This is a genomic window from Marinobacter sp. V032, assembly GCF_052645435.1.
Genome location: NZ_JBQXYE010000002.1, coordinates 288,358 through 403,700, shown reverse-complemented (window position 1 = coordinate 403,700; position 115,343 = coordinate 288,358). Strand labels below are relative to the sequence as shown.

General features: G+C 54.2%; 103 protein-coding genes, 1 tRNA gene and 1 pseudogene (1 of these 105 running past the window's edge). 41 read left to right on the top strand and 64 right to left on the bottom strand.

Annotation, left to right across the window (positions count from 1 at the left end; genetic code table 11):
* The 3 genes in view from ACUN9X_RS13420 to ACUN9X_RS13410 are tightly spaced (at most 11 nt apart) and all read left to right on the top strand, a layout consistent with a single transcriptional unit that may run on beyond the window.
* Positions 1-186 carry the 3' portion of a TRAP transporter small permease subunit gene (locus tag ACUN9X_RS13420; RefSeq protein WP_260037470.1) on the top strand. 405 nt of this gene lie to the left of the window's left edge, so the window shows 186 of its 591 coding nt (coding positions 406-591); its start codon lies off the left edge, out of view; the stop codon is at positions 184-186.
* Positions 176-1,534, top strand: coding sequence for a TRAP transporter large permease (locus ACUN9X_RS13415; RefSeq protein ID WP_260037471.1), 1,359 nt, complete (start codon positions 176-178; stop codon positions 1,532-1,534). The genes ACUN9X_RS13420 and ACUN9X_RS13415 overlap by 11 nt, the downstream gene beginning before the upstream one ends.
* An 11-nt stretch (positions 1,535-1,545) precedes the next feature.
* The gene (locus ACUN9X_RS13410) at positions 1,546-3,075 is read left to right on the top strand and encodes an acyl CoA:acetate/3-ketoacid CoA transferase (protein ID WP_445473409.1); all 1,530 of its coding nucleotides are present in this window, start codon (positions 1,546-1,548) and stop codon (positions 3,073-3,075) included.
* A 67-nt stretch (positions 3,076-3,142) separates the two neighbouring features.
* On the opposite strand, the gene ACUN9X_RS13405 is transcribed toward ACUN9X_RS13410, so the two are convergent.
* Together ACUN9X_RS13405 and ACUN9X_RS13400 are read right to left on the bottom strand one after the other, a co-directional pair.
* Positions 3,143-4,084: an electron transfer flavoprotein subunit alpha/FixB family protein gene (locus ACUN9X_RS13405; protein WP_260037475.1), complete on the bottom strand. Its 942-nt coding sequence runs from the start codon at positions 4,082-4,084 to the stop codon at positions 3,143-3,145.
* Positions 4,085-4,834: an electron transfer flavoprotein subunit beta/FixA family protein gene (locus tag ACUN9X_RS13400; RefSeq protein ID WP_260037476.1), complete on the bottom strand. Its 750-nt coding sequence runs from the start codon at positions 4,832-4,834 to the stop codon at positions 4,085-4,087.
* Between the two features lie 843 nt (positions 4,835-5,677).
* On the opposite strand from ACUN9X_RS13400, the gene ACUN9X_RS13395 reads away from it, so the two are divergent.
* A complete protein-coding gene (locus ACUN9X_RS13395) occupies positions 5,678-7,330 on the top strand; it encodes an electron transfer flavoprotein-ubiquinone oxidoreductase (RefSeq protein ID WP_445473408.1) in 1,653 nt (550 codons plus the stop codon).
* 200 nt (positions 7,331-7,530) lie between these two features.
* On the opposite strand, the gene ACUN9X_RS13390 is transcribed toward ACUN9X_RS13395, so the two are convergent.
* The 3 genes from ACUN9X_RS13390 to ACUN9X_RS13380 all read right to left on the bottom strand — a co-directional run bounded on the left by ACUN9X_RS13390 (position 7,531) and on the right by ACUN9X_RS13380 (position 9,715).
* Entirely contained in the window at positions 7,531-7,992 is a 462-nt protein-coding gene (locus ACUN9X_RS13390; RefSeq protein ID WP_260037480.1) for an FKBP-type peptidyl-prolyl cis-trans isomerase, read from the bottom strand.
* Positions 7,993-8,214: 222 nt separating this feature from the next.
* Entirely contained in the window at positions 8,215-8,799 is a 585-nt protein-coding gene (locus ACUN9X_RS13385; protein WP_445473407.1) for a DUF1285 domain-containing protein, read from the bottom strand.
* Positions 8,800-8,815: 16 nt separating this feature from the next.
* Positions 8,816-9,715 carry a radical SAM protein gene (locus ACUN9X_RS13380; protein WP_445473406.1) on the bottom strand — a complete coding sequence of 300 codons (900 nt, stop codon included), beginning with the start codon at positions 9,713-9,715 and terminating at the stop codon, positions 8,816-8,818.
* A 112-nt stretch (positions 9,716-9,827) separates the two neighbouring features.
* Between ACUN9X_RS13380 and ACUN9X_RS13375 the strand changes: the two genes are divergently transcribed.
* Positions 9,828-10,970, top strand: a complete 1,143-nt coding sequence (locus tag ACUN9X_RS13375) for an aminotransferase class V-fold PLP-dependent enzyme (RefSeq protein WP_445473405.1) — start codon at positions 9,828-9,830, stop codon at positions 10,968-10,970.
* A 17-nt stretch (positions 10,971-10,987) separates the two neighbouring features.
* Here ACUN9X_RS13375 and sixA read toward each other — a convergent pair whose 3' ends face one another.
* The 4 genes from sixA to ACUN9X_RS13355 form a co-directional block, all read right to left on the bottom strand.
* A complete protein-coding gene (gene sixA, locus ACUN9X_RS13370; RefSeq protein WP_445473404.1) occupies positions 10,988-11,446 on the bottom strand; it encodes a phosphohistidine phosphatase SixA in 459 nt (152 codons plus the stop codon).
* 48 nt (positions 11,447-11,494) lie between these two features.
* Positions 11,495-12,574: an NAD(P)H-dependent glycerol-3-phosphate dehydrogenase gene (locus tag ACUN9X_RS13365; protein ID WP_260037490.1), complete on the bottom strand. Its 1,080-nt coding sequence runs from the start codon at positions 12,572-12,574 to the stop codon at positions 11,495-11,497.
* A 65-nt stretch (positions 12,575-12,639) separates the two neighbouring features.
* Positions 12,640-13,128: an STAS domain-containing protein gene (locus ACUN9X_RS13360; protein ID WP_260037492.1), complete on the bottom strand. Its 489-nt coding sequence runs from the start codon at positions 13,126-13,128 to the stop codon at positions 12,640-12,642.
* Between the two features lies 1 nt (position 13,129).
* Complete coding sequence (locus tag ACUN9X_RS13355; RefSeq protein ID WP_445473403.1) at positions 13,130-14,314, bottom strand: PP2C family protein-serine/threonine phosphatase; 1,185 nt, start codon at positions 14,312-14,314, stop codon at positions 13,130-13,132.
* Between the two features lie 138 nt (positions 14,315-14,452).
* Here ACUN9X_RS13355 and ACUN9X_RS13350 point away from each other — a divergent pair, with 138 nt between their 5' ends.
* Entirely contained in the window at positions 14,453-15,919 is a 1,467-nt protein-coding gene (locus tag ACUN9X_RS13350; protein ID WP_445473402.1) for an HD domain-containing protein, read from the top strand.
* A 12-nt stretch (positions 15,920-15,931) separates the two neighbouring features.
* Here the strand turns inward: ACUN9X_RS13350 and ACUN9X_RS13345 are convergent, their stop codons facing one another.
* On the bottom strand, positions 15,932-16,990 hold the full coding sequence (locus ACUN9X_RS13345; RefSeq protein ID WP_445473475.1) for an NAD(P)/FAD-dependent oxidoreductase: 1,059 nt from the start codon (positions 16,988-16,990) through the stop codon (positions 15,932-15,934).
* A gap of 250 nt (positions 16,991-17,240) precedes the next feature.
* On the opposite strand from ACUN9X_RS13345, the gene ACUN9X_RS13340 reads away from it, so the two are divergent.
* The 10 genes from ACUN9X_RS13340 to ACUN9X_RS13295 all read left to right on the top strand — a co-directional run bounded on the left by ACUN9X_RS13340 (position 17,241) and on the right by ACUN9X_RS13295 (position 25,800).
* Entirely contained in the window at positions 17,241-18,185 is a 945-nt protein-coding gene (locus ACUN9X_RS13340; RefSeq protein WP_445473401.1) for an acyl-CoA desaturase, read from the top strand.
* A 1-nt stretch (position 18,186) separates the two neighbouring features.
* Positions 18,187-18,657 carry a nuclear transport factor 2 family protein gene (locus ACUN9X_RS13335; protein ID WP_260037503.1) on the top strand — a complete coding sequence of 157 codons (471 nt, stop codon included), beginning with the start codon at positions 18,187-18,189 and terminating at the stop codon, positions 18,655-18,657.
* On the top strand, positions 18,654-19,451 hold the full coding sequence (locus ACUN9X_RS13330) for an SDR family NAD(P)-dependent oxidoreductase (protein ID WP_445473400.1): 798 nt from the start codon (positions 18,654-18,656) through the stop codon (positions 19,449-19,451). The genes ACUN9X_RS13335 and ACUN9X_RS13330 overlap by 4 nt, the downstream gene beginning before the upstream one ends.
* On the top strand, positions 19,448-20,710 hold the full coding sequence (locus ACUN9X_RS13325) for an NAD(P)/FAD-dependent oxidoreductase (protein ID WP_260037507.1): 1,263 nt from the start codon (positions 19,448-19,450) through the stop codon (positions 20,708-20,710). The genes ACUN9X_RS13330 and ACUN9X_RS13325 overlap by 4 nt, the downstream gene beginning before the upstream one ends.
* A 2-nt stretch (positions 20,711-20,712) precedes the next feature.
* The gene (locus tag ACUN9X_RS13320; protein WP_260037509.1) at positions 20,713-21,606 is read left to right on the top strand and encodes a DUF1365 domain-containing protein; all 894 of its coding nucleotides are present in this window, start codon (positions 20,713-20,715) and stop codon (positions 21,604-21,606) included.
* Positions 21,594-22,853 carry a class I SAM-dependent methyltransferase gene (locus ACUN9X_RS13315; protein WP_445473399.1) on the top strand — a complete coding sequence of 420 codons (1,260 nt, stop codon included), beginning with the start codon at positions 21,594-21,596 and terminating at the stop codon, positions 22,851-22,853. Before ACUN9X_RS13320 ends, ACUN9X_RS13315 begins: the two co-directional genes overlap by 13 nt.
* Positions 22,850-23,371, top strand: a complete 522-nt coding sequence (locus ACUN9X_RS13310) for a DUF2878 domain-containing protein (RefSeq protein WP_445473398.1) — start codon at positions 22,850-22,852, stop codon at positions 23,369-23,371. Before ACUN9X_RS13315 ends, ACUN9X_RS13310 begins: the two co-directional genes overlap by 4 nt.
* Positions 23,368-24,174: a hypothetical protein gene (locus ACUN9X_RS13305; protein ID WP_445473397.1), complete on the top strand. Its 807-nt coding sequence runs from the start codon at positions 23,368-23,370 to the stop codon at positions 24,172-24,174. Before ACUN9X_RS13310 ends, ACUN9X_RS13305 begins: the two co-directional genes overlap by 4 nt.
* A 159-nt stretch (positions 24,175-24,333) precedes the next feature.
* Positions 24,334-25,146 carry an exodeoxyribonuclease III gene (xthA, locus tag ACUN9X_RS13300; protein ID WP_445473396.1) on the top strand — a complete coding sequence of 271 codons (813 nt, stop codon included), beginning with the start codon at positions 24,334-24,336 and terminating at the stop codon, positions 25,144-25,146.
* 27 nt (positions 25,147-25,173) lie between these two features.
* Positions 25,174-25,800: a TetR/AcrR family transcriptional regulator gene (locus tag ACUN9X_RS13295; RefSeq protein WP_445473395.1), complete on the top strand. Its 627-nt coding sequence runs from the start codon at positions 25,174-25,176 to the stop codon at positions 25,798-25,800.
* 45 nt (positions 25,801-25,845) lie between these two features.
* Here ACUN9X_RS13295 and ACUN9X_RS13290 read toward each other — a convergent pair whose 3' ends face one another.
* Positions 25,846-26,292 carry a phasin family protein gene (locus tag ACUN9X_RS13290; protein WP_260037519.1) on the bottom strand — a complete coding sequence of 149 codons (447 nt, stop codon included), beginning with the start codon at positions 26,290-26,292 and terminating at the stop codon, positions 25,846-25,848.
* 572 nt (positions 26,293-26,864) lie between these two features.
* Here ACUN9X_RS13290 and ACUN9X_RS13285 point away from each other — a divergent pair.
* The 5 genes from ACUN9X_RS13285 to gabT all read left to right on the top strand — a co-directional run bounded on the left by ACUN9X_RS13285 (position 26,865) and on the right by gabT (position 32,664).
* On the top strand, positions 26,865-27,737 hold the full coding sequence (locus tag ACUN9X_RS13285; RefSeq protein ID WP_445473394.1) for an MBL fold metallo-hydrolase: 873 nt from the start codon (positions 26,865-26,867) through the stop codon (positions 27,735-27,737).
* Between the two features lie 69 nt (positions 27,738-27,806).
* Positions 27,807-28,235, top strand: a complete 429-nt coding sequence (locus tag ACUN9X_RS13280) for a TIGR01244 family sulfur transferase (protein WP_445473393.1) — start codon at positions 27,807-27,809, stop codon at positions 28,233-28,235.
* A gap of 16 nt (positions 28,236-28,251) precedes the next feature.
* Positions 28,252-30,003, top strand: coding sequence for a SulP family inorganic anion transporter (locus tag ACUN9X_RS13275; RefSeq protein ID WP_445473392.1), 1,752 nt, complete (start codon positions 28,252-28,254; stop codon positions 30,001-30,003).
* 128 nt (positions 30,004-30,131) lie between these two features.
* Entirely contained in the window at positions 30,132-31,223 is a 1,092-nt protein-coding gene (gene hemH, locus ACUN9X_RS13270; RefSeq protein ID WP_260037525.1) for a ferrochelatase, read from the top strand.
* A gap of 160 nt (positions 31,224-31,383) precedes the next feature.
* On the top strand, positions 31,384-32,664 hold the full coding sequence (gabT, locus tag ACUN9X_RS13265) for a 4-aminobutyrate--2-oxoglutarate transaminase (RefSeq protein WP_260037527.1): 1,281 nt from the start codon (positions 31,384-31,386) through the stop codon (positions 32,662-32,664).
* Positions 32,665-32,752: 88 nt separating this feature from the next.
* On the opposite strand, the gene ACUN9X_RS13260 is transcribed toward gabT, so the two are convergent.
* Both ACUN9X_RS13260 and ACUN9X_RS13255 read right to left on the bottom strand, forming a co-directional pair.
* Entirely contained in the window at positions 32,753-34,534 is a 1,782-nt protein-coding gene (locus ACUN9X_RS13260) for a bifunctional diguanylate cyclase/phosphodiesterase (protein ID WP_445473391.1), read from the bottom strand.
* Between the two features lie 67 nt (positions 34,535-34,601).
* A complete protein-coding gene (locus ACUN9X_RS13255) occupies positions 34,602-36,215 on the bottom strand; it encodes a methyl-accepting chemotaxis protein (protein WP_445473390.1) in 1,614 nt (537 codons plus the stop codon).
* A 266-nt stretch (positions 36,216-36,481) separates the two neighbouring features.
* On the opposite strand from ACUN9X_RS13255, the gene ACUN9X_RS13250 reads away from it, so the two are divergent.
* From ACUN9X_RS13250 to ACUN9X_RS13235, 4 genes are all read left to right on the top strand, one after another.
* The gene (locus ACUN9X_RS13250) at positions 36,482-36,829 is read left to right on the top strand and encodes an ArsR/SmtB family transcription factor (RefSeq protein WP_260037532.1); all 348 of its coding nucleotides are present in this window, start codon (positions 36,482-36,484) and stop codon (positions 36,827-36,829) included.
* Positions 36,830-36,839: 10 nt separating this feature from the next.
* A complete protein-coding gene (gene arsC, locus ACUN9X_RS13245; protein WP_445473389.1) occupies positions 36,840-37,277 on the top strand; it encodes an arsenate reductase (glutaredoxin) in 438 nt (145 codons plus the stop codon).
* Positions 37,274-37,999: an arsenical resistance protein ArsH gene (gene arsH / locus ACUN9X_RS13240; RefSeq protein WP_260037535.1), complete on the top strand. Its 726-nt coding sequence runs from the start codon at positions 37,274-37,276 to the stop codon at positions 37,997-37,999. The genes arsC and arsH overlap by 4 nt, the downstream gene beginning before the upstream one ends.
* A 78-nt stretch (positions 38,000-38,077) precedes the next feature.
* On the top strand, positions 38,078-39,379 hold the full coding sequence (locus tag ACUN9X_RS13235) for an arsenic transporter (protein WP_445473388.1): 1,302 nt from the start codon (positions 38,078-38,080) through the stop codon (positions 39,377-39,379).
* A gap of 43 nt (positions 39,380-39,422) precedes the next feature.
* Here the strand turns inward: ACUN9X_RS13235 and ACUN9X_RS13230 are convergent, their stop codons facing one another.
* Positions 39,423-40,016, bottom strand: a complete 594-nt coding sequence (locus ACUN9X_RS13230) for a sugar O-acetyltransferase (RefSeq protein WP_445473387.1) — start codon at positions 40,014-40,016, stop codon at positions 39,423-39,425.
* Positions 40,017-40,163: 147 nt separating this feature from the next.
* Positions 40,164-41,684, bottom strand: coding sequence for an acetaldehyde dehydrogenase ExaC (gene exaC, locus ACUN9X_RS13225; RefSeq protein WP_445473386.1), 1,521 nt, complete (start codon positions 41,682-41,684; stop codon positions 40,164-40,166).
* 379 nt (positions 41,685-42,063) lie between these two features.
* On the opposite strand from exaC, the gene ACUN9X_RS13220 reads away from it, so the two are divergent.
* The 5 genes from ACUN9X_RS13220 (at position 42,064) to ACUN9X_RS13200 (ending at position 47,669) form a co-directional block, all read left to right on the top strand.
* Positions 42,064-42,411, top strand: a complete 348-nt coding sequence (locus ACUN9X_RS13220) for a hypothetical protein (RefSeq protein ID WP_445473385.1) — start codon at positions 42,064-42,066, stop codon at positions 42,409-42,411.
* Between the two features lie 252 nt (positions 42,412-42,663).
* Positions 42,664-45,156, top strand: coding sequence for a galactose oxidase-like domain-containing protein (locus ACUN9X_RS13215; protein WP_445473384.1), 2,493 nt, complete (start codon positions 42,664-42,666; stop codon positions 45,154-45,156).
* Positions 45,153-46,184: a hypothetical protein gene (locus ACUN9X_RS13210; protein ID WP_445473383.1), complete on the top strand. Its 1,032-nt coding sequence runs from the start codon at positions 45,153-45,155 to the stop codon at positions 46,182-46,184. Before ACUN9X_RS13215 ends, ACUN9X_RS13210 begins: the two co-directional genes overlap by 4 nt.
* Positions 46,185-46,458: 274 nt before the next feature.
* Positions 46,459-46,884 carry a VOC family protein gene (locus tag ACUN9X_RS13205; RefSeq protein WP_445473382.1) on the top strand — a complete coding sequence of 142 codons (426 nt, stop codon included), beginning with the start codon at positions 46,459-46,461 and terminating at the stop codon, positions 46,882-46,884.
* A gap of 113 nt (positions 46,885-46,997) precedes the next feature.
* Positions 46,998-47,669: an HAD-IA family hydrolase gene (locus tag ACUN9X_RS13200; RefSeq protein WP_445473381.1), complete on the top strand. Its 672-nt coding sequence runs from the start codon at positions 46,998-47,000 to the stop codon at positions 47,667-47,669.
* A gap of 173 nt (positions 47,670-47,842) precedes the next feature.
* Here the strand turns inward: ACUN9X_RS13200 and ACUN9X_RS13195 are convergent, their stop codons facing one another.
* The 10 genes and pseudogenes from ACUN9X_RS13195 to ACUN9X_RS13150 all read right to left on the bottom strand — a co-directional run bounded on the left by ACUN9X_RS13195 (position 47,843) and on the right by ACUN9X_RS13150 (position 54,161).
* Positions 47,843-48,391, bottom strand: coding sequence for an NADAR family protein (locus ACUN9X_RS13195; protein ID WP_445473380.1), 549 nt, complete (start codon positions 48,389-48,391; stop codon positions 47,843-47,845).
* A gap of 57 nt (positions 48,392-48,448) precedes the next feature.
* Complete coding sequence (locus ACUN9X_RS13190; RefSeq protein WP_445473379.1) at positions 48,449-48,745, bottom strand: IS3 family transposase; 297 nt, start codon at positions 48,743-48,745, stop codon at positions 48,449-48,451.
* Positions 48,742-49,338: pseudogene (locus ACUN9X_RS13185) on the bottom strand (IS3 family transposase); the annotation flags it as partial. The gene ACUN9X_RS13190 and the pseudogene ACUN9X_RS13185, both read right to left, overlap by 4 nt.
* A complete protein-coding gene (locus ACUN9X_RS13180; RefSeq protein ID WP_445473378.1) occupies positions 49,302-49,610 on the bottom strand; it encodes a transposase in 309 nt (102 codons plus the stop codon). The gene ACUN9X_RS13180 and the pseudogene ACUN9X_RS13185, both read right to left, overlap by 37 nt.
* Positions 49,611-49,762: 152 nt before the next feature.
* Entirely contained in the window at positions 49,763-50,182 is a 420-nt protein-coding gene (locus ACUN9X_RS13175) for a hypothetical protein (RefSeq protein ID WP_445473377.1), read from the bottom strand.
* A gap of 144 nt (positions 50,183-50,326) precedes the next feature.
* The gene (locus tag ACUN9X_RS13170; protein WP_445473376.1) at positions 50,327-50,827 is read right to left on the bottom strand and encodes a hypothetical protein; all 501 of its coding nucleotides are present in this window, start codon (positions 50,825-50,827) and stop codon (positions 50,327-50,329) included.
* 95 nt (positions 50,828-50,922) lie between these two features.
* A complete protein-coding gene (locus ACUN9X_RS13165; RefSeq protein ID WP_260037559.1) occupies positions 50,923-51,366 on the bottom strand; it encodes a hypothetical protein in 444 nt (147 codons plus the stop codon).
* Between the two features lie 595 nt (positions 51,367-51,961).
* Positions 51,962-52,052, bottom strand: a tRNA-Ser gene (locus tag ACUN9X_RS13160).
* Between the two features lie 293 nt (positions 52,053-52,345).
* The gene (locus ACUN9X_RS13155) at positions 52,346-53,176 is read right to left on the bottom strand and encodes a CheR family methyltransferase (RefSeq protein WP_260037567.1); all 831 of its coding nucleotides are present in this window, start codon (positions 53,174-53,176) and stop codon (positions 52,346-52,348) included.
* 46 nt (positions 53,177-53,222) lie between these two features.
* Positions 53,223-54,161 (bottom strand): chemotaxis protein CheV, encoded by a 939-nt coding sequence (locus ACUN9X_RS13150; RefSeq protein ID WP_260037568.1) that lies wholly within the window; start codon positions 54,159-54,161, stop codon positions 53,223-53,225.
* A 263-nt stretch (positions 54,162-54,424) separates the two neighbouring features.
* On the opposite strand from ACUN9X_RS13150, the gene flgA reads away from it, so the two are divergent.
* The 3 genes from flgA to ACUN9X_RS13135 all read left to right on the top strand — a co-directional run bounded on the left by flgA (position 54,425) and on the right by ACUN9X_RS13135 (position 56,086).
* The gene (gene flgA / locus ACUN9X_RS13145) at positions 54,425-55,141 is read left to right on the top strand and encodes a flagellar basal body P-ring formation chaperone FlgA (protein WP_445473375.1); all 717 of its coding nucleotides are present in this window, start codon (positions 54,425-54,427) and stop codon (positions 55,139-55,141) included.
* A gap of 149 nt (positions 55,142-55,290) precedes the next feature.
* Entirely contained in the window at positions 55,291-55,608 is a 318-nt protein-coding gene (flgM, locus tag ACUN9X_RS13140; RefSeq protein WP_260037571.1) for a flagellar biosynthesis anti-sigma factor FlgM, read from the top strand.
* 7 nt (positions 55,609-55,615) lie between these two features.
* Positions 55,616-56,086 (top strand): flagella synthesis protein FlgN, encoded by a 471-nt coding sequence (locus tag ACUN9X_RS13135; protein ID WP_445473374.1) that lies wholly within the window; start codon positions 55,616-55,618, stop codon positions 56,084-56,086.
* A 96-nt stretch (positions 56,087-56,182) separates the two neighbouring features.
* On the opposite strand, the gene ACUN9X_RS13130 is transcribed toward ACUN9X_RS13135, so the two are convergent.
* A complete protein-coding gene (locus ACUN9X_RS13130; RefSeq protein ID WP_260037575.1) occupies positions 56,183-56,923 on the bottom strand; it encodes a pilus assembly protein PilB in 741 nt (246 codons plus the stop codon).
* A gap of 269 nt (positions 56,924-57,192) precedes the next feature.
* Between ACUN9X_RS13130 and ACUN9X_RS13125 the strand changes: the two genes are divergently transcribed.
* The 3 genes from ACUN9X_RS13125 (at position 57,193) to ACUN9X_RS13115 (ending at position 60,557) form a co-directional block, all read left to right on the top strand.
* Positions 57,193-57,843, top strand: coding sequence for a peptidylprolyl isomerase (locus tag ACUN9X_RS13125; RefSeq protein WP_445473373.1), 651 nt, complete (start codon positions 57,193-57,195; stop codon positions 57,841-57,843).
* Positions 57,844-57,851: 8 nt separating this feature from the next.
* On the top strand, positions 57,852-59,771 hold the full coding sequence (mnmC, locus tag ACUN9X_RS13120; protein ID WP_445473372.1) for an FAD-dependent 5-carboxymethylaminomethyl-2-thiouridine(34) oxidoreductase MnmC: 1,920 nt from the start codon (positions 57,852-57,854) through the stop codon (positions 59,769-59,771).
* Positions 59,772-59,924: 153 nt separating this feature from the next.
* Positions 59,925-60,557 carry a CBS domain-containing protein gene (locus ACUN9X_RS13115; protein WP_445473371.1) on the top strand — a complete coding sequence of 211 codons (633 nt, stop codon included), beginning with the start codon at positions 59,925-59,927 and terminating at the stop codon, positions 60,555-60,557.
* A gap of 6 nt (positions 60,558-60,563) precedes the next feature.
* Here the strand turns inward: ACUN9X_RS13115 and ACUN9X_RS13110 are convergent, their stop codons facing one another.
* From ACUN9X_RS13110 to ACUN9X_RS13065, 10 genes are all read right to left on the bottom strand, one after another.
* Positions 60,564-63,488 (bottom strand): hypothetical protein, encoded by a 2,925-nt coding sequence (locus ACUN9X_RS13110; RefSeq protein ID WP_445473370.1) that lies wholly within the window; start codon positions 63,486-63,488, stop codon positions 60,564-60,566.
* A gap of 258 nt (positions 63,489-63,746) precedes the next feature.
* The gene (gene ligA, locus ACUN9X_RS13105) at positions 63,747-65,765 is read right to left on the bottom strand and encodes an NAD-dependent DNA ligase LigA (protein ID WP_445473369.1); all 2,019 of its coding nucleotides are present in this window, start codon (positions 65,763-65,765) and stop codon (positions 63,747-63,749) included.
* Between the two features lie 93 nt (positions 65,766-65,858).
* The gene (gene zipA / locus ACUN9X_RS13100; protein ID WP_445473368.1) at positions 65,859-66,971 is read right to left on the bottom strand and encodes a cell division protein ZipA; all 1,113 of its coding nucleotides are present in this window, start codon (positions 66,969-66,971) and stop codon (positions 65,859-65,861) included.
* Positions 66,972-67,183: 212 nt separating this feature from the next.
* On the bottom strand, positions 67,184-70,681 hold the full coding sequence (gene smc, locus ACUN9X_RS13095) for a chromosome segregation protein SMC (protein ID WP_445473367.1): 3,498 nt from the start codon (positions 70,679-70,681) through the stop codon (positions 67,184-67,186).
* Positions 70,682-70,716: 35 nt separating this feature from the next.
* The gene (locus ACUN9X_RS13090; protein WP_260037588.1) at positions 70,717-71,403 is read right to left on the bottom strand and encodes a GntR family transcriptional regulator; all 687 of its coding nucleotides are present in this window, start codon (positions 71,401-71,403) and stop codon (positions 70,717-70,719) included.
* Positions 71,404-71,483: 80 nt separating this feature from the next.
* A complete protein-coding gene (locus ACUN9X_RS13085; RefSeq protein WP_445473366.1) occupies positions 71,484-71,870 on the bottom strand; it encodes a YciI family protein in 387 nt (128 codons plus the stop codon).
* A 73-nt stretch (positions 71,871-71,943) separates the two neighbouring features.
* The gene (locus tag ACUN9X_RS13080; RefSeq protein ID WP_445473365.1) at positions 71,944-72,783 is read right to left on the bottom strand and encodes a YciI family protein; all 840 of its coding nucleotides are present in this window, start codon (positions 72,781-72,783) and stop codon (positions 71,944-71,946) included.
* 195 nt (positions 72,784-72,978) lie between these two features.
* Complete coding sequence (locus ACUN9X_RS13075; protein ID WP_445473364.1) at positions 72,979-74,211, bottom strand: RNA polymerase sigma factor; 1,233 nt, start codon at positions 74,209-74,211, stop codon at positions 72,979-72,981.
* Between the two features lie 123 nt (positions 74,212-74,334).
* Positions 74,335-75,717 (bottom strand): ATP-dependent RNA helicase DbpA, encoded by a 1,383-nt coding sequence (dbpA, locus tag ACUN9X_RS13070; protein WP_260037596.1) that lies wholly within the window; start codon positions 75,715-75,717, stop codon positions 74,335-74,337.
* A 160-nt stretch (positions 75,718-75,877) separates the two neighbouring features.
* Positions 75,878-76,246 carry a YrhK family protein gene (locus ACUN9X_RS13065; protein WP_445473363.1) on the bottom strand — a complete coding sequence of 123 codons (369 nt, stop codon included), beginning with the start codon at positions 76,244-76,246 and terminating at the stop codon, positions 75,878-75,880.
* A 177-nt stretch (positions 76,247-76,423) separates the two neighbouring features.
* On the opposite strand from ACUN9X_RS13065, the gene ACUN9X_RS13060 reads away from it, so the two are divergent.
* Entirely contained in the window at positions 76,424-76,849 is a 426-nt protein-coding gene (locus ACUN9X_RS13060) for an OsmC family protein (RefSeq protein WP_260037977.1), read from the top strand.
* Positions 76,850-77,051: 202 nt separating this feature from the next.
* A complete protein-coding gene (locus ACUN9X_RS13055) occupies positions 77,052-77,732 on the top strand; it encodes a hypothetical protein (protein ID WP_445473362.1) in 681 nt (226 codons plus the stop codon).
* Positions 77,733-77,771: 39 nt separating this feature from the next.
* Here ACUN9X_RS13055 and ACUN9X_RS13050 read toward each other — a convergent pair whose 3' ends face one another.
* A complete protein-coding gene (locus tag ACUN9X_RS13050) occupies positions 77,772-78,140 on the bottom strand; it encodes a TfoX/Sxy family protein (protein ID WP_445473361.1) in 369 nt (122 codons plus the stop codon).
* A gap of 693 nt (positions 78,141-78,833) precedes the next feature.
* Here ACUN9X_RS13050 and ACUN9X_RS13045 point away from each other — a divergent pair.
* Positions 78,834-80,291: an undecaprenyl-phosphate glucose phosphotransferase gene (locus tag ACUN9X_RS13045; protein ID WP_445473360.1), complete on the top strand. Its 1,458-nt coding sequence runs from the start codon at positions 78,834-78,836 to the stop codon at positions 80,289-80,291.
* Between the two features lie 198 nt (positions 80,292-80,489).
* Here ACUN9X_RS13045 and ACUN9X_RS13040 read toward each other — a convergent pair whose 3' ends face one another.
* The 4 genes from ACUN9X_RS13040 to ACUN9X_RS13025 form a co-directional block, all read right to left on the bottom strand.
* Positions 80,490-81,476, bottom strand: a complete 987-nt coding sequence (locus ACUN9X_RS13040; RefSeq protein ID WP_445473359.1) for a glycosyltransferase family 2 protein — start codon at positions 81,474-81,476, stop codon at positions 80,490-80,492.
* Positions 81,477-81,620: 144 nt separating this feature from the next.
* Positions 81,621-82,952 carry an oligosaccharide flippase family protein gene (locus tag ACUN9X_RS13035; RefSeq protein ID WP_260037606.1) on the bottom strand — a complete coding sequence of 444 codons (1,332 nt, stop codon included), beginning with the start codon at positions 82,950-82,952 and terminating at the stop codon, positions 81,621-81,623.
* Positions 82,952-84,022, bottom strand: coding sequence for a UDP-N-acetylmuramate dehydrogenase (gene murB, locus ACUN9X_RS13030; protein ID WP_445473358.1), 1,071 nt, complete (start codon positions 84,020-84,022; stop codon positions 82,952-82,954). Before murB ends, ACUN9X_RS13035 begins: the two co-directional genes overlap by 1 nt.
* 6 nt (positions 84,023-84,028) lie before the next feature.
* Positions 84,029-85,309 (bottom strand): UDP-N-acetylglucosamine 1-carboxyvinyltransferase, encoded by a 1,281-nt coding sequence (locus tag ACUN9X_RS13025; protein ID WP_260037610.1) that lies wholly within the window; start codon positions 85,307-85,309, stop codon positions 84,029-84,031.
* Between the two features lie 989 nt (positions 85,310-86,298).
* On the opposite strand from ACUN9X_RS13025, the gene ACUN9X_RS13020 reads away from it, so the two are divergent.
* Complete coding sequence (locus tag ACUN9X_RS13020; protein WP_260037613.1) at positions 86,299-87,459, top strand: hypothetical protein; 1,161 nt, start codon at positions 86,299-86,301, stop codon at positions 87,457-87,459.
* On the opposite strand, the gene ACUN9X_RS13015 is transcribed toward ACUN9X_RS13020, so the two are convergent.
* The 10 genes from ACUN9X_RS13015 to ACUN9X_RS12970 form a co-directional block, all read right to left on the bottom strand.
* Positions 87,414-88,265 (bottom strand): glycosyltransferase family 25 protein, encoded by an 852-nt coding sequence (locus ACUN9X_RS13015; RefSeq protein WP_445473357.1) that lies wholly within the window; start codon positions 88,263-88,265, stop codon positions 87,414-87,416. The two genes, ACUN9X_RS13020 and ACUN9X_RS13015, sit on opposite strands and share 46 nt — an antisense overlap.
* Positions 88,266-88,267: 2 nt before the next feature.
* Positions 88,268-89,068: a WecB/TagA/CpsF family glycosyltransferase gene (locus ACUN9X_RS13010; protein ID WP_445473356.1), complete on the bottom strand. Its 801-nt coding sequence runs from the start codon at positions 89,066-89,068 to the stop codon at positions 88,268-88,270.
* Positions 89,065-90,249 (bottom strand): GumK N-terminal domain-containing glycosyltransferase, encoded by a 1,185-nt coding sequence (locus ACUN9X_RS13005; protein ID WP_445473355.1) that lies wholly within the window; start codon positions 90,247-90,249, stop codon positions 89,065-89,067. The genes ACUN9X_RS13010 and ACUN9X_RS13005 overlap by 4 nt, the downstream gene beginning before the upstream one ends.
* Before the next feature lie 41 nt (positions 90,250-90,290).
* Positions 90,291-91,376, bottom strand: a complete 1,086-nt coding sequence (locus tag ACUN9X_RS13000) for a glycoside hydrolase family 5 protein (RefSeq protein ID WP_445473354.1) — start codon at positions 91,374-91,376, stop codon at positions 90,291-90,293.
* Entirely contained in the window at positions 91,373-92,500 is a 1,128-nt protein-coding gene (locus ACUN9X_RS12995) for a glycosyltransferase family 4 protein (RefSeq protein WP_445473353.1), read from the bottom strand. Before ACUN9X_RS12995 ends, ACUN9X_RS13000 begins: the two co-directional genes overlap by 4 nt.
* A complete protein-coding gene (locus tag ACUN9X_RS12990) occupies positions 92,497-93,882 on the bottom strand; it encodes a polysaccharide biosynthesis protein GumE (RefSeq protein ID WP_445473352.1) in 1,386 nt (461 codons plus the stop codon). Before ACUN9X_RS12990 ends, ACUN9X_RS12995 begins: the two co-directional genes overlap by 4 nt.
* 9 nt (positions 93,883-93,891) lie before the next feature.
* Positions 93,892-94,767 (bottom strand): polysaccharide biosynthesis tyrosine autokinase, encoded by an 876-nt coding sequence (locus ACUN9X_RS12985; protein ID WP_445473351.1) that lies wholly within the window; start codon positions 94,765-94,767, stop codon positions 93,892-93,894.
* Entirely contained in the window at positions 94,764-96,131 is a 1,368-nt protein-coding gene (epsF, locus tag ACUN9X_RS12980; RefSeq protein ID WP_445473350.1) for a chain length determinant protein EpsF, read from the bottom strand. Before epsF ends, ACUN9X_RS12985 begins: the two co-directional genes overlap by 4 nt.
* Positions 96,132-96,146: 15 nt before the next feature.
* On the bottom strand, positions 96,147-96,959 hold the full coding sequence (locus ACUN9X_RS12975) for a polysaccharide biosynthesis/export family protein (RefSeq protein ID WP_260037624.1): 813 nt from the start codon (positions 96,957-96,959) through the stop codon (positions 96,147-96,149).
* A 545-nt stretch (positions 96,960-97,504) separates the two neighbouring features.
* Complete coding sequence (locus ACUN9X_RS12970) at positions 97,505-98,257, bottom strand: substrate-binding periplasmic protein (protein ID WP_260037626.1); 753 nt, start codon at positions 98,255-98,257, stop codon at positions 97,505-97,507.
* A 323-nt stretch (positions 98,258-98,580) separates the two neighbouring features.
* Here ACUN9X_RS12970 and ACUN9X_RS12965 point away from each other — a divergent pair, with 323 nt between their 5' ends.
* Complete coding sequence (locus ACUN9X_RS12965) at positions 98,581-99,549, top strand: GGDEF domain-containing protein (protein WP_260037628.1); 969 nt, start codon at positions 98,581-98,583, stop codon at positions 99,547-99,549.
* Between the two features lie 90 nt (positions 99,550-99,639).
* Here ACUN9X_RS12965 and rluB read toward each other — a convergent pair whose 3' ends face one another.
* The 13 genes from rluB to sdhC form a co-directional block, all read right to left on the bottom strand.
* Complete coding sequence (gene rluB / locus ACUN9X_RS12960) at positions 99,640-100,650, bottom strand: 23S rRNA pseudouridine(2605) synthase RluB (RefSeq protein ID WP_445473349.1); 1,011 nt, start codon at positions 100,648-100,650, stop codon at positions 99,640-99,642.
* Between the two features lie 32 nt (positions 100,651-100,682).
* Positions 100,683-101,345 carry an SMC-Scp complex subunit ScpB gene (gene scpB / locus ACUN9X_RS12955; RefSeq protein WP_260037632.1) on the bottom strand — a complete coding sequence of 221 codons (663 nt, stop codon included), beginning with the start codon at positions 101,343-101,345 and terminating at the stop codon, positions 100,683-100,685.
* 33 nt (positions 101,346-101,378) lie between these two features.
* Complete coding sequence (locus tag ACUN9X_RS12950; protein WP_445473348.1) at positions 101,379-102,251, bottom strand: segregation and condensation protein A; 873 nt, start codon at positions 102,249-102,251, stop codon at positions 101,379-101,381.
* A 26-nt stretch (positions 102,252-102,277) separates the two neighbouring features.
* Positions 102,278-103,492, bottom strand: coding sequence for a tryptophan--tRNA ligase (locus ACUN9X_RS12945; RefSeq protein ID WP_260037635.1), 1,215 nt, complete (start codon positions 103,490-103,492; stop codon positions 102,278-102,280).
* 223 nt (positions 103,493-103,715) lie between these two features.
* Positions 103,716-104,588 carry a succinate--CoA ligase subunit alpha gene (gene sucD, locus ACUN9X_RS12940; RefSeq protein WP_445473347.1) on the bottom strand — a complete coding sequence of 291 codons (873 nt, stop codon included), beginning with the start codon at positions 104,586-104,588 and terminating at the stop codon, positions 103,716-103,718.
* Positions 104,588-105,754 (bottom strand): ADP-forming succinate--CoA ligase subunit beta, encoded by a 1,167-nt coding sequence (gene sucC, locus ACUN9X_RS12935; protein ID WP_260037638.1) that lies wholly within the window; start codon positions 105,752-105,754, stop codon positions 104,588-104,590. The genes sucD and sucC overlap by 1 nt, the downstream gene beginning before the upstream one ends.
* A 317-nt stretch (positions 105,755-106,071) precedes the next feature.
* Entirely contained in the window at positions 106,072-107,514 is a 1,443-nt protein-coding gene (lpdA, locus tag ACUN9X_RS12930) for a dihydrolipoyl dehydrogenase (protein ID WP_260037640.1), read from the bottom strand.
* Positions 107,515-107,551: 37 nt separating this feature from the next.
* Positions 107,552-108,790 carry a 2-oxoglutarate dehydrogenase complex dihydrolipoyllysine-residue succinyltransferase gene (odhB, locus tag ACUN9X_RS12925; protein WP_445473346.1) on the bottom strand — a complete coding sequence of 413 codons (1,239 nt, stop codon included), beginning with the start codon at positions 108,788-108,790 and terminating at the stop codon, positions 107,552-107,554.
* A gap of 24 nt (positions 108,791-108,814) precedes the next feature.
* Complete coding sequence (locus ACUN9X_RS12920; protein WP_260037644.1) at positions 108,815-111,652, bottom strand: 2-oxoglutarate dehydrogenase E1 component; 2,838 nt, start codon at positions 111,650-111,652, stop codon at positions 108,815-108,817.
* Positions 111,653-111,965: 313 nt separating this feature from the next.
* Positions 111,966-112,670: a succinate dehydrogenase iron-sulfur subunit gene (locus ACUN9X_RS12915; protein WP_260037645.1), complete on the bottom strand. Its 705-nt coding sequence runs from the start codon at positions 112,668-112,670 to the stop codon at positions 111,966-111,968.
* A gap of 16 nt (positions 112,671-112,686) precedes the next feature.
* Entirely contained in the window at positions 112,687-114,459 is a 1,773-nt protein-coding gene (sdhA, locus tag ACUN9X_RS12910) for a succinate dehydrogenase flavoprotein subunit (RefSeq protein ID WP_260037646.1), read from the bottom strand.
* Between the two features lie 3 nt (positions 114,460-114,462).
* Positions 114,463-114,810 carry a succinate dehydrogenase, hydrophobic membrane anchor protein gene (gene sdhD, locus ACUN9X_RS12905; RefSeq protein ID WP_260037648.1) on the bottom strand — a complete coding sequence of 116 codons (348 nt, stop codon included), beginning with the start codon at positions 114,808-114,810 and terminating at the stop codon, positions 114,463-114,465.
* Positions 114,801-115,178, bottom strand: coding sequence for a succinate dehydrogenase, cytochrome b556 subunit (sdhC, locus tag ACUN9X_RS12900; protein WP_260037650.1), 378 nt, complete (start codon positions 115,176-115,178; stop codon positions 114,801-114,803). The genes sdhD and sdhC overlap by 10 nt, the downstream gene beginning before the upstream one ends.
* Between the last annotated feature and the right edge of the window lie 165 nt (positions 115,179-115,343).

Genomic DNA, 115,343 nt, shown 5'->3' with positions numbered 1-115,343 from the left:
GTGCCCTACGTTATTGATTCGTGGACGATGAACGAAGTGTCGTCTGCACCCGGCGGCCTCTCATCCCGCTGGATTGTGAAAAGCGCACTGCCGCTGGGTCTGACGCTCGTTCTTGTAGCGGCCTTCTCACGCCTGACTCGCCTGCTGGCCTTTCTGCTGTCACCGGAGGTGAAGCATGGAAATTAATGAAATTCTCGCGGCCTGTATGTTCGGGTCGTTCATCCTGCTGATCTTCAGCGGTTTCCCGATCGCCTGGGTTCTCGGTGGCATCGCCGTCGTGTTTACCGGCATCGCCCTGTTGTCTGACCTGTATCTCGATACCTTTATTGCGATGGACTGGAGCTACTTCTCGCTGACCATTGAGCGCATCTGGGGCACGATGAGCAGCTGGGTACTGGTCGCCATTCCCATGTTTGTGTTTATGGGCCAGATGCTGGACCGGTCCGGCATGGCCGAGAAGCTGATGCTCAACGTCTCGCGCCTTTTCGGACGTCTTAACGGCGGTACCGCTATCGCGGTCGTGATTATCGGCCTTCTTCTGGCGGCTTCGACCGGCATTGTGGGCGCCTCTGTCGCGTTGCTGACGCTCCTCGCTGTCCCTGTCATGCTGAAGCGGGAATACCAGCCAGAGCTGGCTGTGGGCACCGTGTGCGCCGTTGGTACTCTAGGCATCCTGATGCCACCCTCGATCATGCTCGTGATGATGGCCGATCAGCTGGCGATGTCGGTCGGCGATCTGTTTATGGGCGCCGTCTTCCCCAGCGCGTTACTGGGCGTAGTATTCGTGCTCTATATCGTTATCCGCGGCAAGCTCCAGCCGCACGTTGCGCCGGCCGGGGACGACGCCGAGCCGGTAACCTTTGGTATTGTTCTCGACGCTATCAAATCAATACTGCCGCCTGCATTCCTTATTCTCGCAGTCCTGGGCAGCATCTTTGCCGGCATTGCAACCCCCACTGAGGCTTCAGGTGTTGGCGCGTTCGGTGCCACCCTGCTCGCGCTGACCAACAAGCGGCTTAACCTTGATGTCATGCGGGATGTTTGCCGCGAAACCAGCAAAACCACCGCGTTCATATTCGCGTTGCTGATTGGCGCTACTGCGTTTTCACTGGTCCTGCGCGGCCTTGGCGGCGATGAAATGATCGAGTCTGCCCTGCATAACCTGCCGTTCGGCCCTGCAGGTATCGTGATCTGTATCCTGCTGCTCACCTTCCTGCTCGGTTTTGTGCTCGACTGGATCGAAATCACGCTGATTATTCTGCCGCTGGTTGCGCCGGTTATTCACGCGCTGGGATTCGATCTGGTGTGGTTCACCGTGCTCTTCGCTGTTTGTTTGCAGACATCGTTCCTGACGCCGCCGGTCGGCTTCGCTTTGTTCTATTGTAAAGGTGTAGCGCCGAAATCAATCGGTGTGAAAACACTCTACAAAGGCGTTATGCCCTTTATTCTGCTTCAGGTAACGGTATTGGCCATCATCTTTATCTGGCCGGATATCGTGACATGGCTGCCAACCCAAGCCTACGGCGGCCAATAAGGAGAACAAGAATGTCACATTCCAAATTGCTGACTCCCGAGGCTGCTGCGGAGTGCGTACCGGATAACGCCACACTTGCGACCGGCGGATTTGTCGGCATCGGCTTTTCCGAAACGCTGGCCCGGGCGCTGAAAGAGCGATTCCTTGCCACCGGCTATCCGCGCAATCTGACGTTGGTTTATGCCGCAGGGCAAGGCGATGGCAAAGACCGTGGCCTGAATAACCTGGCGCACGAAGGCCTGGTCAAGCGGGTAATTGGCGGCCATTGGGGGCTTGTCCCGAAACTTGGCACCCTTGCCTGCGAAAACCGGATCGAAGCTTACAATCTGCCCCAGGGCGTGATTGCACAGCTCTATCGGGATATTGCAGCAGGCAAGCCTGGCATGCTGACCCATGTCGGGCTGCACTCATTTGTCGACCCACGCCACGGCGGCGGGCGTATGAATGAGAAAACCACGGAAGAGCTGATTGAGGTCATGACTATCCGTGGCAATGAGTACCTGTTTTACCCGACCTTTCCGATTCAGGTCGCGTTTCTGCGCGGTACAACGGCGGATGCAAGAGGCAATATCACCATGGAACGCGAAGCGTTGCCGCTGGAGAGCCTGGCCATTGCTCAAGCCGTGCACAACTCCGGCGGCAAAGTGATTGTTCAGGTCGAACGCCTTACCGAACGGCACCAGCTGCATCCCGAGCGGGTTCATATCCCCGGCATTCTGGTTGATCACATTGTTCTCGCCGCTGAAGGCGAACATTTGCAGACGTTTGCCGAGCCTTATAACCCGGCGTATACCAGCGAGATCCGCTTGCCTGCGCTGCAAGGCGGCGACCCACTGAATGTCCGCAAGTTGATTGGTCGCAGAGCCGCACGTCATCTTGTTCCCGGCGCAATCGTCAATCTCGGGATCGGCATGCCGGAGCTGGTAGCAGACGTAGCGGCGGAAGACGGGTTGCTGGATCAAATTACCCTGACCATCGAGCCCGGCGCCATTGGCGGTCGGCCTGCAGGAGGGCTCAGCTTCGGTGCGGCGGCAAACGCTGAGGCGATTATCGATCAACCTGCCCAGTTTGATTTCTACGACGGCGGCGGGCTTGATCAAGCCTATCTCGGAATGGCACAGGTGGATCGTTTCGGTAACGTCAATGTCAGCAAGTTCGGCACCCGGCTGTCAGGCGCGGGCGGCTTTATCAACATCAGCCAGAATGCCCGCGAAGTCTATTTCATGGGTACTTTTCAAGCGGGCAAGCAGGATATCCGGATCAGCGACGACGGGCTGGAAATCATTGCGAACGGCTCGGGCTGCAAGTTCGTGGCGGATGTCGAGCACCTGACGTTCAATGGGCGCTATGCGCTTGAGCGCGGCCAAAAGGTGTTTTACATCACTGAACGCTGCGTGTTCCAGCTCACCGCTGAAGGGCTTGAACTGGTGGAGATTGCACCGGGGCTTGATCTGGATCGTGATATTCTGGCGTTTATGGATTTTCGCCCTGCCATTTCCAGCAAACTGCATGTCACGGAAAGTAGCCTCTACAAACCCTGACTTCGGTTTTCCTTTAAACCACAAAAAAGGGCGCCAAATGGCGCCCTTTTTTAGTTGAATCAGCTTATTACAGAGCTTTCTTCAACTCTTCCTCAAGCTGAGGAACCGCTTCAAACAGGTCGGCAACCAGACCGTAGTCTGCAACCTGGAAGATCGGTGCTTCCTCATCCTTGTTGATCGCAACGATCACTTTGGAATCGGACATGCCTGCCAAGTGCTGAATCGCACCGGAAATACCAACCGCAACGTAAAGCTGCGGCGCAACGATCTTGCCGGTCTGACCGACCTGCATGTCGTTCGGTACGAAGCCGGCATCAACAGCTGCACGTGATGCGCCAACTGCCGCACCCAGCAGATCAGCAACCTGCTCCAGCATTTTGAAGTTTTCGCCGTTCTGCATGCCGCGGCCGCCAGAAATGACGATACCCGCGCTGGCCAGATCCGGACGATCAGATTCTGCAACCTGCTCGCTAACGAAACTTGAAACGCCCGCGTCCTGTACGTTGTCCAGTGCTTCAACAGCAGCAGAACCGCCCTCACCTGAAACAGGATCGAAACCGGTAGGACGAACAGTGACAACCTTGATGCTGTCGCTGCTCTTGACGGTTGCGATCGCGTTACCCGCATAGATCGGACGAACGAAAGTGTCTTCAGATTCAACACGCACGATGTCAGAAATCTGCGCAACGTCCAGCAGCGCAGCAACACGCGGCATGAAATCTTTTCCGGTAGTGCCGGCAGCCGCAAAAATGTGGCTGTAGCCTTTACCGAGATCGGCAACCAGCAGACCCAGGTTTTCACCCAGGAAGTGACCGTAAACAGCGTTGTCTGCTACCAGAACCTTGCTTACGCCTTCGATCTTGCCAGCGGCTTCGCCTACAGCGCCGCAGTTTTCGCCAGCAACCAGCACGTCGATATCGCCACCGACAGCTTTAGCCGCAGCCACGACGTTCAGAGTCGCCTGCTTCAGGCTGCTGTTGTCATGTTCAGCAATTACAAGGATGCTCATTTAGATCACCTTCGCTTCGTTCTTCAGTTTATCGACCAGCTCTGCAACATCTGCAACCTTGACGCCCGCTTGACGCGAGGCAGGTGCTTCTACTTTCAGAGTGGACAGACGCGGCGCCAGCTCAACACCAAGATCAGCCGGAGTCATGCCGTCCAGCGGCTTCTTCTTGGCTTTCATGATGTTTGGCAGCGAAGCGTAACGTGGCTCGTTCAGACGCAGGTCGGTGGTTACAACCGCTGGAAGGTTCAGCGCAACAGTCGTCAGACCGCCGTCTACTTCCCGTGTAACGTTAACCTTGTCGCCTTCGACAACCACTTCTGAAGCGAATGTGCCCTGACCCATGCCTGTCAGTGCAGCAAGCATCTGACCGGTCTGGTTGTTATCAGTGTCGATGGACTGCTTGCCGAGGATAACCAGCTTGGGCTCTTCCTTTTCGACAACTGCTTTAAGCAGCTTGGCAGCTTCAAGAGACTGAACTTCTTCATCAGTCTCGATGTGAATACCACGGTCAGCGCCCAGCGCAAGTGCAGTACGGATCTGCTCCTGGCAAGCTTTGGCACCGATGGAAACCACAACGATCTCGGTTGCGACACCTTTCTCTTTCAGGCGAACCGCTTCTTCAACAGCGATTTCACAGAAAGGGTTCATCGCCATCTTGACGTTGGCAAGATCAACACCGGTGTTGTCCGGCTTGACGCGCACCTTTACGTTGTAGTCGATTACTCGTTTTACAGCGACCAGAACCTTCATAGATTCCTCGTTCTTCTACGATGGGTTTAATGACTCGCAATCAATAGCGCTCAAAATCGGCCTTGAAGCGCGCAAACGCTATCGATTCCTGTCGCATCGATTCGTCCGGAGACTCATCGCACGGTTTTATCGGGACATAGCACCTTTGGGTATTTGCAGGTAACTGCCAATCCCGACTGTCCCGTCAAACAGCATCCGCTGCATCGCAGATGCACGTTATTCCGAAGAGCGTTAGAATATCCGCCCTCGTCCAAAAGCGCCATAATACTGACGACAAAGCGCTGAGGGGTCAATAGCTGGACAGACGATGCACGTCCGTCAGTATCAGCACTGTAGTCGCACCAGAGCGCCGGAACAATGCCTGGCATGCCCCACTATCACGGGCACTCAGGACGCACATTACAATGCCATCACCCAGTGCAGATTTCAAACAAACGTTTGTTTGAATCGCGTGATGTTGTATCCTTTAAAGCTATTACGAAACCGGCTGACCAATGGAATAGTCGTTTACTCTAGCGAAATTCGTTAGTATTACAGTTCGCACAGCGATCATTGTATACCGCTCTGCGAACCAATAGTACCATTTGAATTGTTTTTTGATGACCGGAACGCTGGTGATCACGCCCTGACCGGCAGCTAAATCCGGACAGTTTCTTTGCCTGCATCAACATGTATGGTAAAGAGTCGCAACGAAATTTTCGGCAACGTGCTTTTTGAGTCGGTGTCCGTTATCCGGTAACACAATAAAAAGCCGTTATAAAGTAGAGAGAACAGGATTCTTCTTCGCTGCTTCAGAATGCGCGTCGAATCCCAATATCCATAAAGAAGTTTGAGGAGACCAACGTGGAACGCGAATCGATGGAATTTGATGTTCTGATCGTCGGCGCAGGTCCAGCAGGACTTTCTGCGGCCTGTCGCATCATGCAAATGGCACAAGAGTCCGGCGAAGAACTGACCGTTTGTGTTGTGGAGAAAGGCTCAGAAGTGGGCGCCCACATTCTCGCGGGCACTGTGTTCGAACCTACTGCGCTGAACGAACTGTTTCCTGACTGGAAAGAGAAAGGCGCGCCGCTGAACACACCGGTCACTCGCGATGATATTTTCCTGTTGCGCGGCAATGACTCGGCAACCAAAGTGCCCAACGCGTTTGTTCCCAAGAACATGCACAACCACGGCAACTACATCATCAGCCTTGGCAACCTGTGCCGCTGGCTGGCTGAGCAGGCCGAAGGTATGGGCGTAGAGGTGTATCCCGGTTTTGCGGCGGCTGAAACCATTATTGAAGATGGCCAGGTTAAAGGCATCATCACCGGCGACATGGGCGTTGCCCGTGACGGCAGTGAGAAAGACGGCTACATGCCAGGCATGGAACTGCGTGCCAAGTACACTCTGTTCACAGAAGGCTGCCGCGGACACCTTGGCAAGCGCCTGATTGCCGACTTCAAGCTTGATGAAGGTAAAGATCCCCAACACTACGGCATCGGCATCAAAGAGCTGTGGGACATCGACCCTGCCAAACACGAGCCAGGACTGGTTGTACACACCACTGGCTGGCCTCTGAGCGAAAGCGGTTCTACCGGTGGCTCGTTCCTGTATCACCTCGAAAATGGCCAGGTTTATGTGGGTCTGATTACTGACCTGTCGTACAGCAACCCTCACCTGAGCCCTTTCGGCGAGTTCCAGAAACTCAAGCTGCACCCTGAGATCAAAAAATACCTGGAAGGTGGCAAGCGCGTTTCTTACGGCGCTCGCGCACTCTCCAAGGGCGGTTTCAACTCACTGCCAAAAATGAGTTTCCCGGGCGGCTTACTGCTTGGTTGCGACGCCGGCACCATGAACTCATCCAAGATCAAGGGTTCTCACACCGCCATGAAGTCTGGCTTACTGGGCGCAGAAGCGGTATTTGAGGCGCTGAAGGCAGGCAAGTCCGGTGAAGAGATCACCACCTTCGCTGACCGCTTCAAAGACAGCTGGCTGTACAAGGAGTTGTTTGACGAGCGTAACTTCGGCCCGGCCATGCACAAGTTTGGCAATATCGTCGGCGGCGCAGTGGCATTCTTCGAGCAGAACATTCTGCATCGCAGCCTGCCGTTCACGTTCCACGACACCACGCCTGACTATGCCACCATGAAACCGGCATCAGAGTGCAAGAAGATCGATTATCCAAAGCCGGACAACACGCTGACCTTTGATCGCCTGACGTCGGTGTTTGTCTCAAACACCAACCACTCTGAAGATCAGCCGGTTCACCTGAAGCTGACCGATCCCAATATTCCGATTGACGAGAACCTGCCCAAGTACGACGAACCGGCTCAGCGCTACTGCCCTGCCGGCGTATATGAGGTTGTCGAGAAGGATGACGGAAGCGGCAAGCGCTTCCAGATCAATGCTCAAAACTGTGTGCACTGTAAAACCTGTGACATCAAGGACCCTGCCCAGAACATCACCTGGGTGACGCCTGAAGGCGGCGGCGGTCCAAACTATCCGAATATGTAATCCGGATAGCACAGGAAAGGCGACCTTGCGGGGTCGCCTTTTTTATTGCCTGATAGTCGTGCTCTCTACTCTAATCCAACTCACATCCCTGTAGAGGACGCTTATGGCCGGCAGACAGACACAAAAAAGGCGACCCCGGAGGATCGCCTTTTCATTTCTGTCGTCAGGCCACTCAAGTGCCCGGACAGAGGTCGCTCACCTTAGTGAACGTGACCGTGCTCAACTTCTTCATCCGTTGACTCACGCGCTTCAACAATCTCAACATCAAAGTTGAGTGTTTCGCCCGCAAGCGGATGGTTGGCATCGATGGTGACGGTTTCATCGTCAACTTCAACTACACGCACGACCTGTGGGCCGCCCGGAGTCTGCGCCTGGAACTGCATGCCAGGTTCGATGGTATCAACACCTTCGAAAGCTGTGCGTGGAACTGGCTGAATCAGCTCTTCGTTCTTTTCGCCATAGCCTTCAGCAGGAGCAACGGTTACTTTAACCTGATCGCCCGCGTTCTTCTCGGTCAACGCAGACTCAAGTCCGTTGATGATGTTCTGTGCACCTTCAAGATAGGTCAGTGGTTCACGACCTTCTACTCGTGAAGAGTCGAGCTCTTCGCCCTGCTCGTTGGTGAGGGTGTAATGAATGGTGACAACACGAGGTTGGGCCATGTGATCTCCTTGCGTATCGCAATGACTTTGAATTTGATGGCGATTGTGTCGGCAATCGAAAGTAGTCATGAACAGCGAAACTGAACAGAGGGACTGACGACCACCCATCCTCGTTACGAAGCAGCGCTCCAAAACAAGAGTGATAGCCACACAGCCTAACAAAGGTCAGACAATGTGTTCTAACGTAATTGGTGGTCGCTTTATGGCTTTTCAACCCCCGATTCAGGAATTCTCTGCCAATTTGAAGAAAACCCCGTTGCTCCACACCCCCAGACATCCGTTTTTGGCGTCATTAGCGGCTTCATCGGCTGATTCAACCGCCAACGCCGCCAAATCGTAGTAGGCTGCCGTGGTTAATCGCGCCTCCACACCATGTAGTACGTCGACAACGGGTCTGGGTTCGTCGCTATTCGGGTAATGCCCCATATGCAAGGGATGAGTATCGCCAACTATCACAGTTTCGCCTGTGTTTAATGTCAGCGTGATGACCTGGGATTTGTCTTCACCCATCACCTCGAGCCCATGGGCAAGGAGAGGCGCATCTTCAACCGAGATACGCCATTTCTCTACTGGCGTGACGAGATAGTAGTGCCCGCCCTCTTCACGCCGCAGTATGGTCGCAAAAAGCCTGACGATGGCTTCCCGCTTGATCGGGTTCCCTTTGAAAATCCAGCTGCCTTCACGGCTGATGCGCAGATCCATATCCCCTGACAATTCGGGGTGCCATTTCTCGATCGGCGGGCGTCCATCAAAATCGGCTGTCGCCTTCTTGATCTGATCACTTAAACGTTGTGCTTCATCGTTCACAGGCTTCTCCTCCGGGTCATAATCCCCGTTGCCATTCCTGCCTCAGCGGCATGACATCCGGCTGCTCGATTGCCAATCTTACTTCCCGCAACAAACGATCCTTGTCGCGCCCCAGTGTACCCTTGAGCACCAGATAGTTTGATGCATGATCGCTGCGGAATACCGTGTTATCGAGCTCAAGGTGCTGGATAAAGGTTTCGATTTCACTGAAAAGTGCCGGCTGATCCAGCGGCTCAAACCCGCCACCAAAGCCCTCACGAAAACGCGCCTCGCCCTGGGGAAAGCTGACAACAAGCGTCGACAGAAAGTCCGGCTGCGTTTCGTTGCACAGCTGCGCGGTGTTGATCGCATGCTGCTCGGAAAGACGCTTGCCTCCCAAGCCGTTCAACACCATGACCGAACTCTTGATACCTGCAGCACGCATCTTCTGAAGGGCGCTTGCGGTCGATTCGGCCGTTTCACCCTTGTTAACCCGCTGCAGCACCTCGTCATCTCCGGACTCCATACCCACGTAGAGCATGTCGAGGCCAGCCGCTTTCAGCGCAACCATATCCTCAACCGACTTTTTAGCGAGATTGCGAGGCAGGCAATAGCTCGTCACCCGCTCGAGTCCGGGTAGATGTTCGCGTAATGCGCTCAGCACACTCAATAACCGACGGGTCGGCAATACCATGGCGTCCCCATCTGCCAGAAAGACCTTCCGCACCTGTCCACCAAATCGCTCGCTTGCACGCAGGATATCAGCCAGTACGTCCACATCTTTTCTCGCACGAAACTTTTTCTGGGGCTGAGTATACATTTCGCAAAAGGTGCAATTGTTCCAGGAGCAGCCGTTGGTCAACGGTAGGATCAGTGACCGTGCTTCACTCGGTGGCCGGAACACCGGCTCGATATACTCAATCGGAAATGACGACATCTATACCCTGTCTCCCTGCAAACAAGCGTCTGTGCTAGTGTTTCAATGAACAAGACTATGGGGCCGGCGCCCGCGGCTTTCAATCCCGAAAACATGGAGTGGCTGACGTTTTATGAATGACAACAACGGATTAGAGTCTGAATTTGATTTGGATCCTAATGTGAGTTATCTCAATCATGCGGCTGTTTCCCCCTGGCCACTCCAGGCAGCACGTGCCGTAGCGGGCTTCGCGGCGGAGAATGCGCGTATCGGCGCACAGTACTATCCGGCCTGGATAGAAACCGAAACCCAACTTCGCGACAACCTCGCTCGCCTGATTAACACGCCTTCTCCGGACGATATAGCGCTGGTCAAGAATACCTCTGAAGCGCTGTCATTTGTTGCCTACGGACTGGACTGGCAGAACGGCGACGAAATTATTATTTCCGATCAGGAGTTTCCATCAAACCGCATTGTATGGGAATCGCTGGCCGACAAGGGTGTCATTGTGCGAGAGGTAGCGCTTTCGGCTGACAGCGACAGCGAGAACGCAATCATTGCTGCCATGGGCCCTCGCACGCGCTTGCTGGCTATAAGCTCGGTTCAGTACGGCACGGGCTACCGGATTGACGTCGCGAAGCTGGGGCACGCGTGCAGATCACGCGATGTTCTGTTCTGTGTCGACGCAATCCAGAGTATCGGCGCCTTACCGCTTGATGTTCAGGCGATGCAGATCGACTTCACTATGGCCGATGGTCATAAATGGCTGTTGGGGCCGGAAGGATTGGGCGTATTTTACGTCAGGCCTGAACTGCGCAATCAGCTCAAACTCAGCGAGTACGGCTGGCACATGATTGAAAAACGCGGGGATTTCAGCCAGCGGGACTGGAGCATTGCAAACAGTGCTGTCCGGTTTGAGTGTGGCAGCCCGAACATGCTGGCAACCCATGCCCTTGAAGCCAGCACCGCCCTGCTCCTGAAGGTTGGAATAGATCAGGTATCAGCATTGATTCAATCGAAGGTGGACTATCTTGCAGCGCAGCTCAAAACCATTGCCGGTGTCGAGCTGCTGAGCTCAAGAGACCCTTCACGAAGCTCCGGCATTCTGACCTTTCGGGTCAATGGGCAGGATTCGCAGGCTCTGTATATGGCACTCATGAAAGCCAACGTGGTATGCGCCTGCCGGGGCGGCGGCGTGCGATTCTCACCGCATTACTACACGCCTGAGGCCGCACTGGATCTGGCTATTTCGAGACTAAAGAGCTGCCTGGAGTAGCGGGTGGCCATTCAGCGTCAGGCAATGAACTGTGATTTTAGATCACCGCATCCCGGACCAACGATAGGTAAATCAATCACCACCGCTTGGCTGGTCATAAAGGGAATGCCGCGACGATGGCCATCAACCAGCAGCGTTGATAACGCCCCCACCAATGGCATATGGGAGACGATCATCAGCGTCTGCGCCGGATCTGAAAGCTGTAAAAGTGCATCGAGACAAAGCCCGGGGTCATCGTCGGGTGTAATAAAGGATTGGGTATCGACTGCCCGGATATTCAATACTTCAGAGACGATTCCTGCCGTTTGCTGCGCTCTCACCAATGGACTGCACCAAATGACAGAGGGGCTCCACTTCGACTCGGCAATATCCCGTGCCACTTTAGCGGAAGCCATTCGCCCGGCTTCGGTAAGTTCACGCTCCTGATCCAGCGTATGCCAACCTGCTTCTCCATGCCGCATTACAATCAGCTTCACGATATCGCCCTCTGAATCCGTCCGGATTGCAATTATATCAATACGTTATCAGGAATTTGTGCGAGGAAGTATGAAGTCCACATCCGAGTTCTGGACAGCCATCATCAGCCCCTTGATTACTGTACCTATGTCTTCGCTTCCATACAGAATATCGTAGAGCCCGCCAACAAGCGGCATGGGCACATCCATTTCTTCACATTTTTCCTTGGTCAGAAGCAAGGTGCGAATACCCTCTGCCACCTGCCCCAACTCCGCAACGGCATCATCCAGCTTCTTGCCCTGGCCCACAGCATAACCAATGCGAAAGTTACGGCTCTTGGAGGATGTACAGGTAACGATGAGATCGCCAACGCCCGCCAGCCCCATAAAGGTCATGGGATTGGCACCCAGCGCAACGGCGAAGCGGCTCATTTCTGCAAGACTGCGGGTTATCAGCATGGATCTGGCGTTCTCTCCCAGATTGAGAGCTGATGCCAGTCCAGCGACGATCGCATAGATATTCTTTAATGCGCCGGCGAGTTCAACGCCATACACATCGACATTGGCATACACGCGAAAGTAGCGGCAACCCAGCAGAGACTGGGTCAGCGTGCGTACATCCGGTTCGGTGGAGGCAATAACGCTTGCTGTGAGGTCTCTGGCTGCAATCTCGGATGCCAGGTTAGGCCCGCTCAGCACACCGATCCGCGTCTGCGGAATTTCTTCCTGCAGGATCTCGCTCATCAGCTTGAAGCCGTCTTTCTCAATACCTTTGGTCAGACTGACAACCGCCTGCCCCGCCTCAAATGCCGAGGCGTGCTCGCGGATGACCGAGCGAAACGCCTTACTGGGGATGGCCACGAAAACCGCCTCGGCGCCCTGCACTGCCTCTCGGAAATCAGCGGTAGGCAGCACATCACCTTCTAATTTTACGTCCGGCATATAGCGGGCGTTGATACGAGTGTCGCGCACCTCAGCTACCTGTGACTCGTTGCGCATCCAGAACCGGACACTATGGCCGTTTTCTGCAAGCACCTTGGTCATTGCGGTACCAAAACTGCCACCGCCGAGCACCGCAACCTGTCGGCTTACCGTTTGATTTGGAGCTACGGGTTCAGCGCGTTGTTCAGACGTATTTTTTTCGGACATGACTGTACCGTGATGATGGATTCAGTGTCGTTCGTCGGGAGCGGGGTGCGATTGAAGGAAAAACTCTAGAGCTCTTCGCACTCCAGCGCACGTACGAGATTCTTGAATTCTTCGCGATTATGACTGTTCAGCCCCATCAGAACCCGATGAGACTCGAGGACTTTGTCCCTGACCTGCTTTTCGCTGGCGCGAAGAACAGGGATTTCCTCAAGCTCTTCGATTCTTGAGGCAGGTTCTCGCAGAATGATAAAGATTTTGTCGAAACCCATGGTCGCGATAATGCGGGTGACGTCCGGGTTTGTGGAAATCAGGGTAGGAAGGAAATGTGACCGTTTTTCTGCAGCCATGGCAATTTTGGCCAGCAAGCCCAGCGTGGTGCTGTCTATGATATCGGTTTCCGTGAGATCGATGACAACGGTCCGGAACTCCGGATTACTGGTCATGGACTCAACGAGACTATCCAGCGTTGAACACAGGTTCAGCCGAATCTCGCCAATAAACTTGAGGACATAGATGCCCTGTTGTTCAGCTTGCAGTATTTTGTAGCTTGACATCTCAGCTCGCCACGACATCCGTAACCGTCACAATAGCAATATCATCCGGCAATTCTGTGATCTCATCGAGAATAAGAGCATCACTCAGGGAGGCGATAGTGTGACGACCTCCGGTGACGAGTTCAAGTAGTCTGCTCTCCTTTTCATCAAGGCTTTTTGCCTTAATGACTTCAAGGATCCCGTCAGAAAACAGAATCAGCCTGAATGGGCCTTCAAGCTTCATTTCATATGTCTCCCAGGTCGGCTCTTCAAAAAGCCCGACAGGGAGACCGGCCCCTTCCAGAAAATGGCAGTTGCCCGCCGCATCGGCAATGATCGGCATCGGAAAATGCGCGCCCACGGCATAGGTCAGAGTGCGGGACGAATGGGTAAAAATCCCGACAAACACGGTCAGGTGCTTGCCTAAACCGGTATCGAGCAATTCAGCGTTGATTCTTTCCAGAAAGCGGTCGGGATGCAGGATATCCTCGCTGGATCCGCGCCGGATATTGCGTTGTAAACGGTTGGTCAGGTTTTTCAGCAGCACAGTGACGAAAGCAGAGCTTGCGCCATGGCCCGAGACATCTGCGATGTAAACCAGCGTGCGATCATCGTCGAGCCGGAAGTAATCGAGAAAATCACCACTGAGGTAAAGAGAGGGTTTGATCAGGTGGTCAAACTCGAGCCCGCCGATATCGACTTTGTGATCGGGCAACATCTTGAGCTGAACCTTCCGCCCTGCCCGCTGATCGGCTCTCAATTCCGAGATGCCGGCACGCAGTTCACGGTTGGCATCTTCCAGTTCGTGCCGATACACCTGGTTGAGCCTGTTGACCCGAACCCGGTCAAATAGCTTGGCGAGCACATCTTCCAATGTGCCTTTATCACGGAACGGTTTCACCAGAAAATCCGCAGCGCCGGCTCTTAGCGCCGATGTGACCTGCTCAGCAGTGGACGCCAAGTGGCACACAACAACCGGCACGACGTTTTCTTCAGTATTCAGGCGATCGACCAGCGATTCAATTTCCGCGCCGCTGACATCTGCAAAAATGGCATCCGGCCATTTCTGGTCGAGTTGCAGGCTCGCGCTCTTGATATCGCTGTGAAGACTGACATAGAAACCTTTTGATTCCAGAAAACGCGTCAGCTCAGCCGCTGACTGTTGATCTGGATCAATAACAAGAATGCGCTCAGTGCGCGATCCCATGTGTACAACCCCCAACTACCTGAAGATGCGACAACAAATGGTCGCTCTATTCGCTATTCTGGCACGGCGGTGTGATATAACAAGCCTGCAGATGCAATGATCTGTACAGCGAAACCGCAAGGGGGAGAAATCCAAGGCATGCGACGCGCAATTGACGACCTACTCGGGGCCTACGACAAGCTCATTATGGACCCGGTACATGGCGGCATCCCATTGTACCGCCATGAGATTCAGGTGATTGACCATCCACTTTTCCAACGCCTTCGCAATATCTGCCAGAACGACATTCTGAGCCTGGTATTCCCGGGCGCGACCCACTCCCGTTTTCTTCACAGCATTGGCGTCATGCACGTCGGGAGCCGGATGTTCCGCTCCATGATCAATGCCTACCTGCGCGAGCGCCAATTGAGCAGCCAGGTCACACTTACCATGACCCAGCTGGATGCCATCGATTATCTGGCGAAAATTATTCGCCTCGCCTGCCTGTTGCACGACAGTGGCCATTCCAGCTTTTCGCATCAATTCACACAGGCTGCCAAAATTCGCGATCTGATGGCCCGGCCCGGGCGCTTCGAAGATCTGTGGAAAGGCGTCGATACCGGTACTATCTATCCGGAAACACCGACAGAATTGGAACACGAGCATTATTCGGTCAGAGTCGCGTTCGATGTGCTCAACAGCCTCAATCTTGACGATGCCGGACTTCAGCGCGATGACGTGCTGGGCATTATGGAAACCACTTCCGTCACGCCGTCTGAGCGTTTCTGCCAGCACGCCGAGACCTTCTGGGCCTTTATTGCAGGCGCAGACGCCAATGCAGGCGCTCTCCAAACCGCCTCAACTCCCCGGCTTGTGATGGACCTGCTGTCATCAATTGTGTCGGGTGAGATTGATGCGGACCGTGCAGACTATATGTTGCGGGACGGTTTCCACTCGTCCGTAACCATTGGCGGGTTCAACCTCGACCACCTTCTGAGCAACCTGCGCTTCGGCTGGACAGTGGATGAACCCTGGCTCGGGCTGGCCATCACTCAAAAAGGGCTGGGCGCACTGGAAGACTTTGTTTACAGCCGCTATCAGATGTACCGCAAGGTTTACGCCCATAAAACGGCACTGGGCTTTGACTGGTTGCTGCGCGAGGCTATCAACGAAGTACTGGCGGATCCCGATACCTTTGAATGGGTTGATCTCTGCCTGAGTGACATGTCCTATTTTGCCGATCTGACCGATAACTTCTTCTGGGAAGCCTTCCGGCGAAAAGCGCGCAAACAGCCTGAGAGCTACTCAAAGTGCATTGTCGACCGGGTAAAACTTGAGCATCTGGATACCCGGGAGAATCTCGACGCTGACGCTCAGAAGGCACACAGGGCATACCTTGCAAGTGCACTGGGGACTGATGAATCAGATGTGGTCACCTGTACCATGCGCGCCCGCTTCTCAAATATTCAGGACAACTTTAACGGCATCAAGGTGCTGATCAGCGAGCCGGTTACCCGCCAGCGCGCGCTGAAGCGCATAACCGATGTCAGCGCCTTTTTCACCAAATTCGAGGACGGCACCATTACGCACTTTTATCAGCGCCCGTCGCTTCTGCGACAGCACTGAATCAAATCATGATCATGTCATCCCTCCGGGGCTTGAGAGGCCGAGCATGGCCTCCACAAGCCCCTGGGCACTGGTAAACGCGCCCTCAACACGCCCTGCCGTCAGCCAATCCCCGCAAAGCCCGATTCGTTCACTATTGGACCAAACGTGCCCAGGCCCTTCCCCGGCAAATCCTGTTTTGGCGTAGAGCCAGCGATGGGTAATCAACTCGGTGACGTCATCCGCCAGCCCGGGGCTGTCCACTGCCATGGCGAATGCGCTTAGCAGCTCGGTTTTGACCCACTCCGGATCGGCATCCCGGAACTTTTCTGACCAGTCGGCCCTTGCATGCAGTACCCACCATTCGCCATCACCATCGCGTCCCGGTTTGCTGGAATTATTGGCCGCCCACTGCAACGCTGCGTGGTTGAAACTGAACCCGTCAGCCTCTGCGCGGGCCCCTTTCGGGAAGTGGACGATTAGCGCCCAGCATGCTTCCAGTGGCAAGCCCTCGAACACTGCCGCTGCCCCCGCAAGTTCGATGCCGGAGTTTTTAAGCAATGTGTCTGTCTGCACGGGAGGCGCGGTAATAACGACATCGTCGTAAACGCCAAGCTCGGCACCCACCGTGTCGACCAGCCGCCATCGGGAATCAGTTGTCGATTCAAGCCGCTCAACCCGCTTCGAACAGCGGACATCCAACCCACGGGACAGTGCCCGGGTAATGGCCGACATTCGAGGCACGCCGACATAGCGCGCTGCCGCTCTCATGGGTTCCCAACCCTTGTCAGCTCGCTGATAGCGAAGACGCGCGCTCCACTCCTGAACACTGGGCTGATTGTCGTCGTCGACCGCAAATCGACCCAGAAACTCGCGAAAGTCGGGATTCCTGATGGTGAAATACTGAGCACCAATATCCACCGCACCATCAGTAACCCGTTTCGACGCCATGCGGCCGCCCGGACCTCGCGCTTTATCAAATAGCGTGACATCACACCCATGAGCCCGCAGAAGTTTCCCCGCGGATAAACCAGCCATACCTGAACCAACAATGGCAACGCGACGTATCGCTGGTGTGAGGTTTCTGTTCATTGTCTTATTAGTCGTTGCCATGAGCGTTGATGCATCCAAACAATTGGTTTCAAACGTATAACCAGTGGTATCGAGGTGCTGACGGGAATAATCGTCAATTTGCGCAAGTTTAATGCTGAGCCGCCTCGCGCCAGATGCCATCTGTTGGCGGTTGAGGCTAACAATAGCCGGGGTCCGGGTGGAACGAGAATCGAACCTCAGCGGATCCAGAGTAACAGTCGATGTCCCAATTTTGGAGAAAGGCAATTCAATGACTCGAGTACAGCATTGGCTACACAGCGTGCAGAGATGGTTCGATTCCGAGGCCCATTCGGATCATCTGGATACTGACAGTCGGCGGTTCAATGTCGTGCGGGTTCTACCCTTTATCGCCCTCCACGCCGTTTGTTTCATGGCGATCTATACCGGTGTCAGCGCCTTCGCCGCATTTTTTGCGTTAGGTTTTTTCCTGGTGCGGATGTTTGCGATCACCGGCTTCTATCACCGCTACTTTTCCCATAAAACATTCAAGACCAACCGGTTCTGGCAGTTCGTTTTCGCCGTTATCGGCACCAGTGCCGCGCAACGGGGGCCCTTGTGGTGGGCGGCTCATCACAGGCATCACCACCAGCATTCAGATTCTCCGGACGACCTGCACTCACCTCAGCAGAGTGGGTTCTGGTGGGCGCACCTGGGCTGGTTTACCTGTGATGCGGGATTTGCCATGAATGAAAATCGTGTTCGGGACTGGCTGAAGTTCCCCGAGCTGCGCTTTATTAATCGGTTTGATGCGCTGATTCCCGCTCTCACTGTTGCTCTTATCTACCTGCTCGGTGAAGCACTGGCAACCTGGGCGCCGGGCCTTGGCACCAACGGACTACAGTTAGTCGTCTGGGGGTTCTTTATCTCAACAGTGGCATTGTTTCACGCCACTGTTTCGATCAATTCGCTCGCTCACGTCTGGGGGTCGCGCCGGTTCGATACCAACGATGACAGCCGCAACAACTTCTGGCTCGCACTGATCACACTTGGCGAGGGTTGGCACAACAATCATCACCGTTGGCCGCTGTCCGCCCGTCAGGGATTCCGTTGGTATGAGATCGACGTGACCTACTATGTTCTCTGGACGATGCAGAAGCTGCGCATCATTCACAGCCTCAACGAGATCCCGGACAACATCAAGAACGAAACCCTCGCCCGTGACAGGAGGTCATGAGATGAACGCATCAGAGCTTGATTTACACGGGGCGGAGAAAGTCACGGCATTACCGAACTGCCTTGAGCGATTCACCCGCCTTTTCAACCAGATGTCGTCTGATCATCTCGGCGACCTGGAAGGCGTCTATCACAAAGATGTCCGGTTTACAGATCCATTCACAACGGTCGGCGGACTGACGGCACTTAAACAGTATTTCGAAGGTGCCTACAGCAATGTGATCAGCTGTCATTTTGAATTTTCCAAGCCGATAGAGAATGGGGCTGAAATATGCCTGCCCTGGATAATGACACTCCAGCATCGACGGCTTAAAGGGGGCGATGCCATCACAGTGAATGGCATCAGCCACCTTGTCATAACCGATAACCGGATTATCAGCCATCGGGATTACTTCGATGCCGGTGAATTGCTGTACGAAAATCTGCCGGTTCTCGGCGGTGCCGTTCGCTGGTTACGGAAGCACGCATCATGAGCACTCCCCGTGTACTGGATTTTCAGGCAACCGTTTGGATTACCGGGGCCACCTCGGGTATCGGTTTGCACCTGGCACAGTCACTACTGCGAGACAATCATCGAATAATCGCAACGGGCCGGCGCCTCCAACCGCTGCAGGAGTTGGCCAGCGAAGCACCGGAACGCGTGACTATTGCCGTCGCGGACACGACCCAACCTGATGACCTCGAGAAAACCCGAACCCTGTTTCGCGAGCAAGCGCCTGTTCAAATGGCGATCCTGAATGCCGGCACCTGTGAGTACGTCGATATTGCCCAGTTTGATGCCAGCGTGATTGAGCACAACATTACAACCAATCTGATCGGCACAGCCCGTAGCGTCGAAACCGTGCTCCCCGCTTTACGCAAAGCACGTCGGGCGGGGTTACCTGCCCACCTTGTGATCGTCAGCTCATCGGCCTGGTGGTTTCCTTTTGGTCGAGCTGAGGGCTATGGCGCTTCGAAAGCGGGCCTCACCTATTTTGCTCATGCCTTGCGGGCCGATCTTGCCGCCGAGGGTATTACCGTGACCGTGGTATCGCCCGGATTCGTCAAGACACCCCTGACCGATCGAAATGACTTTCCAATGCCCTTCATGGTGACAGCCGAGGACGCAGCCAATCGCATTCTCAAGGGTTTAAAGAAAGGAAGGACTGAAATTCATTTCCCGAAACGATTCACCTACACGCTGAAGGCGCTGAACCTGCTACCTCAATGCTGGATCGACAGCCTGGCTGCGCGCATGACCCGAAAATCACAGGAAACCGATGAATGACTGATCGCCAACGCATCGCCGTTATTGGCAGTGGTATCTCCGGGCTGACTTCCGCCTGGCTGCTCGCTGACCAGCATGATGTGACACTTTTCGAGGCAGCTGATTATGCCGGCGGCCACACCCATACCCGGCATGTTGAAATCGATGGCACACGCTGGCCGGTGAACACCGGTTTTATCGTGTTCAATGACTGGACCTACCCCAACTTCATCAAACTGATGGAGCGGCTTGGCGTTGAATCGGAAGCCAGCGAGATGAGTTTCAGCGTGCAATCAGCCGACTCGGGACTCGAGTACAACGGCACCAGCCTGAATACGCTGTTCGCCCAGCGCCGCAATGTGTTTAATCTTCCGTTTCTCAATATGATCAGGGAAATTCTCAAGTTCAATAAGCAGACACGGGCAGATCTTGCCGCCGATGCGCTGTCCGCCACCGAGACCCTTGGTGAGTACCTTAATCGCAACGGGTTCTCTCGTTACTTTCGCCAACACTACATTGTGCCGATGGGCGCCGCGATATGGTCAGCACCGGAAATTGTGCTCGAACAATTCCCGGTGCGTTTCTTTCTGCAGTTTTTTAATAATCACGGCATGCTTTCGGTTGATGACCGGCCGGAGTGGCGGGTTATATCCAACGGCTCCGCGCACTATGTGTCGCGAATGATGGAAAAGCTTGCGCCGCTCACCCGCCTCAGTACGCCGGTGACCCGTGTTGTCAGGCACACCGGGCATGTTGAGATTGAAGTAGACGGTCACATTGCCAAATTCGATCAGGTGATTTTTGCCTGCCACAGTGATCAGGCGCTGTCGTTGCTGGACGACGCCAGCCCTGAGGAAACCGCAATTCTTGGCGCAATCGGCTATCAGGATAACGACGTAGTACTGCACACAGACGTCAGCCTGCTACCGTCAAACACACGTGCCTGGGCTGCATGGAACTATGCCATTCCTGCGCACGCCACCGAGCCGGTATCGCTGACCTACAACATGAATATCCTGCAGAATTTCCATACCGCGCCCGAAACTTTCTGCGTCACCTTAAACAATACCGCGGCAATTGATCCCTCCCTGATTATCGAACAATTCAGCTACGCGCACCCCGTGTTTACGCTTGACGCGGTGGCAGCACAGGCACGCTATGACGAAATCGGCGGGAAAAACCGGACACACTTCTGCGGCGCCTATTGGTTTAATGGATTCCACGAAGACGGCGTGCGCAGCGCGTTGCGGGTCACGCAAGCATTCGGGATCGGGATCTAGCCATGCCGACACCCAGCACATTCAGGAGCCAATGGCTCAACGGGCGAGTGCGTCACCGCCGCATGCATCCGGTCAAACATGAATTCACTTACAACACCGGCATGCTGGCACTTAATCTGGATGAATGGTCAAGGGTCCACACGCGCAGCCGACTTTTCTCCCTCGAACGTTTCAACTGGCTATCACTGGCGCGCAAAGATTATTTCAACCCTGACCACACAGACCTGAAAACCGCCATCATCGATCAGGTTGTAGCCGCAACAGGCTGGCAGCCTGACGGCGACATTGAGCTGATCACCAATCCCCGCTATCTCGGATTCTCTTTTAACCCGGTCAGTTTTTACTGCTGTTACCGGGCTGGTGAGCATGCGATCGAAGGGGCTGTGCCTGAAGTCATTGTCGCCCAGATCACCAATACGCCCTGGTTTGAGCGTCATGTTTACTGCCTTCAGGGCGCCGCTGTGTACGAGAGCAGCTCAGGCTGGAAAAGCCAGCGCTACGATTTTCGTAAGCGGTTTCATGTTTCACCCTACAACGGGATGGAACAGTCCTACCGCTGGATGTTCAGTTTTCGCGGCAACCAGATTCGCATCCACATGAATGTCTACGAAGAAGGTATCAAGCAGTTCGACGCCACGCTCAACGTGCACCGTATGCCTTTTACCCGCCAGTCCGTCAGAGACCATGTCAAAGCGTTTCCACTCGAATCTCTCAAGGTAGCCGGCGGCATCTACTGGCAGGCGCTCAGGCTCAAGTTTAAAGGTGCCAACTTCCAGACTCATCCGGACAAACTTGATCGGAATTCACCGGCGTTTCGTATGGGTCATCAAGATAATGGTGAACGGGTTGATACCCGCACCCCTGACACAGGCAAGGTGAGTTCATGGAGAACCTGAACGCAGTACAGTCCGGTCAAAAAGAGTCTGCCAGCAGTCACTGGGCGCGCCGGATCGTGTTTAAGCAGTTGTCCCTGCTGCAGTCTGGACGCCTCAGAGTCGTTGAGTCCGGTCTTGATGATCGTGAATTTGGCGATGGGGACAACCAATATCCAGTGGCGGAGATCCATGTAAGCGATGCCTCAGCCTGGCGCGACATTCTCACTGGCGGCAGCATTGGTGCTGCTGAATCCTACGTGGCCGGGGACTGGACAACTCCTGATCTGACGGCTCTGCTCCGCTTCTTTACCCGCAACATCGATCGCATGAATGCGTTTGAAGACAGGTTCAGCTGGATCACCAAGCCCGCCTTGCGAGGGCTTCACTGGCTCAACCGCAACAGTAAAACCGGTTCGCGCAAGAATATTGAGGCCCATTACGATTTGGGCAATGCCATGTTCGAACTGTTTCTCGACCCCACCATGATGTATTCGTCCGCCATTTACCCGGAAGTAACATCGTCACTGGACGAAGCGGCCGTATTCAAGCTCGACCGGATCTGCCAAAAACTTGATCTTGGGCCGACCGACAGCGTGATCGAAATCGGCACCGGCTGGGGAGGCTTCGCGATCCACGCGGCCAAACACTACGGCTGTCAGGTCACGACGACCACTATTTCCCGTGAACAGTATGATCTTGCTCTCGCCCGTATCGAAGCAGAGGGACTGACAGATCGGATCACCCTTCTGTTCGATGATTACCGCGACCTCAAGGGGCAATACGACAAGCTGGTGTCGATCGAGATGATCGAAGCGGTCGGCCCACAGTATCTGGACAGCTATTTCGAGCAAATCAGCACACTGCTTAAGCCTGACGGACTGGCGCTTATTCAGGCGATCAATATGCCCGAGCAACGCTATGACCGAGCGCTTAAGAATGTCGACTTCATCCAGCGCTTTATATTCCCCGGCAGCTTTATCCCCTCGTTTGGCGCCATATTCGAGTCTGTCAGAAATGGTACAGACCTGGTGCTTTCTGCATCGGATGACTTCGGTTTCCACTATGCCCGCACACTGAGGGACTGGCGCGAACGATTCCTGGAAGCCAGAACGCGGATTCAGGCATTGGGGTATGACGATGCTTTCATCCGGCTCTGGACTTTCTACTTCTGTTACTGCGAGGCAGGGTTTGCTGAGCGCGCCATTGGCGTCTCCCAGATCGTATTTGCCAAGCCGGGAAATCAGCTGGCGCCGTCCGTCTCCCCATGATCAGCAATGAGTTAGGGCGCAACATCGTCAATCTGATTCTGTTTCAGGTCGGCTGGATTTATTGTGCGATGGAGACCAGCTTCACATCCGGCATCGTGGCGTTTGTTTTCGTCGTTGTGCATCTGACGCTGGTCAGCCAAAGGCGAAAACAGGAAGTGCTATTCATCGCCGCTGGCACAGCCCTGGGATCGTTGCTAGACGGCATCAACCTCAACGCGGGAGTGCTGGAGCATCCGGCACAACCGGCCTGGACACCCCTTTGGCTGGTTGGGCTCTGGGCCCTGTTTATGACAACATTGCCCCATTCGCTGGCCTGGCTGGGTAAAAAGCGCTGGCTGCTTTTCATCTTTGCACCCATTGGCGGGCCGTTTGCCTACTGGAGCGCGACACGCCTGGGAGATACCTCCTTTCCCGACCCCACTGTCAGCCTGCTTGCGCTGGCTGTGGGCTGGACGATCGTGCTTCCGCTTCTGTTCACGCTCAAGCGTGGAATAATGCCGGGGACCTCTGCCGCATGACACACTATCGTCGTTCGAAACCACATGTCACACCTGTCCTGGCTTTGGCTGTTATCGCCGCGGCCAGTAGTTTCTCGCCGGTGACCTGGGCTCAGGATAACGCAGACAACGCCGTTTACACTTTCTCCGGCACAGCGACTGGTGTGGAGAATCAGGAGGCGATTTATACCGAAGATCATCAGGTCACCGGGAGCTGCATCAATAACGTCTTTCAGCCCCTTGAACGCCAGGTGACCTACCGTCGCGCCGATGAAGCAAAAACCGAGCTGGCGACAAAGACCATGCGCTATGATCAATCTCCGCAGCGCCCGTCCTACACTTTTGATCAGCCCAACGTTGGCGAAAAAATCAACGTCAGAAACGAGAATGACAAACAGCTTCGGATCAACGCTGACATGGGCGAGGACGACAAAAAAGCGTTTGAACTGGCGTTGAACGACCAGGTTGTCGTGGATGCCGGCTTTCTCTCGCTGATACGCCAGCACTGGCACGCGCTGAATGCAGGCGAAGAGGTGTCGTTTGAGTTTCTGTCGCCCACTCGCGGTAAAACCTATGACTTTATCGCCGAACCGGTATCTGACAGCCGCATCGACGTGACACTCGCCATCAAGATCCGTCCTGCAGGTATGTTCCTGAACTGGCTCGTTGATCCGGTTTTGCTCGGGTTTGACGACGAAGGCCAATTGACGGATTACATTGGCCTGAGCAACATCCGTAAAAATTCGGAATCTAATTACGTCGTGCACCTCCAATACCAGTCAGCCGACCTCCCCTGTGCATTGATCTCCCCGAAACAACCCTGACGCGCCCGGGGGATTTGCCACCAGTTCACAGGATGCAATCAGATCGCTTTGAGTGCAGCGGTGCTGTGATAGACTTCACGCATCACAGCCGCTGCCATTTATAGCCTTTTGAGGTTGCAGCGCCCTGCAGAAACGCGCACAAAGGACTCATCCCGTCTCATGAAAGTCGTCTCCTTCAACGTCAACAGTATCCGCACCCGTCTTCACCAGTTACAGGCGGTTATCGACACCTTCGATCCTGACTTTATCGGGCTTCAGGAAACCAAGGTAAGGGATGAGGAATTTCCCGTTGCTGAAGTTGAAGCCATGGGATACCAGGTTCACTTTCATGGGCAGAAAACCCACTACGGCGTCGCCCTGCTATCAAAGCAAACAGCAATCGACGTTCAGAAGGGTTACCCCTGGGACAATGACGAAGCCCAGCGCCGTCTCATCACCGGTCGATTTGAAATTGACGGTAAAAAGCTGACCATCATCAACGGTTACTTTCCCCAGGGCGAGAGCCGTGATCATCCGACGAAGTTCCCCGCCAAGCAGAAATTTTATGCTGACCTGAACCGCTACCTTGATGAAGCCACGACGGCCGATGAAGCCGTGATTGTCATGGGCGATGTGAACATTTCATCAACGGATCTTGATATCGGGATCGGCGCAGACAACGCAAAACGCTGGCTACGTACCGGAAAGTGCAGCTTTCTGCCGGAAGAGCGTGAGTGGATGGCCAAACTGGAAGCCAAAGGCCTGACTGATGTATTCCGCCACCTGCATCCAGACGAAGCCGATACGTTCAGCTGGTTTGATTACCGCAGCAAGGGTTTTGAGCGCGAACCCCGCAGAGGTCTTCGAATCGATCTGATCATGGCCAGCGATTCACTTCTGCCGCTTGCGACAGCCGCAGGCGTCTCCTACGACATTCGCGCCATGGAACGGCCGTCTGATCACTGCCCGATCTGGGCCGAGTTCAGTCTTTGATCGTGATCGCCCAACAGGACTGACAGGATGAAGGTCAAAACCCGCGACAGGATCATCGATGCCAGCCTTATGCTGTTCAACACGGTGGGTGAGCCCAATGTGACAACCTTGCTGATTTCGGATGAGCTGGATATCAGCCCGGGCAATCTTTATTACCACTTCAAGAGCAAAGGTGACATTGTCTCCCAGCTGTTTGACGTTTATGAAGCTGAGATGCACGACCTTCTGGTCGTGCCGGAAGATGTCGATATCTCACTCGAACAGCTGGGCATTTTCCTGCATTTGATATTTGAAGTTATCGCCCGGTACCGGTTTCTGTACCAGGATCTGGTCAACGTCCTGTCCCGGTATGACAATCTGCAAAATCGCTTTCGCAAAATACTGAAGCTCAAACGCAAAGCCTTCCAGACCTTGTGCCAAAGCCTGTCGGACCAGCAACTCATGCCCATCAGCAATACCCAGCTTGATGCCCTGTGCGAGCAGCTCGCGTTAACCATCAGCTATTGGGTGAGCTTTGAAATGCTGTCCCATCTGGAAGATAAAGACAGAGTCGATCTCGGCAGGGGCGTGTTTCAGATGATCACACTGATTCAGCCCTATCTTGTGGAAGACGCCCGCGAACAGGCTGCCATGATGGCGGAGGAATACCTTTAAAGCGGTGATGGCGGAACCCGCAAGTGTGATTCCGCGGTCTCAGTATTACTTTTTCTGTTTACGAATGGATTTCAGCTCGGCTTCAAGGGCTTCAATGCGCGCTTCGAGCGATTCGATTTCTTCCTTGCGATGAATCCCCAACCGCCGTAAAGCTCCCGAAACACGCTGATCGAACAATCCCTCCAGGCGGTCCCAGGTGCCCGTTGCACGCTCTTTTACGTCTTCAACTCGCCCTTCGACATTTTTGACATGCCGCCCCACAACACCCCGGGTTTTGTTCTCGAGCTCTTCGCCTTCATTCACCAGGCGCTCAAAGAACTTTCCGGCGTCTTCTTCCGCCTTGGTGTAGGCGCCCAGTCCCGCGAGCCATATCTGGCGCGCAGACCCTTTAATCTTGTCTGCAAGCTGAGCATTGTTCTCAGACGATTCACTGTCGGTTAATTGATCTGTGATGTCTGAATGATCGGTATCACGCTTCTTGTCAGTGCTCATTTGCCTGTTACTCCGCCGGCCAACTATTGGGCATTAAACGCTATGGGGATAATGCCCTCCATTGTATTACATCCTCGACGACGTTTCAGCGACAAGGCGGCCCCTTTACACTGATTGAACACTCTGCCGATCCAGCACCAAAGCTCGGATTTTTGCTATCCAAACCTGCCCGGAAAATAGCGGCATTACAGGCACTTGAAAACATCGGTTCCCCAGCGCTATAAAACAGAGCCACTTAGAAGAAAATGTTTTCAATTCGGACATGTAAAAACTTGTGATGCTCAAAATATGATCAATACTCAAAGTGCTGGTATCCCTGCTGATACCAGTTGTCTGGAAGTCTTTCATGGATACTACTCGCACGCCTCTACCCGGCCACCCGTGCCGGGCTTTTTTCTGCCCTCTGAACTAAAGCATTTCCCCGGGTTCGACTTCGGTTTACACTTTGTTATATGAATAGATCTTTTTTGAATAACTATTCAGAAAGCAGCGCAGACACGTGATATCGTCAACCCGTACACAGTTAAGCGGTCACGTGAATAACTCATTTTCCAGGTAAGCATGAGGTGAACATGACCCACCAACCTCAAGTCACACCGTTTTTGCATGAGGATACCCACACCTTCAGCTATGTGGTGAAAGACCCTGCGAGTGAACATTGCGCCATTATCGACTCGGTGACTGACTTTGATTACGCCGCTGGAGGGGTCACCTTTGGCTCAGCAGACACGATTATTGAATGGGTGAAAAGTCAGGACCTAACTGTCGATTGGGTGCTGGAAACTCACGTCCATGCTGATCATTTATCTGCCGCCCCCTATATTCAGGCAGCACTGGGCGGCAAAACCGGTATTGGCGAACATATCTGCGCGGTGCAGTCGGTTTTCGGCTCAACATTCAATGCGGATTCGGCATTCCATCGCGACGGATCGCAATTTGATCACCTGTTTAAAGACGGTGATCAATTCCATATCGGTCAGCTGAAAGGCACGATTATTCACACGCCGGGCCACACGCCAGCCTGCCTGACCTATGTATTCGGTGACGCGGCGTTCGTGGGTGATACGCTGTTTATGCCGGACTACGGCACAGCCCGCTGCGACTTTCCCGGTGGAGATGCCGCAACGCTCTACGAGTCGATCCAGAAGGTGCTCAGCCTGCCAGATGAGACCCGTTTGTTTCTATGTCACGACTACGGCACTGCGGAGCGGCCGGCGCTGTCATCCGAGACAACGGTTAAAGCCCAAAAGCAGTTAAACGTTCACGTACATGAAGGCATCAGCCAGGATGCATTTGTATCCCTTCGCGAGGAGCGTGACAGAACACTGGGAATGCCCCGGCTTATGCTACCTTCGGTTCAGGTAAACATGCGTGCCGGCCATATGCCGGAGCCCGAAGCGAACGGCGTGCGCTACCTGAAAATTCCGCTCAATTGTTTTAACTGAATTTCCATTGCAGCGAGCAAGGATTCAATGCGCTGCAAACCTTTCGGACCCGAACTGAGGAATTATTCTATGGATATTCGCAAACTCGACGACACCCTGTCGGTGTCCCCGCAAGTGACCCCAGCAGATGTTGAACAGATCGCCAAAGCGGGTTTCCGCACGCTGATTTCAAATCGCCCTGAAGGCGAAGGCGCAGACCAGCCGGCAACAGACGAATTAGCAGATGCAGCCCGCAAACATGGGCTCGACTGGGTTTACATGCCTGTCGCCCCCGGCAATATCACGGATGCAGACATTGCGAACTTTCGCCAGTTTCTGGAAAGCGCGGCAGGCCCTGCACTTGCTTTCTGCCGTACCGGCACACGCTGCACCAAGCTCTGGGCCTTCTCAAATGCCCAGCGTGGCGATATCGATGCTCTGCTCCGGACCGCCGGCGCCGCAGGTTACGATCTGACCGATCAGCGTGAGCGCATGGTCGGCCTGGCAAACACGCGCTGAGGAACAAGGCCTGGCAATGAGGCGAAAGTTACAGGCGCTCCTACCGCCCCTGAGCTGGCTGGCGCATTATGACACCCGCGCCTTCGGGCGCGATCTGCTCGCTGCAATCATCATGACGGTACTGGTGATTCCGCAGTCGTTGGCCTACGCGATTCTTGCCGGAATGCCGCCGGAAGCCGGCCTGTATGCCAGCATTCTCCCGGTAGTGGCTTACTCGATCTTTGCCAGTAGCGCGACACTGGCCGTTGGCCCGGTGGCCGTTATTGCGTTGATGAGCGCAACCGCAGTAGGCGAAATTGTCAGTCAGGGGATTGCAGGATACGCCGCTGCGTCAATGATGCTGGCGTTGATATCCGGCGTGATCCTGGTTGCAATGGGCGCATTCAGGCTTGGGTTTATCGCCAACTTTATCAGCCATCCTGTCATCTCCGGCTTCATCTCGGGCTCGGCTCTTTTAATCATCATCAGCCAACTCATGCCATTGCTCGGGATTGACGGCGGCGGTCGGACATCAGTTGAGATGGTCACCACACTGGTAACCGGGTCCGGCGATGTTGATCCGGTAACAGCGATTATCGGCGTCTGCAGCATTCTGTTTCTGTTTCTCGCAAGCAAATATGCCGCCAAAGGCCTCTCCGCAATCGGTTTACCCGGCGCCGCTGCGCTGACAATTGCCAAGCTTGCCCCCATGATCGCAGTGATCGTCTCAACGCTTATCGTGGCTGTCAGGGGCTTGTCCGATAATGGGGTGGCCGTGGTTGGCCAGGTTCCCGGCGGGTTGCCCGCACTGGCAGTACCTGTATTCGATCTGGCTCTCTTTGAGGCACTTTTACTACCCGCTGCGCTGATCAGCCTGATTATCTTTGTTGAATCCACCGCCATTGCCCATCGACTCGCATCGAAGCGTAATGAGCGCGTCAATCCCAATCAGGAGCTTGTGGCGCTTGGGGCTGCCAATATTACGGCCGCGATCGCCGGAAGCTTTGCAGTGGCCGGGGGGTTCTCAAGGTCAGCGGTCAATGCCGCCGCCGGGGCCCAGACTCAAGTGGCAGGCGTACTTACCGCATTGGGCATCGCACTGGTGACCTTATTGCTGACGGACTGGCTCTATTACCTGCCCCGGGCAACGCTTGCTGCCGCGATTATTGTCGCAGTCAGCAGTCTGGTGGACATTCGTGCTATCCGTGCGGTTACGCGTTATTCCCGTGCCGATGGAACCGCACTTGTGATCACCTTGCTGGTCACCGTTTCGGTGGGTGTAACGCCGGGTATATTGTCCGGTATCGGGCTTTCACTGCTGCTGTACCTCCACCGCACCAGCCGCCCCCATACAGCGGTGGTTGGCCGTATCGCGGGAACAGAGCACTTCCGTAACATCTCACGCCATCAGGTAGACACCGTCCCGCATACACTGATTCTCAGAATCGATGAAGGGCTGTACTTTGCAAACGCCCGCTATCTCGAAGACCAGATTGCACAAGCGATTGAGCACCATCCCGACGTCAACAACCTGGTGCTGATGTGCACCGCCGTAAATCATATCGATACGTCAGCCCTTGAGACACTCGAAGCGATTAACACCCGCCTTGAAGCATCCGGCGTCCGCTTTCACTTGTCTGAGGTGAAAGGCCCGGTGATGGATCGTCTGCGGCAGAGCGATTTTCTGGCTGAACTTTCAGGTGAAGTGTTCCTTAGTACCTACGACGCATGGAAAGCACTTTGCGAATCGAACAGGTCGTCTGTTGCAAGTAATAGCGCAAACACTTAAAAAACTAATCCTTTCAGCCCAAAATGACGTAATGTCTGCATCTGCAATGATGTCTCAGAGGCTACGTTTTAACATCACGTCACTTAATCCGACGTTGTACCACGCTCAATCTGTTATGGAAGTTGAACATGCATTATCGGGGACCTGCCGGATTCAGGCATGAACAGGCCGAAAAAATCGGCGTACTCATCACCAATCTCGGCACGCCGGATGCGCCTACATCGAAGGCCCTGCGTCGATATCTGAAGGAGTTTCTGTCAGACCCGCGTGTAGTCGAGGTACCGCGTTTTTTGTGGTGGCTCATTCTCAACTGCGTCATTCTGGTCTTCCGGCCAAGACTTTCCGCCAAGGCCTATAGCAAGGTGTGGCAGGCCGAGGGCTCGCCCCTGCTTTTACATACCGCACGCCAATGCGAGCAGTTGAGGCAAACGCTTACCAAGACTCATGGTGACAAGGTCGTGGTCGCTTTTGCGATGCGCTATGGCTCACCTGCCATATCAACGGTACTGGAACAATTGCAGCGCGAAGGCGTGACAAAACTGCTGGTTCTGCCTTTGTATCCCCAGTATTCAGCCTCCACATCCGCCTCGACTTTCGACGCCATTGCAGCCGACTTTACCCAACGTCGCTGGCTGCCGGATTTTCGCTTCGTCAGCCACTATCATGACTATCCTCCCTACATCGAAGCGATGGCGACACATATTCGCGCGCACTGGGATAAGCATGGGCGGAGCGACAAACTCATCCTGTCTTACCACGGCATCCCGAAAAAATACCTGCTCAACGGCGACCCATACCATTGCGAGTGCCATAAAACATCGCGACTGCTGGCTGAATGCCTTGGTCTGGATCCAGCCGATTACAAAACAACGTTCCAGTCACGGTTTGGTCGCGAAGAGTGGCTGACGCCCTATACCGACGAGACCCTGAAAGCCCTGCCGGAACAGGGCGTGAAATCGATCGATGTTTTCTGCCCCGGCTTTTCCTCGGACTGTCTGGAAACCATTGAAGAAATCGACGAGGAAAACCGCGGTTACTTCATGCAGGCCGGCGGCCAGAAATTCAGCTATATCAGCGCGCTTAACGCCGAGCCTCACCACATAGCGGCACTGGCGCAATTGATCGAAGCCAACCTGCGGGGCTGGTCAGTACCGGAAACCCGTGACGTGGCGCTACAAGCCCGTGCAGCGCGGGCTAAAAGCCAGGGCGCAGCTATATAAAGCGTCGCCATTAACGCTATACGTCGGGAAGAAATACCGGTATTCAAAAAAAATTGCTCTGAAGGGTGGCAATGTCCTGCCTATAACCTCTAAGTTATATCTACAACGGTTACTCGTGCGAATGGGCGTCTGCCCCGGCATATCAACCAGGAGAAGACTTATGAACAACGCTGAACTTCAGGCTCTCAAGGAAAAATACGTCGCTGCCGGCGCAGCCAGTCCGAATACGCAGTTCGCCGACCGCGCGGAGAACGCCCAGATCTGGGATGCAGACGGAAAGCGCATGATTGATTTCGCCGGCGGTATCGGTGTTCTCAATATCGGCCATCGCCACCCGAAAGTGGTTTCGGCGGTCAAGGCGCAACTCGACAAAGTTATGCATACCTGCCAAACGGTCATGCCTTACGCGCCATACGTTCAGCTCGCGGAAAAGCTCTGCAAAATCTCCCCTGTCACCGGTGACAGCGCCAAAGCCTGCATGTTTAACGCCGGTGCAGAAGCACTCGAAAATGCCGTCAAGATTGCGCGCAGCGCGACAGGTCGCCACGGCATCATCTGTTTCGACGGCGGCTACCACGGCCGCACTATGATGACCCTGGCCATGACGGGCAAAGTGCTGCCCTACAAACACGATTTCGGCCCAATGCCCGGCGGCGTTTTCCGTGCGCCCTTCCCCGTGCCCTACCATGGCATTACCGAAGAAGACTCTCTGGCCGCACTCGAAATGCTGTTCAAAACCGATATCCCGGCGAAAGATGTGGCCGCTATCGTGATTGAAGTGGTTCAGGGCGAAGGCGGTTTTTACATCGCGTCACCCGGCTTCATGCAAGCGATCCGTGCGCTATGTGACGAGCACGGTATCGCCCTGATCGTTGACGAAGTTCAGTCCGGCTTTGGCCGTACCGGCAAGATGTTTTCGGTTGAACACTGCGACGTGAAACCCGACATCATGACCATGGCCAAAAGCATGGCCGATGGCATGCCGATTTCCGCGGTTGTCGGCAACGCAAAAATGATGGATTCGTCCGGCCCGAACAGTCTTGGCGGCACCTACAGTGGCAACCCGCTGGCCTGCGCTGCAGCACTTGCAGTGATGGAGGTCTTTGAAGAAGAAAACATACTCGAGCGTAGTGTGGTGTTGGGCAACAAACTGCACCAGCGTCTCACGCACTGGCAGGAAGAGTTCGAGCACGTTGATAATGTGCGCAACCTCGGCCCCATGGCAGCATTCGAATTTGTCACCGACAAGAAGTCCCGCAAGCCGGATGCCGCAATGGCCGGCAAACTGTCGAAAATGGCCCAGGAAAAAGGACTTATCCTTCTCACCTGCGGCCTCTGGGGCAATTCAATCCGGGTGCTGATGCCGGTTACCATTGAGGACGACATCCTCGAAGAAGGCCTCGGCATTATTGAGGAATGCCTGAAGGCGCTCCACGGCTAACGGCATCAAGTCAATAATTACCGGCTTTGCAGCGGGCTCAAATGCCCGCTGCATCCATTCAGCTCCACGCCTTTAACCTTTCCGCGATCTAAGCGCTACCCGCCAGCTTGTTAGCAAATGCCAGATTTTCGCTAATACCTGACTGATTTAACCTGGTCACATGAACACGATCAGCCTTCAGCTTTGCCTTCCCTTTTGCTTCAGTACTGATACTCGCCAGGCCCGAAATCGATAATTCAGATTCGTTATCAACATGGACGATGCCGGCAGACAGCGAAATCAACGGAAATTCCTTCAGCGCGCCATCACGATCAACGGCAGTTACCTTTCGGGCATCACGGATATTCGCCGGATATCGGCTACGTGCCTCTGCTTCAAACCGGGCCTGTACTTCGCGGCAGATTTCCACGACGTGTTGGCTGCAGGAAAAGACCACGAAATCATCACCACCAATGTGGCCAACGCAGTCCGTTGGCGCACAAAAGGCATCAGTCAAATGTTGAGCCAGTGACAGAATCAGCTCATCGCCCAGACTGTAACCAAGAACATCATTAAACGGCTTGAAATGGTTAATATCGAAATAAACACAGGAGAACGGCCGAGCATACTGCAACCGCCATTCTGATTCCTGCTGAATCATTACGTTGCCCGGAAGCTGACTGAGCGGATTCGCATGTCGGGCTCGATCGACGCGCTGGCGAGTCATCATCTTAAGCAAGGTTCGTGTCGAGCCAAGTCCAAGATAAAGATCATTCTCGGTAACAACAAAATGTTGTTTCAGATAATAGAGATCGTCTTCAAGTAATGACTGGCTCACGGCTTCCAACGACTCATCACGGCCCACCACGAGCGCATCGTGCCCCATCAGTGTGGTGACCGACTTCTTTTCATTTAAAGCGCGCCCATAAGTGGAGCTGAACACCTCCATCACCCGCCATTTGTGAAGCAACCCCACTGGCCGGCCAGTGTCCACGACCGGCAAGGCAAAAATAGATGGCTCCGTCTGTAGCCTGCGCCAGGCATCACCAAGCGTGTTATTTGGCGACAAAGGTTCAATAGGCTGGCTCAGAAGGCCTGCATTTATAACCCGCTCATGACGGGGCCTCTCGAAAGCCGGGCCAATTGCATCCAATACGGCCGCGGGAAACGGGTTGGGGCGACCCACCAGAAAGCCCTGGATAAGGTTGATGCCCATTGAACGCAATAGTGAGAGTTCTGCTTCGGTTTCCACGCCCTCCGCAATCAACTTGCAACCCAGCCGCTCACATAGATTGACGACCGAACGCACAAACTCCTTCTTGACCAAGTCCTTGTGGATATCGCTGATGAAATGTCGATCGACCTTAACGTAATCCGGTTGAATTTCATGCCATAGCTTTAACCCCGAGTAGCCAGAACCGAGATCATCGATCGCGATCTGGAACCCTCGCTTCTTCAGGCTTAACAGGCTGGCTTTCAGCGCGTCCGCGTCGACAACCGGATACCGTTCAGATAGCTCGATGACCACTTCCGTTGGACGAATACCATGGGCCGTCAATAAATCTTCAAGGCGCCGCTCCGACAGGTTCTCCGGTAAAAGTAACCCTGGCGACACATTCACGAAGACTGGCTGATTCATGCCATTTCGAAGGCAGGTTCTGCCGGCCTGATGGAGGCAGACGCGCTCCAGCGCTTCAACCTGCCCGCACTGCTCACCTGCCTGGAATAACGCGGGCGCTGCATGCAAAGGGCTATCGGATGGGCCGCGCGTTAGCACTTCGTAGCCCACGACTATGCGCCGCTGGCAGTCGACAATAGGCTGAAATAATGTCGTTACCAGCTGCCCGTCGATAATGCGTTGCAACTCTCTCGCCTGATCGCCTGAAGTCATCACATGCCTCCGAAACTGAGCGAATGCCTGGATTCCCCGTTCTCCGTTCCCGCAACGATGTCCGGTCTCACTGGCTGTTGGTCTGGAAACGGGCGATTAGCGCCTTGAGCGAAACAGATTGTTCGCGTAGCTGGGACCCAACGGCTGATGTATTACTCACATTTCGCTCGAGCCCGTTCGAGCTTTCGCTAAGCGCATCGGAGCGCCGACCGACACGGCCGATTTCTTCCCGCTGCGCCATGATGGACTCATCTACTTCATCACTGAGGTGTTTTAGGTCGTCAAAGGTATGCTGCAGTGCAACCAGATGGCTCTTGAGGTCGCCGAGCGTTTCGCGGTTTCCGTCGCCAGCCTTACGTGTCTCATCCAACAAGCCGTTGGCCTGATCAACCTGTGAGACGAGTTCTGTTACCCATTGCCGAATCTGGCCTGTCGATTCCCCGGTGCGCCGCGACAGGCTCCTGACTTCGTCCGCAACAACAGCGAACCCGCGCCCCTGATCGCCTGCCCGAGCTGCCTCAATTGCTGCATTGAGTGCAAGCAAGTTGGTTTGCTCTGCAATATCTGCGATCACGCTGATCACTTGTTCAATCTTGACGCTGGAGCCCCGCAAAGCTTCGATTGCACTGGCAACCCGGCCTATGACTTCAACGGCGTGTTCAGCGGCGTGTTCGCTTTGCCGGAGCTGGTTCTGGACGTCGCCGTTGCCCTCTACAGCATCACTGACCTTGTCTCGCGATACCTGAGCGGAATGTTCAATTTTGGCAGTGCGATCTGTAATCACTGCCATCGACGACACGACATCCCGAATCTGCTGGTTGGTGTTGTCCGTAGACGCCCTGACCTCTTCAGATTGCTGTTCCAGGGTATGCGCCCGTTCCTCAAGAGCATTTGAAGCGACCGTCACATCACCAATAAAATCGGTGAATTTTGCGATCAGACCATTGATGGCCTTTGCAACAGACGACACCTCGTCATACCCATCGCTCGGGAGTTGCGTTGAAAGATCCGCATTTCGCTCCATTTCGCGAAGGCGGCCTGCAATCAGCTGTAAGCGTGTGGTGACAGTGCGGCGCAGCCAATACGTCATCGCAAACACGGCAACCAGGAAAATCAGGGCACCCATTAAAAGGAAGTTCTTCTGCTGATCCAAAAATTCCAATAACCCCTCTGCCCCCGCGTCTGCTCTTTGGCGCCCCAGCGTGCGTTGTTCATCTATGGCAGCAAGCATCGGGTCAATCGCGGGATACAGATTGAAATCAACAACCTTACCGACAGAGTAATAGCTTCGCTCGTCGATCCCTTTTCCCATCAGCGCAAGCAATTCAAGTACGGCGTCATGAGTTTGTTGGTGATCGTCCGCCCATTGCTCCAGTCGCGGGTTATGCCTCGCAATCTCCCATTGGACGCTGATCTCATCAGTAATCCCGGCAAACCGTTCAGTGACTTCGTCCCAGAGCAGAAGCTGTGATTTGATCCGGTAGGCGATGTCCAGGAGTTCCCTGTGGCTCTGATCCAGGTCGTTCAGCAACCACACATCAGCCATTTCCTCCCTGACGAGGTGATCAGTTTCATTTTTAGCTTCCGTCACCACTGCCATCGCTATCCATGCGAGTGCTCCAAGAGCAAAAACCGAGACACCGGAAAACAGTACAAGTCGAAGCCGGACAGTTAGTCGCATAGCATAAGAACCTCTCAGATGGTCAGGGGCAGCCTATGCCGACGACATGACAGTTTTGTTTCAATTCATTCAAAAACGGAGCAAAAACATCAAACTAAACGATGTTTTACGTGGTTTTATATTCCGATTTCATTTACGCAACACATCCTGTGCTGCAACGAGGAGTTCTCTTCAAATAGAACACTGCGGATCCCCCATCCGACATCAATCGCAAAAGCTTCCAAAATTCCCTTGCATAATTTTGTTATGTCCATAAACTTGGACATATGGACAATACAAACGCAATCGCCACCTTTTCCGCCCTGGCTCAGGACACTCGGCTAGATGCCTTTCGTCTACTGGTTCGCCACGAGCCGGAGGGCCTGCCGGCAGGCGAAATAGCCCGCGAGCTTGATGTGCCGCACAACACCATGTCGGCCCACTTATCGGTGTTATCCCGTGCCGGGCTGGTGCATTCGACCCGCCACAGCCGTTCCATTATTTACAGAGTCAATCTTGATGCCATGCAGGAGACGCTTCGCTTTCTGGTTGAAGACTGCTGTGGTGGCCATCCTTCGGTGTGCGGTCCGTTGACGACCGCCTTGCCCCCTTGCTGCCCTGATACAAGCGAATAACGAGGTCGTTATGAAGCCGATTATTTACCACAACCCCGCCTGCGGAACGTCAAGAAACACACTTGCCATTCTCGAGGCATCGGGCGAAACACCCGAGGTCATCGAGTATCTGGTCAACCCTCCCAGCCGCGCACGGCTCGTTGAATTGTTGGCCGCGATGCAGATGCCTCCACGCGAGCTATTGCGACGCAAAGGCACGCCTTACGACGACCTCAAGCTGGATAATCCCGCGCTAACCGATTATCAGCTGATTGACGCGATGATCGACCACCCGATCCTGATCAACCGGCCGGTCGTGATTACCGAGAAAGGCACGGCCCTTTGTCGACCTTCCGAGCGAGTTTTTGAATTGCTTGAAAACCCTGTGGCGCAGTTCACTAAAGAAGATGGCGAGACAGTTACCCCCGCATCCAGCCAAGAACACAACCCTGACAGGAGCGCCCAATGACGGATTCCCGTTTTGAAGATCTGCCGAATATTGCACCCGGCGAACTCCATCCTATCGACACCCATGCGCTGGCCGGTTCCGACTCACCTGATCACCCACCCCGGATTCTCGTGCTTTACGGCTCGCTGCGGCCAAGATCATTTTCGCGCTTTGCTTCGGAAGAGGCGGCTCGCCTTCTCCGCTGGTACGGGTGTGAGGTAAAGACATTCAACCCGACCGGCCTGCCACTGCCAGATGCTGCAGAGCCCGACCACCCCAAGGTGAAAGAATTGCGTGATCTCGCGACCTGGTCTGAAGGCATGGTCTGGGTCAGCCCGGAACGCCATGGCGCCATGACCGGCATAATGAAGGCCCAGATCGACTGGCTGCCATTATCAATTGGCGGTGTGCGGCCAACTCAAGGCAAAACACTGGCGGTAATGCAGGTGTCCGGCGGCAGCCAGAGCTTCAACGCTGTTAACCAGATGCGTATTCTCGGCCGGTGGATGCGGATGATCACTATCCCTAACCAGTCATCTGTACCCAAAGCTTTTGCCGAATTCGACGCCAATGGTCGTATGAAGTCTTCACCTCTATATATGCGGATTGTTGACGTGTGTGAGGAGCTGGTGAAATTCACATGGCTGACCCGCAGCCGGTCCGGCTACCTTACGGACAGATACTCAGAGCGCGTCGAAAGTGCTGAAGAGGTCTCCCGTCGCGTTAATCAAGGCGCTATTTAAGATCCATGGGGAAGCGGTGTTTCTGAAACCGGTCGTCAGAAACGTCTGGTATTGAAGTGATATGTTCTGGAGATCAACGTGTTGGCATTTGCCATTTTTGTAGTCACCCTGATATTCGTGATCTGGCAGCCCAAAGGGCTTGGCATAGGCTGGAGCGCATTGGCTGGCGCGGCAGTCGCACTTGCCGCAGGTGTCGTGAACTTCGGCGATATCGCCATCGTATGGGATATTGTCTGGGACGCCACCTTTACCTTCGTAGCCTTGATCATCATATCGCTGATACTAGATGAAGCCGGCTTCTTCGAATGGGCGGCGCTTCATATTGCCCGCTGGGGCAATGGCCGCGGACGCCTGCTATTCCCCCTGATCATTCTGTTGGGCGCGATGATTTCCGCGCTTTTTGCCAACGACGGCGCCGCACTGTTATTGACGCCGATTGTACTGGCCATCCTGGTGCGGCTTGAGTTCAGGCCCCAGGCGGCTCTCGCCTTTATCATCACAACAGGATTTGTGGCGGACTCGGCAAGCTTGCCGCTCGTCACATCCAATCTCGTCAATATCGTCAGCGCCAATTTCTTCGACGTCAGCTTTTCGCGATACGCAGCAGTGATGATCCCGGTTGATATCATCTCGATACTGGCCACGTTTCTGGTACTCGGCCTCTATTTCAGAAAAGATATTCCCAAGCGCTACTCAATTGACCGTATTGACGCACCGGCTTCTGCCATTCGCGATCAGCAGGTGTTTCGTGCCGCATTTCCGGTACTCACCGTATTACTGATTGCGCTGTTTGTGACCGCTCGCTGGCACATTCCCATTTCAATCATCATGGGTGTTGCCGCGCTGATACTGATGGCTATTGCCGGTCGTTGGTTCACCCCAGGTAAAACAGCGGTCGTGTCAGTTTCCAAAGTTGTGCGGCACGCGCCCTGGCAAATCGTGCTGTTTTCCGTCGGCATGTATCTGGTGGTGTATGGCCTTGGCAATGCCTGGCTAACGAACAGCGCGGCCGGGATGCTGACCTGGCTCAGCCAACAAGGAGAGTTTATTGCAACCCTGGGTACCGGGTTTGCAGCAGCCATTCTGGCGTCCGTAATGAACAACATGCCCTCCACCCTTATAGGCGCATTGGCAATTGATCAGGTCAACGCACCGGCGCTCACCAGAGAACTAATGGTTTACGCCAACGTTATCGGCAACGATCTCGGCCCCAAATTCACCCCTATCGGGAGCCTTGCCACTCTGTTGTGGCTGCACGTGCTTGCTGGCAAAGGGCATCGTATTACCTGGGGACAGTATATGAAGGTGGGGCTGGTGCTAACGCCGCCCGTGTTGTTGCTGACGCTGATTGCGTTGGTGGTTTGGTTGCCGATGATTTAAGGCTGGAAGCGTTTCCAGCCCTTGCTCTGCGCCTTTGCGCGTCTCAGGCCATATCAGTGCTTTTAATCGACGTGGCCTCCTCCTCTGTTATCGCCCGAATGACGCGGCAGGGATTACCTGCCGCAAATACCCCTTCCGGAATATCCCGTGTGACAACGCTTCCCGCGCCGATGATGGTGCGTGAGCCGATTCGAACGCCCGGGCAGATGATGGCGCCACCGCCAACCCATACGTCAGATCCAATTTCGATCGGTTTCGCATATTCCTGCCGGCGTCTTAGCGCCGCATCAAAGGGATGAGTTGCAGTGTAAATCTGAACAGCCGGGCCGAAGAGTGTGTAATCGCCGATGGTGACACGAGCGACGTCCAGCACCACGCAATTGAAGTTGAAGAACACCCGCTCGCCCAGCTCAATATTGGTTCCATAATCGCAGAAGAAAGGCGGCTGCATCCCCACTGTATCGCCACCCTTATTGAAGAGTTCAAGCAGGATGACTGCGCGCTCTTTATCCTGACCCTCACGGGTTGCGTTGAGGTCCTGACAGAGATCTCTCGCCCGATTGCGGGCTTCTACGAGCACCGGATCAGTGGGGTCATAGAGTTCCCCGCTTAACATTTTTTCCCATTCAGAAAGCATTTTGTTCCTCTTGAGAGTGCAGGTTCGTTTCGATGATTCATTCCAATACCGGGGCGACACCTCCCTGTGCCTAATTGAGGGCATTAGAAAGGCGATCCAGCACGCCCCGCCCCGTCTAGTGCAACTCTAAGTTTCAGACCAAGCGTGTTAGAAAAAGCCCAGTGGATTGGTGTCATAGCTGATAAGCATGTTCTTGGTCTGCTGGTAATGCTCAAGCGCCATTTTATGGGTTTCACGCCCCACACCGGACTTTTTGTAACCACCGAACGCCGCACCTGCCGGATAGGCGTGATAGCAGTTCATCCACACCCGACCAGCCTGAATGCCACGCCCCATGCGGTACTGGCGATTAGTATCACGAGTCCAGACACCGGCACCAAGACCAAACTCGGTGTCATTGGCGATCGCCAGCGCCTCTTCTTCGTCCTTGAAGGTCGTCACCCCCACAACGGGGCCGAAGATCTCTTCCTGGAAGACGCGCATTTTGTTGTCGCCCTTGAACAGCGTCGGCTGGATATAGAAGCCTTCGTTAAACTCCTCGTCCATCACTTCTCGGCCGCCACCGGTCAGCACTTGCGCACCTTCCTGTTTGCCTATATCCATGTAGGACATGATCTTGTCGAACTGTTCCTTGCTGGCCTGAGCGCCGACCTGAACATCGGTATCCAGTGGATTGCCGCGTTTAATCGTTTTGGTGCGCTCAATTACCTTGGCCATGAATTCTTCATACATGTCTTCCTGTACCAAGGCCCGCGATGGACAGGTACAGACTTCGCCCTGATTGAAAAACGCCAGCACCAGACCTTCAACACACTTATCGATAAACTCGGGCTCGCCCTGCATCACATCAGAGAAATAGATGTTCGGCGACTTGCCCCCCAGTTCCACGCTGGACGGAATGATGTTCTCCGCTGCGCATTTCATGATGTGGGAACCAACGGGCGTGGAGCCGGTAAAGGCAATCTTGGCGATACGCTTGCTGGAGGCCAGCGCCTGGCCGGCTTCTGCACCAAAGCCATTAACGATATTCACCACACCCGGGGGCAACAGATCACCCACCAGCTCCATCATCAACAGAATGGCGGCCGGAGTTTGCTCGGCAGGTTTGAGCACCGTGCAGTTGCCCGCGGCCAGACAGGGTGCAAGCTTCCAGGCTGCCATCAGAATCGGAAAGTTCCAGGGTATGATCTGCCCTACCACCCCCAGCGGTTCATGAAAGTGATAGGCAACGGTATTACCGTCAATTTCGCCCATATGACCTTCCTGAGCCCGAATGCAGCCGGCGAAGTACCGGAAATGATCGACCGCAAGCGGAATATCAGCATTCAGGGTTTCACGAACCGCCTTGCCGTTGTCCCAGGCTTCGGCCACGGCGAGCTTCTCGAGATTGGCTTCAATACGATCTGCAATTTTCAACAGAATATTGGAACGTTCAGTAATCGACGTTTTACCCCAGGCCGGTGCAGCCTTATGAGCGGCATCCAGTGCAAGGTTGATATCTTCTTCGGAGGAACGGGGAATTTCGCAAATCACCGCGCCGGTTACAGGCGTGATGTTCTCGAAATACTGCCCTTTTACCGGTGCGACCCACTCGCCACCGATGTAATTTTCATAGCGGGGTTTGAAGGAGACAACAGAGCCTTCCTTACCAGGTTGTGCGTAAATCATGACCGTGACCTCTCTTGTTATTGGCTGCGAAAACGTTCAACAACCGCGACAATGCGGTGCACGTCTCGACGACTTCACTCTAGCGGGCACCTGCGAATGTAGAAATGATCCTTTCGGAGCACCTACTTTGTAGTAGGTTAAATTCGCCACAAGTTCCAGTAGAAAAAGCAGAGGGGTAAACTTACAACGGGCGGACCTGATGGGATAAAAATGCTTGTTCGGGCAGATAGAAGTCCGTTCAAGCGCACTCTCATTTTCACTTTTTTAAACACACGATTACCTTGAGCACTCACCTATGAAGACCCCTTTTGTTGTCACTGTACTGTGTTTGTCGGCCCTGCTCTCAGGCTGTACCAATGTAACCGGTGACAACCTGAGAATGATCTCGTACACCGACCAGAAAACCCTGAGTGAAGATACCCTCTTCACTGTGGCAAACGGCTTTTTTACGCGCGCCGGCTATGAGTGCGACGACCAGGGTGGGTCTGTTCAGTTACTTTGTAACAAGGAGCTGCGGGATCTTTATATCCACCAGACGACTGCAGAAGTGACGATTTCTCAGGGCGCCGGCGAAGAAAAGGATCCGGATTATGTGCTGGCCACATCAAGATGGGATGAAGGAATGATTCCGAGTGAATTTCTCTCCAGCCGTTTCTCCAATGAGGATGTACAAGCGTTTTGTGACTATCTGGCTCAGGAAACGCAAGCTGTCTGCCAAGAGCTTTAATCGGCTATCCCCATCATTCAGTGGCAACCCCGGAGCCCTTTGCTAGCGCACCCTAAACCGGCAGATGGGCTCACCTCGCTCATGTAATTATCTCAGTCCCTTCAAAGCAAAAGTCCGGCAACAAAACGTTCTCTGCAACCAAATGTAACCGCCGCGCGTACTAGCTCTGACCACTCGGCTTCCAAGCCGGGAGGGAAATACAACAATAAAGCGGAGTCGCACTCCGGTCGGCTCCTGCGGGGAGAGTGCTACATGCGCGTAGAAAAGAACTACATGCGATTACCTCTGGCATCAGCGATGGCCCTGGCCATCGCGGGGACGACGCCGGCATACGCTGGTCTACTGGGCGGATTGCTCGGCGGTGACGGCAAGAGTGCCGGCGATGGCCAGCCTTCTGCGGTCACCGGGGACGGCGGCTTCTTTAGCGAACCCTTTGCCGAACCCACCATTCAGGTTGACGGCGAACAGGTCGCCACCAGTGACCGCTGCATTGTGGATGCCGGCGGAGACCTTCAATGCAAGCCAGCCGCAGGTACTATCGCTGTGCTAGGAGATGGCCGTTTCGTTTATCTGAATGCGCTGGAAGGCACGGAAAACGTTGAGCTCGCCGTGATCGCCCAGTTCGGTGAAGTCTCGGTCAACGACCAGTCACGCGTGATGACGCTGGACGAGAATGACCAGCCGAGCTGGATCAAGCCCACTCCTAACGACGGCGGCGCCAATCCCGACGGCAACGACAGCACCACGCTGACCGGCGGGCTGCTCGATACCGCTGACAACACCGACAAAAATGACGGCGCACTGTTCTGTGCCGATGTTGTGTTTCTTCCCGATGGCAGAATGATGGCGGTCGGCGGCACGGACTATTACACCGAGCCCGGCGTTGACGGCCTGCCTGTGGGCGTAGTGGAGTTGGAGGGCCTGAAGTCCTCGCGCATCTTCGATCCGGAAACCAACACCTGGAGCCAGAGCGGTGACATGCAATATGGCCGCTGGTACCCAAGCCTGGTGAGCCTGGCCAACAGCGATGTATTCGTCGCCAGCGGCGTGACCAAACTGCTCAAGCCGGTGTACCCGGAAGATCCTCTTCAGTCCGGCCGCAACGTCGCCCAAACCGAAACCTACGATATCGACAGCGGTACCTGGAGCAACAACGGCTCAGCCGCTCAGCGCTCGCTGCCACTGTTCCCGCGCATGCATCTGCTGCCCAACGGCCATGTGTTCTACAACGCCGGCGGTCAGGCTTTCAATCCCTTCGGGCAGGCTTATGACCAGGCGCTGTGGAACATCGTCGGCACCTATAATCCTGAATCAAAGCAGTGGACAGATCTGGGCTATGCCGGCCTTCCGTTGCGGCTCAACGAACTGGGTTTGGACGCACTGAGCACCACGCTCAATCCAACCAATATCAATCCAGATCAGGTAGAGCGTCTTCTCAGTGATCTGGTCGGCAAGACACTGGATGATCCGACAGCTGCGATTGGTCAGTTGCTTGAGACCCCGGTCGACGACCGTGCACTCGAGCGTGCCATTGGTTCCGGCATGCGCGGATCGACGTTCTCGATTCAACTGCCACTGCGTCCGGATAGCAACGGCGGATATCACAAGTCAGAGTTCCTGACGGCCGGCGGCGTACCAACTTATGTGACGGCCGGCAGCCCGGGCGGCTACTTGCCCATTTCCTCATCACGTATCGATACCGTTACCAGCAACGGCGATGAAATGGCCTACGAGTCGCGCCTGACTGGCTCGCTCAACCAGCCGCGTTGGTACGGTTCGGGCGTGGCGATGCCTGACAACAGCGTGATGGTGTTCTCTGGTGGCACACGCGATGGCGTGGTGGCTACGGGGCTGGAAGGCGCGATCATCCAGTCCGAGCGTTTTGATCTTGAAACCGAAACATGGAAACCAATGGCCTCAGCGCACCGTGAACGCACCTACCACAACACCGCTGTGCTAATGACGGATGGACGGGTTCTGGTGGGCGGTCACTCCCCCATCAACACCGCGTATCTGTCATTCATCAATCTGGATGAGCTGGGATTTGCGGACTATGCCGGGCGCGACCCGTCGTTCGAAATCTACACGCCACCCTACGCTACCCGGGATGATCGTCCGATGATCGAACAGGCGCCTGTCGCACTGCTTACTAATGGTGGTGAATTCGATATCCGCACAGACCGGTCAGACATTGACCAGGTCATGCTTGTCCGTCGCAAGGCGACTACTCACCTGGTTGACGGCGATCAGCGCTCAGTGGTGTTGCCCATCATAGACCGCAGAAACGACAAGGTAACAGTCAAAATGACCGCTAACCGTGCGGTTCTTCCGGCCGGCCAATACATGCTGTTTGTCAGCTACAAGGCAGATGACGGCATGCGGGTACCTTCGGAATCCACGCCGGTAAGCGTGCTCGCCGACCCCGGCAATCCGCAGGGCCCACTCGCCCAGCAGCTCGACCCGGCGCCCCAGGAAGCCGACAGCAATGGAGGCCTGCTCGGTGGGCTACTCAACAGCGGCAACAATGGCGGTTCGCTGCTGGATCCGATTTTCGACCTGAGCTCGGGCGGCATTAGCGCGGTACCCACCCTTGGCCAGCTTCGGGATGGCACGCCGCAGCTTCTGACCGAAGCCGGCGTTGCGATCGAAGGCGGTGCCTCGGTGCTTAAGCAAACCGTGGACGGCGCACCCGTTGCATTGCAAGGCCTGGTGATTGACTTCACCAATCTTGTGGGCAATCCATGATGAGCCGCTCCAATCGCAGCCTGCCCCTTCGGGGGCGGCTTTTGTTTGCGTTCATCGCAGCTAACCTGCTTTGGGGTACATCCGCCCATGGCCACGGCGGTGGCTCGGATGAAGACAGCGGCAGCGTACGTGCCGTGCTTGATCCTCTACCGCCGGAATTGTCATCACTGCGGGTACAGCTGCGCAAGACCCTGGCACCCCAGCTATTGGTGGCCAATCCAACGAGCAAACCGCTAACCATCGAAGACGAAGCAGGCCGCCCCTTCCTGCGCATCGGACCGGGAAATACCGAAGGAGATCTTGGCACAGCCGCATTTCACCGCACCAATACCATCATGGCGCCCGGCGCAATTTCAGCCGACGCTTCCGGCACGCCACGCTGGTCAGTCGTCGAGGCGACGCCGAATTGGGGCTGGTTCGATTTGCGACTGCGTACAGACGCGATCGATATACCCCATCAGGTCGTCGACGCAGGTGAACGTGCGTTCGTAGGCCAATGGTCGGTTCCGGTAAGACTGGGGGAAACTGAAAGCGTGATTTCCGGACGCTTCGAGTACCAACCCACGGCAAGCGGAATCGTTCAGGCGAAGGTATCGGATGTCGGAGCATTGAAAGGTCATGCGCTGGTACGTGCCATGCCGGGCAGTTCCCGTCCGGGGCTTTTCCTGTCCTACCGGGGCGAATCGCCGTTGACGCTGATGGGAGAGCATGACGAACCATTCCTGCGTTTTTCGCAGAATGGCGTTGAAGCCAATCGTCACAGCTCGACCTGGGCCAGGGTTGCACCTGCCGGCACGCCGTCGTTCGTTGACAGTGGGGATAATACCGAGGCGAACTGGGCCCAAGTATCAGGCGGGCCCAGCTACGGCTGGATCGAGCCGCGAGCAGCCTATGCCGGTAAAGTTGAGAATCCAGCCAAGTCCGGCATCGTCAAGCGCTGGCAGATACCGATACTCATCGGCGACAGCATCAGTCATATCCAGGGTGTATCCGAATGGTTCCCCAACGAGCCGGTTGCCGGCGAGTGATAACAGTAAAGATCCCGGGCAAGCACTAGCCCACCCGGGATCTTTACTTTCCGGGTCAATCCGGCTTTATTCTGTTCCATTCGAACCAATAGAACCCAACCTCCCCTGGTGAATTCGAAAAATCACGCTATAGCTGTGCACATCTGTTCGAGCCCTGGAATTTTATGAATCAAAAAAGCATAGTGACTCAAACCGTCTAAGCTTTGGTCGGTCATCACCCTTTATTTATACGGCCCAAATTTTATTGAACGCCGTCCCGTATCTGGAGCACGCCATGGCGCTTTCACCTTTTCATCTCGCCATTCCTGTCTACGATTTACCAGCAGCCCGATTTTTCTATGGCGACACCTTTGGTCTGGCAGAAGGTCGTTCCAGTGATCATTGGGTTGATTTCGATTTCTTCGGCCATCAGTTGGTGATCCACGAGCATCCCAGAACACCCTCACAGGAAAACGCCCATACCAACGCCGTAGATGGCCACGATGTGCCAGTGCCTCACTTCGGCGTCGTTCTCGAATGGAAACAATGGGAGGCGCTGGCAGAGCGACTGCGCAATCGCGACACGTCATTTGTGATCGAGCCGTACATTCGCTTCAAAGGCGAGCCGGGGGAACAGGCGACAATGTTTTTACTCGATCCTTGCGGTAATGCGTTGGAGTTCAAGGCATTCAAGGACATGGGTCAATTGTTTGCCAAATAGGCCGGTGTGATATCGAAAATTCAGATAACTGTAGCCAGATCAACCGCCAATATCGCGCCCTTACCTCTACCCTGTGATACCAACCCACTTCGACACAACGGACCTTTCCTTATATGGACGATACGAACTTTTCGCCCGGGCGCTTTGCAGCGCTTCTTTTCGATATGGACGGTACGGTCCTGAGTTCTCTCGCCTCAGCTGAGCGCATCTGGGCCGAATGGGCGCGAGAACATGATATTGACGTAGAGAAATTTCTGCCAACCATCCACGGGGTTCAGGCAGTAGAAACCATTCGCCGCCAGGCACTTCCCGGCGTCGACCCCAAAGTAGAGGCGGCACGCATCACACGCGCTGAAATCGACAATGTACAAGGAACAGAAGCGATTGCCGGTGCAGCAGCGTTGCTCAGAGATCTGCCAATTGATCGCTGGGCTGTCGTCACCTCGGCACCAAGGGCATTGGCAGAACGACGCATGGCCGCGGCCGGCCTGCCATTGCCTTCAGTAATGGTGACCGCCGAAGACGTGGAACGCAGTAAACCGGCGCCCGACGGCTACCTGTTGGCGGCCAAGCTACTGCAAGTCAACATCGGGGATTGTCTGGTATTCGAGGATGCGCCTGCAGGTATCGAAGCAGGCGTCACGGCGGGTGCAAGCGTCATCGTCGTTGCTGCGCTGCAATCCGAGCCACCGAAGACCAGGCACGCCACTATAGACAGTTATCAGGCTCTTCATGTCACTCCGGGGGATGGTGGGGTAACCGTGCAGTTGGTGGGAGCGAATTAATGGGAGATTTACTTGCTTGGCACGCCGTGGCAAGGGGCAGAAGAAGGTACTAATACAGGAAATGGTGCTATCGATGCGTGTCTACTGCACCGGGGTAAGTCCAGAGTTGGCGATGCGTGTCCACTACACTGGGGGAAGTCCATTGTCCTTTGCGGGCGCTTGTTAAGCGCGACCTACGACGATAGTTGATCGCGCACTTCCATTAGCGCGAATCCCAATAGATTAGCGCCCTTCCACAAGTTTGGGTTTTCACAGGCAGGGTCATCTTCGGCCATGCCGATACCCCAAATTTCGTCCACTGGGCTTGCTTCGACTAAAACTCGGCTACCCGTGTTAAGTAAAAATTCCTTCAGTTCCGGATTAGAACTGAATTTTGCCAAGTTACCCGCAACCACGATCTCAAAGCGACATGTGTCCCATTTTGCTTGATTGAAACCTTTAACCTCACGCCCAATAGCTTTTGCTTCTCCAGGATTAGTCGCGGCCAAAAGTCTTTTTGCAGCATCGCAATCACCAAAGATAGAAGCCTTGCGGTACATCATGTAATGCTCAGCCGTCATGAAACACTTGCCTTCGCATTTGAATGGCGCGTCATACCATTGACTGAAGCAGCTTTTCGTCACGCCGATTTTTGGCTTCTTGTGTCCCCAGAAATACACATACTTCACTCTGTTGCCGTGATTCACGTATTCCGCCAGTTCCTCTCTACTCCTGATTTTCAATCTTACTCCGTCGCTATTTGATTCCGCTGGTCCTACCCACGAAAAGTAGACACTCGGTTATGCGCATCTGCGCTCGTATTCCACCGGGCTGAGATAGCCCAAAGCGGAGTGTCTTCTCGTTCGGTTATAAAAGATTTCGATGTACTCGAAGATAGCGGATTTGGCCGCTGCGATCGACTCGAAACACTCAGCGTAGATCAACTCCACCTTAAGCCGACTAAAGAACGATTCCATCGGAGCATTATCCCAACAATTCCCTTTACGACTCATGCTCGGTACACAACCCCTTGAACGCAGGTAATCCTGGTAACCTGTCGACCGATACTGAACACCACGATCCGAATGCACAATCATCCCGGGTTCACCTCTCGGCGTCCATAGGCCATGCTCAGGGCATCGGTAATCAGTTGCTCTGTCATGCTCATATCCAGCGACCAGCCAACAATATGGCGCGAGTACAAGTCCATCACCGTCGCCAAATAAAGCCAGCGGCCATTCACCCAGATGTAGGTAATGTCGGTCGTCCACTTCAGGTTTGGAGCCGGCGCTGCAAACTGACGCCACAGCAGGTTGTCTGCCACGTTCGTCATCGCCTCAGACGTGCGACTGTATTTAAATGCCTTGCCGTTGCGGGCTCGAATAGCCTTCTCCCGCATGATTCCGGCCACATAGTTAACGGAACAGGGAACACCGGTTGCGCTCAGCTCCTGGGCAATCCGGGGAGCACCATAACGAGCTTTAAAGCTGGCGTAGGTCTCCATGACGGCCGCCTCCGTGACCACTCTGCGCTGTTCCCTGAGACTCGCTGGGCGCTGTTTCCAGCGGTAATAGCCGCTGGCCGAAACCTCCAGCACCCGACACATCAATCGAACGGCATACGACTGACGAAACTGATCCATCAGCGCGTACTTCACTCTTGGGACTTGGCGAAGTACGCAGACACCTTTTTTAGAAACTCGTTCTCCTTCCTCAAAGTCTCCATTTCGCGCTTGAGCTTGCGCATGGCTTCGCTCTCCGCCTTGGAGTAATCGACGCCATCAACGGCATTGAACTGCTTATCGGACAGGCGAGTAAACTGGCGACGCCAGTTGTAAATCTGGCCAGGATGAATGCCCAGTTCACGGGCAACGGACGCGGCTGTGCAGCCCGGTTGGTCGGCTCTTCTGACGGCTTCCCGGCGGAACTCTTCGGTGTACGCCTGGGTCTTCTTGCGGCTCATAAAGCACCTCCGTGCTAGGGGCAACCCTAACTATAGAAGGTGTCTACTGTTCATGGGTAACTCGGATTTTTAACGCCTGCAGCATGCGCTGCTTTGGAATGGAGGCGAAGCCGCAATGGAAAAGACGTCGCCATGCCTGCGATGGTTAAATATCAATGGGTTAAACGCATATCTTTGGAGAACCGCTCGTTTAGTTTCCCAAATTCCGCCGCAAACCAGCGCATCTGATCAGCTTTCTCTTGTGCGTGTGTTGATGGTAGTTCGTCTTGATGCCACTCACACATGTCGATCGACCGCTGCCATACCTCCTCGATGAACTCCATGATCTCTTCATCGAAAAGGAACGAAGCACCTTTTGTTTCGACTAGAAATTGCTGTTGCTCTTCTTCATTCGGATAGCGCTTCCTTACTACCGCCCCCATATATTCTCGCACCGACTCGTAAATCGCATAGCGTTTTTCGAATAGTTCTATCTTCAGTTTTTTTCGGTTGGTCCGATATTGCTGGATTGCGATATAGGATCCGAGAGCGGCTAGGGCAATCGGGATCAATGCGGTAAAGAAATCGATCACAATATTATATTTGTGCAGAAACGCGACTATGGTGAATCCTCCGTATATTTAACGCCTGCATAAACGGCGGCTTTTACGCAGCGAAGCGGAGAAAAAGCCGTCCGGTGGAGGACCTTTAGGCCCGGAACGTATTTAATGCTCTGGTTAGCTCTTTTCCGAGTTCTCCAGCTCCTCTTGGGGCTTGGGCCTCAAATTTTCGTAGATTCTTGAAACAGTCTCTTCAGGGACATGAGAAATGGTCTCTGGGTTACTTGAGTCCTTTAACCAATTTCTTGCTTCTAGCATGCAATTGAAAGCAAACCATGCGGCTGCCACATAAAGCCAATCCGCCTGTAAGAGCGAGTTAATACCAAAAAAGAAAACCATGATTAGAATGCCAAGCATCACCCACCGAGCGGCCAGAAGCATCGCAATTGATGCTCCATAACTGGCTAGCTGAATATTGCCTGAGCGAATGTATTCTTTGTGAAGCACATGCTTATGCACATCAATTTCTGAGTATGCTTTTGAGAAGGCCGCACCACTTGCCTTCGCTTTTTTGACGACTTTTTGAAGCAGCCAAGAGCTGATGGCGAAAACCGCAGAACCGAGAATGCTTTGCTGGAAGGGAGACAGCCCTTCAATCCAACTAAAAATTAGATCCATACTGCTTCCATATTTAGAGCTAACGCGAAGATAAGCGGCGGCCCGACAGGGACGTCCGGTGGAGGCCAACGGCCGGAACGAACTTAATCGACTTGTTAAGCATTTACGACCGCACTGACCACTGGCGCTTCTCGGGTTATTACATGAAACCAATCATCACCGGTCATTACTTCGAAATGCATAAGCTCTCCAGGCATAATGTCCATGAGTAAAGTTTCGTTTCTTACATAGTCAAGCAGAGTGGAAGACTTGTATTGGCCGACGACACCTTCGTCACGAAACTGGTGGTCAGTGGTCTTATGAGCGCACTCATCAAAAGCTTGGAGTAGAACAACATCATCAAAATAAACCCTAAATCTTTCTCCTTTTGGCTCTACTGCGTAGACGCCTTTAATTTCTATCCCATCGCCCAAGTCTAGGTCTTGTTTTTCATCTGACGTCACTCCGCAGACTAGTTCGATAGTCAATGTGCTGCCCTTGTAGATACACTTATCCACAAGCCATTTTTGATAGTTCTCTTTGTCTAATTCAGATTTCATACTGATGCTTAACAGTGGTTAGATAGCACGCTTCGTTATTGCACAAACCTGACCGCTTCATGATTACGCACAATCATCGAACGCGTTACCTACCTATAGATTTATAAAACAGTAGCTTAGCTGAGTGCTCCATCCTCCGCCATGTAATCATTTGACTTCTATGATTCGCTCACACAATCGTACTGTACAAATTTGAAAAGGACCCTCCACGCTTGGCTATTTTTCTCCACCCCTGTGGCGTTGGTTCTGTCCTATATATAGTCCAGGGTTGGAAATATGGTGGGTGATCCAGGATGTCTCCCGTTAAGGGTTTTGATCGCGGAGAGTTCCGGGGTGAAGCGCAGGGCGTGATAGTGACTCTCGGCCGTTTCTGGCTGAATTCAGGCAATAAAAAACCCGACACTAAGGTCGGGTTCTTTTATTGGCGGAGAGGGAGGGATTATTCGCAGCAAAGCTGCTCACCCCTTCGGGGCCGTCGTCGCTTTGCTCCGACGTTCCTGCGCAGGCGTTGCCTGCTCCGGTCGAACCGCGAGGGTTCTTCTACTCTGCCCAATCGGCCAATAAAAAACCCGACACTAAGGTCGGGTTCTTTTATTGGCGGAGAGGGAGGGATTCGAACCCTCGAAACGCTATTAACGTTTACACACTTTCCAGGCGTGCGCCTTCAGCCACTCGGCCACCTCTCCAATAACTGTGTCTGATTTTTGCCGCGCGGTGTATCGATTCAAGCTCGAGTACACACTTTCCAGACGTGCGCGTTATTCGCTGCTTTGCAGCTCACCCCTTCGGGGCCGTCGTCGCTTCGCTCTGACGTTCAGTCGGTCGTTCCGACCTTGGTGTCAGCCACTCGGCCGCATCTCCAATAAACTGTTTCAAACTGGCGTGCCAATCTGAGGGCGCAAACTCTAATGGTTTTCGGTATTTTTGGCAACTCAAAATCTGCAATTTGCTGAAGAATCAGTAGCCAGCGTTTCCCTGACTACTTTTTGCGGTAGATGATGCCCGGGTTGCACTGGACCATTTCGTATAGATCCGGCAGACCGTTGAGTGATTCCGAGGCGCCCAGAATAAGATAACCACCTGGATTCAGGGTGGCGTGGATGCGGGTCAGGATGTCGCGTTTGAGATCAGCAGAAAAGTAGATCAATACGTTCCGGCAGAACACCAAATCGAACTTGCCGAGCATGTACCGCTCAAGCAGGTTGAGTTCTTTGAATTCCACCATGTTGCGTATTGCCGGCTTGATTTGCCAACCGCCGGACGGCAGCGTTGCAAAAAAGCTTTTTTGACGCTCGGGCGAGAGCCCCCTGCCGATCGCCAACATTTCATATTCACCTTTGCGAGCAACATCCAGCACGCTGCGCGAGATATCCGTGGCGGTTATTTTGGCGTCGCCCTTTAGCTTGCCGGGCTTGGTGCGGCGGAACTCATCGATGGCCATACCAATCGAGTAAGGTTCCTGCCCTGTGGAGCAGGCAGCAGACCAGATTCGCAAACCTTGCGACGTTTTGCGCTCGGCGAACTCAGGCAGCAATTTGTCGCTGAGAATCCGGAAAGGATGGGTGTCCCGGAACCAGAGCGTCTCGTTGGTCGTCATGGCATCGATGACAACTTCCTTGAGCGGACTACGTCCCGGGCGCTGCAGGTTTTTGACCAGATCGCCCAGGGTGTCGTGACCGTTGTCTTCAAGGATCTTTCTGAGACGACTCTTGACCAGATACTGTTTGTTTTCACCTAACAGAATGCCGCAAGCATCCTGCAGGAACGTTTTGAAGGCCTCATATTCCTGGGGAGTAATTTCAGCTTTCATTGGATCTCAGTTGTGGTGAAGACGTTCAAAGTATACGGCACGCGGTTCAGGCGGATCGCTGGTCGATGATTTCCATAATCCGTTCAGCCAGTTCATCGGGGCTGAATTTCGCCATGAAGTCGTCTGCCCCTACTTTCTGGACCATTGCCTTGTTAAACACACCGCTCAGTGACGTGTGAAGCAGGATATACAGCGACTTGAGATTCGCCACTTCCTTGCAACGGGTGACCAGCGTGTAGCCGTCCATTTCAGGCATTTCGACATCCGATATCATCATCGCGAGATGATCGGAAATATCCGAGCCATCTGCAACTAGCTCTTTGACGTAGTCCAGTGCCTGCTTGCCGTCATTACGCAAAACAACATCAAAACCGATGGCCCGTAGGCAGCGCTCCACCTGCCGTCTTGCGACAGATGAATCATCAACCACGAGGATCGGGCGGCTGACACTGCGATCGGTTGCGGCGCCTCGAGTGACGAGCTCTTCGCCCACGTCTTCACGCAACGGCGACACTTCGGAGAGAATCTTCTCTACATCGATGATTTCGATCAGTTGTTCTTCGATGCGTGCAACGGCAGTGAGGTATACGTCTTTACCTGCGCCTTTGGGCGGCGGACTGACATCTTCCCAGTTGAGGTTCACAATTCTGTCTACGCCGGCCACAAGAAAACCCTGCGTGCGGCGGTTGTATTCGGTAATGATGATAAAGCTGTCGGCAATCTGCTCAGCCGGGATGGCGCGCATGCCGATAGAGAGCCCAAGATCAATAATAGGCAAGGTTTCGCCTCGAATATGGGCCACCCCCCTAACTACCGCGTTGCTCTTTGGCAGTGATGACAATTTCGGGCACTGGAGGACTTCCTTTACCTTGAAAACGTTGATGCCGTATACCTGTCGCCCCATTAGGCGAAACAGCAACAACTCGAGGCGGTTCTGCCCCACCAGTTGCGTGCGTTGGTTAACACTGTCTAGAACACCGGCCATAACGTGGCTACCTGTTTGTTTCTGTCTCAATGGCGCTTACAACCCTCGACACGACAATCTGTGAGAAGTCCGATGGGTTGCCAGCACTGTCTGTTTACCTCGGATATCGCCTTTGCCTGGCGCCTTAAAATGTCCGGCACAGATATTGCGAGGTGACTACTCATTACTATCGGCAATCACGGGGAGATCTTTAGCGCTCCCATCCCGGTAATCGCCCAAAAAAGCGATGAATCTACTCGCAAGCATAGGACATACTTCGCAAAATGCGCATCATCATTTTACGACTGTTTACCTGTATCGCCCTGCTGTGCGCCAGCCTGTCGTCGGCAATGGCTGTCGAAAAAACGACGCCGGAGGTCATTCAGAAAGCAGCGCGTCAATTCCTTGACCGATTTACTGAAGACGCCCGTGCAAAAGGTCAGACGGTGACCTACACCCTGGGCACACTGGATTCACGCATTCGCCTTGCGCCCTGCCCGTCTGGTCCTGACATTTCGTTTTCCAGCGACCCGATGCGCTCAACTCAGCCAACGCTGGAGGTGCAATGCAATGACAAGCGTCCATGGCGCCTCTTTCTGTCGGCAACTGTCAGCATGCAGGGCGACGGCCTGATTGCCGCGCGCACGCTGACCCGCGGCGCACGCGTGACTGCAGACATGATCGAGGCCAAGCCGATTGTGCTCAACGATGTGCGCCGTGGCCCGATCACTGACCCGCAGACCCTTATTGGCATGGAAGTTCGGCGTTCCGTCAATGCCGGCACTGTATTTACAGCCGACATTGTGACCGAGCCGGATGCGGTCACCCGTGGCGATCATGTTATCATCGTGGCGCGCTCAGGCCCGGTTGAAGTGGAATCCAGGGGTAAAGCGCTGGCAAACGCGCATGTGGGCGAACAGGTTATGGTTGAGAATCTGCATTCATCCAGAACGCTCAGGGCCACTGTCACCGGCCCCGGTCGCGTCGAAGTGCTGATGTAGGCAATTCAGCAACAACTTGCCGATAAACGGCATAACATTGCCGCTTTGGAAATTTTTGAAAATTTATATTAAAGATTGTTGGGGCTCGGCCGATACGAAGATTAATCGGTTTACTACCCAGTAACTCATTAATCACTGCAGGTATCATTATGACAGTTGACTTTAATGGAATTGGCCAAGGCCAGGTCAACTCCAAAACCAGTGCAAACACAGGTAAAGCGGCTACTCCAGCCCCTGAAGCCCCGCAAGAACAAGCAAAGGCTCAGGCAACACGCTCGGACAGCGTCAGCCTGAGCAGCCAGGCGCGTGACCTCAAAAAACTCGAGGAACGTCTGGACAGCTACCCCGAAGTGGATGACGCCCGGGTTGAGCAAATCAAGGCCGCGCTTGCGGACGGTAGCTATAAGATTGATGCGGAACAACTGGCCCAGAAAATGCTAGATATGGATAACAGCATTTTCGGGTGAGTAAGTTATGGCCGCAATTAATGAATTAAAAGTACTACTCCAGAAAGACATCCAGCAGCTCCGGCACCTTACCGGGCTGCTGGATAAAGAAAGACAATCCCTCAAGTCTTCCGATATGCCAGCCCTCCAGGCGCTCACTCAGGAAAAGAACCAGATCCTGAATGACGTTCGCGAACGGGCGAAACGCAAAATCCACCTGCTTGTCGATATGGGCTATAACCCCAAAATGGGCGAGCCTTCGCGCTTTATCCGCAGCGCCGGCCTTACCGAACTGAATGAACTGTGGGTGTCCGCAGCGGGCCAACTCAAGTCGTGTCAGGAACAAAATGCGGTAAACGGCAGGATTGTCGGTAACCTTCAACTACGTCTGGGCAGGCTGACCGAGATATTCAGAGGTTGTGCTGATCAGGCCAAACTCTATGGTGCCAGCGGTCAATCGACTGCAATGAGCCACAAGACCGTACTTGCGAGCGCCTGACGCTTTTCCGGGGCTGGACAACACCGCTCAGTCCCGGCTTACATCACACTTCCCTTCTTGTTTCAGTTTCAAATTCGTTGCGCAGCGGCCTTTCGCTTAAGGACGGGCGTAGATGGTCATGCTGGACGACGGATCGAAACGGATATTGTGAAGACTCACATTGCCCATCGACGGCCCTTCACTGCCACTGACGCGGATGTTATCCATCTGAACAAGTTCAATGCGATCCGGCAGGGCCAACTTTAGCCCACCATCGGCGAGTAGTTCGTACCGGGGCGTGTCTGCGTTGTAGTGAACACCGGTGATCGTGAGCTCCGAATCAAGAAAGTTCAGGATCGGCACAAAGGTGTTGGCCACCAGCTTGAGGTTCTCGATTGCATCGACAGCCGCATCGTTGCCGGCTTTGGCTTCACCAGGCATCTGACGAACACGCTCTATGCGATCAATCAGTGAATCGGACCCCTGACCTGCAACCCCCGCCATATCGTCATCACTTAAAGGCGACATACCACCGTTTTCTGCAAACAGCTGCCCTGTCTCAGGCTTTGCCAGTACCGGCGTGGCTACAGTGGCTGCAAGCGACACCACAGGCTGCAGAGGCATAGCGAACATTGCGACCAGCGCTGCCGTGTTGCGATACCGGCTTTGATGCTTGAGGACACGCTGAAGGTCACGCTCTGTAAGCCAACCTGCTGCTATCAGGACCTCACCCAGCATGGCGCCAGAGGCACGTTGCTGAGCCAGTGCATCTTGCAGCACCGCTTCAGAGATATAGCCACGATTAACCAGTAAACGCCCCAACCGGGATTTTTCTTGTTTACCCTGATTTATTTTCACTTTGTTCCTCCAAGGTCGCTTGCATAGAGCTTCCCCAAGCATGGGTCCAACTAACCGGTCTGTACAGAAACTGATCGAGTCGTTCGGTAACACCCGGTGAGGTAACGCAAGCAGCCTGTAGCGCTGACAACAATTGGCGTGCTTTTGTAAGCCCTCAAGCGAAATCTGTGACATCCCTTAATGATTGATATGCTTTGCGCATCGGCTGGCAGAGAGAACTTTGCTAAACTCCCGCCTGACAACAATGATCACATCATGAGGTTTCACCATTGGCTAATCTATTTTTCAAAAACAGTGTTAAACCTTTTCGTCGTGTGACACTGGTCCTCGGAAGCGCCATTGTTGCTTTCGCATTGAACACCGCTTATGCCGCCACCCCTGCAGAACAGGCCATGCCTCAGGTCGAACTCCAAACGACGGAAGGCAATATTACGATTCAACTGCGCCCGGATATCGCCCCAAAGACTGTGGACAATTTCCTTGCTTACGTCCGCGACGGGTTTTATGAAGGTACTATCTTCCACCGTGTCATCCCCGGGTTCATGATTCAGGGGGGCGGATACCAGAAGACTCTGAACAAGAAGGAAACCAAGGCGCCAATCGCACTTGAAACCAGCAAGTCCGCTCGCAACCTGCGCGGTACGATCGCCATGGCCCGCACTAACGATCCTGACTCTGCAACGTCCCAGTTTTTCATAAACCTTGTCGATAGCCGGTCACTCGACGCTGGCGTTCGCGGCGCCGGCTATGCTGTTTTCGGCGACGTTACCGAAGGCATGGGCGTTGTTGATGCTATTGCCGGCATGCCGACAGCCAGTCGCGGATTCATGAACGACGTTCCGGTCACCCCCGTGATCATCCAATCAGCACGCGTTGTCGGTGGCGACGACCAGAAAACTGATGCACCTGCCGAAGACTGACATTCTTAATGACCGCCGCCACACCATCACCCTCCATTGAAACAGATACGATTCACTGGAGGGATGGCCACCCCGTTTCATCCCGCTTCGACGCCCCTTACTTCGTTCCGGATAATGGTCTCGAGGCAATTCGTAGCACCTACATCAACCTGAACGATCTCCCTGCCCGATTTAGCGCGCTGGCCCGGGGCGAGGCGTTTGTGGTGGCAGAATCGGGGTTCGGCACCGGCCTGAACTTTCTGGCGACCTGGCAGACCTGGCGAGCCAACGCACACCCCGAAGCCCAGCTCCATTTTGTTTCAGTTGAGCCTTATCCATTAACAAAGCAAGACCTGCAGCGGGCGCTCGAATGCTGGCCCGAGCTTGCCCAATATGCAGACCAACTGAAGGCACACTATCCGCCTGCGGTCCGCGGCGCGCACCGTTTGCTGTTTGATGGTGGCCGGGTTCGGCTCACGCTTTACTTTGGCTATCCCGTCGAGGGCTGGAATCAACTCCGCTTTATCGCAGACGCGTGGTTTATGGCCGGCTTTTCAGCCGGGAACGCGCCCGGTTTATTGACCAATAAGGCTGCCAAAGCGCTATCGGAGCACAGCCATGCCAGCACAACGCTTGCGACCCATGCGCCAAACAATGGGGTAAAACACACGCTGGAACGTGCCGGCTTCAGAATTTGTGAAACGCCCCGCTGTGAATCGACCCGGGATGCGCTTCTGTTCATCGCTGACCCTGCGCTCATTACCCGCCAGCCAACTGAATATCCGGTTGGGTCTGAAGCTGCTGCGGTGACGGTGATTGGTGCCGGAATAGCCGGCGCCTCAACAGCTCGCAATCTGGCAGACCGTGGCTATCGAGTGACAGTTTTGGCAAAAGGAGCACAACCTGCGGACGGCGCGTCGGGCAATCCTCAAGGTGCCCTCTACGTTAAACTGGGCGTGGATTTCGGCCCTGAAACCGAGCTTGCATTACGGGGCTTATTACACAGCCAAAGGGCGTACCGGGCACTATCCATTACCAGCAACCCTTCTGACGAAGAGGCATTCTGGTTTCCTACCGGCTTGCTGCAAATGGCAACTACACCAAGAGAAAGGGATCGGCAGGCGCGCTTTCTTGAGCGCAGCCAATACCCGGCCGGCATATTCCGCCCGGTGGGTTCCGAGGAGGCAACAACGCTGGCGGGAATTCCGGTCAATCACGAAGGCCTCTATTTTCCAGACAGCGGTTGGTTGATTCCCGCCAACCTGTGCCGCGCCCTGCTCAATCACCCGAATATCACCACGTGTTTCAACTCTGAGGTCACGGGTATTGTTCCGGAGACTTCTGGCTGGTGTATCCAAACCCGGGGCAATACCGACAGCTATGCGCCAAAACTTGTTGTTGCCGGTGGGCACGAGATCGCATCACTGCTACCCGGTGCAGGCCGCTATCGCTTCAAACCAATACGGGGACAGGTCACATCGATACCGGCGGATAAGCTACGCGCACCCCAACGAGTGGTCTGTGGCCATGGTTACGTGAATCCTGTTACCGGAGGACAGTCGCTGATCGGCGCCACCTTTGATCTCAAAAACCCGTCTCCGGCCCCTTCCACAGAATCCAATGAAGAAAACCTCTCGACGCTAGCGTCCTGGTTACCCGACCTAATCGATGCCAGTGCCATTGATACCGAAACGTTGCAGGGGCGCGTCAGCTTCCGCTGCACTACCCACGATTACCAGCCCGCTGTAGGAGCAGTCGACACCGAGAGCGCTGGCACAGATCACTCGAGCGCCTCACTGTTCGTGCTGACCGGGCTTGGCAGCAAAGGACTATCCTTTGCTCCGCTGCTGGCCGAATTGCTGAGCGACGTTATCACCGGACAACCGGAGTGCCTCGAACAGCGTTTGTCTTCTCGCCTTACGCTCGCCCGATGCCGGGTTCAGGACTGACAAGCTCAGGTCATATCGCGCCGCGTCTGCCTGAGGCGGGCCGCTGTTATCGCACTGTAACCATAAAACTGTTCAGTTTCCGCACTACTGGCCGATAATATAGTGGACTGGCCAAGATATTCCCTGCGCTGTAACCGATAGCGAGATACCACCATGTTCATTTTCGCGAGTGAGCCGGGACGCCCGACAGAGACCCGGGTGCCGGAAACCGTTAAAAACCGACAAATCGGTGCCGTAGACCAACTCAATGAGTCGAAAGCGGCCCACGCGAGCACTAACGAAGCGACCATTTCGGCCGAGGATTCGGCGCGTCGTTTTGCCCAGCAGCGGGCCCTTAGTGAATACGGGGAGCAAGCGCAGACTGATCCCGATCAGCAAAATGCATATTTGCCTGTATCAAGGATGGAAACAACATCCATCTACTCTGTAGACAAAACGGCCACGCTGGCGGAAGCATTGCAGGAAATGGATCGGCACGACATTAACCATCTGGTAGTGGTTGCCGACAACGTGGTTGCCGGCCTTATTGATCGCCGCTGGGTACTGTCATGGCTTCATCACAACAAAGCGGATGAAAATACCGTCAGCTTGTCAGTAATCGAGATGCCGTCATTTCTGACAGCGACCCCCGAAACCGATGCCCACCAACTGGCGCGCCTGATGTTGGCCCACCAGCGCGACAGCGCCCTGGTCATTGGCTACGACGGCAAGACTACGGGCATAGTGACCAGCACAGATTACCTTCGCCACTACGCCGAAAGCAGCGCTCAGCAAGGCGATGTCTGAACACTGTCAGTCAGTGTTCAGCCACTCCACATCGCCGTTGAGTATATAGACCCCATAGATGGTCTTGCCGCCCATTTGTTCAGACACCAACGCGTAACTTTCTGCGCTTTTGTAGGACGTCATCGCAATCACTTGAGTTGATTGCGGTGCCTGAGCACTGGAGACTACCTGATACCGGGCCACATCGGTAAGATCGGCGCGGGTGATCGGCGTTGGCTCCTGACTGGTTGCATCTTCCGGGATTTCCTCGGCGGGATCGAAAACGACAACCAGCTCACGCTTGATCCGCGTAAAGGCCAGGCCCCCGGTGTTGCCCGAGCTGTCCGGATCAGTGAACCAGCCATCAGTAACACCGCCAATAACATAATCCTGCGCGAACGCCGAACCGGAATCAAAGCGCAGACTGGCGCTATCCTGCCCGCTAAGCGTCAATGCCGAGTCATAGGAGCCATCCTGCCCATAAGTCAGGATAAAGCCACGATCCTGTGCCGTGTCGGCGCCGGTGTTCAACACAACATCACTATCGGCGTCGAAGCCGCTCATGTAGCTGTGACGCGCCGCGCCAATCATCCAGAAAGTGGAACCGACGGCATCAGCATCGTTAAATTTTTCGCTTTTAGCTGAACCGACCTGATGGATGTCCGGTTCGATATCTTCACTGCCTGTCGAACCAAAAAAGAAAATATCATCAGAGCCCAGCGGAGCGTCAAACCCGACCTTGCCGGCGGTATACCCGATACTGAAAGGCGTTGAGCCCTGCAGAGCAAGCGAGACCACGGTGTCGTCCCGAGTTGAGCCAACCTGCTTTGTCCAGGCCAGCGCGCCCGTCACAGCACCTTCCTGGGACGTCTGGGTATCAATCCGTTGAACATAGGCATCCACGCCACCGGCATTGGCTGCATTGTCATTCCACACGCCCTTGGTTTCACCGGAGAGAAATACACTTCCCGTCAGGTTAATGTCGATGTCTTTAACAGAATCATCACCTGCGCTGCCCACCTGGGTTGCCCAAATCTGGGTATATTGGGGTTCTCCCGCATCACGACGTAACAACACGACGCCGGTATCGCTTCCACCCAGGTTAGCCACACCTCCGGTAGAACCGGTCGTGTTGAATGCAATCGCGACCTCGTTTCGGAATGTTGGCGAATTCGCGATGGATACTTTGCGTTGACGGAATGCAATCTTCGGCATCGCAGGCGTGGTTGAGTTAGTGGCAATATCGACACTTTGTTCAAACGCACCAAAACGATCATAAATGTCGATCCGGGTGAAGTGCTTGCCCGCGCTGTCGACAAACTGACTGGCAATGAAGAGCCGGCCGGCATCGCCCACCGCAATATCATTGGGTGTCAGCCCCATATCATCACTGCCTGCAACCAGAAACTCCTTCTGCTCGTTGATCCAGAGCTTCAGTGTGCCGCCGACACCCGCGTAGAATTCGCGACCATCCTGAAAAAAGACGTCGGCGCTAACTGTGATCATTTCATCGTCATTGAAACGGCCATCTCCCGCGGGATCTTCAGACGGCGGGATGGGCGGCGCGCTATCATCGATCGCTTCTACGATGAAAGTGAGTTCATCAACACCATCGGGAAATACAAGTTCGGTAATTTCCTCTTTTTGACCTTCAACAATCTTTACAAACCGGAAATCAGCGTCAGACGCAGTAGCTGTTTCCGTATCGTTCCCCAATCGAACCTTATAAGTGCCGCCCAGTGGCGCATTATCATCATTGTCGTTGCTGTCTTCGTCTTCGTTTTCGTCCTCATCCTCGTCGTCTTCACTTTTTCCGCCACGATCCAGCTTGGCGATGTAGGTGCCGATACTGCCCTCGTTCAATGCTGAGGACGTCAGCTCATTGCTGGTAAAGAACGACACCTGCGGTGCGTTGTCGGCGATCAGCACATCTTCGGTAATCCCTTTCCCGTTGTCTCCCAACTCAACCAGACCCTGACGCACTTCTTTCAGCTCAACAGCAAAGCTTTCTGAAGGCTCTGAAAAGTTATCATCAACGACTTCAAGCCGAATAAAGCACTCGGTAATACCACGATCCAGCGTAATGACGCCTGACCGGTCATCAATCACCTGGATGTAATCCGGAACAGGCAGCGGCGACGGGCCAGACTCGCCGCTCATATTGCCCACCAATACGACATCCTGATCGATCTGAGCCAAAGAACGGTTGGCCACGGAGAACTCGCAGGCCTTGTTTGGCGCTACAGCATTGCCGTCGCACCGGCTGGGGTCATAATCGGATTTGATTTCAAAGGCAATTTTGGTGGTTTGGACAGAAGGCTGATCAAGCAGCACCTTTATCAGCACGGAACGCGTGTCTACCTCGGCGTCAGCTGTGGCGTTAAAGGAACCGTCTTCGTTATAGGTGTTGTAGGTAAATCTGTGGCGCCCCTTGCCCATTTTGGGCATCGCGCAGATTTCACCCTCCCCGGCACCCTCAACGGTTTCAGATACTTTGCCTTCCTGCAGTCTTGCAGCCGAAAGCGAGGCCTGATTACCGATAATCTCGATATCAAAGGGCTGCACACCGAGACGCTGGCCATCAGTTGTGGTGAGATTCACGCTCTTTGCATTGCCAAGGTCGGCGCTGCCACGACCGCCGCCTGTGACGCCAGGCACACCGCGCATAATGATGCCCTGGCGCGCTTTGTTGCTGGTGTCTTCAAGACCGAGCCAGGGAGGCGCATTGGTTAGTGAGTAGCCGAGAATGGCGTCACCGCCATAGGCTCCGAAATTGTAGTAATACTCCACCCCCAGGTAGGCGGTACGGGGTGGCGTGCCAATAACGGTTGGTTGATCGGGTGATTTTTCGCTTTTACATCCTGCAAGGCTAAGCAGCATCAGGGCATATAGCGCAAGTTTCCTGAAACTGAAGAGTGTGCCTTTAACTCGGACACGCGCCAGGCGGGTCATACAACCAGACCGTAAGATCATGTTGGCTCGCATGCAAAAATCCATTTTTCGGGAATTGTTGTTGTCTATACCAACCTGCGACCCGGTCTCGGGCGCCCCAAGGACCGCTAACCGAAATGAGCAAACAACATCTCGGCGCAAATCTGTTTACAGGTGGTTACATACCGACACCATGGTAATGAATTTCCACGGCGGGCAATCTGCTCGAGTTCTCAGAATGGAGGGGTGTTCAGGCAAGAAAAGGGGCGAAGCCGCCCCTTAGCCAGTCTGCTCATCAAGAAAGGTGCTAAATTCAGCTTCGGTCATCACCGGCACACCAAGGTTTTCCGCTTTTGTCAGCTTTGAACCGGCCGCTTCACCGGCCACTACGTAGTGGGTTTTTTTGGAGACACTGCCTGACACTTTGGCCCCAAGTGCCTCAAGCTTCGCTTTGGCTTCATCGCGGGTCATGTCATTGAGCGTTCCGGTCAGCACAAAGGTCTTTCCGGCAAGCGTTTTCTCGATACGGGATACGTCGATAGGCTCCCAGCAAACACCAGAACCCCGAAGTGCTTCGATGATCTCCTGATTATGAGGCTGTTCGAAGAAATACTTTATGTGGGCGGCCACAATGGGGCCTACATCCGGGACTTCCGTCAGTGCTGTTTCGTCCGCGTCCATAATCGGCTGAAGGTCACCAAAATAGTTCGCCAATGCTTTGGCAGTGGCTTCCCCCACCTCGCGAATACCCAGTGCGTAAATGAATCTCCATAGTTCAGTTTGCTTTGAGGTTTCAATTGCATCTATCAGATTCTGCGCCGATTTTTCCCCCATTCTATCGAGAGATTGTAAATCATCAGACTTCAACCGATAGAGATCAGCCACCGTTTTGACCAGCCCACGCTCGACAAATATATCGATCCATTTGTCACCCAACCCTTCGATGTCGAGTGCACGCCGGGAGCCATAATGACGTATGGCCTCCCGCTGCTGCGCGCCGCAGTACAGTCCGCCAGTGCAACGGGCCACGGCTTCACCTTCAAGCTGAATCACTTCTGAATCGCACACAGGGCAGCGAGTCGGACGCACAACCTCTACGGCGTTTTCAGGCCTTTTCTCGGGCACCACTTTCACTACTTTGGGAATGACATCCCCGGCCCGGCGGATAAACACGGTATCGCCCACATGCAGGTCAAGCCGCTCAATTTCGTCCATGTTGTGGAGCGTTGCGTTGCTGACGGTTACTCCGCCAACAAACACCGGCTTGAGACGCGCCACAGGTGTGACAGCGCCAGTTCGACCGACCTGAAACTCAACGGCTTCAACTACCGTCATTTCTTCCTGTGCAGGAAACTTCTGGGCAATCGCCCAGCGAGGTGCACGGGATACAAATCCAAGCTGCCGCTGCAATGCCAGATCATTCACCTTGAACACGATGCCATCAATTTCATACGGCAGACTGTCACGCTGTTCCATCAAGTCTTCGTAGGCTTCGAGACAGGCCTCTACGCCAACTGAACGACGCATTTGCGGATTGATACGAAACCCCCAGCCCCTGAGCAGTTGCAAGCAATCCCAGTGGTTGTCTGGCAGTATTGCCGGATCTTCTACCGCAACGCTGTAGGTGCATAGCTCAAGGGGCCGCCTGGCCGTTACACGGGCGTCCTTCTGGCGCAGACTGCCAGCAGCGGCGTTGCGCGGGTTCACGAACACCTTTTCACCACGATCTGTCAGATCCTGGTTGAGCCTCGCAAACCCCGCTTTTGGCATATAGACCTCGCCGCGTACTTCAAGCTCTGACGGGTACCCTGTACCCCGCAGCTTTAATGGCACAGACGGAATGGTCCGGATATTCGCAGTGATGTCCTCGCCCCGGTATCCATCGCCCCGTGTAGCTGCACGGACCAATTCGCCGTCTTCATAATGCAGACTGACGGCGAGACCATCGAGTTTGGGTTCAGACACGTATTCAATTGCAGCATCGCTTCCCAGCCGTCCGGTGACACGACCGTCGAAATCCCGCAGTTCGTCTGCAGTGAAAGCATTGTCGAGTGACAACATGGGGATCTTGTGGACAATTTCGGCAAAGGTGTTGGACGGCGAAGCGCCGACGCGCTGTGTTGGGGAGGCAGACGAAACCAGTTCGGGATTTTCGGCTTCCAGAGACTGAAGCTCCCGCATCAGACGGTCGTAGACAGCATCAGGCACCTGGGGCTCATCCAGCACGTAATAGCGATAGTTGTGCTCGTCAATTTCCTTGCGCAACTCATCAATACGTTGGGTGACTGAATCTGCCATATCGGTCGCTCTACCTGTCAAAAATAGGGGTTACCCGCCAAAAAAATACCCGGCGAAAGCCGGGTATTATGCCATATTATGAAACTGCTTCGGTCACCCGGTGCGCTGGGAACGACGCTTGCGCTCGAACTCGCGAATCCGCTGCCGGCAGTGCTCAATGGTTTGAGGTGTCATAACACTGCGTCGCTCATCTTTCAGCTCTCCCCCCAGATTATGGATAACGCACTGGGCTGTCTCAAGCATGAACTCGAACGCCTTTAGCGAATCGGAAGGCCCTGGCAGGCTCATAAAAAAGCTGATCCCCGGCGACTTCATGTCCTTCAGATCAGACGCTCTGAACGTGCCAGGCTCAACGGCATTGGCGACACTGAACTGAACCGGGCTGGTCGTGTTGGTTTCTTCGTGGCGATGGTAGATATCCATATCACCGAATTCCAGCCCGCACGCATCAAACAGCTTACCCAGCGCCTTGCCTTCATAGGCATTGTCCGGCTTGGCCTGCACGTTGATCACAATAACTTCCTGAGCATCCGGACGATTAGCGCCTGCCTTCGGCTTATCGGGGTCGGTCCCGATATGGCGGCTGGCGGTATCTTCCTCTACATCGGGGGCGTCATTGTCAGGCCGGGCCTGATCGAACACTTCGTCCTGAGCCTGAACGTCGTATTCGTCTTCGCCCTCGGGCTCGTCATAGTTCCCGGCGTCAACGTTTCCTCCGCGGGATTCTCCTGACCAGCCATCATCAGCCCAATCTTCGTCATAGGCTGCGGCTTTTTTATCGTCTTCAGCGCTGAATGATTCGACAGGCTCGGAGTAGCCGGTATCGACCATTTCTTCGGCCACGTCTTCATCAATGTCGGACGGTTTCCAGCGCTCATCGGCTTCAACCGGCTGATCACTCTTGTGTTTATCAGCAACAACAGGACGCGTCGGTTTCTGTGGTGGTGAGGCAAACCGGGATTTTCCGGAATTACGGAAGTAACCGCGCTCGGCAAGCGTACTGGCAGATACGGGGCGGGCACCGCCGTTTGGCAATTCGGGGTTAAAGCCTTCATCGATGGGCGAACCGTCGATTTCGTCGGCTCCCATACCGGAAGAAATTTCTATAGCTTCTTTTCGCGCCCGTCGCATTCGACGGACACCATCGACAACAATGCCGACGATAAACAAAGCTCCAATGGCGATTAACCATTCACGCAGCGACATAGTAATGCTGTCCTGTTAGTTTTTATCCATCTTTATTAGCGACCTGGCCGGGAATAACGGCATCGTTTATACCGTCAGAGATGGCCCAACCGTGCCTGCGGGCACCGTGACGGATACTCTAAGCAATGACCGTCAGGAATACAACGCGCCGGCACGCCACATGGCATGATTGTCATTAAAAGTGGCGATTAATTGACGGAAATAACACCCACTCAGGCCTCAGCTAATGCCGCAGCCGCTTCCACGTCTACCGACACAAGGCGCGAACAGCCCGGTTCATGCATGGTAACGCCCATCAATTGATCGGCCAGCTCCATCGCAATTTTGTTATGGGTAATGTAGATGAACTGCACTTGGGAGGACATCTCCTTCACCATCCGGGCGTAACGCCCTACGTTGGCATCGTCCAGCGGTGCATCAACCTCATCCAGCATGCAGAATGGCGCAGGATTGAGCTGAAAAATCGAAAACACCAATGCAATCGCTGTCAGCGCCTTTTCGCCGCCGGAAAGCAGATGGATTGTGCTGTTCTTTTTGCCTGGCGGGCGGGCCATGATCGTAACGCCGGTTTCCAGCAGATCTTCGCCTGTCAGTTCAAGATAGGCATTGCCACCGCCGAATACTTTCGGGAACAACGCCTGCAAACCGTTATTGACCTTATCGAACGTTTCTTTGAAGCGCTGACGGGTTTCCCTGTCAATTTTGCGGATCGCGGTTTCGAGGGTTTCAAGCGCTTCCATCAGATCTGTGTGTTGGCTGTCGAGATAGGTTTTACGCTCGCTCTGAACTTCGTACTCGTCGATCGCGGCCAGGTTAATAGCCCCCAACCGCTGAATACGACCGCCAATACGCTCGAGCTCTTCTGACCAGGCGCCATCGGTGGCGTCTTCAGGCAAGGTTTCGAGCACTTCACTCAGCTTGACGTCCAGTTCCTGTAACTGCTCAAGGTGATTACCCGAACGGATTTCAAGCGCCTGGGATTCCATCTTGAGCTTTTCCAGACTGGCCCTGACCTCCTGGATAAGAAGTTCAACCCGACCACGTCCCTGCTCCAGCTCCCGCACATCCCGGTCAATTTCTTCCAGCGCATCACGCGCACTACTGAGTTTTTCTTCTTCTGCCATCCGACGATCGAGCAAGCCTTCAAGCTGAAGGCTCAGATCCTCGATGGGCTCTTCTGCAATTTCCCGGTTTTCGCGCAGCACCATGATGCGCTCTTCCAACCGTTCCCGCTGCAACTGCATACGATCAAGCGTTTGCTTGAGGCCGCTATGCTGGCTCTGCAGTGACTGAATCTGGAGTTCGATCTGGTGGGCATGGTCCCGATCATGACGAGCCTGATGACGCATGGTGTCGAGTTTCTCGCGAACAGCATCCCGACGACCAAGCAATGATTCCTTTTCGTTGGCGTGATCTTCAGTGGCATTGAGCGCCTCTTGCCAGACGGAACGAATCTCGTCGAGGCGATCGCGCTCTTCTTCCAGTTGCCCGCGGACATCTTCACCATCGTCCTGAATGCGCGACAGCCGGGATTCAATCTGCTCAGCCCGAGCCTCAAGGCCACTCAGGGAAGATCGCACCGTGCCGAGTTCGCGATCGAGTTCACTCAATTTCTGCTGGGCGTCATCACGATCCTGTTCAGAATTGATGGTGGTTTCTTTCAGGCTCGCGAGTCGCTCGCTGGCAACTTCCCATTGAGAAGACAATTCGCTGACGTCTTCGGTCAGGTCATCCACTCGCTTCTGACGCTCGATCAGCCCCACCTGCCCCTCGGCGGACTCAGGCATCTTGAGCCAGCCTTTGCCTACCCAGACGCCATCCGGCGTGATCAGACTTTCATTGACCCCCAGACTGTCGCGACGAGACAAGGCCTCATCGAGCGACGACACGGTGTGAATCGATTCCAGCAGTGACGACAAGCCGCCTGCATTCTGCACTTCAGCTGATAATCGGCCGGCACTGCTTGCACCGTTGCCGCTCACAGGCAAGACGAGCGACAGTCCACGAGGGGCAGTCGAAAGTGGACCTTCAAGGCTGGTAACGTCATCAAGGCAGATACTCTGGGTAAAAGTTCCCAGCACTTGCTCAACGGCGAAGGCCCAGTCAGGTGATGCTTTAATTTGCTGGGCAAAACGGGGGTGCTCGCTAAGACCCTGCGCACTGAGCCAGTCCTGCAGGGCCTCATCGTTGCTTCCCAGTTGCTCGGCCAACAGGGATTCCTGTGACGTCAGATTGGCCCGCGCGGTCTGCAACTGTTCTCGCAGAGCATTGCTTTGGGTTTCAGCATCAACCTGTTGGTCGCGAGCGTGTTGAAGTGACTCACTGGCAAGCTCGATTCTCTCGGCCGCCTCTTCCTGACTCAACGTCAGAATTTCGCGTTTCTCCCTCAACTCTTCGAGCGCATCCCGGTCGATCTGGCGCTCCAGCATCTCACGCTCGTCTTTCAGGCGGGCGATGCGGGTTTCAAGGCTTTCAATAGCGTCTTCGGTGGAGCGAATCCGTGACTGAGCCAGTTCCGCTCGTTGACGTGCTTCTGCCGACCGACTGCTGAACGCTTCCCACTCCTGCTGCCAGTCGCTCATCGCCTGTTCAGCGTCGTGCAGCGCTTCTGCTGAAGTCTCTGATCGGGCAGCCAGCTCTTCCTGCTCTGGCTCGAGCATGGCAAGCTCTTCAGCCGCTGCAGTCATTTTTTCTTCGTCGAGCCCCAGCTCTTCTGCAAGCTCACGTTGGTTCGCCAATGCCTGATCGAGCTCGGTCGCCATCTGGCGGGACCTTTCCCGCTGGTGCTCAAGGCTTTGTTCGATACGGGCGATATCCGCGCCGGCTTCGTAGTACCGTGCCTGCGCTTTGTTGAAGTGTTCGGTGCGTTCGTGATGGTCACCACGAAGGTTCTCCAAACGGGTCTCGAGGTTAACCCGCTCGGTAAGATGCTTTTCAAGCTCAAGCTCGGTATCACGCAATTTTTCACGCGCGCGCTGCAGCTCCCGATCGAGAGATTGCCAGCGCAACACCGTCAGTTCTGCTTTCTTTTGGCGCTCTTCATGCTTGAGGGTTTTATAACGCTCGGCGGCCTGAGCCTGGCGCTGGAGGTGCTGCAACTGGCGGCCCAGTTCTTCTCGCAAATCCGTGAGCCGCTCCAGATTTTCCATGGTCCGGCGAATTCGGCTTTCGGTTTCCTTGCGTCGCTCCTTGTACTTGGAAATGCCGGCCGCCTCTTCCACATAAACACGCAATTCCTCAGGCTTGGATTCAATGAGCCGGGAAATCATGCCCTGTTCGATAATCGCGTAGCTGCGCGGCCCCAGGCCCGTTCCCAGGAACAGATCGGTGATATCGCGTCGACGGCATTTGGAGCCGTTGAGGAAGTAATCGGACTGGGCTTCACGGGTCACCCGGCGTTTAACCGATATTTCGGAAAATGCAGCATGCTCTCCGGGAGCAGAACCGTCTGAATTGTCGAATATCAGCTCGATGGACGCCTGACCGACTGGCTTGCGGGCACTGGAGCCATTAAAGATAACGTCGGTCATGGATTCGCCCCGCAGGAATTTCGCGGAGCTTTCGCCCATGACCCAGCGTACGGCGTCGATAATATTGGATTTACCACAACCATTAGGCCCGACCACGGCCGTCATGTTCGAAGGAAACGGCACCGTCGTGGGGTCAACGAACGATTTGAAACCAGCAAGTTTTATCGACTTTAGACGCATAGCGGCTCGTTATCCTGAAGTGCCTGCGGTGATCATCATCCGTTTTTCCGGCCATCTGCCGACTCGGCTTCAAGTGCTTTCAGAGCCAATCGACGCTGGTGTTCGCCAAACTGTTGAATCACGGAATCGAGCGCTTCTCCATCTCGGGTTTCAGCGGCATCCGCCAGTGATTTGAAAAAGCGGCGGGTCTCCGCAATTTCACCCCGAAAATGATCAGTTGCAATAAAGTAAGTGCGACTGATCGCCGGACGAAAGTTCTCGAGAGTTTCTTCCAGAAACGGGTTCTCAACGATCCGGTGTATAAGCCCCACGATGTCGAAGCCTGACTCTACAATCTGTTCACGAGTCGCCTCTCCGGCCTCAAACAGGCGTTCAAGTTCCTGAATGCGAGCCACCATGGGCTTCAGGTCCGAGCCACTGGTCACCACCATCAAGCGACGGGCTAGTACTCTGAGCAACTCGATATAGACATCGTAGAGGCTATTGACCAGTGCGGGGGTCAGTTGGGACACCACAGCACCACGACGGGGGAAAATTTCGATCAGATGGCGGCGTTCAAGAATCAGCAGCGCTTCACGCACAGAGCCCCGACTGACATCAAGTTCGCCAGCAATGCGAAGCTCCTGAATACGATCACCCGGCTGCAGCTGTCCGGTGATGATGCGCTGCCCCAAATGCTGGGATATCTGTTCTGAAAGGCTTTCCGGTGCTTGGAATCGCATGGCTCATTTCGCGACTGTAAAATTAACGCCGGAGTGTAACACAACCGGCGTTTTCGCCTAGAGCCACTTACGTTTATTCGCTAACCTGACGCGGCATCCGGGTAGCCATGCACTTCAGGATCCAGCTCCCGAACCGGCCGCACCTCAACTGAACCATAACGGGCCGGCGGAATGTGTTCTGCCAGCTGAATCGCCTGATTCAGATCCCGCGCTTCCAGCATATAAAATCCCGCCAACTGCTCCTTTGTCTCCGCAAACGGCCCATCAGTAGACGATGCCCGGTTGTTGCGGACCCGGACAGTCGTGGCTGTCTCGACCGGCTGCAGAGCTTGCCCGGCAATGAAGTGGCCGTTGTCCGTCAACCGCTCGACACATGCCATACATTCCCGGTTAAGCGCGTCCCATTCGGCTTTGGTCATGGCATTCATGATGCTTTCATCGTAATACACCAGTGCAAGGTATTTCATAGCCTGTCCTCCGTTTTCGGTTGTTCGGGCTCTTTTAGATCGAGTGTTCGGCCGTCACTGACCAGTGTTTGGCCTATTGTTCAGCCAGGCAGTCCTTCAGCGAGCTATTGATCATCCAGGGGATGCCATAACGGTCTACTAGCATCCCGAACTGCTCCGCCCAGAATGTGGGTGCCAAAGGCATCCGGATTTCGCCTCCTTCTGCCAATCGCTCAAAAGCAATTTTTGCCCTGTCCGCCGGCATTTCCATTTGCACAAACATGCCTTGGGGAGACTGATACCAATCCGGTGGTGCGTCGGAGCCCATGATGTGTAGCCGTCCAACCTGCAACACTGCATACATGATCGCGTTTCCAAAGTCCGCCGGAACCTCGTCAGCGACCGGCGATTCGCCATGCGTCATCATCACGGCAACGTGTCCGCCCAATACATCAGCGTAGAATTCGAAAGCTTCCCGGCACTGGCCGGCGAAATTGAGATAAATATTGATCGCCTGTGGCTGGGCTTCGATCCGGTCGAAGGTCTTTTCAATAGCGGTAACGCCTTCGCCGGGAGCGAAATCCTCAAGTTCAAACAATCGCCGCACTTCCAGTTTGGCGTTACCCCCTCCATCAAGATCAGGCCACTGGCTGGCCCACTCAAGCGCCTCTTCCCTGGAGTTCACATCAATAATGCTATACCCCGCCACCAGGTCAGCCGAATCGCGAAACGGTCCTTCTGTCGCTGTGGGCTTCCCGTCATCAAAGTCTACCCGGAACCCCTCGCTGCTCGGTTTAAGCCCTTCTCCACCCTTCAGTACCCCCGCGTCCGCGAGCCTCTGGTTGTAACGCCCCATCGCCGCCAGCAATTCCGGCTCGGGCATCACGCCGGCTTCAGTCTCCCTGTCTGCCTTCCTGATAATGATGTATCTCATGACTTTAATATCCTCCTATAACATCCTGTATCTGTGACGATTTATAAAATAAAAAGGTCAGTAGGCGGAGACAATGGCAGGTACTGTTGACCATTTATTGCCCGAACATCACTCACCCTCAATGGATAGTCGTTCGGGCCTATCGGTAATCGACAATCACCGAATTATTTATTCAAATCTGGAGGAAGTGTTCGCTCAATCCGTCGATAGTGCTGCGATCTGACGCTCAAGAAATCGCCGTTCTGGTCCCTGCGTAACGTAGGCAATGGCGGTTTGGTAGGCACTGCGAGCATCCGATGTTCTGCCGAGGCGCTGGCACAGATCCGCTTTCGCGGCATGGGCAAGATGATACTCTGCCAACTCACCCTGATTAAGGATGGCATTTACAAGCTGGAGGCCCGCTTCCGGCCCATCGCGCATCGCCACAGCCACCGCTCGGTTCAGCTCTACTACGGGTGTCGGCATCCTGATCAATAGCGCATCGTACAAGCCGACTATCTGGTCCCAGTCAGTATCTTCGGCTGATGGCGATTCTGAATGAACAGCAGCGATCGCCGCTTGCAGGGTATAAATGCCGAACTCGCGGCTTGCCAGAGCATGGAGAACAAGCGCCACCCCCTCTTTGATCTGGTGCTGATTCCAAAGGCGCCGATCCTGATCTTCCAGGCGAACCAGTTCTCCTTGCGCATTAATCCGTGCGCTTTTTCTGGCATCGTGCAACAGCATCAGCGCCAGCAATCCCTCAACTTCTGCGGTTGGCATCAAACCAAACAGCAGCCGGGTCAGGCGGATAGCTTCAGTTGCCAGCTCATGGCGCACCAACTGCTCACCCTGAAATGCGGAATAGCCCTCGTTGAATACCAGGTAAATGACCTGAAGCACGACGTCCAGTCGCTCCGAAAGCTGATCCTTGCCGGGCACTTCGTAAGGAATCCGCGCATCCCGGATTTTGGCTTTGGCTCGCACGATACGCTGAGCGAGTGTCGAAGGAGGAACAAGGTAGGCTCGGGCGATTTCTTCTGTCGCAAGCCCGCAGACTTCGCGCAGCGTCAGAGCGACGCGCGCTTCTCTGGAGAGGCTGGGGTGGCAACAAGTGAAAATAAGGCGTAACTGGTCATCAACGATCAGTGCGTCGTCATCAATCGAGTCGGGAGTGTGGTGGCCTTCAGAAAGGACGGCGATACTTTCCACTGTCGAATCAAAACGCATCCGGCGGCGGATCTGATCAATCGCCTTGAATCGGCCCGCCGATACCAGCCAGGCGCGAGGGTTTGCGGGGACCCCATCCTTGGGCCACTGTGCCAGCGCGGCTGCAAAGGCATCCTGAAGAGCTTCTTCGGCCAGATCGAAGTCACCCAGCAACCGAACCAGCGTCGCAAATACACGGCGGGACTCGGTTTGATAGATATCTGACAATTTTTCGTGCATGTCCGGGCATCCAGCCTTTGATTGCGACTATTCGTCGAAAACCACTCCCGCGGAGCGAATCAACTTATAGTAGCAATCCCGTGTGACTGTGCACGGACCCAATATGAAAAGTGCCGGATGGGTCTAGATCTTTCTGACTCTGAAGGACCGGCCTTTGAGTTTGCCGGCAGTCAGCTTGGCGAGCGCCGGTTTGACCGCGTCCCGCTGCACTGCAACATAGGCGGATTGATCAAAGATCTGAATCTTGCCGACCAGCTTGCCGGCAATGCCCTCTTCACCAGTCAGTGCGCCCAGAATATCACCGGGGCGTACCTTCTGCTTTTTGCCTCCGTCGATTTGGAGCGTGACCATCGGTGGCTTGAAGGTGGTCTGATTGCGCTGATTACCCGCCGGCAGATTGGCTTTCTTTAACGCGTAACCCAACCGCTCTTCCAGCATCTCCAGCTTGTACTGTTCTTTATCGCTATAGAATGTAAACGCAACACCTTTGCTACCCGCACGGCCCGTGCGCCCTACGCGATGGGTATGGACGTCCAGATCCCGGGCGATGTGGAAGTTGAACACGGCATCAAGGGCTTCAATGTCCAGACCTCGCGCAGCCACGTCGGTCGCGACCAAAACGGATGCGCTTTTATTCGCAAACTTGACCAGGGTTTCATCCCGCGCGCGCTGTTCCATATCGCCGTTCAGGGCGATTGCGGTAAAGCCCATCCGACTCAGTTCATCGGCCACTTCCTGAGTTTCAATCTTGGTATTGCAGAACACGATGGACGAATCGGGACGGTGTTTCATCAACAGCAAGCGCACGGCATCGAGACGCTGCGCATCATTTTCGACACGGTAAAACGTCTGGTGGATACTCTGATTATCGTGGGTGGACTCAACCTTGATCTGTTCAGGGTTCTGCATGACCCTTTCGGCAATCGCTTTGATCTCATCCGGATAGGTCGCACTGAACAACAACGTCTGCCGGGCGTCCGGCGTATACTCAAGGATGGCATCCAATGAATCCTGGAACCCCATGTCCAGCATCCGGTCCGCTTCATCCAGCACCAGCATGGTCAGATTATCGAGATTGAGTGTGTTCTTGCGGAGGTGTTCCTCTACGCGCCCCGGAGTGCCAACAATGATGTGAGCTCCGTGTTCCAGCGACCCAATCTGCGGACCTATCGGCAAACCACCGCAAAGACTGAGAATTTTGATGTTGTGGATCGCTCTCGCCAGCTTCCGGAGTTCCTTGGCGACCTGGTCGGCCAACTCGCGAGTCGGGCAAAGCACCAACGACTGAACCCTGAAACGTTTAACATCCAGCTTGTGAAGTATCCCTAGCCCAAATGCCGCCGTTTTACCCGAGCCGGTTTTGGCCTGGGCAATCACGTCTTTGCCATCCAGCACCAATGGCAGGCTACCCGCCTGAATCGGCGTCATGGCGTCATAACCCATATCGGACAGGTTCTGAAGCAGATCGGGACGGAGTGACAGTGAAGCGAAATCGGTGGTGCTCAAAATAGGGTTCCTTCAGGGGTAATGCAGTCGTCTTTCCTGCGATGTTGCATAGATTAAAGGTATGGCACCGCCATGCCTATGCCTTGACGCCAATTAGCGGCCCGCAATTGTGCCTATCCGGCTTCGTGGCCACACACGTTTGCCGTCTCCATAGATTGCTTTACCAGTGGATGGGGCCTTTGCGGAGTTTCTTCACATAGCGTTTGTTCAGCGTCCTCAGGATGGGCGCAAACAGGAAGAACACGCTCCCGACAATGAAGAACCAGGTAGCGACTTCCTGCCATTCTGACCAGAGAAAAAACACACTCCCCACCAGAAACAGAATCGCTGATACATAGTCGTTGCATATGTGAAGCCATTCAAAACGCTCGTGTACGACGCGCTCGCGATCAAGCCTCGCTTGTTCGGCTGCCGATCTCTCCGGCCTTGTGGTTTTAGTATCTGCAGTAACGAGTTCATTCGACACGCAATCATTCTCCGACTGTATCAGGTGGATGCCGTTGTATTTTTCGGGTATCCAGGCTGACATGCAACTTTATACCCGCCCCCGCCGACTTCGGCACTTCCGGTGCTTTCACATCATCACCCACACCATCCCTGATTAAACTTTCGCCAGAATTATGCACTGCAAGCGCTTATCGGGTGCAACATGACCGGTGTATACGTTAGGGTGAATATCACACGATATGAATTAACAGGAGGCTTTATGAAACGTGAAGGAAGTGCACATTGGGAAGGTGATCTCAAGTCAGGCACCGGTACAGTTTCGACTCAAAGCGGTGCCCTTGATAATCAACCATACGGTTTCAATACCCGATTTGAAGATGGCAAAGGCACTAACCCGGAAGAGCTGATCGGGGCAGCCCACGCCAGTTGTTTTTCAATGGCCCTCTCCATGATTCTTGGTGAGGCAGGCTTTAAAGCCGATCATATTGACACCAAGGCAACGGTCACCCTCGACAAGCAGAGTGATGGTTTTGCGATCACCGCCATCCACCTTGATGTTAAAGCAAGTGTGCCAAAGGCCAGCGAATCAGACTTTGCAGAAGCCGCAAAAACGGCCAAGGAAAACTGCCCGATATCAAAAGTATTGAGTGCAGAGATTTCCATGAAGGCAACACTGGAAGGCTAACCTCCATATAAAACGGTAGGGGCTGAAAATACGGTTGTTAACCGTATTTTCAGCCCCTGCCGCAACCTGCCCTGTTTTGGACTGCTGACCGACCATATGGTCACCTCGTCGGCGCTGTGAGAAACTTCTGATTGCATATTTGCGAAAGACAGCGCGATGAAGAGCGCGAACCAGCCCGCCGCAAACCATGTGAGGAACAATTATGGACACGGACGCCATTCTGGCATTGCTTGATGGACAGTACTTGCTGATCCTCGGTGCCGCTCTGCTTATTATCGCCCTGGTTGCGATTATTAAACTGCGCGGCTCGGTACACCAGCTCGGCCAGGAGCATGATCAGCTTACCCGCCGTCTGGATACTTTATGGCATGATCTGGATGCCATGCATCAGGATGATACGCCGTCGCTTTCGGGAAAATCCAGAACACCGGCAACAAGCGTGACACCCGATACCTCACCGGAACTCCTGCTGGCTGAACGCAGGCTATTTGAAGGATTGTGGCCGGTCGCCTGGGCGCTGCACGACAAGGTCGGAGGTTTTTTAAGAGCCGTAGAAAGCGGTGATCCCCATAGTGAATCCCGCCTTGCAGCCCGAAACGCAGCACTTGAAATGCGCAGCCAGATCAATCGTTCGCGCCCTTTCTTTGATGCCGAAATTGAGGGCATACTCACCCAACTGGTCGATATGGAAATAAAGGCACACCTCACTGCCTGCCAGTACCTGGACCAACGCCAAAGCAACCTTGGTGTATCGAGCGAAGGTTCCGATGTACGGGAGTCATATCGTAACAAGTGGCGCCAGCTTTACGATCGCGAGGCAAACGAGTTGATTAACCATCTGGTCAGCGCGATGCGCAAGCGCCTGGTTCGGCATGTTCCGTGATAAATGCTGCGTTTGCGGCGCATCACGCCGCAGCCTGCACTAGGTCTCTTCGCGCGATCCCTTCTGCTTTTTACTCGCCGCACGCAAAGCAGCGCCATAGGCAAGGCTCGCCCAATACTGCATCACGTCCGGACTTTCCATCACCTCGTCGGGCGCCTGAAAGTAGGACATGACAACAGCCTTACCTTTACGTTCGAATGTGAACGGCAGCAACTCCATGTTCTCAAATATCGGCCGGGATTCACTATCCACTTTCAGGTAAAGCGTATTGTCGCTGACAAGTGCGAACATCAGCCCGTCGAGATACACACCGTGCCCACCAAACATCCGCCTGGAAACCGCCGGGCCTATCGACTGCATCTGGTCAACAATGAACGCTGCAAATTCATCTTTCGGATTGGTTTTCACGCTGATAGCGACCTCCCTTTTACTCTCGACTTGCGGTGTGAATGAGGCGCCGCGAGAAGTGAGGTTTAATGCTTCCCTTATATCGCTTTCCCGCGGTATGAACTATCATTAACCGTCGCTTTATTCGAAGCGTTCGGAAGGATTAACGTCCTGCCCTGTTGATCGCACTCGTTGTCAGATTCCTTTGTATTATCGGGATTCGTCGTAATGGGCTCAAACAGGCAGGAAATTCCGCCGAACGTCGGGTCACGGATTGACTGATTTCAAAAGCGCTTTCTCCCCCGAAGTCAGTCATACCGCGCCTCAGAATGACGGATTGTTCATCACAATATGTACTAGCTGTCATCAATCTGTTTTATTTTTTGCTGTAGCCTAAGTGTCATTCGGGAATTGGCAGTGTCAGGCAGTAGTTCTTCTGTTTTAGCCACCGGTTTCTTCGGTGCGACTTCATAGTTCGCTGACAAGAAATAGTGTCCGCCAGTGCTTCAATTTGAAGCGTCGCGCAACTATCAGCCAGTCCTGTACAACAAATGTAAAGCTACAGCGCATGAGCTGTTTTCAGCTTTTGAATTAGTAGGTTAGCCGAAGTGCTTCATCATCGACGTATGAGCTGTACGAAGCGCTGGCCTGCAAAAAAACAATGGCCTGAATTATGCAAATGTCACAGTACCCGCAACGCTCAAGGAGGGCTTTATGGGCAGCCAGCAAACGGAACGCAGACCAAGGGAAGCTGCTGTGGTAACCAAGCAGACGACATCGATTCGACTACATCACTCTAACCTGCTCGCCTTTTTCCGGGCGTTTGACAGCTTCCTTGTGATATTCCTGCTTTCCATCGCGCTTATGGCGTTCGGTGTCGAGTGGAACAATATCTACACCGGCCTTGGCGTACTCGCCATTATTACCTTTGGTTTCTTCGCAGAGACCAATGAGGTTTATCACATGTGGCGAGGTCATTCGACGACCTCCCTCGCCTCACGATTGCTGGGCGCATGGGTTGCCACTGCAATGGTTCTGGGTATGGCGGCACTGTTGATTGATCCATTCAAGGATCTCAACAGCACGGCCATCATCTCCTGGATTGCCGGCACGCCGCTCGTGATCGTATCGTTCCACTGGTTCCGCCGAGTGATTCTTACCAAAGTTCGGGGGCAATCTTCCAAACCCCGTCGTGTTGGCATCGTCGGTGCCACGCCTCTGGGCAAGCGGCTGGTGGCATCGATCAACAAAATGCCCTGGACCGGTTACCGAATCCACGGTTACTACGATGACCGTGCCTGTGTCGATGATAATCAACGACGCCTGAAAGACGAGGACGTGACGATCTGCGGCGGCTTGGAACAACTCCGGGCTGACGTCAAAGCCGGCAAGATCGATATTGTGTTTATTACGCTTCCAATGGCTGCTGAAAAGCGTGTTCGCACCCTTATTGATGCTCTGGCAAACAGCACTATTTCAGCCTATCTCATTCCGGATGTATTCAGCTTCGATCTGCTCCATTCACGTTTGACAGGCTTTCAGGGCATTCCAGCGGTCAGCATCTACGACTCACCGCTGGTAGAGCACGGTTCAACGAAACGGGCCGCAGACATCATCCTGAGCACGATTATCCTCGCCCTGCTCGCCATTCCGATGATCGCGGTGGCAATTGGCGTTAAGCTCAGTTCGCCCGGGCCCGTGTTTTTCAAACAGTTCCGATATGGTGTGCGAGGTGAACCGATAAAGGTCTGGAAGTTCCGGTCAATGTCAGTGTGTGAAGACGGCCCTGACGTTCCGCAGGCCAAGCGCGATGATCCTCGTGTCACACCTTTCGGTTCGTTTATTCGCCGGACATCGCTGGATGAGCTGCCACAACTGTTCAACGTGCTTGGCGGCAGCATGTCGCTCATCGGTCCTCGACCTCACGCGGTCGCCCACAATGAGTTTTATCGTGAGCACATTCAGGGTTATATGCTGCGCCACAAGGTCAAGCCTGGCATTACCGGTCTCGCTCAGATCAACGGTTTCCGGGGTGAGACGGAAACCCTGGACAAAATGGCGGGGCGCATCGCGTACGATCTGGAGTACATCCGTAACTGGTCTCTCTGGTTGGATATCAAGATTCTCTGGTGGACTTTCTTCAGGGGGTTTGTAGGCCAGCAGGCTTACTAACTATCGCTACGGACTAGCCAGACCAGTATGATCTGGCTAGTAGCCCTTCCGGGTTTTGCGGTTGCCATAAAAAAGGGGCCGGACATTTGATTGTCCGGCCCCTTTTTTGTCACTGGTTCATCGCCTGCACTTTATACATATCAGCCCTGCACCCCCATGCTGCAGATCTGGTATGTCGGTGCCCTTTTCTTCCTGACGTTATTTCGAAAAAGATGCTTTCTGGAACACACGCATAATCCGGCGATAGAGTTTACCTGCGCCGGTAAGCAGGAACGGCGCATTGGCCGCTACGATACGCATCATCCTGGCGTACAAATAGCCGGACTCCTGCTCTGAGCGAAGATAGAACAACTTCGCGTTGTCCAAATCCCCATCTGCGGCAAACCGGCTACCAATAGTGCACAGGGATTTCGACAACTCACGGCTGGGCGGTTTGAAAAGGCCGCCCTGGGTGCCGTATTTATCGAGCGGATCAGGACGCCCTGCGAGGCGTTCACGATGACAAAAAACAGCGAAGTCAGAAAGGTAGCGCTGTAACAGCAAACGCCGAGGATCCGCCGACACTGAGCCCGGAACCTTGGCAAATTTACGGTACAACACATCATTCAGCACAACGAACTGGGTGTGGTGGCTTAGACGGCACCAGAGGTCCCGGTCCTGAGCACACACGAAGTACGAGCGATACTTGCCGACTTTGTAGAAGAGATCCCGTCTGAACATCACCTCCCCGTGATGAAACGGGTTTGTGGTCAGGATTTCAGTCTCGGCATCACCATCGAAAGTGAATGGCGTAATATGCGGCGCACGGGTGCTCTGTAGCGTCACAATTTCGGAGCGACATCCAACAACCCCTACCTCTGGACGAGCATCCAGAACCGCGCTCTGGCGTGACAAGCGCTCGCGAAACGCGATATCACCACTGCCATGAACAGCAATATACCTGCCTTTGGCCTCATCGATTGCGGCGTTAATCGCGTTCACAAACCCCATGTTTTCGCCACCGATCACCCGCACTCGAGGGTCATCGGCATAACGGTTCAGCTGTGCGAGGGTGTCGTCTTTGGAACCGTCATCAACAAGTAGCACTTCGTAGTCTGTCATGTCCTGATCGAGCAAGCTTTTGACAGTATCGTCTACCAACGTCGAGCGGTTATAAAAAACTGAGACGACTGATACGGTGGTCATCTAGGACATACCCCTTTGCGTTAATTAAACCATCCAGTGGTCAGGACGTCGTGAATCGTCTGGCGCTGAAACGAACCGGTAGAGAACAGGAAAGGTTGAGACAGCGCAGTCGCCGATCGACATCAGCTAATGCATAACAGTCGATCAGGCCTTTGCCTGATCGACTTTTTCCATTCCAAGAATCTTGCGCCCCTGAGCCCAGGCATCCGTAAGATCCGTTTTACGCAACAACAAAAACTCACCCGGGGGTCGTTTGATCCTGCGCGAATAGATCATAATCATGATCAGCGCTGACAGGGTGTAACTTGCTGTTGACGCCAAAGCTGCCCCGACACCCCCCATGTCCGGAATAAGGAGGTAGTTAAGACCGATATTTACCGGTACTGCGATGCTCATGATCGCCAGCGCAATGTAAGGTTTGCCCTTACCACCCAGATCGGTGTTAGCCAACTTGAACACCACCATCATCACCATACCCGGCAACAACCAGAGCAGCATGGTATCGGCGCCCTTGAAATCGGCACCGAACAACAGCGGCACCATAAACGGTGCAACAGCACCAAACGCAACTGCACCCGCAATTGTGACCCAGAGTGATAACCGGATCGCACGGCACGCTGTTGCTTCCCAGTCCGTTGAGCCAGTTGGTGAATTGGCGCTGCGGGCAAAAATCATCATTCCGACAGCCGCCGGCAATTCCCAAAGCATCTCGCCGATCCTGGCTGCAATAGCGTATTTACCGGTCTCGGCATCCGTCGACAGCATCCCCATCAGGACAATATCGAGCTTGTAGTTTGCCATGATCAGAAACATCGCCAGCGCATAGACTGCGCCGATCTTCAGCATTCTGAAGACCATCATAAAACTGAAGTTGGGCCGGGTATTGACGGACTTGAGCAGAAACCAAAGTGCCTGCAAGGCATTGAAACCCGCCGAAGTCGCAGAAACGATGGCAGCCGTGAATACAGTAAGATGCCCCGTAAGCCAAAGCAGGCAGAGCATGGCAACGTACAGGGCTTTCTCAAACCAGAGCGCTGCATTGAACCGCTTGATTTGCTGCTTGCCAAGCAGAAAACCCCGCACCGCGCTGACCGTAATACCAGCAGGCAGAATAGCCGCCACGACAAAATAGATGGCGCCATTTTCTATTGACGATCCCTGGAAATGGAGAATGGCATAAGCCACGCAAAAACCCACAACACCAGCCATGACGGCATAGAGCAATACCGCTCCCAACACATCCTCGTCAGATGCCAGCTTCTTGCCCAGGTAATAAGTTGCGGACTGACGCATGCCACCGTCAAAGAAATTCATCATCAACAGGGGAACGACCAGTAACGTGGCGAGAATACCCTGACCTTCAGCCCCCAGAGACCGGGAGAGGACAACGATACCCGCGAGCGACAGCACTAATACAACTATTTTTGTGCCGAACACGGCAACGACATCGTGAAAAAATGAGCGTGCTTTGGCCATCAGTCGTTCTCACCCACCAAGCGGGGTTTCACGCTGTCATTCACCGGGCTCGCATCCTTGAAATAATCCCCAAATAACGCATGAGCCTGAATATGGGCGGGAACAATCGCGCCTGCCGGTGTCACAAAGCGAGCTTCGGCTGGCATGTCATAGCCTGTGGTACTGAGTACTGTTCGGCGCACCTTTTCAATGAGGTACAAAACATCATTGGCTGTGGCAGTGCCACGGTTATTGATGAAATTGGCATGCTGTGGCGAAATCTCAGCCCCACCTCGCTTCAGGCCTTTGAGCCCGCAGCGCTCGATAACCGCACCGGGGGGGCCGTAATCGGCATACATGGCGGGATTGCTGACAAACACCGAACCGCAATTTGGTAGCTTGCGGGGAAATTTATTACGTCGTTCACGCAGAATCGCCAGCATGCGCCTGCGAATGTCACGGGGAGCGTCAGAACGCTGGAAGGTGAACCGTGCACTAACGATGATTTCCCGTCGCTCCTGAAATACAGACGTCCGATAGGCAAAGCCGCAGGCTTCCTTATCGTATACCCGTAACTCGCCCTCTTCGGTGACTGTCGTAACCTCAGTGACATTGTCACCAATGCCTCGACGCTGACTGCCACCGTTCATGCACAACAACCCCCCCAATGTACCGGGAATGCCGCAGGTGTGCTCGGCGCCTTCAAGGCCGGCATTTGCCAGCGAACGGGCAAAACCCGGGACCCAGGCGCCGCTCTCACTCCAGACCGAGTCACCATCAATGGTCATTGCGCCCAGCGATGGGCCCAGATGCAGCCCCAATACCTTAAGGCCCTCATCGGCAAACAGCAGATTTGAGCTTGAGCCGAGCACTACATAGGGAATCTGGTGAGTATGGATATAGGCCATCACTGCACGCACTTCGTCGACCGAACCTGGAGACACCACCAGATCGGCAGTGCCTCCTATTCGCCATCGACTCAGTTCCGAGAGGTTCACATTCACGTGAACGCCCTCGGGTGACAGCTCGCGAAGCGCCGGCACAATACCCTCCGGCAGGACGCGGTCTCGCCGTGAAGTAGCAGATGTCATGGGCATTTACTCCGCAGCAAATACGGAAGCGTGAACGCCCAACGCCTGCAGTTTTCCGGGCAAATTATTGTAGCCGCGCATCGCCATCTGGACGTCCTTGATCCGGCTTTGGCCTTCAGCACAAAATGCCGCCAGCACCAATGCCATGCTGCCGCGCAGGTCTGTCGAGGTGACATCTGCGCCGCGCAGCTTGGCAACACCGCGCGTGGTAATCTTGCCGGGCTCAAACTCTATTGCCCCGTCACAGAACTTGTTCAGCTCGCGAGCGTAGGCAATGCGCTCCGGGTAACGATAATCAAAGGTGCGGGAAATCCCGTTTGCCTTCATGCCCAGCAGAACGTAGAACGACTGCATGTCAGAAATCACGCCCGGGTGCGTGCCGCAAGCCAGCTCAAATGGCTGGATACCCTGGTCGCGCATACAGTCGCCAGAAACAAACACAGAGTTGGAATTGCGGTACAGATCGATACCGGCATCTTCCAGATGCAGTAACGGTACTTCCATGTGCTTGAACGGTACACCGTCAACAAACACACTGCCGCCAGTCATTGCCGCGAAGATAATCCAGGTCAGTGCTTCAATCCGATCAGGCATCACCTCAAACGAGGCACCTCGCATTACACCACCGATCCCTCTCACTCGAATCAGGCTGTTGCCGAAGTTCTCGATCTGGGCACCCATCTGCCCCAGCATATCGATGAGGTCTTCAACCTCAGGCGTGATATAGGCGTTGCGGATTTCAGTCACGCCTTCAGCGACGGATGCGCACATCAATGCGTTCTCGGTGCCGCCAACGGTGGAAATCGGAAAATCAATCGGGCCACCCTTGAATTGCCCTGTAATCTCGATGTAGTCGTCTTTTTCTTCAACGACGCACCCAAGATCGCGCCATACCATCAAGTGGAGGTCGTAACCCCTGGCGCCGATTTTACAACCGCCGGGATATGGAATCCGGGCCTTGCCATTGCGCACAATCTGGCCAGCTGTCAGCAGGTAGGTCGTGCGGATCGGAAGGTCATAACTCTCAATGTTGTCGTACGACAAAGTCTTTGTGCGCACTTCCACAAAGTCATTGGCATCATCAACATCGATCTCGGCGCCCAGATTCCGCATGAAGCGGATCTTCTCCACCACATCAACCAGCTGAGTCGGGAAATTTCTTATCCGGACGGGTTCATCCGCCAGCATCGCCGCTGCAAGCAATCGCGTAGCTGCGTTTTTAGCGCCACTGACCTTAACCCGACCAGACGGCACCTGACAGCCTTCGACAATCATGTCGTATCTCATATGCATCCATTCCTCATGTCGCAACTACAGTTAATAACTGGTTTAAAACTTTTGAATCAAAACGCCCATCCGAACATGAATGCTCGAACGCGCGATCACTTTAAATCTAGCCGGCACCGTCCAGGGTGGAATACCATAACGCGGTGGTCAGAGCTGGCTTCAATGATTGCCACAACATATGACAGCCACTAACGAACTTGATGGCCTCAGCTGTGATCGCTATATAAAAGGTGTGTGCATAATGTGTTCCACCAACAGGCATTACGACTGAAATTTTCGTAATCATCTGCGCTATGACAACACCTTAATAAACCCCCAAAACGCCCGATAAATAGCCAAACGCCACAGCATAAAAGAAACTGGCAACCCCCTATCTCTCCAAAGAAGCCGGGGGAAACAGGCTGCACCTCTTTCTAACGCACTTTTTTGGATCATAACGGACCGAAATCGAGCCATTTAAACGATGCCAGCCGGCTTCAAATCCAAGACGGCCCTCCTGAACCCGAAATCCAGGCGCCGTCATCTTTGTATCACTATGTAACCACATTCCGGGCGACACCCCTAGTCCGGCGCATTACGAAACAGACGTAATTGCGGCCAGATCCGTGGCATAGTTACTGCTTTGTCAGTTGAACCTCGGTGTATTTATGTAGAAGCTAGTCACACCAAAATCAGGATCGATTCAAAGGTCAAAGGAATGAAGCCAATTCTAGACGGTTCCAACTGGCAATCAGCCTGTTTTCTGAATTCAGCCAGACTACCTGATATCACAACAGCGAAAGCTCGTAGCACCACATCACGACAGGTAGAAACCGACAGCCTTTTCCATTTGGATATCCATCCACTTAATCGTGGCGGCGGACATCGTGCGCGCTCAGTGTACCGTTCGAATATGACGCTTTTTTTCTCGCGTCATATTCGCTGTGACGTATCCGCCCGTCGCGATAAACTTTCGATTACCCATCATGCGTCTAAAGGGATTGCCGCTCATGTCTAACCTTCTCCTGCGTCACGCTGTGATTACACTGCCATTACTGGGAACAGCCATGACGGTGTGGGGCGCTGAAGATGCCAAACCCGATGCTCTCTCGGCAGATGTTGGAGTACGCCACACCTGGGACAGCAACTACGACAGAGAAGCCGACGGTAACGATGAACGCATCACCGTGGCTTACGCTGGCGCAGAGGTAAACACTGATATCAGCCGACAACATTTCAGTGGTCGCATTGGCGTTGCCCGCTACATTCATGACCGCCGTGACTATCTGGATGCCACCGGTTATAACGGCGGGTTGGCTTGGCGTGGGGAGCTGGGCGACACTTTTCGCACGCTTGTCTCCTGGTCACGCAAAGATCGCCCGGCCGATCGAATCGACTTTATCGGCAATGACATCATCACCTATGACGACAAGCAGGCAACGCTGGTTTACGTCATGAACACATCATGGGAGATCCCGCTGACTGTCAGGGAGGCCGAACAGACCCACGATAATGACAGCCGCCGTACACTCGACTACACCGACAAAGAACTGTTTACCGGTGTTCGCTACCGATCCGGGCGCAACTCAACGGTGATGCTGCGACTCGTCAACGGTGAACGGGAATACCCTAACCAGGCCACCCCTATCCCTGCGGGTCAGGATCTTAATTTCGATTACCAACGCGCCGAAGTCGAAACCAACTGGGCGTTCTCCAAAAAGACTCGACTCACCGGCGTGGTTGGATACTTCCAGCGCGACGGCGAGGTGAACGATGGCAATGGCCTCCAGGCCCTGCTTGAAGGCAACTGGCAAGCATCATCCAAAACACTGTTGACCCTTGGCTATAATTACGACCAGCCACCACTGGGTGAAGACTCGGAAAACGCATCAGACACTCAGCGCGTCTACATTGGCGCGGAGTGGGACGCTACGCCAAAGCTATCTGTCAAAACCGGCGCGAAACAAGTCTGGCAGTCTTTCGATAACACCCTGCAAACATCTGCAAGAGACGAAACGGTAAACGTCGTCACGCCATTGATCGTTGCCTACCAGTTCACTGATGTCGTGGGCGTGGATCTGGTGAGCGCCTGGCAAAAACGCCACTCACCTATCGCTTCACGCGATTACTCTGCAACCGAATTAACCTTGGGACTCAAAGCGGAATTCTGAGCCTCACGCCGGTTACTATGATAATCGGCGTCTTTCGCCAGAAATCCTATCCTGCGATAGCCGCGCACTGTCCGCCAAAAAATTTGTGCAAGCTCATGGTAAGAGCCCGATCTCAGCGTGCGGATATAAGACGTACCCCCACGTTGTCGCACTTCAATGTTGCTCCCCAGCCCCAGATACCCTTCCCGACGGAACTTGTCTTGTATGCAAGGGGCGGGAGAGCACTGCAGAATCCGGAGCTTCCTGGCAATCACCGATTCCTGAAACGAAAACAGCATTGCATCTGCAGGCTGGTGGACTGACACCGGCAATTCGATGAGCTGCCTGGCGGCACGCCGACTTAATATGTAGGCACCTGCGCACCAGGCGGTTGACTTGACGGGATAAAAGACGCGCCCGCCAAGCTGAAGAACCGGTTGTCGCGCCAACAACATCCGATTGGTTGACGGTTCAAGTCGAATGATATCAGTGCCTTCAGGTATCCAATCGTTGTGTGTAACGTAACGTCCGACATCGCCCGAAAGATAAATATCATCTTCGAAAACAACGCCGAAAGGCTGGGTACCCGCCGCAATTTTCTCCCAAGCTCTGTAGTGGCTCAGAAAACAGCCCATCTGTCCTCTCAACCAACGCTTGTTTTGCCTGGGCCGCGACTGCTGAAAGTGTTGAAAATCGCTCTCGGAAACCTCTCTGCCATCAACCGCCGCAATTCTCTCGAATCGCAAACCGAGTCCATCCAGTTGCAGGGAGACTTGCTCCAATCGCCGTACGTCGCGATCCAGATTAATGACATACAGCGTCATCATGACTAATCCACCTGACCCGGCTGCTGATAACGATAGGCGGCGCACTCTTTTCCCGCTTTCATACAACGCACAAGAAAACGGACGATGTCGACGGTATAGCGCTTCATTAAACGCCTTGGTTCCAGGCTCAATCGATATAGCCACTCAAGCTTGAGTCGTTGAACGATCGCGGGGGCTCTCGGCTTATCACCGGCCATAAAATCAAACAATGCCCCCACTCCGATCAACGTTGAGCAATTCAGGCGGGCCCGGTTCTGCAGGATCCAGTTTTCCTGCCGGGGGTTGCCCATCGCAACCAGCACCACGTCAGCTGCTGACTGGTTAACGTCAGCGATGACAGCATCAGTGTCTGCCATTTCACTGAACCCGTCACGATGCCCCGCAACGACAATGCCTTCTGCCTCAAGCGCACCAGCGGCCCGCTTGGCAATGCCTGGCCCTGCACCAAGCAGGAAGACTCTTTGTGACGGGGCACCACGTCTTAGCGGCTCTTTAAGCAGATAGGGTACGAAGTCGGTACCGTTCAGGTTTTCCGGAAAGCGGCGACGATGAATCAGCATGCCACCGATATCCATACCAATTCCGTCGTTAACCAAGATGACATCAGGATGACGAAGCGCGGGTTTCAGGCTCTCACACTGGACCACAAAGTTGGTATTCACAAAAAACAGGACCCGCTGCTGCCCTGCCTTGTGGTCCGCCAGCAAGCGATCGGCGAGTGAGCCGGTGCGCATACACTGTACCGGGTAGCCTGCCAGGGGCAGCACATCAGATGATGGCGAGAAATGTTGTTCGCTGCTCATATGCCCATCCGTGTGTCATCAAATTCACTGGGTGCCAATACCCGATCGGTGACCTCACTCCAGTTGAGATGGCGACGGGATGATTCATGAGGTGCCTCAAGCGCCTTGTTGATTGCAGCTTCAATCGACTCCGGATTGCCAGGTTCGTAGGCGAACCTGGAACTGTAGTCGCCAGTAACCGCGGCCGGACAAACAGCTGGCAGCCCCAGAAAATCGTATTGAATCAGCTTCATTGAAGTATCCGCGAGGTATGGCGGCACACTCTCAGAACGGTAAGGGGCTATTCCGAAACGGGCGTGCTTGATATAGCGCACGGTTTCGTCATGGGGCATTTCACCGTATACGGTGACGTTGTCACCGTACTCCGGATGAGGCGGCTGACCACATCCAATGATATGGAAATGGACCTCGGGAAAGCGACGAGAAGCTTCGATAAAGAAATCGGCGTCAAACAGCATGGAGCCCACCGACACCGCATGGACACCCTCACCGTAAGGTGACGGATCACCGGTTCCGGCGAGCCCGTGATTGATACCGTGCGGAATAAAGTAGGCATTGCGGGTAGAAGGCAGCTCGTTGGCCAACGCTTTGGATGGCAACCGAATGGACGTCATTGAAGGCGCTATCCGTTGAAATGTCTGCTTGACGAACTCAGCCACGTTAATCGTCTCGAGGTCGTCCGACGCGATATAAATGGTTTTGGCATCAGGATTCAGCTTTTTCAGGAGATCGAAAAAAATAGGTGCCACACCACTCTCAAACAATACAACGTCAGCGCTGGCTAACCAGTCTTTCAGCACTCGACTGGCTGACGCGACGTAGAGTTTGAACAGCACGTCTTCGCCAAGACGAAGGAACGGCTTGCGTGTATTAAATGGATGTATAGCCGTTTTCCACAAATAACATTGCACGCCATTGTGAGTTTCGATCTTGTTTGCCCGGGCATCCAGCGACAATCTTGGATCATTGGTATAACGGGACAGAAAACTGTACCGAAGCGAGAAAAAACGCGCCTCTCCCCGCTGGGCAAGCTGTTCAGTAATAAAGTGAATATTGGCCTTTCGAGGCGAGCGATAATCATGTGCGGAAAGCACCACATACTTCAGGCCTTTTCCGATAACGGGTGTTACCGGGGCAGCCTTCGGCTGTTCAGTTTCCTGGCTTGTCGCGGTTGCCTGCATGGTGACGTTTACTCCCTGTTGCGTTCCTTGTATGCCCGGCATCAATCGTCTACCCGCACATTCCGTGGCGCGCCCGGGCAGTTGCCGCCCTTGCACGAGATACCTTGCAGATAAGGTTCCAAAACCGACATCTGGGGCTTGTCCTGCCCATCCTGAGGATGCACCGACATGGTGTAGCCTCCCCACCATCCGCCAGCAGCCCAATATGACCAACCACGCCAGGACTCGCTGTCCGTCATGAGCGAGAGCATTCTATTCAAGGTTTGGAGGCATTCGCCCGTCGGCGGCACACCGAACTCACCGGCGAACAAGTGTTGTCCGTTTTGTTTGGCCCAGTCGCTTATGCGATCGAACATGCCGTTAAAATCATCCGGTGCCTTGCATTCTTCGTGGGTACCGGAATAATCGCTATCGGCATACTGATGTACTTCGATGACAGTTCGGTCCAGTGGATCCCGCAAGTCATCAAATACTTCTGCATTACTCGCGCCGTCGTAGCTTTTAAACCATTCATGCAAGCCGCTCCAGCGACCTCCGGCGACAAATATCAGATTTTTGACGTTGGCTTCGCGCAAATCGCTCAGGGTCTTTTTCGCAATGTTGCCCCAAACCGGAATATCGAGTTTAAAAGGCTCGTTCATCAGACCAAATGCAAGGTTGTCCGAATCACCCAATGCTTTGGCCAAAGATTTCCAGAACGATATAAAGGCCGACATACCGACTTCGGGCGAATCTATAGTGTCGCCGTTATAAGCGCCGTAGTTATGCAGGTCCACTATCAGGCAAAGATCGCGCTCCTCTGCGTGGGCGAGTACCTTTTTGATAGCGCCCACTTCTTCGCTTTCCAGTTCGCCACCAAGCTCATGCTGAAGGCGCTCCCAGCGCACTGGCAGGCGAATGACCGTCGCCCCCTTGTCAGCAAAATAATCGAGTTCTTCATCCTTGGGGTAAGTGTAATTTTTGTACATCACCCCCGGCAGCGTCTTGCTGTTGAACTCGGCACCGGCCATATTGACCCCTCTCAAGGGAGCATCTGAAAAACAGTCAGCCCAGGCCCAGGAGGACGTCATCCCAAGTACCGCCGAGAGAAATAGGCGCGGAAACAGGTGTGATCCAAACTTTTTCATGAGCTGCCTCCTAGCTGCTCGTATACATTTGAATAGCGTTCGGCAATACGGGTCCAGCTATACCTTTCAGCAAATGCCATCGCCTTGTCGCGGCGCTCAACGTGAGCGTCATTGCCCTGCGCATGCAACGCCTGAATCTGACGCGCGAACGCCTTCGGTTCATTCGCCGACGCCATGACACCCAATCCGGATTCATCTATCAGTTTACGAAACGGCGGAATATCACTAAGCACAGGCGTGAGCCCTGCGCTCATCGCTTCGATGGCGGCCAAGCCAAACCCTTCATGACGGGACAGGCACAGAAAATAACTTGCTTCGCTGATCAGTAATCTCAAACGCTCATCCGATGGCCCCGGCTCGAGCCTGACATGATTATTCAGTTTGCGGGCAGACAGTTCTGCATCCAAGTCCGCTGCCGTGAAGTCATATTCCCTTCCGGTAATGATCAGCCGCCATTCAGGATCTTCCGCAACCAACTGCGCCATAACATCAAGCGCTTCGATAAGCCCCTTGTTGCTCGACCAGCGTCCAAAGTAAATCAGCGTGCGGTTCAATTGCGCGGATCCGCAGTTTGAGTACTTGGTTGTGTTAACGCCGTTCTCAATCACCTCAAGCCTTGCAGGACGGATGATCTCCCCAAACTTCGCCCCGTCATTCTCGCTAGTCGCGATAATTTTTTCGTAAGCGGATGAAGACGCCCGGGTAATCGTCTTGAACCAGGTTTCCTTAAGCCGACTCGCAAATTCGGTGTGGAAAAAGCCACCATGTGTGGACAGCATCAGGGGCCGACGGTGGATAGGCTTGGTCAAGGCGAGAAAGTCGTAGAAAAAATCCACGCCATGAACATGAACCAGATCAGCCTGTTTGATCTCACCCAGCACCTGCGGACAAAGCGGATAACGGCTGGATCCCGAATATGGCAGCCGGACTACCGGCACACCTTCAACCATTTCCTCCTGGGGCAACAGATCGCTGTCATTTCGAAACAGACGGTTAAGCGTAATGACCCGCGCCTCCTGGCCCGTTTTTTGAAGCTGGCTGGCAGCAATATTGCGGACCACCTCTTCCATACCACCGATCGACGGATGGTACTGGCGGACCACGTGGGCAACGCGAATGGTCATATACTCACCTCCTTCCCTGGCATTGGACCGCGTTCAGGCCGACCGCCTGCGGGTGCAATACTTGTTACATTTATACCTGCCGGTCTTACAGGCGACTTCCGCTTATGCCTGGCTGAAATGGTCATCGGGTCTCGAAGCGCACTACCAAGCAGGAACCAGAGCACCCCGGCGCTTTTCAGCGCAAATAAAGACGTGCCACTGATGCAAAGAATCAATGCGATATAAATACCCACAAAACACCTGAACCGGTTCGCTTCGTCGTTCGGCATCTTTATCAGCCAGTATGCGAACCACAGAGCGACAGCGAGAACCAGACCAAACGTCGACAACACATAGGCATAGCCCTGGTCAGGAAACCAGGCATCCCGGTCATAACCTAGTAAGATCGCGGAATCGAATTCGAGTAGCGATGACGCGCTACTCATCAGTCGGCCTACATAACTGTCTGAATAGCGGATATCGAGGAAGAGCCCCATGGCGACGAGGCCACCCAGGATGACAAATGGCATCAGCGCAGGCAGAAACAACGCCCTGCCCCTGAAGGCGATTCGTGCAAAGACCAGTACGCCGACAGACACCAGTGCAAAGCGCGAGTCAGCCAGGACAATCAGAAAAGCCGCAGCACCAACAAAGAAGAACATCGCCTTGCGATCAGCCCAATCCTTGGACAATCCCCAGGCTGCCACGATGGTGGCGAAGTTGCCCAGGGAGACGGGCTCAAGAAATACGGACGATACACGGTGGTTGTCCAGCAGCCAGGGCAATAGGGTTCGCCCCATATCTTCCGGCCGGATACCGTTCATCTGAAGTTTGCTTTCGCGAACATAATCCGTAATCGGCTGAAGGTTTCCGATACCCACGTAGTACGAAAAAATATTGAATACATCGGTATAGGTATCAAGCGCAAACAACTCAAACAAGCCGAATGACGCCACCACCAGAATCGCGACTCTAAGCGTTTTATCGGCCAGATCCGGATTACCGAGATTGCGCCCAAGCCAATAAAACCAGATCGGAATCAGCAGATCCCGGAACCCCTTGATATCCAGTTGCCCGCGGACCAGCGCAAGCAGGCAAAGCATCGCACCTGCGAGCGCAGCTACCATCACGACCTTGGGGAGAAGACGGGGTAAAAGCAGGGGCAAACAGCCAAGCATGATGGCGAACTCTGTCACGCCAACCAGTGCTCTGGACACGCCAAAAACGTGGGTATGAATCAGGCAAAGAAGAGCCTGATAGCAAACCGTCGCCACAACCAGCAGCATCGCGAGACGCTGCTGGTTCCATGTAATCTGAACAGATTGAAGCTGCATGGCATCCCTGGCCCGAAACGACGAAGCCTCAGCCATGGCTGAGTGCCCATCGACGATAGTTGTATCCATCGCTACCACTTACTGGGATAGCGCAACACCCATCAAACTGACACCGACCTCCTGAAGATGTCGGCTAGCCGCTTCGAGCGACTTCAGTGGTGTCACATTTTCTTTCGCCACCATGAGTGCCGCTCCCGCCCTTGCTGCAATAAGCTGGGCATCGCGATTCTCTTTCAGTGGTGGCGTGTGAACGAGCACCACATCAAAGTTATTGGCAAGCGTTGTCATCAGCGTGCGATAACGACGGTGTGAGAGCAGTTCCTGCGGATTTGGTGCGACCGTGCCTCCATTGAGCAGCCACAGTGACTGCAAAGGCGCGCATAACTTGGGAGCCGGTGCCGCGCGGCCCGCCAGCACATCCGACAGCCCCTGCCCATCCGGCAGTGCGAACAGGCGATGCAGCGATGGTTGGCGCAAGTTGCCGTCAATCAGCAGCGTATTGGCACCCAACTGGGAAAAGACGATGGCCAGATTCGCTACGAGTTCGCCTGACGCCGCTTCACGGTCAACGCCAACAATCGGCAAAACCCGCTGGGCCGGATCATCGAAGTAACGCAGCATCAACTCGCTACGCAACCCGCGCAGCGCTTCCATGCGGCGGCTTTGAGGATAAAAAGCCGCCGTCAACGAAGGTGACAGCTGGCTGTTCGACAAGGGTGCAACCGAATAGGAAAACTGCTGGGCCAAGGCCGCCTTTACATCTTCCTGTGTGACCAGGCCGAGGCTGATAGCCGCTTCCCCGAAGCGCAAACCACGCGACTTCTGGAAACGGATGACACGCTCGAGATCGTGTGGCTTGATCTTGCCACTTTCGACCAATACGCGCCCCATCTGACCTACTTTGGTCAGAATTTCAGAAACCTCAATATCCAACTTCGGCGCCAGTTCTGTCATACAGGACTCCTTTCCTTTCCGAACCAACGTCTCCGGTCACTGGGCAAATAAGCCAGTACCGGAACTCCAAGATACTCTTCGACTTCCGCTCGGCTCCTGACCCTGCGATGAGTCAGCTCGAGCAATAGCGACAACCCGATGCCCAGCATAATGCCCAATGCCGCTGCGATAACGAGATTAAGCCGTACGTCTGGCGCAGACGGCAAGGTCGGTGCCACTGCATCGTTAAGAACGGCCACGTCTGTTTGTGAAAGCCGGCTTTCAAGCCTGCTGGCAGAGGCCCGTCCAGAGGCAGTGTTGTACGCCTCTTGCGCCGCATCGACCTCTTGTTTCAAGAGATCAAGCTCATCGCGCTGAGCATTAAGTTTGAGCACTTTTTCCTTTTGCTCGGCAACCGCATCCCTGAGTTCAGACTCGCGCTTGGCAGATTGAGCGGCCGTTGACTGGAGACTGCTTCCCACAACCCGGGTTTCCTGAGAAAGTTGAGACTTGAGCGATTGCACTTCCGCCTCGGCTTTCTTGTATTCAGGGTGATTCCGCCCATAACGGGTTGACGCATCGCTCAGCGTGGCTTCGGCCTGCGCAAGATCTGATCGCAGCTTCTGCACGACCGGATTACCCAGAACCTGAGCACTTGCCTGCTTGTCCTGTACCTGGCGTACATCATCCTGCAACCGGTCACCCTGAGCCGCTACCAACATTGAGGACAACTCGCGAAGCTTTGACGTTTCAACATCAAGTTTCTGGTCAGCCGCGACAATCCCGTGACTCTGCTGATAATCAGTCAACCGTGTACGCGCTTCTCGCAGGTTATCCCGCAACACCGTCATCTGCTCGTCATACCATTGGGAGAATCGGCGTGCGGGATCTGTGCGCAGCTCAAGATTCGTGCGCACGTAGGCTTCGGAAACTGCGTTCGCCAGGCCCGCTGCCAGTTCGGAGTTTTCCTCGCTGACGCTGACGCTCAGCACGTTGCTGTTGCGTCCGGGCGTGGCGACCATATTGCGCCGAAGGGTCTGGACGACCCACTTTTCCGGATCGACCTCACCATCACTGGCGTCGTCCGCTGCGCGCTGATCTGCCAGCTTGCGCATGTCCGGCGGCAGAAGCTCATACACTTTCGAAGCAACCTTACGGCTCTGGATCACGTCAACCTGGGTCGCGATGTAGCCTGCGCGCGCAGGCAGCACCTGCCCACTGAGCAGATCCTGAGGCTTGCCATCCACTATAAGCTCGGTTGTTGCGGTGTAGGTCTTCGGTAAGCTCATTGAAACCACCAGGGTTGCAACAATACAAAATACCGTAAGACCCGCAATCAACAGCCATCGCGCTCTAAGTATCTTAAAGAAACTTTCCAGGCTCACTGACGGGTCCCTCCGTTAAAACAGGCTTTCTTTGACGAACAACACATCGCCATCTTCGATACGATCTTCGAAGCGCGCTTCCAGCTCTTCGACTTCGCCATCAGGCTGCTGGCGATAGATAATCAAACCACTTGAACTGGCGCTGGGGTTAAAACCACCGCTTACCGACAATGCCTGCATCACGTTAAGGGGACGATCCAGCGCATAGGTTCCCGGCTTTTGAACCTGTCCATACACATAGAACTGGTCCGCACGGGGTATGTACACTGTATCACCTTTTCCTAGCGTAACCGGCGAACGGCCCTCAGCACTGCTGTCCAGCAGCTCACGGAGATTAAACTCCTTACGCGACTGGCGACCTTCATCGTCGATATTAACGAGAATAATGCGTTCGCTACCGGTGTCGTTGATGCCTCCAGCCAGTGCCAGAGCCTCGGTCAGAGAGGTTGGCCCTTCCAGCGCGATACGCCCGGGATGGTTGACCTGACCCAGAATCGAAACCGTATTGCTGCGGTATTGCTCAATAAGCAGATTGACGTGGGCCCGTTTGAGGTAGCCCCGTTGCTCCAGTTGCCGGCCAATCAGATCGCCCGCGTCCTGAGGGGACATCCCCCGAATTTCGACACGACCAACCAGCGGCATGGTAATCGTACCATCGCCGGCGACTTCAGCTTCTGTGGTGAGATCTTCCTGGCCATACACCATGACCTTGACCCTGTCTCCGGTTCCCAGCTTGTAAGCTTCGGAAGCCGCAGCAAAAACCATGTTGGAAAAAAACACCAAGAATAGTGTCAGGCTTGATGCCAATAGACGCCCATTCATCTTCATACCAGTCCATCCCTTGTCGAAGCATGAAAGTTCCCGGCAGATCAGCCGCCCCGTCACAGATGGAACCTGGATGATTCCTGACCCGCGCGGCGCTGTGACTGTTGCAGTAGAGAACTATGAACTCACTATGCAAAACTGGGGCCGAATGTTATAGAACGGGTCCCGTTTCAGCCAGCACAGAAAGTACGAGGATAATATCGGATATCACGCCGCCGTGAGGTTACGGTTAAGTTGGCGTTCCGCATTATAAACGATCGGGCTTTCGCGCCGATGCGCTATTTTCGAGCGCCTTTCCATGCGCCACGTTTCACACCCCTTTCTCGCCTTGAGCGCCGCCATCAGCGAGAAGATAAAAGCACAACGGTGATAAATTTCCTGACATCGACCTGCACACAACGATGCGTACAGTCTGAGGTCAGACGATGACAGGCGCATTACCAGTTGTTGAGATTGCAGGAGGATACCCGTTTGTCACAAACATGACGACAAAACTAACAGACTAACCGACAGGTTCATTCCCGGTTATTTCATAACCATCTCTGCGATCACGGGCCAGGCGATGGCAGGTAAGTACTGTAACGACCGGATTGCCGAAACGCTTGTAGCCGTCTATTAAACTTTTCACGAAGCATCTTGCTGTCTTTGTTGACCTTCGGGAACATCACAAAACTCTTGTTTTCCAAAAACGGTTTCGGGTGATGGGTGATCTGCGATACTTCTTCAGGGGCAAGCTCCCGAGCCATTACTTCATAGCCAACGCTAATCTCTTCAGGAAACAAATCAATTCGTCCTATCAGCAAACGCTTGAAATTTTGCCGGTTGCGCGACATTCGTTCCATTTTGAAGACACCACGCGCCAGCGCATCATCAAAAGCAGGGCCATAGCTGTACCCCATACCGCCGCCGAGCGTGAGCCCTCGAAGATCTTCAAGCGTGCTCCAGTTGAACCCCTTGTTTTTCCGGTAAAAGAATACAAACGTCTCATTCAGCACCGGATCACTGAACAAAAACTCCCTCTCTCTTTCCGACTTATACATCCATACAGCGGTTGCATCCTGCTTTCCCAAAGCAGCCTCACGGTAAGCTCTGTTCCACGGCAGAAAATGAAAACGGACGCGATAGCCTTCTTCAGCAAAAACATCGCTTATCAGGTGGGCAATCGGCCCGTTATGCGGCCGTGTCTGGTCGAAAAATGGAGGCCAGTCGCCCACAGAGATATCCAATGGCTTGAGTTCGTCCGAGAAAGCCAAAGAGACCCAAAGCGTCGCGATAATTGCACACACAATACGACTGATCATTCGTTGCGTTTCGCTCCTGAAGAGACAAACCAGAACATGTCGGCTCACTAAAGGCCGTCCGCATATTTAACAATAGTCACTAAATCGATATCGGGTCTCGGGATCTGTGGCATTTTGCGCCACTTCAACAACGGAACCTATTGTGTCCTTATTGCATCACGGTGGCGACAGCTTGCCGCAAGCAGGCGTCATTAAATTGTCGAGCCTCTTATTATTCGCCTTAAAACGAGCCAGAATATAAAATAAGCATTTGTTTAAAATACACTTTTAGACATGGGCACGAAGCTTGCTTTTTCCTCAATATATCCATGGGAGCACGCTGTATGCCGTCCAATCCAACACAACTCACCAGTCAGCTAAAACGCGAGCAGGCCCTCGCCGATCTTGAGCGCATCAGTGCCCAGTGGCAGGCCGACTCTGACGTTTTCACGCAAGTCAGCCGAAAAATGGCGACAACACTGGACCTGAGAACATTGCTGGCAATTTTCGCTGAAGAGATGCTGCCTCACGTTGCGTTTGATCGTGTCGTTTATAACCATACAGTTGAAGGCATGCCCATTCATATCAGTATTGGCAAGGGTGGCAACCATCGTTGCGAATACCGCCTCAACCTTGAGGGTGCGTGTTACGGCGACCTTCGCATCTTTCGCCGCCACCGGTTTGCTGAGCAGGAACTGCGATTCATCGAACAGCTGCTGAGCATCGCTATTCATCCGATCCGCAATGCCATCCGGTTTGAGACTGTACAGCGGGCCGCATTAACGGACGTGGTGACGGGTATCCCGAACAAACGAGCATTCGAGGACGCACTGGAGCGGGAGGCCTCTCTTGGCAACCGTCACGGTGATAGCTGTGCCTTGATCCTGTGTGACCTTGATCATTTCAAATCGATTAACGACACCTTCGGCCACAAAGCGGGGGACGACATTCTGCGAGCAGTAGCACTTAGCCTCCAGGATGCGACCCGTACCAGCGATCTGGTTTACCGGATTGGCGGTGAAGAGTTCGCCATCATACTGCCACGGGTAAATTCAAAAGAAGCGATCGTCGTTGCCGACCGAATCCGCAAGACAATTGAAACAATCAGCATTGAAACAGCGAGCGGAAAAGCGAAAGTAACCTCGAGTGCCGGTGTTGCAATACGAGCAACAGGCGAACCCGCAGACCCCTGGTTCTGCAGGGCAGACAAAGCGCTCTACAACGCCAAGAATGAAGGCAGGAACTGCACCCGGCAAGCGCTTCCCGGGCTGGATTCGGACGTCACCCCTATCAGAGGTGGGCGCCGTTCCTGAGCACAAAAACAAAGCCCGAAATACGCTGAGGTATTTCGGGCCAGATTCATACCGCCTTTAAGCGATCACGCGCCCTAAAGGGCTCACGAACTAGCGCCTGTTTTTTGGCGCCTTGTCAGAGCGCTCGGAACCCCCCCCATCTTTACGCGACGACTTCCCAAGAGGCCGGGTGGACACACTGCCTTTGCGGAATCCACCAGCACCTGAACCCTTGTTAGGCCGTTTACCCTGCTGTCTGCGCTGCGCGGCCTGCTCATCGGGTGTTTTAGCCGGGATCGCCAGAGGCTCGAGCCCAACCATTTTGCTGAGAGCGTCGATTTCTTTCTGCTCCATCTCGTCCCAACGCCCGACACTCAGGCGACTTGGCAGGAAAGCTGGACCAAAACGAACGCGCTTCAGGCGACTGACTTTCACGTCCTGCGATTCCCACAACCGCCTCACCTCACGGTTGCGACCTTCAAACAATGTCACGTGATACCACTTATTAATACCCGCACCGCCTGCAGCCGATATATCAGAAAACTTCGCCATGCCGTCATCAAGAAGAACACCTGTAAGCAAACGCTGCAGCATTGCGTCATCAACCTGACCAAACACCCTGACCGCATACTCCCGATCCACCTGATAAGAAGGATGCATCAATCGATTAGCCAACTCGCCATCGGTCGTAAACAACATCAAACCTGTGGTGTTGATGTCGAGCCGTCCGATCGCTATCCAGCGCTGATCACGCAATTTAGGCAGCCGATCAAAGACCGTCGGACGGCCTTCCGGGTCCTTGCGGGTCGTCACCTCGCCTTCCGGCTTGTTGTACATCAGTACACGCCTTACCGGGGACTGGGCCGACTCTATACTGATGCGCTTGCCATCCAGCGCGATAGCATCCTCGACCGTGACTTTTTGTCCCGGAATAGCCACTTCCCGGTTGACGGTAATCCGCCCTTCTTCGATCCAGGCTTCCACCTCACGACGGGAGCCGACGCCGGTCCGCGACAACACTTTCTGCAAGCGCTCGGGTGGCAGGTCATGCGTGACAGGTTTCTGATCATCATTTCGTGATTGATCAGCTTTGGCCGAACGCGGTACGCGCTTCTGCGCCATGGGTATATCCTTTCAGGTGACGCGGTTCCCTGTTAATGAAGGGTTCCGGATATGGATTCATCGACATCATTCTCTGGCGCGTCGGTATCGGATGCATCAGAGGACGGTTCAAACTGGATTTCAGCCTGGATTTTCTGCTCAATCTCCCGACCGATTTCTTCGAGATCTCTTATTTCAGAAAGCGGCGGCAGCTGCTCAAGCGTTTTCAGGCCAAAGTAATCGAGAAACTGACGGGTTGTGGCATACATGGCCGGCCTGCCCGGTACATCTTTATGTCCGACGATACGCAGCCATTCTCGTTCAGTCAGCGTGCGGATGATATTGCTGCTTACCGCAACGCCGCGAATATCTTCAATTTCGCCCCGGGTGATGGGCTGGCGATAGGCAATCAGGGCCAGGGTTTCAAGCAGTGCCCGGGAATAACGCTGAGGCTTCTCCTCAAACAAGCGCCCTACCCAGGCTGCGTATTCCGAGCGAATCTGGAGACGATAGCCACTGGCCACTTTAATCACTTCATAACTCCGATCCGCGCACGCCAACTCCAGCTGGCTGATGGCGTGCTCGATCACCTGACGCGCAGGACGATCATCTTCGGTAAACAGCTCTCGAAGTTGATCAAGATTCAGCGGCTTCCCGGATGCCAGTAAGGCACCTTCGATAATATTCTGGACCCGGCGGATCTGCTCTTCATTCATGACAATCGTTCTGATTTATCTCACTAAAGGATTCTAGACCACGGCGCGAGCGCGCACATGAATCGGCCCCAAGACTTCAACCTGAGCAACCTCTATCAGCTGTTCTTTAACAAGCTCAAGCGTTGCCAGAAAGGTAACCACCACGCCAAGCCGACCTTCTTCGATGGTGAACAAGCTCTCAAAGGATACAAACCGATCATCTGACAGTGATGCCAATATATGGGACATCCGCTCTCGCGTTGACAAGCGCTCGCGCTCAACCTGGTGATTGGAAAACAGATCAGCCCGCTGAAGCACGCCTCTCAGGGCCAACAACATTTCCTTGAGATCGACATCCGGATGTATCTGACCACTTTGCATTTTGGGTGGTACGGACGAACAACTAAAGGTATCCCGCTCCATGCGCGGGAGGGCGTCAATGTCCTCGGCCGCCTTCTTGAAGCGCTCATACTGCTGAAGCCGCCGAATCAACTCGGCCCGGGGATCAACCTCTTCATCTTCGTCGTTGGTCATGCGCGGCAACAACATTCGCGACTTTATCTCAGCCAGTGTAGCCGCCATGACCAAATACTCGGCCGCCAATTCAAATCGCATCGACTCGACCGCCCCAATGTAATCCATGTATTGGCGGGTAATCTCACTGACATCAATCTCGAGGATGTCCATGTTCTGACGGCGAATCAGGTACAGCAGCAGGTCCAGAGGCCCCTCGAAGGCCTCCAGAAACACAGCAAGCGCATCAGGTGGGATGTACAGATCCTGAGGAATATCCGTCAGCGGCTTGCCGGAGACCAACGCCAGCGATCCTTTCTCCACTGCAGTCGCAGTGGCCGTCTCAGCCGGACCCGTATCGTCGTGACCGGTTTCGGCTGAAGGTTCGTTTTCAACGGGCTGTTCATCTACCATTTGCGTCTGCCATGCATGCTGCCGACTCAGCGGTAATTAAGACCCATAGCCTGCCGAACCTCTTCGAGAGTTTCTCGTGCAGCGTCTCGTGCCTGCTCGCAACCTTCTTCGATTATCGAGCGCACCAGTTCGGGGTTCTCTTCGTATTCGCGGGCACGCTCGTGCAGCGGGCGCTGCTCCTCAACAATAGAGTCAATCAACGGCTTCTTGCAATCGAGGCATCCGATGCCAGCGCTACGGCAGCCGACCTGAACCCATTCCTGGGTGGCAGCATCCGAGTACACCTTGTGAAGGCCCCATACCGGGCATTTCTCAGGCTCGCCCGGGTCTGTCCGGCGCACCCGCTGGGGATCGGTCTGCATCACACGAATTTTCTGCGCGACGCTATCTGGCTCCTCCCGCAGGCCAATCGTATTGTGATAGGACTTGGACATTTTCTGGCCGTCCAACCCTGGCATTTTCGAGTCTGGCGTTAATAGCGCCTGGGGCTCCGGCAGAATGACCTTACCGCCACCCTCGATGTAACCATAAAGGCGTTCGCTGTCGCCCATGGAGATATTTTGCTGCTCTTTCAGAAGCGCGCGGGCGCGGTCGAGGGACTCAATATCGCCCTCCTCCTGATAACGCCTCTTCAAAGCCCGGTAGAGCTTGGCGTTCTTCTTGCCCATTTTGGTAATGGCCGCTTCGGCCTGCTCTTCAAACCCCGGCTCCCGGCCGTAAATATGGTTGAACCGACGCGCCATCTCGCGGGTGAACTCAATATGGGAAACCTGATCAGCACCGACCGGAACACGACCGGCCCGATATAAAAGAATGTCAGCGCTCTGAAGTAGCGGATAGCCTAAAAAACCGTAAGTTGCGAGGTCTTTCTCACGTAGTTTCTCTTGCTGATCCTTATAAGTCGGCACACGCTCGAGCCAGCCCAGTGGCGTGATCATCGACAACAACAGATTCAGCTCGGCGTGCTCTGGCACTTTCGATTGAACGAAAATGGTAGCAGAGCCGGGATTAACACCAGCTGCCAGCCAATCAATGACCATGTCCCAGACACTCCCCTCAATACCACTGGGGTCATCATACTGAGTGGTCAGCGCATGCCAGTCTGCGATGAAGAAAAAGCACTCGAATTCATGCTGAAGTTTGATCCAGTTTTTTAACACGCCGTGGTAGTGACCCAGGTGCAGTTTACCGGTAGGACGCATGCCAGACAGCACGCGCTGCTGGGGATCTACAGAACTCAAAGCATGAACTCCTTAATGAAATTTTTTGAACGCACATCAGCCTGCCGTCGGAGAGGCATCCGGTTCCAAGCATGACTGTCGCCCGGAATTATAAACTAATGAGCCGAGCCGGACAGGTTAACGCGAAAACGGCCAATGTCCTAGAAAACCGTCTTACTTGAACGAAAAAACCCCTGTTCTCTAGCGAAAGAGAACAGGGGTTCAGGATGTGCATTCGGCTAGTTTACCAGCCAGTCACTTCCTTCAATGCAGCACCGATATCAGCCAGGCTGCGTACGGTTTTAACACCCGCGCTTTCCAGAGCTGCAAACTTGTCGTCTGCTGTGCCCTTGCCGCCCGCGATGATAGCGCCAGCGTGACCCATGCGCTTACCTGCTGGTGCGGTAACACCGGCGATGTAGGAAACGACAGGCTTGGTGACGTTTTCCTTGATGAAGGCAGCCGCCTCTTCTTCGGCGTTACCACCGATTTCACCAATCATCACGATCGCTTCTGTAGCCGGATCGTCCTGCAGCAGCTTCAGAATATCGATGAAGCTGGACCCGGGAATCGGATCACCACCGATGCCGACACAGGTTGACTGGCCAAAGCCAAAGTCAGTGGTCTGCTTGACCGCTTCGTAAGTCAGCGTACCTGAACGGGACACAATGCCAACTTTACCGGCCTTGTGGATATGCCCCGGCATGATGCCGATCTTGCACTGGTCAGGCGTGATAACACCTGGGCAGTTAGGACCAATCATCCGCACGCCTTTACGATCGACGTACTCTTTCGCGTACAGCATGTCGATGGTCGGGATACCTTCGGTGATGCAGACGATCAGTTCGAGGCCGGCATCAGCCGCTTCGATGATGGCATCCTTACAGAAAGGTGCTGGCACATAGATAACCGTCGCAGTTGCACCGGTAGTTTCAACGGCGTCACGCACGGTATTGAATACAGGCAGACCAAGGTGCTTGGTGCCGCCCTTACCGGGGCTTACGCCGCCGACCATCTGTGTACCATATTCAATTGCCTGCTCAGAGTGGAAAGTGCCTTGTGCACCGGTAAAGCCCTGGCAGATAACCTTGGTGTTCTTGTCGATCAGGATGCTCATTATTTACCCCCCGCGGCTTTTACGACTTGCTGTGCAGCATCCGTAAGACTGGTTGCGGCAATGATGTTCAGGCCGCTGTCTGCAAGTACCTTGGAACCCAGTTCAGCGTTGTTACCTTCAAGGCGAACAACAACCGGTACTTTTACACCCACTTCCTTAACGGCACCGATAATGCCCTCTGCGATCATGTCGCAGCGCACAATACCGCCAAAGATGTTGACCAGAACCGCCTGAACCGCGTCGTCAGAAAGAATGATCTTGAACGCTTCGGTAACGCGCTCTTTGGTTGCCCCGCCGCCAACGTCGAGGAAGTTTGCAGGCTGGCCGCCGTTGAGCTTGACGATATCCATGGTACCCATTGCAAGACCGGCACCATTGACCATGCAGCCGATGTTACCTTCAAGAGCAACGTAGTTGAGCTCCCACTTGGCTGCGTCCGCTTCGCGCTGATCTTCCTGGGAAGGATCGTGCATCTCACGGATTTGTGGCTGGCGATACAAGGCATTTCCATCAACGCCAATTTTCGCGTCCAGGCAGTGCAAGTTGCCCTTATCGGTAATGACCAGCGGGTTAATTTCGAGCAGCGCCAGATCCTTATCTTCAAACAGCTTCGCAAGACCCAGGAAGATCTTGGTGAACTGTTTGATCTGGTCACCCTCAAGGCCCAATTTGAAGGCAAGCTCACGCCCCTGATAGGCCTGAGCGCCAACCAGCGGGTCAATTTCGGCTTTCAGAATCTTTTCTGGCGTCTTTTCTGCAACGGTCTCGATATCAACGCCGCCTTCGGTCGATGCCATAAAAACAACACGACGCGAACCACGGTCAACAACCGCACCCAGATAAAGCTCCTGGTCAATGTCAGTCAGGTCTTCGACCAGAATCTTGGTGACCGGCTGGCCCTTTTCGTCAGTCTGGTACGTCACCAGGTTCTTGCCCAGCCAATGCTCGGCGAACTCACGGATTTCGTCTTTGCTGCTAACCAGCTTTACGCCGCCAGCTTTACCACGGCCACCAGCGTGAACCTGTGCTTTGACGACCCAACGATCACCGCCGATCTCAGCGGCTGCGGCAACGGCTTCAGCCGGCGTATCGCACGCCACACCTTTGGAAACTGGCAGGCCGTATTCAGCAAATAGCTGTTTGCCCTGATATTCGTGCAAATTCATAGCGTTGTCCCACTCTTATATGGAGGATAACCATTTCAGAAGTTGACGGCAGAAATCACGCTCCCGGCGCGCTTCCTGCAGTCACTCCCCTGGGAATGTGAACCCGCAAACTGCGAATTCTGTGCGGGCGCATCAGGGGTCACCTCGATACACCCTTTTCCGGTAAAGCCACGACATCGGAACAGCTCCTGCAGACCACGAACTATTCCTGATATCTCAGGCCACCGGATGAAAGGTCGATGTCGACCCCGAGACACTGCGCTGCGTCCCGCTTGGTACTGTGCGAAAAAGGCCGGAGTAACCCGGCCTGTCTGTTCTTATTTTTTCTTGCGTTTGTTGGCGATATGAATAGCACCACCACCAACAGCAAGGGCTGCTTCATGAACCGACTCGGACAGCGTCGGATGCGCAAAGCAGGTCAGCGCCAAATCTTCGGCACTAGAGCCAAATTCCATTGCAATCACGCCCTGGGCGACGATTTCAGACGCCTGAGGCCCAATCACATGGAAACCAAGAATGCGGTCTGTTTTCTCGTCGGCGATGATTTTCACCATACCCGTAGCAGCGTTTGCCGCCATCGCCCGGCCGTTCGCAGCAAATGGGAAGGTGCCTACATTATAGGCCTCACCTTCTGATTTGAGCTGCTCTTCGGTTTTACCTACCCAAGCCAGTTCAGGATGGGTGTAGATAACATTGGGAATGCAGTCGTAGTTCACCTGCGGCTTGTGACCGGCGATACGCTCGACCACAACAATGCCCTCTTCCGAGGCTTTGTGCGCCAACATAGGCCCACGAACCACATCACCAATCGCGTAAACGCCCGGAGCATCTGTCTGGCAGAAATCATCAACGAAGATGAACCCGCGCTCATCCAGGTTGACACCGCTATCTGCTGCAAGCAGGTTGTCAGTATTGGGGCGACGACCGACGGCAACGATCAGCTTGTCGACCTTCAGTTCCTGTTCGCCTTTGGCATCTTCATAAGTCACGGTGACCAGATTACGCTTGACGCTGGTACCGGTAACGCGAGCTTTCAGTTTGATATCAAGGCCTTGCTTCTTGAACTGCTTCAGGGCCTCTTTCGCGCACTGCTGATCCACGTTCGGCAGGAAGGTATCAAGCGCTTCAATAACCGTCACCTCGGATCCAAGCCGGGACCAGACACTGCCCAGCTCAAGACCAATGACGCCAGCACCGATAACACCCACGCGCTTCGGCACTTCATCAAATTCCAGTGCACCTTCGGAATCAACAATGAAACCGTCAGTCAGCGGTGCAGGCGGAATATTAATGGGATCAGAACCAGTAGCGAGAATGACGTTGTCAGCTTCGTACGTCGTGACCTTGTCATCCTTGTCAGTAACTTCTACCTGGCGATTCGCCAGCAGGCGGCCACGGCCATATATGGAAGTGACGCCGTTTGCCTTGAACAACTGGGCGATGCCGCCGGTCAACTGCTTAACGATACCGTCCTTGCGCTCCATCATTTTGGAGACGTTGATCGCCGGATCCTTAACCTCAATACCCTGGTCGGCGAAGCTGTGGCTGGCTTCCTCAAATTTGTGGGAAATTTCCAGCAACGCTTTGGACGGGATGCAACCGACGTTCAGACAGGTGCCACCAAGCACCTGCTGCTTGCCATCTTTGGAAGTCCAGTTTTCAACACACGCGACTTTCATTCCCAGCTGGGCCGCTTTAATGGCAGCGACATAGCCGCCAGGGCCCGCACCGATAACGATGACATCGAACTTGTCAGACATGTTTTATCCTGTTTCTCTGATGCGTTGATTTACCGAGTTAAACATCCAGCAGAATTCGAGCCGGGTCTTCCACCATCTCTTTAATGGCTACCAGGAACTGAACCGCTTCCTTGCCATCGATCATACGGTGGTCATACGACAGCGCGAGATACATCATCGGCAGAATGACCACCTGACCGTCAACCGCCATCGGACGTTCCTGAATCTTGTGCATGCCCAGAATTGCAGTCTGGGGCGGGTTCAGAATAGGCGTTGACATCAGTGAGCCAAATACACCGCCGTTCGAAATCGTGAAGGTGCCACCGGTCATTTCTTCGATGCCCAGCTTGCCATCGCGAGCCTTGGCACCGTATTCGACAATGGTCTTCTCGATGTCAGACAAACCCATGCCATCGGTGTCACGCAGAATCGGCACAACCAGACCACGATCACTGGATACGGCGACACCAATATCCTGATAGCCATGGTAGACCATGTCGTTGCCATCAATGGATGCGTTAACCGCCGGGAAGCGCTTGAGCGCCTCTGTGGATGCTTTGATAAACAGAGACATAAAGCCGAGCTTGACGCCATGGCGCTTCTCGAACCCGTCTTTGTACTGCTTGCGCAGATCCATCAGCGGCTTCATGTTGACCTCGTTAAAGGTCGTCAGCATCGCAGCGCTCTGCTGCGCATTAACCAGACGCTTGGCAATACTTGCGCGCAGACGTGTCATCGGAACACGTTTTTCTGCCCGCTCTCCTGCCGGCACATCGGCGGCTGGAGCAGCCTTGGCCGCAGCTGAAGCTGCTGGCGCCTTGCTGCCACTATCATCAATAGCTTTCTGGACGTCTTCCTTGGTAACCCGACCGTCTTTGCCTGAACCCTTGATTGAGTCCGGATCAACGTCATTTTCATCTGCCAACTTGCGAGCCGCCGGGCTGAGAATCGCACTACTCTCGGTGCTGCCGGACTTGTCAGAAGACTCCGAAGACGCTGCGGGTTTGGAATCGTCACTCTTCGCTTCGGGTTTATCGCTGGAGGACGCACTGCCACTTGCGCCTTCCTTGAATTTACCCACGACTTCGCCGCTTTCGACAGTGTCGCCTTCATCTTTGAGGATTTCTTCAATAACGCCATCAGCTGGCGCCACGACCTCAAGCACAACTTTATCTGTTTCGATATCAACAATCAGCTCGTCGCGCTCAACGGACTCACCGACTTTTTTATGCCAGGTTGCGACTGTGCCTTCGGCGACAGACTCAGGAAATACAGGAGCTTTAATTTCGGTAGACATCTCGGTTCCTTAATTCGGTTGCTCTTAGAGCTCGAACGCGTCGTTAACCAGTTTCTTCTGCTCTTCAATATGTACGGCAAGGTGACCGCACGCCGGTGCTGCTGAAGCATCGCGACCTGAATACTGAAGGTAGAGTTTCGGATTGTGGCGATGAAGCGCCTGGCGCATATGATGCTGACTCGGATACCAGGCCCCCTGGTTCATCGGCTCTTCCTGACACCAGACGACATGGGTAAGTTTGGTATACGGCTTCAGAATCTCGTCCAGATCTTCTGCCGGGAACGGATAAAGCTGCTCCAGACGAATGATCATGACGTCGTCACGCTCGTCGGCTTTCTTCTTCTCAAGCAAATCAAAAAAGACCTTGCCGCTGCACATGATCAGACGACGCGTCTTCTTCGGCTCTGGCGGCTCCTTTTCCGGGAGCACAGTCTGGAATGTTCCCTGGGTCAAATCATCCAGCCCCGAAGTGGCCTCTTTGTGGCGCAAAAGACTCTTAGGCGTGATCGCAACCAATGGCTTCCGGAGAGGCCGCTTCACCTGACGACGAAGCATATGGAATACCTGAGATGGCGTCGTCGGCACGCAAACCTGAATATTATGCTCGGCGCTCAACTGAAGGAAGCGCTCCAGGCGCGCGGAGCTGTGCTCTGGGCCCTGACCCTCATAGCCATGGGGAAGCAACAGCGTCAGACCGCAAAGCCTGCCCCATTTATGCTCGCCGCTGGTCAGGAATTGGTCGATCACAACCTGGGCGCCGTTGGCAAAATCACCAAACTGAGCTTCCCACACAACCAGCGTATCCGGCGTGGTGGTTGAATAACCGTATTCGAACGCCATGGCTGCTTCTTCAGAAAGAAGCGAGTCATGAATCTCGAGCCTCGGCTGGGTATCCGATAGATTCTTCAGCGGCGTGTAGGTTTCACCGTTTTTCTGGTTATGGAGCACGGCATGTCGGTGCGAGAAGGTACCGCGACCAACATCCTGCCCTGTCAACCGAATGGGATGCCCCTCATTAAGAAGCGTCGCATAGGCCATGACCTCACCATAACCCCAGTTAATCGGCAATGCGCCTTGGGTCATTTTGTTGCGGTCATCGATGATTTTGGACACCTGGCGCTGAACCGGAAACCCTTCTGGCAACTGACCGAGCTTCTTGCCAAGCCGCTGCAGCGTGCGCAATGCAACACTGGTTTTGCACTTCGCAGTCCACTTGTGACCAAGGTGAGGCTGCCAGTCCACGTAGAGCGCCTTGTTTGGCTCTTTCACCAACGATTTGACGACGTGATCACCTTTGTCGAGCGCATCACGGTATTCAAGCTCCATCGCCTTGGCATCGTCTTCGCCCAATACACCAGCTTCTTGCAACTGAATAGCGTAGAGCTCGCGAGTGGTCTTACGGCTGCGAATTTTTTCATACATGAGCGGCTGGGTAGCGGATGGCTCATCAGCTTCGTTGTGGCCGCGACGACGATAGCAAACGAGGTCAATGACCACATCGCGCTTGAATTCGTTGCGGTAGTCCATCGCCATCTGGGTGACAAACAGGACCGCTTCAGGGTCATCGGCGTTAACGTGCAAGATCGGCGCATGGACCATCTTGGCGATATCAGTGCAATACTCGGTAGAGCGCGCATCGTCCTGTCGGCTGGTAGTGAAACCAACCTGGTTGTTAATCACAACGTGTATGGTACCGCCAACGCCATAACCACGAGTCTGAGACATCTGGAATGTCTCCATCACCACGCCCTGGCCCGCGAAAGCCGCGTCACCGTGCATAATGATCGGCAGCACCTGCTCGCCTGTGGTATCGCTACGACGCGTCTGACGCGCGCGGACGGAGCCCTCAACAACCGGCGACACAATTTCAAGATGTGACGGGTTAAAGGCCAGCGCAAGGTGCATCTCGCCGCCTTCAGTCATCACATTGGAAGAGAAGCCCTGGTGGTATTTCACGTCACCGGAGCCGGCATCTGCGAGCTTCTTGCCTTCAAACTCGTCGAACAGCTCCTTGGGGTTTTTACCTAAGGTATTCACGAGAACATTCAGTCGGCCGCGGTGCGCCATGCCGATAACCACTTCTTTACCGCCGTAAGAGCCCGCCCGCTGAATCAATTCGTCAACCAGCGGAATCAGGCTTTCACCACCTTCCAGGCCGAAACGCTTAACACCGGGATAACGGGAACCGAGATACTTCTCGAGACCTTCAGCAGCGGTGAGTCGTTCAAGGATATGACGCCGGGTTTTGGGTTCGTATTCAGGATGGGAGCGCACGGGCTCCATTCTCTGCTGGAACCAGCGTTTAATCCGCGTATCGACAATGTGCATGTATTCCGCGCCGATGCTGCCGCAATAGGTTTGTTCCAAACCTTCGACAATATCGCGCAGCTTCATGGTTTCAGCGCCGAAGCACAGTGAACCTGTCTGGAACTCCAGATCCAGATCAGCTTCGGTCAAATCATGGAAACCAATATCAAGATCTTCTACAGGCGCACGCTCCCAAACCCCTAGCGGGTCGAGCTTGGACTGTTGGTGACCTCGAAAACGGAAGGCATTAATCAGCTGGAGAACGCGGATCTGCTTACGATCGGCATCAGATGTAGCCGAAGCAGGTACACCACCGGCCGACAAACGACGCTGATTACGGGAAATGTGTTCGAACTGCTCACGAATGGCAGCGTGGGAAACATCGGTGCCTTTGGTGTCTTCGACACGCGGCAGCTTATCGAAATAATTACGCCATTCCTCTGGAATCGCGTTGGGATCGATCAGATAAGCTTCAAATAGCTCTTCAACATAGGTCAGATTCCCGCCTTGAAGATGGGAGGTCTGCCATAACTGCTCCATGATGCTTTCATGCATTTTGAATAGCTCACCTTGGACTGGAGCGGGGAGCAATCGGAGGATGGCAAGGGGTAAACGACAGTCACCAAGATGTCGGGCCGATGACTGCTGCCACCACAGAGATTACACGGATGTTTTCCGTTCCCCGGTGGTTCAACTCAGGAAAGCCGTCACGCAGACTTTATGGGCCTGCGCAACGGCTTCCGTAGTTTGCCCTTCGTACCCGTCTTTGGGTATTAGCCAATGGTGTTAGCCAATAAAGACATTCACCAAACAGGCGCGAAAGGCTCGATCATCAGAACAGTATAGCGTCAGAATCAGGCTTTGCTGATCAAGTCGCTCTCTGCAGCAGCAAGTTACGAATATGGCCAATCGCTTTGGTCGGGTTCAGCCCCTTCGGACAGACACTGACACAGTTCATGATGCCTCTGCAGCGAAATACGCTGAAAGGATCATCAAGATTGGCCAGGCGCTCGGCCTGAGCCTGATCACGACTATCCGCAAGGAAACGGTATGCCTGAATCAGACCTGCAGGACCAATGAACTTTTCCGGGTTCCACCAGAAAGACGGACAAGAAGTTGAGCAGCATGCACACAGGATACACTCGTACAGGCCGTCAAGCTTCTCACGATCTTCAGGTGATTGCAGACGTTCAATGGCCGGCGCAGGCTGATCATTGATCAGATACGGCTGCACCTTTTCGTACTGCTGATAGAACAAGGTCATATCAACTACCAGGTCACGGATGACCGGCAGCCCCGGCAAAGGCCGGATAACAAGCTTGTCTTTTTTAACGACTTCCGACATCGGCGTAATACAACCAAGGCCGTTTTTGCCATTCATATTAAGGCCGTCGGAACCGCAAACGCCCTCACGGCAGGAACGACGGTAGGCCAGCGACGGATCCTTCTCTTTTAGAAGGTTCAGAATGTCCAGCACCATCAAGTCCTTACCTGCAGGAACTTCGAGCTCAATATCCTGCATATAAGGGGCATTGTCAGTTTCGGGATTGTACCGATATACGCTTACCAACATTTCTGCGTCACCCCTCTTAATATGTCCGAATTTTTGGTTCGAACGTATCGACTGTTTTCGGTGCAAAGTTCACATCACGCTTGCCTACACGCTTTTCCAGCGGGAAGTACATCGAATGCTTGAGCCAGTTTTCGTCGTCACGCTCTGTAAAATCATTACGAGCGTGCGCGCCGCGGCTTTCTTTGCGCTCAACAGCGGATACTGCTGTGGCATAGGCAACTTCAAACAGGTTATCCAGTTCGAGCGCCTCAATACGATCTGTGTTGAACGCATTGCTGCGATCAGTCAGCTTGGTCTTACGAACACGCTCGCCGATCTCGCCGAGCTGGCGCAGACCTTCTTCCATGCTCTCACCGTCACGGAATACGCCGAAGTAAAGCTGCATGCAGTTTTGGAGCGCTTTGCGCACTTCTGCAACACTCTCACCTTCGGTTGTCGTATTCAGACGCTCAAGACGCGCCATTGCACGCTGAATGTCTTCTTCTGTCGCTTCCAGCGCATCATCACCATCACGCAACAGCTTTTCAATATGAAGACCAGCCGCACGACCGAACACCACGAGGTCAAGCAACGAGTTGCCGCCGAGTCGGTTCGCACCGTGAACGGATACACAAGCAGCCTCGCCACAAGCAAACAGACCATCGATGAAGACGTCGTTGCCGTTCTCATCCTGAGTAATTGCCTGACCGCCAACATTGGTCGGAATACCGCCCATCATGTAGTGGCAGGTTGGCACTACAGGAACCGGTTCTTTTACCGGATCAACGTGTGCGAATGTACGTGACAACTCACAAATGCCGGGCAGACGAAGGTTCAGCGTCTCTTCACCCAGATGATCCAGCTTCAGAAGTACGTGATCCTTATCCGGCCCACAACCCCGACCTTCAAGGATTTCGATAACCATCGAACGAGCAACAACATCACGACCTGCCAGATCCTTCGCATTCGGTGCGTAACGCTCCATAAAGCGCTCGCCTTCGGCGTTGATCAGATAGCCACCCTCACCCCGGCAACCTTCAGTGACCAGCGTGCCGGCACCGTAAATACCCGTTGGGTGGAACTGCCACATTTCCATATCCTGCACAGGAAAACCTGCGCGCAACGCCATACCAATGCCGTCCCCGGTATTGATCAGAGCGTTTGTGGTAGAAGCATAAATCCGGCCTGCACCGCCTGTAGCGAGAACCGTCGCCTTGGCTTTAATGTAAGCGACTTCGCCAGTTTCGATTTCAATGCCGATAACACCAACTACCTGACCCTTGTCGTTCTTGACCAGATCAACGGCGTACCATTCGTTAAGGAAAGTAGTACCACCTTTCAGGTTGGCCTGATAAAGCGTGTGCAAGAGCGCGTGACCGGTGCGGTCTGCCGCAGCACAGGTACGGGCAGCCTGTCCGCCTTTACCGTAATCCTTCGACTGACCGCCAAACGGACGCTGATAGATGCGCCCCTGCTCGGTACGGGAGAACGGAAGCCCCATGTGCTCGAGCTCAAATACGGCCTGAGGCCCCACTGAGCACATATATTCGATCGCGTCCTGGTCACCGATATAGTCGGAACCTTTAACGGTGTCATACATGTGCCAGCGCCAATCATCATTGGGATCCGAACTGGCAATTGCACAGGTAATACCACCTTGAGCAGAAACCGTGTGCGAACGTGTTGGGAACACCTTGGTAATACACGCGGTTTTGACGCCGGACTCGGTCAGCTGGAGCGCTGCACGCATGCCTGCACCGCCGCCGCCGATCACGATCGCGTCATATGAAATCGTTTTGATATTAGCCATTAATTAATGCCCCCACAGAATCTGAACACCCCAAACAACGTAGACGAACATAGCCGTCCCGCAGAGCGCCTGGATCAGGAACCTTGGCGCCGTCGCTTTTACGTAGTCCGTGGTAACCGTCCAGAGCCCGACCCAAGCGTGGGCACCCATGGAAATCAGCGCCATCAGACTGAAAATCCGGAACCAGGTTTGATGGAAAAGCGCTCCCCAGCTCGCATAGTCGACATCGGTAAACAACAGGAAGCCGAGCAGGAACAGGGTATAAAGAGCAAGTACGTAAGCGGTTACACGCTGGACCATCCAGTCATATGCGCCGCTACGTCCGAGGTTGGTAATGCTGCTTACTGCCATATCCAGACTCCCGCCAGAACAATGAGAATGACAGAGATGACAACAGTCGCCTTGGCCGCCAGACGACCACTTTGCAACTCTTCACCAATGCCCATATCCATAAGCAGGTGTTTGATACCCGCTACGAGGTGATATAGCAGGGCCGAAAGGATGCCCCAGATAATCAGTTTCGCCAGGAAACTGCTAAGCAAGTCATTTACCGCATTAAAACCGCTCTCGCCCTCAAGAGACAAATCCAGGCCGTACAAAAGGAAACCCATACCTATAAAGATAATGATTCCGCTCGTGCGGTGCAGGATCGAAGTGATCGCCGGCAATGGAAAATGAAACTTGCTGAGATCGAGATTTACTGGTCGTTTACTGTTCACAGCTCTCTCACACTCTTTATTGTCCGGCGTTACAACGTATTGATTCGCGGGACTGGTGGTTGGTGTAGTTCGATTATCTTTTCTTGCAGAACACTGGAGGGAGTATACCGCAGGTCAGCGCGTCGCCTTTGGCGCGAAGACCGGATATGTCCTCATTTCCGGGCT

Excerpts from the sequence above, each read along its gene's own strand:
- arsH (WP_260037535.1), top strand. The coding sequence starts at position 37,274 with ATGACGGATTCCCGTTTTGAAGATCTGCCGAATATTGCACCCGGCGAA.
- ACUN9X_RS13280 (WP_445473393.1), top strand. The coding sequence starts at position 27,807 with ATGGATATTCGCAAACTCGACGACACCCTGTCGGTGTCCCCGCAAGTG.
- ACUN9X_RS13150 (WP_260037568.1), bottom strand. The coding sequence starts at position 54,161 with ATGGCCGGTGTTCTAGACAGTGTTAACCAACGCACGCAACTGGTGGGG.
- ACUN9X_RS13360 (WP_260037492.1), bottom strand. The coding sequence starts at position 13,128 with ATGTCAAGCTACAAAATACTGCAAGCTGAACAACAGGGCATCTATGTC.
- ACUN9X_RS13155 (WP_260037567.1), bottom strand. The coding sequence starts at position 53,176 with ATGAAAGCTGAAATTACTCCCCAGGAATATGAGGCCTTCAAAACGTTC.
- ACUN9X_RS13170 (WP_445473376.1), bottom strand. The coding sequence starts at position 50,827 with ATGGATCTAATTTTTAGTTGGATTGAAGGGCTGTCTCCCTTCCAGCAA.
- ACUN9X_RS13315 (WP_445473399.1), top strand. The coding sequence starts at position 21,594 with ATGGAGAACCTGAACGCAGTACAGTCCGGTCAAAAAGAGTCTGCCAGC.
- exaC (WP_445473386.1), bottom strand. The coding sequence starts at position 41,684 with ATGATTTACGCACAACCTGGTAAGGAAGGCTCTGTTGTCTCCTTCAAA.
- ACUN9X_RS13210 (WP_445473383.1), top strand. The coding sequence starts at position 45,153 with ATGATGAGCCGCTCCAATCGCAGCCTGCCCCTTCGGGGGCGGCTTTTG.
- ACUN9X_RS13380 (WP_445473406.1), bottom strand. The coding sequence starts at position 9,715 with ATGTCGTCATTTCCGATTGAGTATATCGAGCCGGTGTTCCGGCCACCG.
- mnmC (WP_445473372.1), top strand. The coding sequence starts at position 57,852 with ATGACCGCCGCCACACCATCACCCTCCATTGAAACAGATACGATTCAC.
- ACUN9X_RS13255 (WP_445473390.1), bottom strand. The coding sequence starts at position 36,215 with ATGCGACTAACTGTCCGGCTTCGACTTGTACTGTTTTCCGGTGTCTCG.
- scpB (WP_260037632.1), bottom strand. The coding sequence starts at position 101,345 with ATGAATGAAGAGCAGATCCGCCGGGTCCAGAATATTATCGAAGGTGCC.
- xthA (WP_445473396.1), top strand. The coding sequence starts at position 24,334 with ATGAAAGTCGTCTCCTTCAACGTCAACAGTATCCGCACCCGTCTTCAC.
- ACUN9X_RS12965 (WP_260037628.1), top strand. The coding sequence starts at position 98,581 with ATGCCGTCCAATCCAACACAACTCACCAGTCAGCTAAAACGCGAGCAG.
- ACUN9X_RS13165 (WP_260037559.1), bottom strand. The coding sequence starts at position 51,366 with ATGAAATCTGAATTAGACAAAGAGAACTATCAAAAATGGCTTGTGGAT.
- ACUN9X_RS13205 (WP_445473382.1), top strand. The coding sequence starts at position 46,459 with ATGGCGCTTTCACCTTTTCATCTCGCCATTCCTGTCTACGATTTACCA.
- ACUN9X_RS13290 (WP_260037519.1), bottom strand. The coding sequence starts at position 26,292 with ATGAGCACTGACAAGAAGCGTGATACCGATCATTCAGACATCACAGAT.
- smc (WP_445473367.1), bottom strand. The coding sequence starts at position 70,681 with ATGCGTCTAAAGTCGATAAAACTTGCTGGTTTCAAATCGTTCGTTGAC.
- murB (WP_445473358.1), bottom strand. The coding sequence starts at position 84,022 with ATGACATCTGCTACTTCACGGCGAGACCGCGTCCTGCCGGAGGGTATT.
- rluB (WP_445473349.1), bottom strand. The coding sequence starts at position 100,650 with ATGGCGCAGAAGCGCGTACCGCGTTCGGCCAAAGCTGATCAATCACGA.
- ACUN9X_RS12985 (WP_445473351.1), bottom strand. The coding sequence starts at position 94,767 with ATGACAGAACTGGCGCCGAAGTTGGATATTGAGGTTTCTGAAATTCTG.
- ACUN9X_RS13040 (WP_445473359.1), bottom strand. The coding sequence starts at position 81,476 with ATGACCACCGTATCAGTCGTCTCAGTTTTTTATAACCGCTCGACGTTG.
- ACUN9X_RS13295 (WP_445473395.1), top strand. The coding sequence starts at position 25,174 with ATGAAGGTCAAAACCCGCGACAGGATCATCGATGCCAGCCTTATGCTG.
- ACUN9X_RS12970 (WP_260037626.1), bottom strand. The coding sequence starts at position 98,257 with ATGATCAGTCGTATTGTGTGTGCAATTATCGCGACGCTTTGGGTCTCT.
- ACUN9X_RS13335 (WP_260037503.1), top strand. The coding sequence starts at position 18,187 with ATGAACGCATCAGAGCTTGATTTACACGGGGCGGAGAAAGTCACGGCA.
- ACUN9X_RS13020 (WP_260037613.1), top strand. The coding sequence starts at position 86,299 with ATGTCTAACCTTCTCCTGCGTCACGCTGTGATTACACTGCCATTACTG.
- ACUN9X_RS13260 (WP_445473391.1), bottom strand. The coding sequence starts at position 34,534 with ATGACTTCAGGCGATCAGGCGAGAGAGTTGCAACGCATTATCGACGGG.
- ACUN9X_RS13005 (WP_445473355.1), bottom strand. The coding sequence starts at position 90,249 with ATGCAGGCAACCGCGACAAGCCAGGAAACTGAACAGCCGAAGGCTGCC.
- ACUN9X_RS13015 (WP_445473357.1), bottom strand. The coding sequence starts at position 88,265 with ATGATGACGCTGTATGTCATTAATCTGGATCGCGACGTACGGCGATTG.
- ligA (WP_445473369.1), bottom strand. The coding sequence starts at position 65,765 with ATGGCAGATTCAGTCACCCAACGTATTGATGAGTTGCGCAAGGAAATT.
- ACUN9X_RS13215 (WP_445473384.1), top strand. The coding sequence starts at position 42,664 with ATGCGCGTAGAAAAGAACTACATGCGATTACCTCTGGCATCAGCGATG.
- ACUN9X_RS13410 (WP_445473409.1), top strand. The coding sequence starts at position 1,546 with ATGTCACATTCCAAATTGCTGACTCCCGAGGCTGCTGCGGAGTGCGTA.
- ACUN9X_RS13230 (WP_445473387.1), bottom strand. The coding sequence starts at position 40,016 with ATGCTTTCTGAATGGGAAAAAATGTTAAGCGGGGAACTCTATGACCCC.
- ACUN9X_RS13390 (WP_260037480.1), bottom strand. The coding sequence starts at position 7,992 with ATGGCCCAACCTCGTGTTGTCACCATTCATTACACCCTCACCAACGAG.
- sdhD (WP_260037648.1), bottom strand. The coding sequence starts at position 114,810 with ATGGCAGTAAGCAGCATTACCAACCTCGGACGTAGCGGCGCATATGAC.
- sucC (WP_260037638.1), bottom strand. The coding sequence starts at position 105,754 with ATGAATTTGCACGAATATCAGGGCAAACAGCTATTTGCTGAATACGGC.
- ACUN9X_RS13075 (WP_445473364.1), bottom strand. The coding sequence starts at position 74,211 with ATGCACGAAAAATTGTCAGATATCTATCAAACCGAGTCCCGCCGTGTA.
- sdhA (WP_260037646.1), bottom strand. The coding sequence starts at position 114,459 with ATGGCTAATATCAAAACGATTTCATATGACGCGATCGTGATCGGCGGC.
- ACUN9X_RS13400 (WP_260037476.1), bottom strand. The coding sequence starts at position 4,834 with ATGAAGGTTCTGGTCGCTGTAAAACGAGTAATCGACTACAACGTAAAG.
- ACUN9X_RS13340 (WP_445473401.1), top strand. The coding sequence starts at position 17,241 with ATGACTCGAGTACAGCATTGGCTACACAGCGTGCAGAGATGGTTCGAT.
- ACUN9X_RS13090 (WP_260037588.1), bottom strand. The coding sequence starts at position 71,403 with ATGCGATTCCAAGCACCGGAAAGCCTTTCAGAACAGATATCCCAGCAT.
- ACUN9X_RS13320 (WP_260037509.1), top strand. The coding sequence starts at position 20,713 with ATGCCGACACCCAGCACATTCAGGAGCCAATGGCTCAACGGGCGAGTG.
- ACUN9X_RS13250 (WP_260037532.1), top strand. The coding sequence starts at position 36,482 with ATGGACAATACAAACGCAATCGCCACCTTTTCCGCCCTGGCTCAGGAC.
- ACUN9X_RS13025 (WP_260037610.1), bottom strand. The coding sequence starts at position 85,309 with ATGAGATACGACATGATTGTCGAAGGCTGTCAGGTGCCGTCTGGTCGG.
- ACUN9X_RS13200 (WP_445473381.1), top strand. The coding sequence starts at position 46,998 with ATGGACGATACGAACTTTTCGCCCGGGCGCTTTGCAGCGCTTCTTTTC.
- ACUN9X_RS13345 (WP_445473475.1), bottom strand. The coding sequence starts at position 16,990 with ATGAACAGAAACCTCACACCAGCGATACGTCGCGTTGCCATTGTTGGT.
- ACUN9X_RS12920 (WP_260037644.1), bottom strand. The coding sequence starts at position 111,652 with ATGCATGAAAGCATCATGGAGCAGTTATGGCAGACCTCCCATCTTCAA.
- ACUN9X_RS13285 (WP_445473394.1), top strand. The coding sequence starts at position 26,865 with ATGACCCACCAACCTCAAGTCACACCGTTTTTGCATGAGGATACCCAC.
- ACUN9X_RS13065 (WP_445473363.1), bottom strand. The coding sequence starts at position 76,246 with ATGTCAGCCTGGATACCCGAAAAATACAACGGCATCCACCTGATACAG.
- arsC (WP_445473389.1), top strand. The coding sequence starts at position 36,840 with ATGAAGCCGATTATTTACCACAACCCCGCCTGCGGAACGTCAAGAAAC.
- ACUN9X_RS12975 (WP_260037624.1), bottom strand. The coding sequence starts at position 96,959 with ATGAAGATGAATGGGCGTCTATTGGCATCAAGCCTGACACTATTCTTG.
- flgM (WP_260037571.1), top strand. The coding sequence starts at position 55,291 with ATGACAGTTGACTTTAATGGAATTGGCCAAGGCCAGGTCAACTCCAAA.
- ACUN9X_RS13055 (WP_445473362.1), top strand. The coding sequence starts at position 77,052 with ATGGACACGGACGCCATTCTGGCATTGCTTGATGGACAGTACTTGCTG.
- hemH (WP_260037525.1), top strand. The coding sequence starts at position 30,132 with ATGCATTATCGGGGACCTGCCGGATTCAGGCATGAACAGGCCGAAAAA.
- ACUN9X_RS13330 (WP_445473400.1), top strand. The coding sequence starts at position 18,654 with ATGAGCACTCCCCGTGTACTGGATTTTCAGGCAACCGTTTGGATTACC.
- ACUN9X_RS13415 (WP_260037471.1), top strand. The coding sequence starts at position 176 with ATGGAAATTAATGAAATTCTCGCGGCCTGTATGTTCGGGTCGTTCATC.
- ACUN9X_RS13305 (WP_445473397.1), top strand. The coding sequence starts at position 23,368 with ATGACACACTATCGTCGTTCGAAACCACATGTCACACCTGTCCTGGCT.
- ACUN9X_RS13010 (WP_445473356.1), bottom strand. The coding sequence starts at position 89,068 with ATGAGCAGCGAACAACATTTCTCGCCATCATCTGATGTGCTGCCCCTG.
- ACUN9X_RS13110 (WP_445473370.1), bottom strand. The coding sequence starts at position 63,488 with ATGACCCGCCTGGCGCGTGTCCGAGTTAAAGGCACACTCTTCAGTTTC.
- ACUN9X_RS13000 (WP_445473354.1), bottom strand. The coding sequence starts at position 91,376 with ATGAAAAAGTTTGGATCACACCTGTTTCCGCGCCTATTTCTCTCGGCG.
- ACUN9X_RS13325 (WP_260037507.1), top strand. The coding sequence starts at position 19,448 with ATGACTGATCGCCAACGCATCGCCGTTATTGGCAGTGGTATCTCCGGG.
- ACUN9X_RS13310 (WP_445473398.1), top strand. The coding sequence starts at position 22,850 with ATGATCAGCAATGAGTTAGGGCGCAACATCGTCAATCTGATTCTGTTT.
- ACUN9X_RS13365 (WP_260037490.1), bottom strand. The coding sequence starts at position 12,574 with ATGTCCGAAAAAAATACGTCTGAACAACGCGCTGAACCCGTAGCTCCA.
- sucD (WP_445473347.1), bottom strand. The coding sequence starts at position 104,588 with ATGAGCATCCTGATCGACAAGAACACCAAGGTTATCTGCCAGGGCTTT.
- ACUN9X_RS13190 (WP_445473379.1), bottom strand. The coding sequence starts at position 48,745 with ATGATTGTGCATTCGGATCGTGGTGTTCAGTATCGGTCGACAGGTTAC.
- zipA (WP_445473368.1), bottom strand. The coding sequence starts at position 66,971 with ATGTCGCTGCGTGAATGGTTAATCGCCATTGGAGCTTTGTTTATCGTC.
- odhB (WP_445473346.1), bottom strand. The coding sequence starts at position 108,790 with ATGTCTACCGAAATTAAAGCTCCTGTATTTCCTGAGTCTGTCGCCGAA.
- ACUN9X_RS13060 (WP_260037977.1), top strand. The coding sequence starts at position 76,424 with ATGAAACGTGAAGGAAGTGCACATTGGGAAGGTGATCTCAAGTCAGGC.
- ACUN9X_RS13375 (WP_445473405.1), top strand. The coding sequence starts at position 9,828 with ATGAATGACAACAACGGATTAGAGTCTGAATTTGATTTGGATCCTAAT.
- ACUN9X_RS13035 (WP_260037606.1), bottom strand. The coding sequence starts at position 82,952 with ATGGCCAAAGCACGCTCATTTTTTCACGATGTCGTTGCCGTGTTCGGC.
- lpdA (WP_260037640.1), bottom strand. The coding sequence starts at position 107,514 with ATGTCTGACAAGTTCGATGTCATCGTTATCGGTGCGGGCCCTGGCGGC.
- ACUN9X_RS13115 (WP_445473371.1), top strand. The coding sequence starts at position 59,925 with ATGTTCATTTTCGCGAGTGAGCCGGGACGCCCGACAGAGACCCGGGTG.
- ACUN9X_RS13085 (WP_445473366.1), bottom strand. The coding sequence starts at position 71,870 with ATGAAATACCTTGCACTGGTGTATTACGATGAAAGCATCATGAATGCC.
- ACUN9X_RS13045 (WP_445473360.1), top strand. The coding sequence starts at position 78,834 with ATGGGCAGCCAGCAAACGGAACGCAGACCAAGGGAAGCTGCTGTGGTA.
- ACUN9X_RS13405 (WP_260037475.1), bottom strand. The coding sequence starts at position 4,084 with ATGAGCATCCTTGTAATTGCTGAACATGACAACAGCAGCCTGAAGCAG.
- ACUN9X_RS13135 (WP_445473374.1), top strand. The coding sequence starts at position 55,616 with ATGGCCGCAATTAATGAATTAAAAGTACTACTCCAGAAAGACATCCAG.
- ACUN9X_RS12915 (WP_260037645.1), bottom strand. The coding sequence starts at position 112,670 with ATGTTGGTAAGCGTATATCGGTACAATCCCGAAACTGACAATGCCCCT.
- gabT (WP_260037527.1), top strand. The coding sequence starts at position 31,384 with ATGAACAACGCTGAACTTCAGGCTCTCAAGGAAAAATACGTCGCTGCC.
- ACUN9X_RS13080 (WP_445473365.1), bottom strand. The coding sequence starts at position 72,783 with ATGAGATACATCATTATCAGGAAGGCAGACAGGGAGACTGAAGCCGGC.
- ACUN9X_RS13355 (WP_445473403.1), bottom strand. The coding sequence starts at position 14,314 with ATGGGATCGCGCACTGAGCGCATTCTTGTTATTGATCCAGATCAACAG.
- ACUN9X_RS12995 (WP_445473353.1), bottom strand. The coding sequence starts at position 92,500 with ATGACCATTCGCGTTGCCCACGTGGTCCGCCAGTACCATCCGTCGATC.
- flgA (WP_445473375.1), top strand. The coding sequence starts at position 54,425 with ATGCGCATCATCATTTTACGACTGTTTACCTGTATCGCCCTGCTGTGC.
- ACUN9X_RS13180 (WP_445473378.1), bottom strand. The coding sequence starts at position 49,610 with ATGAGCCGCAAGAAGACCCAGGCGTACACCGAAGAGTTCCGCCGGGAA.
- ACUN9X_RS13220 (WP_445473385.1), top strand. The coding sequence starts at position 42,064 with ATGATCTCGTACACCGACCAGAAAACCCTGAGTGAAGATACCCTCTTC.
- ACUN9X_RS13275 (WP_445473392.1), top strand. The coding sequence starts at position 28,252 with ATGAGGCGAAAGTTACAGGCGCTCCTACCGCCCCTGAGCTGGCTGGCG.
- ACUN9X_RS12990 (WP_445473352.1), bottom strand. The coding sequence starts at position 93,882 with ATGGATACAACTATCGTCGATGGGCACTCAGCCATGGCTGAGGCTTCG.
- ACUN9X_RS13350 (WP_445473402.1), top strand. The coding sequence starts at position 14,453 with ATGCGACGCGCAATTGACGACCTACTCGGGGCCTACGACAAGCTCATT.
- ACUN9X_RS12950 (WP_445473348.1), bottom strand. The coding sequence starts at position 102,251 with ATGGTAGATGAACAGCCCGTTGAAAACGAACCTTCAGCCGAAACCGGT.